94 protein-coding genes and 5 tRNA genes (2 of these 99 cut by a window edge) are annotated in these 115,343 nt (G+C 63.8%); 41 read left to right on the top strand and 58 right to left on the bottom strand.

All coding sequences use genetic code 11. The features are described 5' to 3' along the window. The 9 genes from R2669_RS05425 to R2669_RS05465 form a co-directional block, all read left to right on the top strand. Window positions 1-414, top strand: partial view of a protein adenylyltransferase SelO gene (locus tag R2669_RS05425; protein WP_316887869.1) — the end only. 1,176 nt of this gene lie to the left of the window's left edge; the window shows 414 of its 1,590 coding nt (coding positions 1,177-1,590); its start codon lies beyond the left edge, outside the window; it ends in the stop codon at window positions 412-414. A 157-nt stretch (window positions 415-571) separates the two neighbouring features. Further along, on the top strand, window positions 572-958 hold the full coding sequence (msrB, locus tag R2669_RS05430) for a peptide-methionine (R)-S-oxide reductase MsrB (RefSeq protein ID WP_027681409.1): 387 nt from the start codon (window positions 572-574) through the stop codon (window positions 956-958). Between the two features lie 44 nt (window positions 959-1,002). Then, a complete protein-coding gene (locus R2669_RS05435) occupies window positions 1,003-1,575 on the top strand; it encodes a septation protein A (RefSeq protein WP_316899136.1) in 573 nt (190 codons plus the stop codon). Beyond that, window positions 1,575-1,847, top strand: a complete 273-nt coding sequence (locus tag R2669_RS05440; protein WP_065855099.1) for a BolA family protein — start codon at window positions 1,575-1,577, stop codon at window positions 1,845-1,847. Before R2669_RS05435 ends, R2669_RS05440 begins: the two co-directional genes overlap by 1 nt. A 42-nt stretch (window positions 1,848-1,889) precedes the next feature. After that, window positions 1,890-2,687 (top strand): peptidylprolyl isomerase, encoded by a 798-nt coding sequence (locus R2669_RS05445; RefSeq protein WP_147214102.1) that lies wholly within the window; start codon window positions 1,890-1,892, stop codon window positions 2,685-2,687. A 290-nt stretch (window positions 2,688-2,977) separates the two neighbouring features. Further along, complete coding sequence (locus tag R2669_RS05450; RefSeq protein ID WP_147214101.1) at window positions 2,978-3,958, top strand: ABC transporter substrate-binding protein; 981 nt, start codon at window positions 2,978-2,980, stop codon at window positions 3,956-3,958. Window positions 3,959-4,133: 175 nt separating this feature from the next. Beyond that, window positions 4,134-5,042, top strand: coding sequence for an ABC transporter permease (locus R2669_RS05455; protein WP_004626972.1), 909 nt, complete (start codon window positions 4,134-4,136; stop codon window positions 5,040-5,042). Between the two features lies 1 nt (window position 5,043). Then, complete coding sequence (locus R2669_RS05460; protein WP_102067261.1) at window positions 5,044-5,838, top strand: ABC transporter ATP-binding protein; 795 nt, start codon at window positions 5,044-5,046, stop codon at window positions 5,836-5,838. Between the two features lie 60 nt (window positions 5,839-5,898). Continuing rightward, entirely contained in the window at window positions 5,899-6,999 is a 1,101-nt protein-coding gene (locus R2669_RS05465) for a J domain-containing protein (RefSeq protein ID WP_316899138.1), read from the top strand. 76 nt (window positions 7,000-7,075) lie between these two features. Here the strand turns inward: R2669_RS05465 and R2669_RS05470 are convergent, their stop codons facing one another. Next, window positions 7,076-8,149 carry a porin gene (locus tag R2669_RS05470; RefSeq protein ID WP_102079821.1) on the bottom strand — a complete coding sequence of 358 codons (1,074 nt, stop codon included), beginning with the start codon at window positions 8,147-8,149 and terminating at the stop codon, window positions 7,076-7,078. Window positions 8,150-8,357: 208 nt separating this feature from the next. Between R2669_RS05470 and R2669_RS05475 the strand changes: the two genes are divergently transcribed. The 6 genes from R2669_RS05475 (at window position 8,358) to R2669_RS05500 (ending at window position 15,397) form a co-directional block, all read left to right on the top strand. Next, on the top strand, window positions 8,358-9,038 hold the full coding sequence (locus R2669_RS05475; protein ID WP_027681402.1) for a response regulator: 681 nt from the start codon (window positions 8,358-8,360) through the stop codon (window positions 9,036-9,038). Further along, window positions 9,035-10,453: a sensor histidine kinase gene (locus R2669_RS05480; RefSeq protein ID WP_316899140.1), complete on the top strand. Its 1,419-nt coding sequence runs from the start codon at window positions 9,035-9,037 to the stop codon at window positions 10,451-10,453. Before R2669_RS05475 ends, R2669_RS05480 begins: the two co-directional genes overlap by 4 nt. A 518-nt stretch (window positions 10,454-10,971) precedes the next feature. After that, window positions 10,972-12,060, top strand: a complete 1,089-nt coding sequence (locus R2669_RS05485) for an ABC transporter ATP-binding protein (RefSeq protein ID WP_102067265.1) — start codon at window positions 10,972-10,974, stop codon at window positions 12,058-12,060. Window positions 12,061-12,131: 71 nt separating this feature from the next. Beyond that, on the top strand, window positions 12,132-13,172 hold the full coding sequence (locus R2669_RS05490; RefSeq protein ID WP_012435582.1) for an ABC transporter substrate-binding protein: 1,041 nt from the start codon (window positions 12,132-12,134) through the stop codon (window positions 13,170-13,172). Window positions 13,173-13,275: 103 nt separating this feature from the next. Continuing rightward, entirely contained in the window at window positions 13,276-14,544 is a 1,269-nt protein-coding gene (locus R2669_RS05495) for an ABC transporter permease (RefSeq protein ID WP_316899957.1), read from the top strand. Window positions 14,545-14,560: 16 nt separating this feature from the next. Beyond that, window positions 14,561-15,397: an ABC transporter permease gene (locus R2669_RS05500; RefSeq protein WP_316887878.1), complete on the top strand. Its 837-nt coding sequence runs from the start codon at window positions 14,561-14,563 to the stop codon at window positions 15,395-15,397. Between the two features lie 1,014 nt (window positions 15,398-16,411). Here R2669_RS05500 and R2669_RS05505 read toward each other — a convergent pair. Further along, entirely contained in the window at window positions 16,412-17,176 is a 765-nt protein-coding gene (locus tag R2669_RS05505; protein ID WP_316899142.1) for an SDR family NAD(P)-dependent oxidoreductase, read from the bottom strand. Window positions 17,177-17,308: 132 nt separating this feature from the next. Here R2669_RS05505 and R2669_RS05510 point away from each other — a divergent pair, with 132 nt between their 5' ends. Together R2669_RS05510 and R2669_RS05515 are read left to right on the top strand one after the other, a co-directional pair. Continuing rightward, window positions 17,309-18,235 (top strand): LysR family transcriptional regulator, encoded by a 927-nt coding sequence (locus R2669_RS05510; RefSeq protein ID WP_316899144.1) that lies wholly within the window; start codon window positions 17,309-17,311, stop codon window positions 18,233-18,235. Window positions 18,236-18,304: 69 nt separating this feature from the next. Continuing rightward, the gene (locus R2669_RS05515; protein WP_316899146.1) at window positions 18,305-19,543 is read left to right on the top strand and encodes a serine hydrolase domain-containing protein; all 1,239 of its coding nucleotides are present in this window, start codon (window positions 18,305-18,307) and stop codon (window positions 19,541-19,543) included. Between the two features lie 9 nt (window positions 19,544-19,552). Here the strand turns inward: R2669_RS05515 and R2669_RS05520 are convergent, their stop codons facing one another. From R2669_RS05520 to R2669_RS05535, 4 genes are all read right to left on the bottom strand, one after another. After that, entirely contained in the window at window positions 19,553-20,446 is an 894-nt protein-coding gene (locus R2669_RS05520) for a transporter substrate-binding domain-containing protein (RefSeq protein ID WP_316899148.1), read from the bottom strand. 196 nt (window positions 20,447-20,642) lie between these two features. Continuing rightward, window positions 20,643-24,740 carry an autotransporter domain-containing protein gene (locus R2669_RS05525; RefSeq protein ID WP_316899149.1) on the bottom strand — a complete coding sequence of 1,366 codons (4,098 nt, stop codon included), beginning with the start codon at window positions 24,738-24,740 and terminating at the stop codon, window positions 20,643-20,645. A 294-nt stretch (window positions 24,741-25,034) separates the two neighbouring features. Continuing rightward, the gene (purL, locus tag R2669_RS05530) at window positions 25,035-29,141 is read right to left on the bottom strand and encodes a phosphoribosylformylglycinamidine synthase (protein ID WP_316899151.1); all 4,107 of its coding nucleotides are present in this window, start codon (window positions 29,139-29,141) and stop codon (window positions 25,035-25,037) included. Between the two features lie 148 nt (window positions 29,142-29,289). After that, window positions 29,290-29,859 carry a winged helix DNA-binding protein gene (locus R2669_RS05535; protein WP_004626997.1) on the bottom strand — a complete coding sequence of 190 codons (570 nt, stop codon included), beginning with the start codon at window positions 29,857-29,859 and terminating at the stop codon, window positions 29,290-29,292. An 85-nt stretch (window positions 29,860-29,944) separates the two neighbouring features. On the opposite strand from R2669_RS05535, the gene R2669_RS05540 reads away from it, so the two are divergent. Further along, entirely contained in the window at window positions 29,945-31,540 is a 1,596-nt protein-coding gene (locus tag R2669_RS05540) for an NAD(P)H-hydrate dehydratase (protein WP_316899153.1), read from the top strand. A gap of 71 nt (window positions 31,541-31,611) precedes the next feature. Continuing rightward, entirely contained in the window at window positions 31,612-33,231 is a 1,620-nt protein-coding gene (gene pgi / locus R2669_RS05545) for a glucose-6-phosphate isomerase (protein WP_316873672.1), read from the top strand. Window positions 33,232-33,240: 9 nt separating this feature from the next. On the opposite strand, the gene R2669_RS05550 is transcribed toward pgi, so the two are convergent. Next, window positions 33,241-33,951 carry an ABC transporter ATP-binding protein gene (locus R2669_RS05550; RefSeq protein ID WP_147215710.1) on the bottom strand — a complete coding sequence of 237 codons (711 nt, stop codon included), beginning with the start codon at window positions 33,949-33,951 and terminating at the stop codon, window positions 33,241-33,243. Between the two features lie 73 nt (window positions 33,952-34,024). Here R2669_RS05550 and R2669_RS05555 point away from each other — a divergent pair, with 73 nt between their 5' ends. Both R2669_RS05555 and lepB read left to right on the top strand, forming a co-directional pair. Continuing rightward, window positions 34,025-34,633: an arylesterase gene (locus R2669_RS05555; protein ID WP_147215893.1), complete on the top strand. Its 609-nt coding sequence runs from the start codon at window positions 34,025-34,027 to the stop codon at window positions 34,631-34,633. Between the two features lie 82 nt (window positions 34,634-34,715). Continuing rightward, the gene (lepB, locus tag R2669_RS05560; protein ID WP_316899155.1) at window positions 34,716-35,408 is read left to right on the top strand and encodes a signal peptidase I; all 693 of its coding nucleotides are present in this window, start codon (window positions 34,716-34,718) and stop codon (window positions 35,406-35,408) included. An 81-nt stretch (window positions 35,409-35,489) separates the two neighbouring features. On the opposite strand, the gene R2669_RS05565 is transcribed toward lepB, so the two are convergent. The 21 genes from R2669_RS05565 to R2669_RS05665 form a co-directional block, all read right to left on the bottom strand. Then, complete coding sequence (locus R2669_RS05565) at window positions 35,490-37,430, bottom strand: SurA N-terminal domain-containing protein (RefSeq protein ID WP_316899157.1); 1,941 nt, start codon at window positions 37,428-37,430, stop codon at window positions 35,490-35,492. A gap of 156 nt (window positions 37,431-37,586) precedes the next feature. After that, a tRNA-Asp gene (locus R2669_RS05570) sits at window positions 37,587-37,663 on the bottom strand. A gap of 44 nt (window positions 37,664-37,707) precedes the next feature. Beyond that, window positions 37,708-37,783, bottom strand: a tRNA-Val gene (locus tag R2669_RS05575). 67 nt (window positions 37,784-37,850) lie between these two features. Beyond that, on the bottom strand, window positions 37,851-38,177 hold the full coding sequence (locus tag R2669_RS05580; protein ID WP_428984275.1) for an HU family DNA-binding protein: 327 nt from the start codon (window positions 38,175-38,177) through the stop codon (window positions 37,851-37,853). Between the two features lie 103 nt (window positions 38,178-38,280). Next, window positions 38,281-40,695, bottom strand: coding sequence for an endopeptidase La (gene lon / locus R2669_RS05585; protein WP_147215862.1), 2,415 nt, complete (start codon window positions 40,693-40,695; stop codon window positions 38,281-38,283). Between the two features lie 170 nt (window positions 40,696-40,865). Next, window positions 40,866-42,140 (bottom strand): ATP-dependent Clp protease ATP-binding subunit ClpX, encoded by a 1,275-nt coding sequence (gene clpX / locus R2669_RS05590; protein WP_147215864.1) that lies wholly within the window; start codon window positions 42,138-42,140, stop codon window positions 40,866-40,868. Window positions 42,141-42,338: 198 nt separating this feature from the next. Beyond that, a complete protein-coding gene (gene clpP / locus R2669_RS05595; RefSeq protein ID WP_024975598.1) occupies window positions 42,339-42,986 on the bottom strand; it encodes an ATP-dependent Clp endopeptidase proteolytic subunit ClpP in 648 nt (215 codons plus the stop codon). 39 nt (window positions 42,987-43,025) lie between these two features. Then, window positions 43,026-44,369 (bottom strand): trigger factor, encoded by a 1,344-nt coding sequence (gene tig, locus R2669_RS05600; protein ID WP_102067278.1) that lies wholly within the window; start codon window positions 44,367-44,369, stop codon window positions 43,026-43,028. Window positions 44,370-44,614: 245 nt separating this feature from the next. Next, window positions 44,615-46,633 carry a bifunctional tRNA (5-methylaminomethyl-2-thiouridine)(34)-methyltransferase MnmC2/FAD-dependent 5-carboxymethylaminomethyl-2-thiouridine(34) oxidoreductase MnmC1 gene (gene mnmC, locus R2669_RS05605; RefSeq protein WP_316889258.1) on the bottom strand — a complete coding sequence of 673 codons (2,019 nt, stop codon included), beginning with the start codon at window positions 46,631-46,633 and terminating at the stop codon, window positions 44,615-44,617. 76 nt (window positions 46,634-46,709) lie between these two features. Beyond that, entirely contained in the window at window positions 46,710-47,870 is a 1,161-nt protein-coding gene (locus tag R2669_RS05610) for an aromatic ring-hydroxylating oxygenase subunit alpha (protein WP_027681381.1), read from the bottom strand. A gap of 97 nt (window positions 47,871-47,967) precedes the next feature. Further along, window positions 47,968-48,780: a siderophore ferric iron reductase gene (locus R2669_RS05615; RefSeq protein ID WP_316899159.1), complete on the bottom strand. Its 813-nt coding sequence runs from the start codon at window positions 48,778-48,780 to the stop codon at window positions 47,968-47,970. Further along, on the bottom strand, window positions 48,777-50,663 hold the full coding sequence (locus tag R2669_RS05620; protein ID WP_316899161.1) for an IucA/IucC family protein: 1,887 nt from the start codon (window positions 50,661-50,663) through the stop codon (window positions 48,777-48,779). The genes R2669_RS05615 and R2669_RS05620 overlap by 4 nt, the downstream gene beginning before the upstream one ends. 18 nt (window positions 50,664-50,681) lie before the next feature. Further along, on the bottom strand, window positions 50,682-51,296 hold the full coding sequence (locus tag R2669_RS05625) for a GNAT family N-acetyltransferase (RefSeq protein ID WP_316899163.1): 615 nt from the start codon (window positions 51,294-51,296) through the stop codon (window positions 50,682-50,684). Next, window positions 51,286-52,524, bottom strand: a complete 1,239-nt coding sequence (locus R2669_RS05630) for an MFS transporter (protein WP_316899165.1) — start codon at window positions 52,522-52,524, stop codon at window positions 51,286-51,288. The genes R2669_RS05625 and R2669_RS05630 overlap by 11 nt, the downstream gene beginning before the upstream one ends. After that, window positions 52,521-53,912 (bottom strand): lysine N(6)-hydroxylase/L-ornithine N(5)-oxygenase family protein, encoded by a 1,392-nt coding sequence (locus R2669_RS05635; protein WP_316899959.1) that lies wholly within the window; start codon window positions 53,910-53,912, stop codon window positions 52,521-52,523. The genes R2669_RS05630 and R2669_RS05635 overlap by 4 nt, the downstream gene beginning before the upstream one ends. 312 nt (window positions 53,913-54,224) lie before the next feature. Beyond that, entirely contained in the window at window positions 54,225-56,360 is a 2,136-nt protein-coding gene (locus R2669_RS05640) for a TonB-dependent siderophore receptor (RefSeq protein WP_316899167.1), read from the bottom strand. A 153-nt stretch (window positions 56,361-56,513) separates the two neighbouring features. Beyond that, entirely contained in the window at window positions 56,514-57,044 is a 531-nt protein-coding gene (locus tag R2669_RS05645; RefSeq protein WP_316899169.1) for a sigma-70 family RNA polymerase sigma factor, read from the bottom strand. Between the two features lie 156 nt (window positions 57,045-57,200). Further along, entirely contained in the window at window positions 57,201-57,395 is a 195-nt protein-coding gene (locus R2669_RS05650) for a hypothetical protein (RefSeq protein ID WP_147215879.1), read from the bottom strand. 99 nt (window positions 57,396-57,494) lie between these two features. Continuing rightward, the gene (locus R2669_RS05655; RefSeq protein WP_316899171.1) at window positions 57,495-58,901 is read right to left on the bottom strand and encodes an MFS transporter; all 1,407 of its coding nucleotides are present in this window, start codon (window positions 58,899-58,901) and stop codon (window positions 57,495-57,497) included. A gap of 79 nt (window positions 58,902-58,980) precedes the next feature. Continuing rightward, the gene (locus tag R2669_RS05660) at window positions 58,981-60,168 is read right to left on the bottom strand and encodes a CaiB/BaiF CoA transferase family protein (RefSeq protein ID WP_316899173.1); all 1,188 of its coding nucleotides are present in this window, start codon (window positions 60,166-60,168) and stop codon (window positions 58,981-58,983) included. Further along, the gene (locus R2669_RS05665; protein WP_316899175.1) at window positions 60,165-61,928 is read right to left on the bottom strand and encodes an acyl-CoA dehydrogenase family protein; all 1,764 of its coding nucleotides are present in this window, start codon (window positions 61,926-61,928) and stop codon (window positions 60,165-60,167) included. Before R2669_RS05665 ends, R2669_RS05660 begins: the two co-directional genes overlap by 4 nt. 117 nt (window positions 61,929-62,045) lie before the next feature. Between R2669_RS05665 and R2669_RS05670 the strand changes: the two genes are divergently transcribed. Continuing rightward, window positions 62,046-62,942, top strand: coding sequence for a LysR family transcriptional regulator (locus R2669_RS05670; protein WP_316873649.1), 897 nt, complete (start codon window positions 62,046-62,048; stop codon window positions 62,940-62,942). 9 nt (window positions 62,943-62,951) lie between these two features. Here R2669_RS05670 and R2669_RS05675 read toward each other — a convergent pair whose 3' ends face one another. From R2669_RS05675 to cyoA, 5 genes are all read right to left on the bottom strand, one after another. Continuing rightward, window positions 62,952-63,377, bottom strand: a complete 426-nt coding sequence (locus R2669_RS05675) for a GNAT family N-acetyltransferase (RefSeq protein WP_316873648.1) — start codon at window positions 63,375-63,377, stop codon at window positions 62,952-62,954. Window positions 63,378-63,393: 16 nt separating this feature from the next. Then, window positions 63,394-63,819, bottom strand: coding sequence for a cytochrome o ubiquinol oxidase subunit IV (gene cyoD, locus R2669_RS05680; RefSeq protein ID WP_147215887.1), 426 nt, complete (start codon window positions 63,817-63,819; stop codon window positions 63,394-63,396). Further along, window positions 63,816-64,481 (bottom strand): cytochrome o ubiquinol oxidase subunit III, encoded by a 666-nt coding sequence (gene cyoC / locus R2669_RS05685; protein WP_147215889.1) that lies wholly within the window; start codon window positions 64,479-64,481, stop codon window positions 63,816-63,818. The genes cyoD and cyoC overlap by 4 nt, the downstream gene beginning before the upstream one ends. Continuing rightward, window positions 64,474-66,477, bottom strand: a complete 2,004-nt coding sequence (cyoB, locus tag R2669_RS05690; RefSeq protein WP_316899177.1) for a cytochrome o ubiquinol oxidase subunit I — start codon at window positions 66,475-66,477, stop codon at window positions 64,474-64,476. Before cyoB ends, cyoC begins: the two co-directional genes overlap by 8 nt. 114 nt (window positions 66,478-66,591) lie before the next feature. After that, window positions 66,592-67,644 carry a ubiquinol oxidase subunit II gene (cyoA, locus tag R2669_RS05695; RefSeq protein ID WP_316889272.1) on the bottom strand — a complete coding sequence of 351 codons (1,053 nt, stop codon included), beginning with the start codon at window positions 67,642-67,644 and terminating at the stop codon, window positions 66,592-66,594. A 157-nt stretch (window positions 67,645-67,801) separates the two neighbouring features. Here cyoA and R2669_RS05700 point away from each other — a divergent pair, with 157 nt between their 5' ends. From R2669_RS05700 to R2669_RS05710, 3 genes are all read left to right on the top strand, one after another. Next, the gene (locus tag R2669_RS05700) at window positions 67,802-69,121 is read left to right on the top strand and encodes an MFS transporter (RefSeq protein ID WP_147215528.1); all 1,320 of its coding nucleotides are present in this window, start codon (window positions 67,802-67,804) and stop codon (window positions 69,119-69,121) included. 21 nt (window positions 69,122-69,142) lie between these two features. After that, on the top strand, window positions 69,143-69,583 hold the full coding sequence (locus tag R2669_RS05705) for a VOC family protein (RefSeq protein WP_316899179.1): 441 nt from the start codon (window positions 69,143-69,145) through the stop codon (window positions 69,581-69,583). Window positions 69,584-69,737: 154 nt separating this feature from the next. Then, window positions 69,738-69,926 carry a CsbD family protein gene (locus tag R2669_RS05710; RefSeq protein ID WP_232042898.1) on the top strand — a complete coding sequence of 63 codons (189 nt, stop codon included), beginning with the start codon at window positions 69,738-69,740 and terminating at the stop codon, window positions 69,924-69,926. Window positions 69,927-70,067: 141 nt separating this feature from the next. Here R2669_RS05710 and R2669_RS05715 read toward each other — a convergent pair whose 3' ends face one another. The 4 genes from R2669_RS05715 to R2669_RS05730 all read right to left on the bottom strand — a co-directional run bounded on the left by R2669_RS05715 (window position 70,068) and on the right by R2669_RS05730 (window position 75,312). Further along, on the bottom strand, window positions 70,068-70,472 hold the full coding sequence (locus R2669_RS05715) for a VOC family protein (protein ID WP_316889274.1): 405 nt from the start codon (window positions 70,470-70,472) through the stop codon (window positions 70,068-70,070). Window positions 70,473-70,704: 232 nt separating this feature from the next. Beyond that, window positions 70,705-70,791 (bottom strand) — tRNA-Leu (locus R2669_RS05720). A gap of 150 nt (window positions 70,792-70,941) precedes the next feature. After that, complete coding sequence (locus R2669_RS05725; protein ID WP_316899181.1) at window positions 70,942-74,061, bottom strand: efflux RND transporter permease subunit; 3,120 nt, start codon at window positions 74,059-74,061, stop codon at window positions 70,942-70,944. A 42-nt stretch (window positions 74,062-74,103) separates the two neighbouring features. Next, window positions 74,104-75,312, bottom strand: coding sequence for an efflux RND transporter periplasmic adaptor subunit (locus R2669_RS05730; RefSeq protein ID WP_316899183.1), 1,209 nt, complete (start codon window positions 75,310-75,312; stop codon window positions 74,104-74,106). A 186-nt stretch (window positions 75,313-75,498) separates the two neighbouring features. On the opposite strand from R2669_RS05730, the gene hpnD reads away from it, so the two are divergent. After that, complete coding sequence (gene hpnD, locus R2669_RS05735; RefSeq protein ID WP_316899186.1) at window positions 75,499-76,332, top strand: presqualene diphosphate synthase HpnD; 834 nt, start codon at window positions 75,499-75,501, stop codon at window positions 76,330-76,332. On the opposite strand, the gene R2669_RS05740 is transcribed toward hpnD, so the two are convergent. From R2669_RS05740 to R2669_RS05750, 3 genes are all read right to left on the bottom strand, one after another. Continuing rightward, window positions 76,333-77,526, bottom strand: a complete 1,194-nt coding sequence (locus R2669_RS05740; protein WP_316899188.1) for a DUF1501 domain-containing protein — start codon at window positions 77,524-77,526, stop codon at window positions 76,333-76,335. Between the two features lie 25 nt (window positions 77,527-77,551). Further along, on the bottom strand, window positions 77,552-79,177 hold the full coding sequence (locus tag R2669_RS05745; protein WP_316899190.1) for a DUF1800 domain-containing protein: 1,626 nt from the start codon (window positions 79,175-79,177) through the stop codon (window positions 77,552-77,554). Window positions 79,178-79,246: 69 nt separating this feature from the next. After that, entirely contained in the window at window positions 79,247-79,693 is a 447-nt protein-coding gene (locus tag R2669_RS05750; RefSeq protein WP_147215999.1) for a hypothetical protein, read from the bottom strand. A gap of 190 nt (window positions 79,694-79,883) precedes the next feature. Here R2669_RS05750 and ompR point away from each other — a divergent pair, with 190 nt between their 5' ends. From ompR to R2669_RS05770, 4 genes are all read left to right on the top strand, one after another. Next, window positions 79,884-80,606: an osmolarity response regulator transcription factor OmpR gene (ompR, locus tag R2669_RS05755; RefSeq protein ID WP_004627064.1), complete on the top strand. Its 723-nt coding sequence runs from the start codon at window positions 79,884-79,886 to the stop codon at window positions 80,604-80,606. Between the two features lie 33 nt (window positions 80,607-80,639). After that, a complete protein-coding gene (locus R2669_RS05760) occupies window positions 80,640-82,001 on the top strand; it encodes an ATP-binding protein (protein ID WP_316899192.1) in 1,362 nt (453 codons plus the stop codon). Between the two features lie 284 nt (window positions 82,002-82,285). Then, window positions 82,286-82,834, top strand: a complete 549-nt coding sequence (locus tag R2669_RS05765; RefSeq protein ID WP_316889286.1) for a peroxiredoxin — start codon at window positions 82,286-82,288, stop codon at window positions 82,832-82,834. An 82-nt stretch (window positions 82,835-82,916) separates the two neighbouring features. Then, window positions 82,917-83,438 (top strand): carboxymuconolactone decarboxylase family protein, encoded by a 522-nt coding sequence (locus R2669_RS05770; RefSeq protein ID WP_316889287.1) that lies wholly within the window; start codon window positions 82,917-82,919, stop codon window positions 83,436-83,438. A gap of 78 nt (window positions 83,439-83,516) precedes the next feature. Here R2669_RS05770 and ispF read toward each other — a convergent pair whose 3' ends face one another. Then, on the bottom strand, window positions 83,517-84,023 hold the full coding sequence (gene ispF / locus R2669_RS05775) for a 2-C-methyl-D-erythritol 2,4-cyclodiphosphate synthase (RefSeq protein ID WP_316899194.1): 507 nt from the start codon (window positions 84,021-84,023) through the stop codon (window positions 83,517-83,519). Then, window positions 84,020-84,778: a 2-C-methyl-D-erythritol 4-phosphate cytidylyltransferase gene (ispD, locus tag R2669_RS05780; protein WP_316889290.1), complete on the bottom strand. Its 759-nt coding sequence runs from the start codon at window positions 84,776-84,778 to the stop codon at window positions 84,020-84,022. The genes ispF and ispD overlap by 4 nt, the downstream gene beginning before the upstream one ends. 173 nt (window positions 84,779-84,951) lie before the next feature. Here ispD and mfd point away from each other — a divergent pair, with 173 nt between their 5' ends. From mfd to serB, 3 genes are all read left to right on the top strand, one after another. Then, window positions 84,952-88,383: a transcription-repair coupling factor gene (mfd, locus tag R2669_RS05785; RefSeq protein WP_316899196.1), complete on the top strand. Its 3,432-nt coding sequence runs from the start codon at window positions 84,952-84,954 to the stop codon at window positions 88,381-88,383. A 37-nt stretch (window positions 88,384-88,420) separates the two neighbouring features. Next, entirely contained in the window at window positions 88,421-89,614 is a 1,194-nt protein-coding gene (gene argE, locus R2669_RS05790) for an acetylornithine deacetylase (RefSeq protein ID WP_316889291.1), read from the top strand. 110 nt (window positions 89,615-89,724) lie between these two features. Continuing rightward, window positions 89,725-90,582 (top strand): phosphoserine phosphatase SerB, encoded by an 858-nt coding sequence (gene serB, locus R2669_RS05795; RefSeq protein WP_316889293.1) that lies wholly within the window; start codon window positions 89,725-89,727, stop codon window positions 90,580-90,582. Window positions 90,583-90,615: 33 nt separating this feature from the next. On the opposite strand, the gene R2669_RS05800 is transcribed toward serB, so the two are convergent. From R2669_RS05800 to phaC, 9 genes are all read right to left on the bottom strand, one after another. After that, on the bottom strand, window positions 90,616-91,830 hold the full coding sequence (locus R2669_RS05800) for a cystathionine beta-lyase (protein WP_316899198.1): 1,215 nt from the start codon (window positions 91,828-91,830) through the stop codon (window positions 90,616-90,618). A 40-nt stretch (window positions 91,831-91,870) separates the two neighbouring features. Beyond that, on the bottom strand, window positions 91,871-92,614 hold the full coding sequence (locus R2669_RS05805; protein ID WP_316899199.1) for a hypothetical protein: 744 nt from the start codon (window positions 92,612-92,614) through the stop codon (window positions 91,871-91,873). Then, window positions 92,589-93,773 (bottom strand): beta-ketothiolase BktB, encoded by a 1,185-nt coding sequence (bktB, locus tag R2669_RS05810; RefSeq protein ID WP_316899201.1) that lies wholly within the window; start codon window positions 93,771-93,773, stop codon window positions 92,589-92,591. Before bktB ends, R2669_RS05805 begins: the two co-directional genes overlap by 26 nt. 87 nt (window positions 93,774-93,860) lie before the next feature. Beyond that, on the bottom strand, window positions 93,861-95,222 hold the full coding sequence (rimO, locus tag R2669_RS05815; RefSeq protein WP_024975565.1) for a 30S ribosomal protein S12 methylthiotransferase RimO: 1,362 nt from the start codon (window positions 95,220-95,222) through the stop codon (window positions 93,861-93,863). A gap of 66 nt (window positions 95,223-95,288) precedes the next feature. After that, on the bottom strand, window positions 95,289-96,269 hold the full coding sequence (locus R2669_RS05820; RefSeq protein ID WP_027681301.1) for a tRNA dihydrouridine synthase: 981 nt from the start codon (window positions 96,267-96,269) through the stop codon (window positions 95,289-95,291). Between the two features lie 199 nt (window positions 96,270-96,468). Continuing rightward, a complete protein-coding gene (phaR, locus tag R2669_RS05825; protein ID WP_004627096.1) occupies window positions 96,469-97,023 on the bottom strand; it encodes a polyhydroxyalkanoate synthesis repressor PhaR in 555 nt (184 codons plus the stop codon). A 406-nt stretch (window positions 97,024-97,429) separates the two neighbouring features. After that, the gene (locus R2669_RS05830) at window positions 97,430-98,170 is read right to left on the bottom strand and encodes a 3-ketoacyl-ACP reductase (protein ID WP_009240759.1); all 741 of its coding nucleotides are present in this window, start codon (window positions 98,168-98,170) and stop codon (window positions 97,430-97,432) included. A 123-nt stretch (window positions 98,171-98,293) separates the two neighbouring features. Beyond that, window positions 98,294-99,475, bottom strand: a complete 1,182-nt coding sequence (locus tag R2669_RS05835) for an acetyl-CoA C-acetyltransferase (RefSeq protein ID WP_147217659.1) — start codon at window positions 99,473-99,475, stop codon at window positions 98,294-98,296. A gap of 89 nt (window positions 99,476-99,564) precedes the next feature. Continuing rightward, the gene (phaC, locus tag R2669_RS05840; protein WP_316899204.1) at window positions 99,565-101,358 is read right to left on the bottom strand and encodes a class I poly(R)-hydroxyalkanoic acid synthase; all 1,794 of its coding nucleotides are present in this window, start codon (window positions 101,356-101,358) and stop codon (window positions 99,565-99,567) included. A gap of 269 nt (window positions 101,359-101,627) precedes the next feature. Between phaC and R2669_RS05845 the strand changes: the two genes are divergently transcribed. Beyond that, entirely contained in the window at window positions 101,628-101,864 is a 237-nt protein-coding gene (locus R2669_RS05845; protein ID WP_316899206.1) for a hypothetical protein, read from the top strand. A 4-nt stretch (window positions 101,865-101,868) separates the two neighbouring features. Here R2669_RS05845 and pgeF read toward each other — a convergent pair whose 3' ends face one another. Next, window positions 101,869-102,678, bottom strand: coding sequence for a peptidoglycan editing factor PgeF (gene pgeF / locus R2669_RS05850; RefSeq protein ID WP_316899208.1), 810 nt, complete (start codon window positions 102,676-102,678; stop codon window positions 101,869-101,871). Then, window positions 102,662-103,774, bottom strand: a complete 1,113-nt coding sequence (locus R2669_RS05855; protein WP_147217652.1) for an RluA family pseudouridine synthase — start codon at window positions 103,772-103,774, stop codon at window positions 102,662-102,664. The genes pgeF and R2669_RS05855 overlap by 17 nt, the downstream gene beginning before the upstream one ends. Before the next feature lie 15 nt (window positions 103,775-103,789). Between R2669_RS05855 and R2669_RS05860 the strand changes: the two genes are divergently transcribed. Continuing rightward, the gene (locus R2669_RS05860) at window positions 103,790-104,647 is read left to right on the top strand and encodes an outer membrane protein assembly factor BamD (RefSeq protein WP_316899210.1); all 858 of its coding nucleotides are present in this window, start codon (window positions 103,790-103,792) and stop codon (window positions 104,645-104,647) included. A 66-nt stretch (window positions 104,648-104,713) separates the two neighbouring features. On the opposite strand, the gene yoaA is transcribed toward R2669_RS05860, so the two are convergent. The 3 genes from yoaA to R2669_RS05875 all read right to left on the bottom strand — a co-directional run bounded on the left by yoaA (window position 104,714) and on the right by R2669_RS05875 (window position 107,943). Beyond that, window positions 104,714-106,855 carry a DNA repair helicase YoaA gene (yoaA, locus tag R2669_RS05865; protein WP_316899211.1) on the bottom strand — a complete coding sequence of 714 codons (2,142 nt, stop codon included), beginning with the start codon at window positions 106,853-106,855 and terminating at the stop codon, window positions 104,714-104,716. 84 nt (window positions 106,856-106,939) lie between these two features. Further along, a complete protein-coding gene (locus tag R2669_RS05870; RefSeq protein WP_004627116.1) occupies window positions 106,940-107,143 on the bottom strand; it encodes a DUF465 domain-containing protein in 204 nt (67 codons plus the stop codon). 35 nt (window positions 107,144-107,178) lie between these two features. Then, window positions 107,179-107,943 (bottom strand): hypothetical protein, encoded by a 765-nt coding sequence (locus R2669_RS05875; RefSeq protein ID WP_316899213.1) that lies wholly within the window; start codon window positions 107,941-107,943, stop codon window positions 107,179-107,181. A 110-nt stretch (window positions 107,944-108,053) separates the two neighbouring features. Here R2669_RS05875 and R2669_RS05880 point away from each other — a divergent pair, with 110 nt between their 5' ends. Continuing rightward, a complete protein-coding gene (locus R2669_RS05880) occupies window positions 108,054-110,387 on the top strand; it encodes a Tex family protein (protein WP_316899215.1) in 2,334 nt (777 codons plus the stop codon). Between the two features lie 185 nt (window positions 110,388-110,572). Further along, on the top strand, window positions 110,573-111,013 hold the full coding sequence (locus R2669_RS05885; RefSeq protein WP_027681291.1) for a hypothetical protein: 441 nt from the start codon (window positions 110,573-110,575) through the stop codon (window positions 111,011-111,013). 79 nt (window positions 111,014-111,092) lie between these two features. Here the strand turns inward: R2669_RS05885 and R2669_RS05890 are convergent, their stop codons facing one another. Beyond that, the gene (locus R2669_RS05890; RefSeq protein ID WP_316899216.1) at window positions 111,093-112,994 is read right to left on the bottom strand and encodes a potassium transporter Kup; all 1,902 of its coding nucleotides are present in this window, start codon (window positions 112,992-112,994) and stop codon (window positions 111,093-111,095) included. A gap of 391 nt (window positions 112,995-113,385) precedes the next feature. Between R2669_RS05890 and R2669_RS05895 the strand changes: the two genes are divergently transcribed. After that, complete coding sequence (locus R2669_RS05895; protein ID WP_316889313.1) at window positions 113,386-113,625, top strand: hypothetical protein; 240 nt, start codon at window positions 113,386-113,388, stop codon at window positions 113,623-113,625. A gap of 16 nt (window positions 113,626-113,641) precedes the next feature. Here R2669_RS05895 and R2669_RS05900 read toward each other — a convergent pair whose 3' ends face one another. Then, on the bottom strand, window positions 113,642-114,676 hold the full coding sequence (locus tag R2669_RS05900) for a quinone-dependent dihydroorotate dehydrogenase (RefSeq protein ID WP_316899218.1): 1,035 nt from the start codon (window positions 114,674-114,676) through the stop codon (window positions 113,642-113,644). 227 nt (window positions 114,677-114,903) lie between these two features. Between R2669_RS05900 and R2669_RS05905 the strand changes: the two genes are divergently transcribed. The 3 genes from R2669_RS05905 to R2669_RS05915 form a co-directional block, all read left to right on the top strand. Then, window positions 114,904-114,980, top strand: a tRNA-Met gene (locus R2669_RS05905). 28 nt (window positions 114,981-115,008) lie between these two features. Next, a tRNA-Met gene (locus R2669_RS05910) sits at window positions 115,009-115,085 on the top strand. Window positions 115,086-115,290: 205 nt separating this feature from the next. Continuing rightward, window positions 115,291-115,343: the beginning of an NUDIX hydrolase gene (locus tag R2669_RS05915; RefSeq protein WP_102067332.1), read on the top strand. It continues 535 nt past the right edge of the window; the window shows 53 of its 588 coding nt (coding positions 1-53); the start codon lies at window positions 115,291-115,293; the stop codon falls past the right edge of the window.

A 115,343-nucleotide genomic window follows, 5' to 3' on the forward strand; every position in this document is an offset into this window, starting at 1 on the left:
TTGTTCAAGCTGCTGCACAACCAGCGCGCCGACTACACATTGTTCTTCCGCCACCTCGCCGAGGTGCGCCGCGACGACACGCCCGCCGCGGCGGAAGCGCGCACCGTCCGCGATTTCTTCTTCGACCGCGCCGCCGCAGACGTATGGCTTGCCGCTTATCGCCAGCGCTTGCAGGCCGAACCGCAATCCGATGACGAGCGCGCGGCCGCCATGTACCGCGTCAACCCGAAATACGTGCTGCGCAACCACCTGGCCGAAATCGCCATCCGCCGCGCCAAGGAAAAGGATTTCTCCGAAGTCGAAAACCTGCGCGCCGTGCTGGCCCGCCCCTTCGACGACCACCCCGGCTTCGAGCACTACGCACAGCCGGCGCCGGACTGGGCATCGTCATTGGAAGTGAGCTGCTCGTCGTGATCCGGTATGTCGAGATGCGGGCACGCGTGATGTGCCGGAACTGACACCGTGCTCTAATCCGCGCCTGTCAGGATTGCCGCCGCAGCGCGACAAACAACATCAGCCGCCAGACGTTCTCACCTTGCGGTGGCCGAATCCAACAAGGAGTCTCATCACCATGACCGTCAAGAAATCCGACGCCGAATGGCGCGACCAACTCTCCGACATCGAATACCGCGTCACCCGCGAAGCGGCCACCGAACGCCCCTTCACCGGCAAGTACTGGGACCACTGGGAGCGCGGCGTCTACAACTGCGTCTGCTGCGGCACACCGCTGTTTGAATCGTCGACCAAATTTGATGCCGGTTGCGGCTGGCCGAGCTACTTCCAACCCATCAACGGCGAGGTGATCGCCGAGAAGACCGACCGCTCGCACGGCATGTTGCGTATTGAAGTGCAGTGCAAGAACTGCGGCGCGCACCTTGGCCACGTGTTCGAAGATGGCCCTGCACCTACCGGGCTGCGGTATTGCATCAACTCGGCTGCGCTAAAATTCGGCGATTGATCTTCCCTAATGGCCCGTAAAGGCCCGCATAAGCGCGTTCCCGCATGAAATTCCTGTTCGATCTGTTCCCGGTCATCCTGTTCTTTGCTGCCTTCAAGGTGGCCGGTATTTATGTGGCGACCACCGTCGCGATGGTCGCCACCGTGCTGCAGATCGCCTGGGTGTGGTTCAAGCACCGCAAGGTCGACGCCATGCAGTGGTTGTCGCTGCTCATCATCGGTGTGTTTGGCGGCGCCACGCTCATCTTCCACAACGAGACCTTCATCAAGTGGAAGCCGACGGTCCTGTACTGGCTGTTTGGCGTGGTGCTGCTGGGCAGCGTGGTGTTCGTTCGCAAAAACCTCATCCGCGCCATGATGGAGCAGCAGGTATCGCTGCCCGAGTCGATGTGGGGCCGACTGAACCTGGTGTGGGCGCTCTTCTTCCTGATCATGGGCTGCCTGAACCTCTACGTGGCCTACAACTTCGACACCGACGTGTGGGTCAACTTCAAGCTGTTCGGCTCGATGGGCCTGATGGTGGTGTTCATCCTTGCGCAAAGTGTCTGGCTGGCTCGCCACATGCAGGAGCGCCCTGCCAGCGCGGCCAACGACGCCAACATCGGAGACGACCGCTGATGGCTGCAGATCCGCGAGAAATCGAACGCCTCCTGCGCGAGGCCTTCCAGCCCGCCCACCTCGTCGTTGAAGACGACAGCGCCAAGCATGCCGGACACGCCGGCGCAGCCTCCGGCGGTGGGCATTACAACGTCGAAATCGTCAGCGCAGCCTTTGCCGGCAAGAACCGTTTGGCGCGTCATCGCATGGTGTATGATGCGCTGCACACGCTGTGGCCAGCGGCAATTCATGCCCTGGCGATCCGCGCGGTCACTCCCGAAGAAAACACGTAAGCGCATTCCACGCTCACTCGTCCTTCCCTCGAACGCAATCCCATGAAGATTTCCAGCCTCACTGCCAGCCTGCTGGCTGTTGCCTTTGCTGCGACCGTTGCTCCCGCCATGGCGCAGAATGCCGCGGTGGTCAACGGCAAAGCCATTCCGAGCGCCAAGGTGGACGCGCTGATCAAGAAGTCGGGCCAGCCCGAATCGCCTGAGCTGCGTGCCAAGGCCCGCGACATGCTGGTCGACCGTGAACTGATCGAGCAGGACGCCGCCAAGCGCGGTCTACTGGAGCGCGACGACGTTCAGGAGCAGCTGGCTTCCGCACGCCTGAACGTGCTGGTGGCCGCCGAGTTCGAGGACTACGTCAAGAACAGCCCCGCCACCGAAGACGAACTGCACAAGCAGTACGACAAGATCAAGGCGCAGTTCGGCAACGGCAAGGAATACCACGCCCACCACATCCTCGTGGACAAGGAAGCCGACGCCAAGGCCATCATCGCCAAGCTGAAGGCCGGCGCGAAGTTTGAAGACATCGCCAAGGCGCAATCGAAGGACAAGGGATCGGGCGCGAACGGCGGCGATCTGGACTGGGCAAATCCGGGCACCTACGTGCCGGAATTCTCGGCCGCGCTCACCGGCCTGAAGAAGGGCCAGATCACGCAGACGCCGGTCAAGACGCAATTCGGCTGGCACGTGATCCGCCTGGATGACACGCGCGACGCCAAGATCCCGTCGTACGAAGACGTCAAGCCGCAGCTGCTCGAGATGATGATGGGCGACCAGAACTGGCAACGCAGCAAGTTCCAGGCGATGCTGAAAGAGCTGCGCGAAAAAGCAAAGATCCAGTAAGCAGCCGCCCGTTGGGGCAGTGAAAAAAGGGGCCGCGTGCCCCTTTTTGATTTGATGGCCGGGTTGCATCGCACGCAACCGGAATACCCCACCGGCACCCCCCGAGTTCTTTTGAAGTGTTTGCTGAAAAGCAGTGCGATTTGTCCCATAATGTGCGCCCACGTGCGCCGACATTGCACTGCTTCGGTGCACTCACGCATCAACAGAGTCTGAAAAACCAACCACGCCGGCACGGGCACATCCCGCTCGCCGCCAGAGCGAAACCACCCAAAAGGAAACAGGAGATCCTTATGTCCACGTTCAAGCACGCTTTGCGCATTGCGGCGCTCGCCGCCATTCCGATGGCCCTGCTGCAGGCTGCACCGGCACTGGCCCAGGCCACCAAGTCGGTCGAAGTGCTGGCCATCGTTGAGCACCCGGCGCTGGACGCCATCCGCGACGGCGCCAAGGAGCAGCTCAAGGCCGAAGGCTTCGACGCAGGCAAGAACCTGAAGTGGGAATACCAGAGCGCGCAAGGCAGCACGGCCACCGCTGCGCAGATCGCCCGCAAGTTCATCGGCGACAAGCCGGACGCCATCGTTGCCATCGCCACGCCGTCGGCGCAGGCCGTTGTGGCTGCCACCAAGTCGATCCCCGTCGTGTATTCGGGCGTGACGGATCCTGTCGCCGCACAACTGGTCAAGAGCTGGGAGCCGACCGGCACCAACGTGACCGGCGTGTCGGACAAGCTGCCGCTGGACAAGCAGATCGCCCTGATCAAGCGCGTGGTGCCGAATGCCAAGCGCGTGGGCATGGTCTACAACCCGGGCGAAGCCAATTCGGTTGTGGTGGTCACCGAGCTGAAGAAGCTGCTGTCGGCGCAAGGCATGACGCTGGTGGAGTCGGCGGCTCCGCGTACGGTGGATATCGCGCCGGCCGCCAAGAACCTGATCGGCAAAGTCGACGTGATCTACACGAACACCGACAACAACGTGGTGTCAGCGTACGAATCGCTGGTGAAGGTGGCCAACGAAGCGAAGATCCCGTTGGTGGCCGGCGATACCGACAGCGTCAAGCGCGGCGCCATCGCTGCGCTGGGCATCAACTATTACAAGCTGGGCCAGCAGACCGGCAAGGTCGTCGCCCGCATCCTGAAGGGTGAGAAGCCGGGCGCGATTGCCTCGGCCGGCAGCACCGACCTGGAGCTGTTCGTGAACGAAGGCGCGGCCAAGAAGCAAGGCGCGACCCTGTCGGCCGATCTGCTGAAGGACGCCAAGGAAGTCATCAAGTAACTCGCAAGGCGCCGGGCCGGCCTCCGCCCGACGGAGCCGTCCTGGCGCGGGTCTGGCTGCCCGAGCCGCAACGTGGCTATCCGCCGCATAATGGCCGGGCGCTTACGCTCCTACCCGAAAGCGTCCCCGTTCATTGCACACCGGCCGGTGCCCGACCACCGCGCCCTACTCTGTCATGTCACTGTTTTCATTGCTCGGCGCCCTGGAGATCGGTCTGATCTTCAGTCTCGTGGCGCTCGGGGTGCTGATCTCCTTCCGCATCCTCAATTTCCCTGACCTCACAGTCGACGGCAGCTTCCCGATGGGGGGCGCCGTGGCAGCCACGCTCATCGCCGGCGGACACGATCCGTTCATGTCGACGCTGGGCGGCACGCTGGCCGGTGCGGTTGCCGGTTTCATCACCGGCTGGCTCAACGTGCGCCTGAAGATCATGGATCTGCTCGCCAGTATCCTGATGATGATTGCGCTCTACTCGGTCAACCTGCGCATCATGGGCAAACCGAACGTGCCGCTCATCTCCGAGCCGACGATCTTCTCGCTGCTGCAGCCGGAGTGGATGCCCGACTACGTGTTCCGCCCGGTGCTGCTGGGTGTGGTCGTGGTGGTCGTCAAGCTGCTGGTGGACTGGTTCTTCTCGACGCAGATCGGCCTGTCGCTGCGCGCGACCGGCGCCAACCCGCGCATGGCCCGCGCGCAGGGCGTCGCCACTGGCGCGGCCACGCTGGCCGGCATGGCGCTGTCCAACGCACTGGTGGCGCTTGCTGGTGCGCTGTACGCGCAAACGCAGGGCGGCGCGGATGTGTCGATGGGCATTGGCACCATCGTCATCGGCTTGGCCGCCGTCATCATCGGCGAGACCGTGCTGCCGGCACGCCGCCTGGTGCTGACCACGCTGGCCGTGGTGGTGGGCGCGATCCTGTATCGCTTCTTCATCGCCCTGGCGCTCAACAGCGATTTCATCGGCCTGCAGGCGCAAGACCTGAACATGGTGACCGCCGCGCTGGTGGTGATCGCGCTCGTGCTTCCCGGTGTGCGCCGTAAGGTGTTCGGCAAGCTCGCCAAGAACGGTACCAAGGGGAACTGACATGCTGAGCGCACAAGGACTCACCCTCACCTTCAACCCGGGCACGCCCATCGAGACGCGCGCGCTGCGCGGTCTGTCGCTGGACATTCCGGCGGGCCAGTTCGTCGCCGTGATCGGCTCCAACGGGGCCGGCAAGTCGACGTTCCTGAACTCCATCAGCGGCGACCAGCTGGTCGACTCCGGCCGCATCACGATCGACGGTGAAGACGTCACTCGCAAGACCGCGTGGCAACGTGCCGACAAGGTCGCCCGCGTGTTCCAGGATCCGATGGCCGGCACCTGCGAAAACCTGACCATCGAAGAGAACATGTCGCTGGCCATGTGCCGCGGGCAACGTCGCGGTTTCTCGTTCGCCACCAACCGCAAGTGGCGCGAGATCTTCCGTGAGCAACTTCGCCGACTGGACCTCGGTCTGGAAAACCGCCTGACCGATCGCATCGGCCTGCTCTCGGGTGGCCAGCGCCAGGCCGTGAGCCTGCTGATGGCCTCGCTGCAGCCGTCGCGCATCCTGCTGCTGGATGAGCACACCGCCGCGCTGGACCCGAAAACGGCCGCCTTCGTGCTGGAGCTGACCGCCAAGATCGTCTCGGAGAGCAAGCTGACGACGATGATGGTGACGCACTCCATGCGCCAGGCGCTCGACTACGGCGATCGCACGGTGATGCTGCACCAGGGCAACGTGATCCTCGACGTGCAAGGCGAGGAACGCCGCGGCCTGGACGTGCCGCACCTGCTGCAGAAGTTCGAGGAAACACGCGGCGCCAAGGTGGACGACGACGCGCTGTTGCTGGGCTGATCCATCGCACCAACATCACATCGACGGGCTCCCTTGCGGAGCCCGCGACATTTCCGCTCCATGACCAAGGCCCACCGCCCTGCCATCAGCATCTCGCCCAATCCGCACGCGGACGATTCGCCGACGCTGTCAAAAGGCCAGCGAGCCTTCAACGCGCTGATCAAGCAGATCGAGAATCGGCGCAACCGGCTGGCGGACTGGGAGACGGCTACCGTTCAGTTCCAGGGCCGATATGCCGGCGAATTCTTGCCGCTGGAGCGTAGCCGCATCGCATTGCAGGTCCGCTTGGTGCGCAGCCTGGACCAGGTCTACGAGCACGATGCCTTCACCAAGGCCGAACGCCGCAAGATCTCCGCGCTCATCATCGATCTCGCACGAGACTTGATCGATGAAGACGCGAGCCTGAAGGCGCTCTACAACAAGTACAGCGGCACGGACTTCGACCGGGAAGCCGCAATGCAAGCCGCCGAGATGAAGGCAAGGCTGGAGGCCGCACTCGGCGTCGGCCTGGGCGACGACGCTGATGTGCATTCGGAAGAGGCGCTACTGCAACGCGCCCGCGAGCACCTCGCGCAACGGGCTGAGAAAAAGGCTGCCGCCGCAACCAAGCGTGAAGCCCGCCGGGCCGCGCGAAAGAAATCTCCGAAGCAGCTTGCGGCAGAAGCGCGTGAGGAAGACGAACAGGCGCAGATCACCCTGTCCATCCGCGAGGTCTATCGCAAGCTCGCCAGCGCCCTGCACCCCGACCGCGAAACCGATCCGCAGGAGCGGGACCGGAAGACGCGGCTCATGCAGCGCGTCAACGAGGCTTACGACAAGAACAACCTGCTGCAACTACTCGAATTGCAGCTTGAGCTGGAGCACATCGACCAGCATTCGATCAACCGGATCAACGAAGCGCGGCTGACGCACTACAACCAGATCCTGAAAGACCAGGTGCGGGAGCTGGACCGGCAGATCCATCGTGTCGAAACGACGTTCCGATACACGTACGGGTATCAGCAGTTCGAAGCGCTGCCGCCGGACGCCGTCTTGCAAAAGCTGGATCTTGACATCGCAGCGCTGCGCCAACAGGTGCGCAATATCGAGCAGGACCTTGCCGCCTTCGACGATTTCCGCGACGTGCGGCGCATGCTGAAATCCCGCACGACGTTCGACTGACGGCCTGCCGAGCCGCGCGTCGATCCAACAGAACGGGCACCCGAAGGTGCCCGTGTTTTTGACTGCGATCAGCCGATCAGAAGCGGTGTTGCAGGCCCGCCGTCACACCGACCTGGTTGTTGCCATAACCCACCACGTCGCGCGACAGGCTCACGTTCTGGCCGTTCTTGGCCTTGGCATAACCGGCAGACAGATACGCCGTCGTGCGCTTGGACAGCGCGTACTGGCCGCGCACGGAGAACAGGATCGGATCGGCATCCGTGCCGTCCTTGATGTTCTGCTTGTACACCGCGCCGTACAGCGTGAAGGCCGGCGTCACGTCGTAGCTGGCACCCGCCCAATACATGTCGCTGCGCAGGCTGGCGGTGGCCGTGGTGAACGCGCGCTTGTAGTTGCGATAGCCCGCGAACAGCTTCAGTGCGCCGAAGTCGTAGCTGGCGCCGGCGTGAATGCCCTGGATGTAATCGGTCGTGTCTGCTGGCGTGGTGCTGGTGCCTGCGCCGTTCTGGCGATCCCACGTGACGGCTGCCGAGAAGCCGCCCACGCTGTAGCCGACGCCCAGGTCGTACTTGGAGCTGCTCTTGAAGTTGCCCGCTGCCTCGCCAAAGCCCACGGTGGCGCCCAGCTTCAGGCCGCCAAACGTGCCGTCATAGCGCACGGCGTTGGAAGCGCGCGAGAACAGGCCATCCTTGCGGTCGCCCGTTGCCGTGGACGAGGTCGCCCACGAGTAGTTCGGCGCGTAGCCCATCGGGTCGTACGGCAGCATGAAGTCGTACGTCGTGGTGAAGGTGCGACCGGCGACCACCTGGCCGAAGCCGCCCGCCAGCCCCACCACCGCGCGGCGGTCGAACAGCGTGTTGTCGGTGTCGAGCTTGCCGGTGTCGATGGCGATGCCGCTTTCCAGGTTGAACACGGCCTTCAGGCCGCCGCCCAGGTCTTCGGTGCCGCGCATGCCCCAGCGCGATGTGTTCTTGCCGCCCGAGACGAGGCGCGTGGCGCTGCCGCCGTTCGGGCCGGCGTGGTTCACATACTCGATGCCCGAATCCATGATCCCGTACAGGGTCACGTTGGACGATTGTGCGGCGGCCGTGCCGGCCGTCGTCGCGGTGGCGAGCGCAACCACCGCCAGCGCCATCGAAGTCTTGTTCATCTGGTCTCCCTTATTCGTTGTCCTTGCGCAAAAGCCTCAGTCACAGGGCCTTTGGGCGGGACGGATCGTATGAGGGGCGCACTTTCAGTTCACTTTCGATTGACGGGAAAATGCGGGGCTGTGTCGCGGCGTTCTCGGGGGTTTCCCTAGCTTCAAAACATGCGGCGATGTCTGTATTCCTCTGCGGCTGATTGAGAGACGTCCCGATATGCGCATCCTGTTGGTGGAAGACAACCTGAAGCTGGCCAGCACGCTGGAAGAAGCCCTCGGCCAGGCCGGCTTCACGGTCGATTGCGTGCATGACGGCCACGCGGCCGACTTGCTGCTCACCACGCAGGACTACGCGCTGGCCATTCTCGACATTGGCCTGCCCCGCCTGGACGGGCTGGAAGTGCTGCGCCGCCTGCGCGCCCGCAAGAACCCGCTGCCCGTGATGATCCTCACTGCACACGGCGCCGTGGAAGAACGCGTGCGCGGCCTGAACCTCGGTGCTGACGATTACCTTGCGAAACCGTTCGACCTGACCGAAGTCGAAGCCCGCGCCCGTGCGCTCATCCGACGCAGCCACGGCCACGAAAGCACGCAGCTGCAATGCGGCCCGCTGCACTACGACGGCATCAGCGGCGCCTTCACGCTCCATGGCGAACTGCTCGCCCTCACCGGCCGCGAGCGCGCCGTACTGGAAGTGCTGATGCTGCGCGACGGCCGCGCCGTCAACAAGGCCGCCATCTCGGAAAAGATCTTCAGCATCAACGAATCCGTCAACGCCGACGCCATCGAGATCTACGTGCACCGCCTGCGCAAGAAGCTCGACGGCAGCGGCGTGGCCATCGTCATGCTGCGCGGGCTCGGGTATCTGCTGGAAGCCACGGAAGGCGCTGCGCCATGAACCCGTCGAGCCTGCGCCGGCAGCTTTCGTTCTGGCTGCTGCTGCCGCTGCTGGGGTTGCTCGCCCTCGATGCGTGGCTGACTTACACGCGCGCCATGACGGCCGCCAACGCCGCGTTCGACCGCACGCTCGAAGCCTCGCTCAAGGCCATGCGCGAAGGCGTGCGACTGCGCAACAAGCAATTCGCCATCGACCTGCCGTACCTCGCGCTGGACATCCTCGAATCGGAAACGGGCAGCAGCATCTTCTACCGGATTGTCGATGCCGGCGGCGGCACGCTCACCGGCTACGACGGTCTGCCCATGCCGGGCGGCCGGCGCCCCACGCCGTATCGCACCGTCTTTTACGACGCGCTGTTTCGCGGCATGCAGGTGCGCATGGCCGCGCAGCCGCTGCCGGTGCGCGATGCGCAGTCGGCCGAAACGCAGGTCATCTGGCTGCTGGTGGGTGAAACGCTGGAGCCGCGCGAGGCGCTGGCGCACGAGATCCTGGCGGGCTCATTGCAGCAGGAAGTATTGCTGGTGGTGCTGGCCGTGGGCATCGTCTGGCTGGGCGTGCGGCGCGGCCTGCGGCCGCTGCGCCAGTTGAGCGAAACCGTGGCCGGCCGCGGCACCGATGAGCTGGCCCCGCTGCCGCAGCAAGGCCTGCCGGCAGAGGTCGCGCCGCTGGTCGAAGCCATCAATCAGTACGTGGCGCGCCTGCTGCGCATGGTGCAGGCCCGCAAGCGCTTCTTTGCCGACGCCGCACATCAATTGAAGACACCGCTGGCCGTGATCCAGGCGCAGTCCGAGCTGGCCCTGCGCGAGCCCGATGGAGAACGCATCCGCCGCCACCTCGAGCCGTTGCACGGCACCGTGCGCCAGGCCGCGCGCGGCGTGCAGCAACTGCTGTCGCTCTCGCGCCTGGAGACCGACAGCGGCTACGCCCCACAACTCCAGCCGCTACGCCTGGACACCCTGGCCGGCGATGTCGCGCTGGAACTGGCACCCGTTGCGCGCCGATCCGGCGTCGACCTCGGCTTTGAAGGCGAACCCGTGACGGTGGCGGGCGAATCCCAATGGCTCCAGGAGCTGATCGGCAACCTGCTCGACAACGCCATCCTTTATGCAGGCAACGGGGCGCGCGTCACGCTGCGGGTCAAGCGGCAGGCGATGGCGATGCTCGGCGAGCAGGCCGTGCTGCAAGTGGAAGACGACGGCCCCGGCATTGCCGTGCCCGAGCGCGATGCGGTCTTCGGCCGTTTCTATCGCGGCGCGGCATCGGAAGGCCACGACGGCAGCGGCCTTGGCCTGGCGATCGTCCGCGAGATTGCCCGCCTGCATGGCGGCACGGTGGCGCTGTCGGAAACGCCCGGCGGCGGGCTGACCGTCTCCGTCTACCTGGCGCTGGCCTTGATTGAAGAGCCGACAGCCTGAAAACGGGTTGCTGCACGACAACATCGTCGTGTAGCGGTCGCGCGTGCCCCCAAGGTGATGCACCGTTTGCGTGAAGACGCGGCGCACCATTTCCGCGCGGCTCGAATGGGCTGCTGTTCCGGCCAAATTGGTTCCATCCGGGCTCTGTTATGCCCGCCGCACGCGGGCTGGCGCACGACCTACACTCAAACAGATCACAACGACCACACGATCGGCCGCCGAGCTTGCTCGGGCAAGGCATCCGGGGTTTTCCCTATTGTGGTGCCGCGGGCCCGCACGCCCGTGGGATGTGCCTGCGCGGTGGCGGTAAATGGCTCCATCAAATAACCAGGATTGGGTCCACTTTGCAGAACAATGAGCCGCTATAGTCCATCAACAATTCGTCACAACACGGCATGTTGACCGACCCGGGTGGATCGGAGAACGGCGCGACGGGCAGCGTGGGCGCAAGCCAGCGAATGCCGCCTGCAGCGGCAGGGCTCAGGCCCGATGACCGACATGGTATGGAGGAAGCAGCAATGAAGACCGACGACGTGATCGTCAGCTTTCGCGGTGTACGCAAGACGTATGACGGCGAGACCCTCGTGGTCAAACACCTGGACCTGGACATCTACCAGGGCGAGTTCCTCACCCTGCTCGGCCCCTCCGGCTCGGGCAAGACCACATGCCTGATGATGCTGGCCGGGTTCGAATTCCCGACCGGCGGCGAGATCCGCCTCGAAGGCGCGCTGCTCAACAACGTGCCGCCGCACAAGCGCAACATCGGCATGGTGTTCCAGAACTACGCGCTGTTTCCGCACATGACAGTGGCGCAGAACGTGGAATACCCGCTGACCGTGCGCAAGCTGCCCGCCGCCGAACGTGCCGAGCGCGTGCACAAGGCCCTGCAGATGGTCCGCATGGAAGGCTTTGCCAAGCGCTACCCCGCGCAGCTCTCGGGCGGGCAACAGCAGCGCATTGCACTGGCCCGCGCGCTGGTGTTCGAGCCCAAGCTCGTGCTGATGGACGAACCGCTCGGCGCGCTCGACAAGCAACTGCGTGAACACATGCAGTACGAATTGAAATCGCTGCACGAAAAGCTCGGCGTGACCTTTGTCTATGTGACGCACGACCAGGGCGAGGCACTCACCATGTCCGACCGCGTCGCTGTGTTCGACAAGGGCATCGTGCAGCAGCTCGACACCGTGGACAGCCTCTACGAACGCCCCTGCAACGAGTTCGTCGCCAACTTCATCGGCGACAGCAACACACTGCGCGGCACCGTCACCCGCGTTGACGGCGAGTACTGCGAACTGCAGCTCAACGACGGCGCCCGCGTGGTCGGCCGCAACGTGGCCGGCGCCAACGTCGGGGCTACGGCCACGGGCTGCATCCGCCCCGAGCGCATGCGCCTGGCCGAGGGCGCCTCCGCCGCCGGCAACGCGATCACCGGTCAGACACGTGGCCTCGTCTACTTTGGCGACCACGTGCGCATGCGCTGCGCCCTGCCCGACCAACCCGAATGTTTCGTGAAGGTGCCGCTGGGCACGCGGGCGCTCGAAGGCTTTGCGCCCGGCGCGCCGATCCAGCTGGAGTTCGCACCGGAACACCTGCGCGTTTTTGCATGACGCACGCGGGCACCCCTGCCCGCATGCCACGACCACACGTTGTACCCACACGCCAATAAGAGGAGCCAGGAATGAAACACATCACAAAGACGCGGCTGTCCGTGCTTGCCGGCGCGTTCGCCATTGCGTTCGGCGCGCACGCTGCGGAAATCACCGTCGTGAACTTCGGCGGTGCCAATGGCGACGCGCAGAAGGCCGCCTTCAACAAGCCGTTCGAGGCGCAGACCGGCAACAAGGTCACCGTGGTCGAGTACAACGGCGAGCAGGCCAAGATCAAGGCCATGGTCGAAGCCAAGCACGTCAACTGGGACGTGGTCGAAGTGGAATCGGGCGACATCGGCCGCGGCTGCGATGAAGGCCTGTTCGAGAAGCTCGACTGGAGCAAGATCGCCAAGAAGAGCGATCTGATCCCCGAGTCGCCGAGCACCTGCGGCGTGGGCTTCTTCGTGTGGTCGACCGCGATGGCGTACAACGCCGACAAGCTCAAGACCGCCCCGACCGGCTGGGCCGATTTCTGGGACGTGAAGAAATTCCCGGGCAAGCGCGGCATGCGCAAGGGTGCGCGCGGCAACCTGGAGTTCGCCCTGATGGCCGACGGCGTGCCGGTCAAGGACGTCTACAAGGTGCTCGCCACCAAGGACGGCCAGAACCGCGCGTTCAAGAAGCTCGATCAGCTCAAGCCCAACATCCAGTGGTGGGAAGCCGGCGCGCAGCCGCCGCAGTTCCTGGTGGCGGGTGACGTGGTGATGTCCACCGCGTTCAACGGCCGTATCGACGCTGCACAGCGCGAAGGCAAGAACCTGAAGGTGGTCTGGAACGGCAGCATCTACGACCTGGACTACTGGGCTATCCCCAAGGGCACGCCCAACAAGGCGCTGGCCGAGCAGTACATCGCTTACACGCTGTCGCAGAAGCCACAGCAGGAATACGCCAAGCACATCGCGTATGGCCCGGCCAACGTGGCGGCCATCAAGGCGCTCGACGCCAAGACGCAGGCCAACATGCCGAACTCCCCGGAGAACGCCAAGAACGCCGTGCTGCAGAACCTGCAGTTCTGGACCGACCATGGCGACGAGCTGGAACAGCGCTTCGCCTCGTGGGCGTCGAAGTAACCGCATAGCGGTGTAACGCAGTGACCGCGCGGATGCCCTGCCCCTTTGGCAAGGCATCCGCCGGATGAATTCCCGTAGCGATGGCGAGGCAGCATTGAACACCATGACGATCGCGGCTGAATCGGTTCCTGATTCGACGGCCAAACTCAAACGCGAATTGAAGAGCGCTGAGGCGCGCAGGCGTGCCATGGCGCTAGCGCTGGTGGCGCCGCTCGCCATCTTCCTGCTGCTCATCTTTGTCGTGCCGATCGGCGCCCTGCTCACACGCGCCGTGCAGAACCCCGAGGTGGCCGACGCGCTGCCCAAAACCGTCGTCGCCCTGAAGGGCTGGGACCGCAAGAGCCCGCCGGCCGACGCCGCCTACGCTGCGCTCGCCGCAGACCTCACGACGGTGAGCGAAGGCGAAGCGATGGGCGCACTGGCCCGCCGCCTCAACACTGAAATCCCGGGCTTCCGCTCGCTAGTTGCCAAGACCGCGCGCGCCATGCCGCTGGCCGATGACCAGGGCAAGGCGCTGACGCTCACGCCCGGCCAGACCCGCGCCAAGCTCCTCGAAGTCGACGAGCGCTGGGGCGATGTCACGTACTGGCAGGCCATCGCCAAGAACAGCAGCCGCACGTCGCCGTTCTACCTGCTGGCCGCGCTGGACCACCGGCAAGATGCCTTCGGCCACATCGAAGCCACCGACCCCGACGAGCAGATCTATGTGACGGTGTTTATCCGCACCTTCGTCATCAGCGCAATGGTGACGCTGTTCGCCCTGCTGCTGGGCTATCCGCTGTCGTACTGGATCGCCTCGCTGCCGGAGCGCCGCGCCAACCTCGTCATGGTGATGGTGCTGATTCCGTTCTGGACGTCCATTCTCGTGCGCGTGGCGGCGTGGATCGTGCTGCTGCAGACCGAAGGCCTGATCAACCACGGCCTGATGGACCTCGGCATCATCAAGGAGCCGCTGGCGCTGCTGTTCAATCGCGTGGGCGTGTACATCTCGATGACGCACATCCTGCTGCCGTTCATGATCCTGCCGCTGTACAGCGTGATGAAGTCGATCCCGCCCACATACCAGCGCGCGGCCGTGTCGCTGGGCAGCCATCCGTTTGCCGCCTTCTGGCGCGTGTATGTGCCGCAGACGTACCCGGGCATCGGCGCCGGCGCGCTGCTGGTGTTCATCCTGGCACTCGGTTACTACATCACCCCCGCGCTGCTGGGCGGGCCGAACGACCAGATGGTCAGCTACTACGTGGCCTACTTCACCAACGTCACGATCAACTGGGGCATGGCGTGCGCGCTGGGTGCGCTGCTGTTGCTGGCCACGCTCGTGCTGTACGCCGTGTATGGACGCTTTACGCGGCCCAAGGTCCGCGTTGGTTGAACGGAGCCCATCGAACATGAAACTCGCCAAACCGATGTTCGCCCCGCACACCTCGCTCATCGAGCGCGTCTGGTACTTCGCATTGCGCGGCCTGGCCGTGCTGACGCTGCTGTACCTTGTGCTGCCGGTGCTCGTGATCGTGCCGCTGTCGTTCTCGTCGAGCACGTTCCTCTCGTACCCGATTCCGAGCTATTCGCTGCGCTGGTATCAGAACCTCGTCACGTCGGACGAATGGCGCATGGCGGCCAAGAACAGCTTCATCGTCGCCCCCGCCGCCACGATCGTCGCAACGGTGCTCGGCACGCTGGCCGCCATCGGGCTGAACAAGGCGGACTTCCGCGGCAAGGGTCTGCTGATGGCCGTGCTGGTGTCGCCGATGATCGTGCCCGTGGTGGTCGTAGGCGTCGGCATGTACTTGTTCTTCGCGCCGCTGGGGCTGGCCAATACGTATATCGGGCTGATCCTCGCGCATGCGGCGCTGGGCGTGCCGTTTGTGGTGACGACCGTGCTGGCGACGCTGCAGGGCTTCAATCACAACCTCGTGCGGGCGAGCCTGTCGCTGGGGGCCAACCCGGTCATGACGTTCTTCCGCATCACCCTGCCCGTCATCGCGCCGGGCGTGATTTCAGGGGCGCTGTTTGCCTTTGCTACGTCGTTTGATGAGGTGGTGGTGACGCTCTTCCTGGCGGGGGCGGATCAGGTCACGCTGCCGCGTCAGATGTTCACGGGTATTCGCGAAAACATCTCGCCGACGATTGCGGCGCTGGCGACGATCTTGATTGTGTTCTCGACGTGTCTGCTGTTGACGTTTGAGTGGCTGCGGGGGCGGGCTGCGGCTAAGGCGGTGGCGTAAGGGTTTTGGGTTTTGGGGTTGTTGGTTTTGGGTTGTTTCTTGTGGTGGATCTCTTGTTTCATCCCCTGCCGGGGCTGACTCACTTTCTTTGTCTTGCCAAAGAAAGTAAGCAAAGAAAGGCGCGCCCGATGCGGCGAAAGATTCCTTGAATTTATGTCGCAAGGAGGGGAAGGGAAAAACTCGCTGCGCTCAAACAGTTTCCCTTCCTTTTTCCTCCTTGCAACAGAAATTCAAGGCGCCGCATAGGGCAGGAACGTCAAAGGCCAAACCATCGATCACCAGTGCAGCAGGCACCAACAGCACAACGCAAAGCAAAGCAAGCAACACCAGCAGCAAACCAGTGCCACCCAGGCCAGCACACCGACGGTGTGGCCGTTGACGTTCCTGCCCTTGATGGCGCCTTGGATTTTTGTAAGCGGGCGGAAAAAAGACGGGGAACTGTCTGAGCGCAGCGAGTTTTCCCCGTCTCCGCCCGGTTACAAAAATCCAAGGGGAAGTCGCCATCTCGGGCGCGCCTTTCTTTGCTTACTTTCTTTGGCAAGACAAAGAAAGTAAGTCGCCCCCGGCAGGGGGAGAAACAAAGGATGCGCCGCCGCGCCAACCCATCAAACCACCAGTTCCAAATTCCGAACTCAACACGCGGAGCAATTTTCTCGGCACGCCGAGCTCAGAGCCCGACACATGGAGCTTTTTGCTCGGCACGCCGAGCTCAGAGCTCGACACACGGAGCTTTTTGCTCGGCGCCCCGAGCTCGGAGCTCGACGCATGGACCTTTTTGCTCGGCGCCCCGAGCTCAGAGCTCGACGCATGAAGCTTTTTGCTCGGCAGCCCGAGCTCAGAGCTCGACACACGGAGCTTTTTGCTCGACGCCCCGAGCTCAGAGCCCGACACATGGAGCTTTTTGCTCGGCACCCCGAGCTCGGAGCTCGACACACGGACCTTTTTGCTCGGCGCCCCGAGCTCAGAGCTCGACAGCGGGACGGCAGACCGCAGAGTGTCGCGGTCTGCCGCTGCTTACAGGAACATCCCGCCCGACGCCTCAATACGCTGCGCATTGATCCACCGGTTATCCGGCGACAGCAACGAGGCCACCACACCGCCAATATCGTCCGGCAGCCCAGCGCGCCCCAGCGCCGTATTGGACGCCACCATCGCATTGAGGCTCGCGTTGTCGCGCACGGCACCGCCGCCAAAGTCGGTCTCGATGGCGCCCGGCGCAACCACGTTCACGGCAATGCCGCGCGGGCCGAGTTCCTTCGCCAGATAGCGCGTGAGCACCTCCACCGCGCCCTTCATTGCCGCATACGCGCCATAGCCCGGCAGCGCAAAGCGCGCCAGCCCCGACGAGATATTGACGATGCGCCCGCCGTCCGCCATGAGCGGCAGCAGGATCTGCGTGAGGAAGAACACGCCCTTGAAATGCACGTTCATCAGCTCGTCGAATTGGGCTTCGGTGGTTTCGGCCACGGCGGCATGCACGCCAACGCCGGCGTTGTTGACCAGGTAATCGAAACGCTCGGCCTTCCACTGCGCCAGCACACCGCGCACGGCCTCGGCAAAGGCGGGGAACGTGGCGATCTTGCCGGCGTCGAGCTGCAAGGCGGCGGCACGGCGGCCCTGGGCAGTCAGTTCAGCGACGAGGGCGTCGGCTTCAGCGCGGTTGCTGCGGTAGGTGAAGATCACGTCGGTACCGCGCTGGGCCAGCTTCTGCACCATGTTCTTGCCAAGGCCGCGGCTGCCGCCGGTGACGATCGCGATGGGGGTATGGGTCTGTGTCATGTTTGCTCTCCGGTTGGATTTGAGATGGGTGTCGAACACCGTGAGAGCATGGTATTGGGCGACAAACAAAGAATAAATCTCGCTTATCCTATCGCTGTGTTTGTCCACAGATAACAATCAGCCCACCCCGCCATGTCCACTAACCGACTCGAAGCCATGCAGATTTTTGTGCGCGTGGCTGAACTTGCCAGCTTTACGCGCGCGGCCGAAGCCTTGAGCATTCCCAAGCCGGCCGCCTCGGTGGCGGTGCAGCAGCTGGAAACGATGCTCGGCACGCGTCTGCTGCACCGGACCACCCGCAAGGTGCAGCTCACGCAGGACGGCCAGACGTTCTACGAGCGCTGCCAGGACCTGCTGGCCGACATGGACGAACTGCAGACCATGTTCCGCCAGAGCCCGCAGGCGCTGCGCGGCCGCCTGCGCGTCGACATGCCGGTGGGCGTTGCACGCCGCATCGTCATCCCCGCCCTGCCCGCGCTGCTCGATGCCCACCCCGAGCTGGAAATCGAACTCTCCAGCACCGACCGCCGCGTGGACCCAGTGCGCGAAGGTTTCGACTGCGTACTGCGCATCGGCACCCTGACCGACAGCAGCCTCATTGCCCGCCCGCTCGGCCAGCTGCACCAGGTCAACTGCGCCAGCCCCGCCTACATCGAGCGCTATGGCATGCCGAAAACGCTCGATGACCTCGACCACCATCGCATCGTCCATTACGTGCAGACGCTGGGGACGAAGTCGCCGGGGTGGGAATACACGGTGGACGGCCGCTCCGCCTTCCGGCCGATGAAAGGCGCGGTGACGGTCAACTCGGCCGAGAGCTACGACGCAGCGTGCCGCGCGGGGCTGGGGATGATCCAGGCGCCGGTGTACGCGGGGCTGTCGTCGGCGATTGCGGACGGTACGCTCCTCGACGTCATGCCCGACTTTCGGCCGCCGCCGATGCCGGTGTCGCTGGTGTATCCGAACCGGCGGAATCTGCCGGTTCGGGTGCAGGTCTTCATGAACTGGATGAGCGAGTTGTTGGGCCCGTATCTGGAACCGCTGGGCATGAATGCGTAGGCACGCCGACTTGCGGCCGGTGTAGTCTCACGGCTTGCCGCCGCCCGCAACCTCACCCCTGCCCCGGTCATGAAAGCTCTCCGATATTGCGCAACGTGCGCGCTGCTCGCGTGCAGTGTCGCCATCGCCTCTCCCGATGAAGATCGACTCGGCAAGGCGCAAGGCTATCCGCTTGCGCCAAGCGCGGCGCGCATCCACGAGGCGCAGTACATCGTGGGGGCGTTCAGCGGCATGGACCGTATCTCGCCGTCTTGCGAACTGGCGCCGGCCGACCAACCGGTGCAGCTCAAGATCGCAGACAAGGAGGCTGATGTCCGCTATCGCTTCCGCAACCACGACTACACGCTTGCGGACTACATGGAGCATCAGCGCGCGACCGCTGTGCTGATCGTTCAGGACGGCGTCATCCTGGCCGAGCATTACGGCTATGACCGCACGCGAGACATGCGCATGCTGTCCAACTCGATGGCCAAGACGCTGGTGGCACTGTCCATCGGCAAGGCGCTGGAGGATGGAAGCCTGCGTTCGCTGGATGACCGTGTTGACCAATACGTGCCCGAGCTTGCGGGCACGCTGTACGGGGGAACGCGCATCGTCGATCTGCTGCGCATGGCCTCCGGCGCGAAGTACGTCGAGGACTACACCCCCACTGACGACCGGGCACGTTTTCTCAAGACGGCAGCAAAGCAAGGCGTGCTCGCGGCAGCGGCCCAGGTCAACGAGCGCGCCGACGCACCGGGCACGCGTTTCAACTACGCGGGCGCGCAAACCGAAGTGTTGGCGCTGGTGCTGCAGGCGGCGACGCACCGCAGCCTGTGCGAATTCGTTGACGACAAGCTATGGAAGCCGATGGGGGCCGAAGCCAAGGCGACCTACCTCGTGCGCCAATCCGACGGATCGGCGTTTGCCCAAGGCGGCTTCAATGCGACGGCGCGGGACTACGCGCGTCTCGGGTCCATGCTGGCCAACGATGGCGTGGTGCAAGGCCGGCAAGTCGTGCCGCGTGAGTTCCTGCTCGACATGACCGACGCAGCACGCCAGCCCGATGCGTTTCGCCCCGGGCAGATGACGTATCACGGCGGCCGCTACTACGGTTACGGCTTCCAGGTCTGGCTTCTGCCCGGCGAAGCGCGGCGGTTCGTGCTGCTCGGCATCCATGGGCAGGCGATCTACGTCGACCCGCAATCCAGGCTCACCATGGTTCATCTCGCCGTGGGGCAAGACGCGGCCGGCGATGCGAGCGGCGCGCACCTGGGCGCTGAGCGGGAAGCGTTGTGGCGCGGTGTCGTCGAACGGTTTGGTCGATAGCGGGTGCGCTTACAGCGCCGGCTTGTCGCTGCGCTTTTTCAGGTTGGCGCGCAGCGCATCGCTCATCGGCATGTCGAGGTTTGCCCCGGCCGGCGGGATGGGCGACTCGAACCATTTCTTGTACAGCGCGGTGAACTCGCCGGACTTCATGAGGCGTTTGATGGTGGCATCAACGAGCCGCTTGAAGGCGGGGTCGTCCTTGCGGACCATGCATGCATACGGCTCGACCTGCAGGGTTTCCGCCACGACTTCGAGCGCCGCAGGATTTGCGGAGTTGGCGCGCAAGCCATACAGCAGCACGTCATCGAGCGCCAATGCCGATGCGCGGCCGGTTTCGACCAGCTTCAGCGCGTCCGCATAGTCCTTGCCCGAAATGATCTGGACGTCGATGTTGTGTTCGACGGCAAATTTCTTGAGCACCTTTTCGTTCGTGCTGCCGGCTGTGCTGGCGACGGTCTTGCCGGCCAAGTCCGTGTAGTTCTTGATGCCCGAATCGCGCTTGGTCAACAGGCGCGTTCCTGCGTAGAAGAAGTTGATTGAGAAGGCCACCTCCTTGCCGCGCGCGCTGGTGTTGGTGGTCGATCCGCATTCGAGGTCGTAGGTGCCGTTGACGAGCAACGGAATCCGATTCGTGCCGGTGACGGGAATCGCGTCGACCTGCAAAGACGGCTTCTTCAACCGGGCACGCACATCGTCGACGATGGCTTGCGTCAGGTCGACGGAAAACCCGACGGCCTTGTTCGGGCCCAGCAAGTAGCTGAACGGAACCGCCGCTTCGCGATAACCCACCGTGATCTTGTCTGCCGCAGCGATCTTTTCCAGCGTCTGGGCGTGGATGCCCTGCACAGTTGCCGTTAGGCCCGCCACGACCAGCGTGGAAGCGAGTATGCGTATCGTGTTCATGTGCGTCTCCGTGGATGCGTCCCGCGCTCTACTAAAGCCCCTCTCTACGGAATCTAGACGCCATGCCGTTCTTGCCATTGACGCAAGTCAACATGCCCGACACGCCTGGCAGCACGCATAAGAAAAAACGCGCCGAGTTGCCCCGGCGCGTTGTTCGTGGATCGCCTGAGCGTGCGCATCGGCACGCCCTGCTCCGTCAGAACTTGTGGTTGACCCGCACGTACGCAGACTGCGCAGACACGTGGCTCGTGTTGATGGTGGCATCCACGCCCAACGACACCGTGGTTGCCTTGGCTGCCTGGAGCGTGACGCTCGCTCCCGTCGTCAGGAACGAACGCGGCAGATCGGTGCCCGGGGCCGCGAACACGGTGCCGTCCTGGCTCTGCACCTGGACGACGCGGCCGGCGTTCATCAGCTCGTGCGCATAGCCCAGGCGAAGCTGCACGTTGACGGGCCGCACATCGCCGAAGGCCTTGTCGAGCGTGACGCCCACATACGGCTGGAGACTGCGGGCGCTGTCCGGGCCGACTTGCAGGTTCTGGCCGTTGGCGCCGTCCTCACCGAAGCCGCTGCCGCGCACATAGGCGTAGCGCAGGCCCACGTGCGGCGCGAGGCGGAGGCCGCCCATCTCCATGGGCAAGCTGGCCTGCGTGGCGGCCGTGAATTCGTGCGCGAGATGGTCGCCCTCCGCGGTGCCCACGCTGCCGAACGGCCGCTTCTGCGAGAAGAAATCGAGCCCATAGCCGACCGTGGCCGACAGGTTGACGGCACCCATCGGCTGCGCGCCGTAAAGGGCCACGCGGAGCGTGTCGATGGCGCCCGATGCGCCGGTGGTGTCTTCGCCGAGCGTGGTGTGCGTGTAGCCGCCCGCGGCGCCCACGGTGGCTGCGCCCATGCGGCCCTCCGCTCCTGCAAGGAACCCGTAGGCGTGCGTCAGGAAGCCGGGCGCATTGCCCGTGCCGCCCACCTTCGTGCTGGAGCCGCTGGCCGTAGCCCATACGTTGTTGGAGCCGCCCAGCGCGCCTTGGGGCCCGGACAACCGGCCGAGCAGCGCGGCGTTGGCGCCCTGCGCCTGCAGCAGCGCCGTGGTGCCTAGCGCCGTGTAGATGGAGGTCTTTGTCGGTGCGACCACGGTCGGGCTGCCTGGGGTGCCGGGCGCTGTCGCTTCTGCGAGGAGCAGATCGACCGCATTCGTTCCGTAGTCCACCGAGGTCTGCAACGTACCGAGGTTGGCGCCTGCCGTTGCCGTACTGACGTTTGCGAAGCGGCCGGTCACGCCGCTGCCGGCGCTCAGCACGGTGTAGCGGCGCGCGGTATAGGTGCCCGGATCGAACACGATGGCAAGCGACCCGCCGAGCGCCGCGGCACCGCCCACACGCAGTTGCGAGGCCTCCGTCGGGCTGACCTCGATGGCGAGCGTCCCAGTCGAGCCCTGCGTGTAGTTGCCACCCACCGAGAGCGTGCCGATGGAGCCGCCCGGCGCGACCACCCCGCTGCTGCTCACGTCGCCCGAAACCGTGCCGTGGCCGCGCAGCGTGCCCAGCGCGTTCACCAGGACATTGCCGCCAAGCACGGCACTGGCGTTTGCCGCGTCGCCGACGGCCAGCGTGCCGCCAGCCACCGTGGTCGACCCCGAGAAGCCGCTGCTGACACCGTTGAGCGTGAGCGTGCCCGTACCCTGCTTGATCAACGACCCATTGCCGCCCAGGCTGCCGCTGAAGGTTTGAGACGAATCGTCAGCCAGCGTCAGCGCGCTGCCATTCAGCACCACGCGGCTGCCGGCCACGCCCGAGAGATGCGCGACCGTCTGGTTGGCGCCTGCGGACAGATCGAGTGCCGAAGTTGCGCCCGTGAGCGTGATCGTCGTACCCGACGCCAGGCGGCCGGCACCCGTCAACGCCAGCGTGCCGGCGTTGATCGTCGTTGCACCGCCATAGGTGTTCAGGCCGGACAGTGTTTGCGTGCCGCCGTCCAGCGTGAGGCCGCCCGTACCGCTGATCGCGCCGCTGAAAGTACCCGCCGCGTTGGCGAGCGTGAGGGTCCGGCTGCCCAGGGCGACCGTGCCTGAGCCCGTCAGTGCGTTGATCGTGGCGCCGGAGGTCGTCCCGGAGATATCGAAGGTGCCGTTGTTCACCACCCCGCTGGAGGCGCCAATGCTGCCGGCGCCTGACAACGCCAGCGTGCCGCCGCTGATCGTCGTCGCCCCCGTCCATCCATTGACTGCCGACAGCGTTTGCGCACCGCCCGCGACCGTGAGGCCACCCGAGCCGCCAATGGCGCCGCTGAAGGTACCGGCTGCGTTGGTCAGCGTGAGGGTCTGGCCACCGAGGGCGACCGTGCCTGTGCCGGTCAATGCGTTGATCGTGGCGCCGGAGGTCGTCCCCGAAATATCGAACGTGCCGTTGTTCACCACGCCGCCGGAAGTGGCAATGCTGCCGGCGCCCGACAACGCCAGCGTGCCACCGCTGATCGTCGTTGCGCCGGTGAATACATTCACACCCGACAGCGTCTGCGTACCACCCGCGACCGTGAGGCCGCCCGCGCCACCAATGGCTCCGCTGAAGGTGCCGGCTGCATTGGCCAGCGTCAGCGTCCGGCCACCGAGGGCGACGGTGCCTGTGCCGGTCAATGCGTTGATGGTGGCGCCGGAGGTCGTCCCAGAGATATCGAAGATGCCGTTGTTCACCACCCCGCTGGAGGCGGCAATGCTGCCGGCGCCTGACAACGCCAGCGTGCCCGCATTGATGGTGGTACTGCCGGCATAGCCCGCCGTGCCCGAGATGGTGAGCGTGCCAGCCCCGGCCTGCACCAGATTGCCGGAGCCGCTGATGGTGCCGGCGTACGTGACCGTATCGCTGCGGTTGAACGCGAGCGTGCCGTTGTTGACGATATTGCCCGCCACCGAGCCCGTGGTGCCGCCGTTGCCGATCTGCAGCGTGCCGGTGGTGATGGTGGTCGCGCCGGTGTAGGTGTTGTCGCCCGTCAGCGTGATCGTTCGACTGCCGGTGACGCCCACGCTGCCCGCGCCCGATATGACGCCTGACACCACGAGGTTCGTCGTCGTCGAATCGAGTGTGACGCGCGACGTGGCGTCGCCCAGCGTGACGTTGTTGGACAACGAGAGGCCTGCACTGCCGGCGGTGATCTTGGCCACTGCGCCCGCTGCCACGTCGAGGTTGCCGATGATGTTGGAACCCGTCACCAGTTGCAGCGTGTTGTTCGTCCCGTTGAACTGGATGGCTGCCGCCCGCGTCACGCCGTCGCTGAACAACCCGCCGCTGATCGTGCCGCCATTGACGATGACCGCGCCGTTGGCGATGACACCCGCGCCCGCGGCACCGCCGTTGCCCGCGCCGCCGGTAATCGTGCCGACATTGGTGAGCACGTTGAACCCGGCAGCCAGGTTGACGCCCGCGCCACTGGCACCGGCCGTGCTGCCGCCGCCACCCGCAGCGCCGCCAACACCGCCCACGATCGTCCCAATGTTGGTCACCTGGGTGCCGGAACCCAAGGTCAGCAACCCATCGCCACCGCCACCGCCGCCGCCCGGGTTTCCGCCGCCCCCTCCGTTACCGCCATTGCCACCGACCAGCGTCCCCTGGTTGTTGACATCGGCCGCCGGCGTCACCATCACCAGGGCAGCGCCACCGCCGCCGCCGCCGCCGCCGTTGGAGGCCGGCCCCGATGTGCCGGCTCCGCCATTTCCGCCGGCGCCACCCTGAACGGTCCTGCCGCTGTTGACCGTGACGCTGGTGCCCGTGGAGTACACGCCGGCGCCGCCGCCCCCGGCACCGCCAGCGAAATTGAATCCGTCGAACGCTTGGCCCGACCCGCCCTGTACGTTCGTATTGACCACCGCATCGCCAGCGAGCACCACTGCAGGCGCCCCGCCGGGGCCGTTTTGGCCGCTGTCGTTGAGGGCCCCGGTGCCGCCAGTCCCGCCTGACGTTGCACCGCCAGGGATCTGCACCGTTGCGCCGCCGTTGCCCAGCCCGGACGAACCGCCGCCACCGCCGTTGCCGCTGCCCCCATTGCCGCTGCGGTCTGGGATGCCGGCGCCGCCGGCCGCGCTGCAGTTTGCGATCGTGCTGGGCGAGCAGGTCGCGGCCCAGCCTGGGAGCGCTGCGCCGGCCAGCCCAAGCGATACGCCGATTGAAATGATGGATGCGCGCCGCCGCGCATGGGTCGTGTCGTTGCCAGCGTCAACGCCCCCGTGCGACGCCTTTGTACATTCGGACACCACTTGCGGAGCGCGCAAGCTGCGGCTCCAGACCAGCCGATAGACCCGGTTCATGTCGATCCCCTCGTTGCATAGACCCATGGGTCGGGCGCTGGCCGTTGAGAGGCAGGACCGTGGCGCGGGTGACCCGTTTTTGTGTTGTCGTTCTCTGGCGCGCCGGCGGCGGGTACTGCGTTTTCGGCTCATAGGCCGGGGCGCATGCGCGCGAAATATAACACTTGCCTGGGAAATATTGCCCGGGCTATTGGTCAGGGTGGCTGCGCGGGCTCAATCGGCCCGGCGGAAGGAAAAAAAAAAACGCGCCGAGTCGCCCCGGCGCGTTTTTCATTTTGCTGCTGAGCGGACTGCTTACGCCATCCACTTCCGCGCGTTGCGGAACATCCGCATCCACGGGCTGCTGCCGTCGCCGGCGGCTTCCCATTCCTTCGGATGCCAGCTCATCTGCACGGCGCGGAACACGCGTTCCGGATGCGGCATCAGGGCCGTGAAGCGGCCGTCATGCGTCGTCACCGAAGCAATGCCCTGCGGCGAGCCGTTCGGGTTCAGCGGATAGGTCTGCGTGACTTCGCCGCGGTTGTCGACGTAGCGCAGGCCGACGGCCACCTTGCCGATGTCGCCCTGCTGCGAGAAGTCGGCATAGCCTTCGCCGTGCGCGACGACGATGGGGATGCGGCTGCCTTCCATGCCCGCGTAGAAGATCGACGGGGATGCCTCCACCTGCACGGTCACCAGACGGCCTTCGTATTGCTCCGACTGGTTGCGCGTGAACTTCGGCCATGCGCCGGCGCCCGGGATGATCGGGGCGAGGTTCGCCATCATCTGGCAGCCGTTGCACACGCCCAGCGCAATCGAATCGGTGCGGTTGAAGAAGGCGGCGAACTGCTCGGCGAGCATGCTGTTGAAGAGGATCGTCTTCGCCCAGCCTTCGCCCGCGCCGAGCACATCGCCGTAGCTGAAACCGCCGCAGGCGACGAAGCCCTTGAAGCTGGCGAGGTTCGTGCGGCCGGCCAGCAGGTCGCTCATGTGGACGTCGTAGGTGTCGAAGCCGGCCTTGTCCATCGCGTAGGCCATTTCGATCTGCGAGTTCACGCCCTGCTCGCGCAGGATCGCCATGCGCGGGCGGGCGCCCGTGGCGATGAACGGTGCGGCCACGTCTTCCGCAATATCGAACGTGAGCTTGGGCGAGATGCCCGGGTCTTCAGCGTCGAGGATGCGGTCGTATTCACTCTGCGTGCACTCGGGGTTGTCGCGCAGGCTGGCGATGCGCCAGGAGACGTCCGTCCAGGTGCGTTGCAGTTCGATGCGCGACGCGCTGAACACCTTCTTGGCGTCGCGCCAGATTTCGATGTGGTCGTTGGCGTTGGGCGCGCCGATCACGTGGCTGCAGCCAGCCAGGCCGTGCTCGCGCAGCACCGCGAACACAGCGTCGCGCTGGGCCAGCGGCACCTGGATGACGGCACCGAGTTCTTCGGCAAACAGCGCGCGCAGCGTCAGGTCGGCGCGGCGGCCGGAGACCTGCTGCGCCCAGTTCTTGGCGTCGCCGTAGTCGGATTCATGCGCGCCGTCGAGCGTGAGCATGTCGACGTTGATCGACACGCCGCAGTGGCCGGCGAAGGCCATTTCGCAGACGGTCGCCCACAGGCCCCCATCGGAACGGTCGTGATACGCCAGCAGCGAGCCGCTCGCGTTCAGTTGCTGGATGGCGGCGAAGAAGCGTTTGAGGTCTTCGGCGTCGTCCACGTCGGGCACGCTGTTGCCGATCTGCTCCGTGACCTGCGCCAGGATGCTGCCGCCCATGCGGTTCTTCCCGCGGCCCAGGTCGATCAGGATCAGCGTGGTGTCTGCCGGCGCGTTGGCCGATTCCACTTGCTTGAGCTGCGGCGTGAGCGTCTTGCGCACATCCGTCACCGGGGCAAACGCCGAGACGATCAGCGAGACCGGCGCGACGACTTCCTTCGCTGCGCCTTCGTCTTCCCACTTGGTGCGCATCGACAGCGAATCCTTGCCCACCGGAATGCTGATGCCCAGTGCCGGGCACAGCTCCATGCCGACGGCCTTGACGGTGTCGTACAGGCGGGCGTCTTCACCGTTCACGCCGCAGGCGGCCATCCAGTTGGCCGACAGCTTCAATTGCGTGAGCGAGTCGATCGGCGCAGCGGCGATGTTGGTGATGGACTCGCCGATGGCCATGCGGCCCGATGCCGGTGCGTTGATGACGGCCAGCGGCGTGCGCTCGCCCATCGTCATCGCCTCGCCGGCGTAGCCCTTGTAGTCGAGCGTGGTGACGGCCACGTCGGCCACCGGCACCTGCCACGGGCCGACCATCTGGTCGCGCGTGTTCAGGCCGCCGACCGTGCGGTCGCCGATGGTGATCAGGAACGACTTGCTGGCGACGGTGGGATGACGCAGAACGTCGCGTGCAACGACTTCCAGGTCCAGGCCGGTGACATCGACTTCCGGCAGTTCCTGCGCGACGCGACGCACATCACGGTGCATGCGCGGCGGCTTGCCGAGCAGCACGTCCATCGGCATGTTGACGGGGAAGTGCTCGGGCAGATCGGCTGCGGTATCGCTGTCGACCACTTGCAGTTGCTGCTCGTCCGTGGCGAAACCGACCACCGAGAACGGCGCGCGCTCGCGCTCGCACATGGCCTGGAAGCGCGGGAAATCGCCGGGGGCAATCGCCAGCGTGTAGCGCTCTTGCGATTCGTTGCACCAGATTTCTGCCGGGCTCAGGCCGGACTCCTCCAGATGCACCTGGCGCAGGTCGAAGCGCGCGCCCTTGTCGGCACCATCGACGAGTTCCGGGAAGGCGTTGGAGATGCCGCCCGCGCCCACGTCGTGAATCGACAGGATCGGGTTGTCCTCACCCAGCGCCCAGCACGCGTTGATGACTTCCTGCGCGCGGCGCTGCATTTCGGGGTTGCCGCGCTGGACGGAATCGAAGTCCAGGTCGGCGGTATTGGTGCCGGTGGCCATCGAGCTGGCAGCACCGCCGCCCATGCCGATGCGCATGCCGGGGCCACCCAGCTGAATCAGCAGCGTGCCGGCCGGCAGGCCGTGCTTGTGCGTGTGGCCGGCATCGATGTTGCCGATGCCGCCGGCGATCATGATCGGCTTGTGATAGCCGCGCACGGTGCCGCCGACGTTCTGCTCGTAGACACGGAAGTAGCCGCCGAGGTTGGGCCGGCCGAATTCGTTGTTGAACGCGGCGCCGCCGATCGGGCCTTCGATCATGATCTGCAGCGGCGAGGCGATGCGGTCAGGCTTGCCGACGGGGCCCGGTGCGGCTTCATTCGGATTGCGGTGCGCCACGGGCTGGGCGGTATCGCGCGCGTTTTCCCACGATTGCACGGCTTCCGGCAGCAGCAGGTTCGACACCGTAAAGCCTGTCAGACCGGCCTTGGGCTTGGCGCCGCGGCCCGTCGCGCCTTCGTCGCGGATTTCACCGCCCGCGCCCGTCGACGCGCCCGGGAACGGCGAAATGGCCGTCGGGTGGTTATGCGTCTCCACCTTCATCAGCGTATGCGTGAGGGCTTCGCGGCGGCCGTATTGCGGCACGCCCGTCTCGCCTTCGGTGCCCGCATGCGGGAACCAGCGCTCGGCCATGCCGCCTTCCATCACGGCGGCGTTGTCCGAATACGCGACGATCGTGCCCTGCGGCGCAAGCTGGTGCGTGTTGCGGATCATCGCGAAGAGCGATTTGTCCTGCGTTTCGCCGTCGATGGTCCAGTCGGCGTTGAAGATCTTGTGGCGGCAGTGCTCGCTGTTGGCCTGCGCAAACATCATCAGCTCGACGTCGGTCGGGTTGCGTTCGAGCTTGCGGTAGGCGTCGACCAGGTAGTCGATTTCATCGTCGGAGAGCGCCAGGCCCATCTCGACGTTGGCGGCTTCCAAGGCACGACGACCAGCATCCTGGCCACCGGCGATATCGACAAAGCGCAATGCCTTGGCGGGCAACACGTCGAACAGGCCGTAGCCGGCTTCGCGCGAGTCGATGACGGTTTCGGTCATGCGATCGTGCAGATGCTCGGCAACGGCGGCGCGAGTGGCGTCGTCGAGGTGCTTGGCAGCGCCGGTCAGGCTGCGGATGAGGCCCTTCTTGCACGTGACGGTGAATTCCACGCCGCGCTCGATCCGATGGATTTGCGGCAGTGCACAGTGGCGGGCGATTTCCGTCGCCTTGCTGGCCCACGGCGAGATCGTGCCGAAACGCGGGATCACCACAAAGCGGTCACCCTCGACATCGGCCGGGGCGGGCGAACCGTAGGTCAGCAGCGCTTGCACACGGGCGGCTTCATCGGCCGACAGCGGCGTGTCGGCGGCCACGAAATGCAGGTATTGGGCACTGACGGCATCGATGTCCGGATCGATGCGCTTGAGGGTGGAAAGCAGGCGTTGCTGACGGAAGGCGGACAGCGCGAGAGCGCCGGGAAAGCACGAGAAATGCGCCATGGTGGGCAAGGCAGGCAGTAGCTGGAAGGAGGGACTTCCCGGCGTGCGCGGGAAAACCGCTATTGTACCTTGCCCGGCCCTTGTTACCGACCCTCAAATCGGCCTGAAATGCGCCTGCCTCGGCCGGAAATTGTCGAAAACGGCCGTTTTACAACGAGGTGGCTGACCGCGCCGCCTGCTCGTACAGGCCCGTCAGCACGCGTAGCAGGCGCGCCAGTTCGCCAATTTCGGCATTTTCCTCGCCGCTGGGCGAAATATTGCTGGTCAGGCACTGCTCGCGGATCTCGCGGTACCGGGCGCAGGCCTTTTCGCCGGCTTCGGTGGTCGTGTAGGTGACTTCCTTGCCGTTGCGCGTGCCTTCCACCAAGTCCATCCCCTGCAGTTTCTTGAGGGAATACGTAACGAGGTGGGTGTCTTCCACGTTCAGCACGAAGCAGATGTCGGCCAGGCGCTTGGCGCGGCCACGGTGGTTGACGTGGTGCACCACCAGCACGTCGAGGAAGGTCAGGTCGCGCACGCCGGCGGCGGCCATGCAGCGCACGCACCAGCGGTTGTAGGCGTTGTAGGCGGTGTTGAGCGCAAACTCGAACTCCGACAGCTCCGGGCTGCGCGCCGACACCAAGTGTGACGAAGACACGATCGGCCCGCCCTTGCCGGCGTCCTCATTGGCTGCGGATTGCGGCAGATCAGCTTTCGGGGTGGTCGGCGATTTGGACATTGCAACGGGCAGGGAAAGGACCGGAAACGCGGGCTATTGTAAGAGAATAGATCGTCATGTCTGCACAGTGGAAAGCGTAGTTGCCATGTCCTCACACCCCGCCTGGCGCGAAATCCTGATCGACGGCGCACTGGCCGCGCACAACGGCGCCGATCTGCTGTTCGGCACGGCCGGCATCCGCGCGCTGGAAGCCGCCGCGTACCGAACCCTGGAACCCTTCACCTTGATGGCCCGGGCCGGCGAAGCCGCCGCCGACTGGCTGCAGACGCGCGCGCCGCATGGGCATGTGCTGCTCGTTGCCGGCCCAGGCAACAACGGCGGCGATGCGCTCGTTGCGGCGACCGTGCTGCATTTAGCGGGGCGCGCCGTCACCGTGTGGCTTGCCGCCGACCCGGCAAAGCTGCCCGACGATGCGCGCCGCGCCTGGACGGAGGCGTGTGCCGCGAATGTCCCCATCGAGCGGTTGCACGCTGCGGCTTCGGTGCCAGCCGCCACCTCAGCCATCGTCGATGGGCTTTTCGGTGTGGGACTCGCCCGGCCGCTGACGGGATTGCATGCGGCGCTGGTCGACACCATCAACGCCAGCGGATTGCCGGTCTATGCGCTGGACATTCCCTCCGGGCTGAACGGCGATACCGGCCAGCCGCCCGCCCCGGATTCGCCGGTGATCCAGGCGCGCGCCACCATCACGTTCCTCGCCGTCAAACCGGGCTTGCTGACAGGCGATGGCCGTGACGCCACCGGCGACATCGCGCTGGCCGACCTGCAAGCCGCGCAACCGGCTTATGACGGCGTGGTCGAAGCAGACGCCTTCGTCAACACGCCGTCACGCTGGCTGGCGCACGTGCCGCGCCGGCGGCATAACGGCCACAAGGGCACGTACGGCAGCGTGGCCATCGTGGGCGGCGCCGCGGGCATGGTCGGGGCGCCGCTGCTGTCGGCGCGCGGTGCCCTTTATCTGGGCGCGGGCAAGGTGCACGTGGCCTCGCTGGCCGCCGACGCGCCGCGTGTCGACCCCGCGCAACCGGAATTGATGCTGCACACATGGGGCGCGCTGGATCTTGGCGGCATGCAGGCGCTGGCCGTGGGCCCCGGCATGAGCACCGGCAAGGAATCGGAAGCGGCGCTCGAGCATCTGCTGGACCGCATGCTGTCCGCACACACGCCTGCCGTGTTTGACGCCGACGCACTGAATCTCTTTGCGAAAACGCCCGCGCTGCTCGCGCGACTCACGCAGTTGGCCGGAAGCGGTGTGCCGTTGGTACTGACGCCGCATCCGCTGGAAGCCGCGCGCCTGCTGCAGACCGATGCGCGCGCCGTGCAGCACGATCGGCTGGCCGCCGCCCAGGCGCTGGTCAATCGGACGGGCGCGGTGGTCGTGCTCAAAGGCTCGGGCACGATCATCGCGGCGCCGGGCATTGCGCCGGCCATCAACCCCACCGGCAATGGCGGGCTCGCCACCGGCGGCACGGGCGACGTCCTGACCGGCATGATCGGCGCGCTACTTGCGCAGGGCATGGGAGCGCGCGAAGCTGCACTCGCCGGTGTATGGCTGCATGGCCGGGCCGCCGACGATCTTGTCCAGGCGGGCGTCGGGCCCATCGGCCTGCACGCAAGCGAGCTATGCGCGCCTGCGCGGCGTGCCCTCAACGCCTTGCTGGCGTCGGACGTTCGCCGATAGAAACACGTCATACAGCGCCGTTATACTGCCCATTCGTTTTCCCGCACAAACCTCACGTCACATCACGCCGTATGCCCACAGCCCTACCCGCCTGGCAGTCCCTGACGCAACACGCAGAATCGATCCGCGCGACACATATGCGCGACTGGTTTGCCGCGCCGGACGCCGAGGAGCGGGTACGCGCCTTCACGCTGGAAGCCGCTGGCCTGACGGTCGACTACTCCAAGAACCGCATCACGCCTGAGACGCTGGCGCTGCTGCTGCAACTGGCCGACGAAGCCGGCGTGCTCGCGCTGCGCGACGCCATGCTGCGCGGCGACCGCATCAACAACACCGAGCACCGCTCCGTCCTGCATGCAGCCCTGCGTGGCCGCGCTGAAGACGACTATCGCGCCGACGGCGAGCCCGTCATGCCCGAAGTGCTGCGCGTGCGCGCCCAGATGCACGACTTCGCCAACCGCGTGCATAGCGGCGCATGGACGGGCCATTCCGGCCAACGCATCACGGACGTGGTGAACATCGGCATCGGTGGATCGGACCTCGGCCCGCGCATGGTGTGCCGTGCGCTCGACCACCTTGCCGTGCCGCAGGTGCGCGTGCATTTCGTCTCCAACGTCGACGGCACGGACCTGGCTGAAACGCTCGAGCATCTGAATCCGGATACGACGCTCGCCATCGTCTGCTCGAAGACGTTCACCACGCTCGAAACGATGGCGAACGCGCACAGCATGCGCCGGTGGTTTATCGAACGTGGCGTGGCGGAAGATCAGCTCAAGCACCACTTCGTCGCGGTCTCCACCAACCGCGAAGCCGTCGTGCAGTTCGGCATCGACCCGGAGAACATGTTCACGTTCTGGGATTGGGTTGGCGGGCGGTTCTCGCTGTGGTCGGCGGTGGGCCTGTCGATCGTGCTGGCGATCGGGCCGCAGCAGTTTGAAGCGATGCTCGACGGCGCCCGCGCGATGGATCGCCACTTTGCGACCGCCGCGCCGCGCGAAAACCTGCCGCTCATTCTCGGGATGCTCTCGGTCTGGTATCGCGGCTTCTTCGACGCGGCCAGCGCATGCACGGTGCCCTACTGCGCGCCGCTGGAGCTTCTGACCGACTTCATGCAGCAGCTCGAGATGGAGAGCAACGGCAAATCGGTCCAGCGCAACGGCGCGGCCATCGATACCGACACCGGCCCCATCGTCTGGGGCACAGCCGGCACCAACGGGCAGCATGCGTATTTCCAGTTGATCCACCAGGGCTCGCAGATCGTGCCGGTGGATTTCATCACCACGCTCGAGCCAGTGCGCAATCTGCCAGGCCACCACGCCAAGCTGCTCGCAAACTGTTTCGCGCAGGGCGAGGCGCTGCTGCTCGGCCGCACCGCCGAGGAGGTTCGCGCGGGCGGTGTCACCGACGAAGCGCTGGTGCCGCACATGGTGTTCGAAGGCAATCGGCCGAGCACGACCATCCTGATGGAGCGGCTCGACGCCGCGTCATTCGGTGCGCTCATCGCCTGCGCCGAGCACCGCACCTTCGTGCAAGGCGCGGTGTGGAACATCAACTCGTTCGATCAGTGGGGCGTGGAGCTTGGCAAGAAACTCGCCAAGCCGATTCAGGCAGAGCTGGAGGGCGCGCCGGCCTCGGTGGCGCATGACGCATCGACGGCGGCGTTGATCCGCCGCGCCAAAGCCGCACTCTGACGCAAACGTTCAGAGTTCGGTGACGATCTCGTCGCCGACAAGATGTCCGGCTTCGATGGTGAGAATGCGGCTGCAACGCGCCGCGACCGAGCGGTCGTGCGTCACCAGCACCAGCGTGGAGCCGGCACTGCGGTTGAGTTCAAACATCAGCGCGATCACGGCCTCGCCGGTGGCAGTGTCGAGACTGCCGGTCGGCTCGTCGGCAAAGAGAATGTCGGGCTCGGTTACGAACGCGCGTGCCAGAGCCACGCGCTGCTGCTCGCCGCCCGACAGTGTCTTCGGATAGTGCGACAGCCGTGCACCGAGGCCGACGCGCTCCAGCAGAACGGTGGCACGACGACGCATTTCAGCGGCACTCACATCGCCCTGCAATTCCAGCGGCAACATCACGTTCTCGAGCGCCGTCAGGTGCGGCAGCAGCTGGAACGATTGGAAGACGAAGCCGACGTGGCTGCCGCGCACGGCGGCACGGCCATCCTCATCGAGTTTGAACAGGTCGTTGCCCAGCAGCTTGACCGAGCCCGATGTCGGCAAGTCGAGGCCCGCGAGCAACCCGAGCAGCGTCGATTTGCCCGAGCCGGACGCGCCGACAATCGCCAGTGTCTCGCCCTTTTCCACACGGAAAGCAACATCGCTCAGAATAGGCAACTCACCGGTGGCATCGCGCACAGTCTTGTGCAGCGAATCGACTTCAATCACCCAGGTAGCGGAAGACGACATGATTGGACGGGTTGGTAGTAGAAGGCGCAGCGTGAAGTGGCTTGCAGCGGCGGCCGGCTGCGCAGTGTTCGGCATGCTGCCGCTCACACAGACGGCTGTAGCACAAGGCGCGCCGGCATCGCATCGTGTGGTGGTGCTGGGCGACAGCCTGTCGGCGGGATACGGCCTTGCGCAAGGCACAGGCTGGGTCGCCTTGCTCGACAAGCGCCTCAAAGAACGGAAGCCCGATTATAGCGTCGCCAATGCCAGCATCAGCGGCGACACCACGGCCGGCGGCCGCTCACGCCTGCCCGCCGTGCTGGCACGCGAAAAGCCCTCCGTCGTGATTCTGGAGCTGGGCGGTAACGACGCGCTGCGCGGCCTCTCGCTCGCTTCGAGCGAAGCCAACATGAAGGCCATGATCGAAGCGTCGCAAGCCGCAGGCGCGAAGGTGTTGCTGGTAGGCATGCGCATCCCGCCCAACTACGGCCCGGATTACAGCGAGCGCTTCTTCGCCATGTTCGGCAAGCTGGCGCAGCAGTACAAGCTGCCGCTGGTGCCGTTCCTGCTGGAAGGCGTTGCGCAACGCCCCGACTGGTTCCAGGAAGATCGCATCCACCCCATTGCGGCAGCGCAGCCAACGATGTTGGATAACGTCTGGCCCAAGCTGGAACCTCTTCTCAAAGGCCGTGTCGGAAGATGACATTCCGGCCCGCCGATCTGCGCCATTAGCTGCATCTTTCCAAGTCGGGCTGCGGGTGCCACATCTAACACGGGCGAACACCATGAAGCTTCTGGCAAGCGGGCTGCGTGCAGCGCGCGACAACAAGCGGTTCCTGGTCGGCATGTCGTTGCTCTTCGCCTTCCGCGCCTGCATTGCAGACTGGTCAATCGTGCCCAGCGGTTCAATGAACCCCACGCTCATCGAAGGCGACTACATTTTGATGAACCGGCTGGCTTACGGGGTGCGCGTACCGGCCACGACCGTCTGGCTCAAGCGCGGCAGCGACCCTCGACGTGGTGATGTCGTCGTCTTCTCGTCGCCCGACGACGGCACGAAGCTGGTCAAGCGACTCATTGGGCTGCCCGGCGACGTGGTTGAAATGCGTGACGAAGCGCTCTACATCAATCGTGAGCGGATTGCCTATGCGCCGCTGCCGGACGTCGCACCCGGCACGTTGCCGCAAGCAACGGCGACGCTGCCGCACGAACTCTGGTCGGAAGCGCTCCCCGGCCGCGAGCACACCGTGATGGTCTTGCCGGAGGTGCGTGCGCTGCGCAGTTTCGGACCCATCACCGTCCCGCAAGACCATTACCTCATGCTGGGCGACAACCGCGACAACAGCCGAGACTCACGTTACTTTGGCCTGATCCCTCGCAAGAACCTGATCGCGCGCGCTTCCCACGTAGCCCTGTCATTCGATCCGGATCACTGGTACATGCCGCGCGTGGCGCGCATCGGCAAACCGCTGGACTAGTCGGCAAAAAAAAAACGGCAAAGAAAAAGCCCCCTCTACAACGAGGGGGCTTTTTTTGTCTGACTACTTGCAGGACGGGTATCAGTCCTCAGCCGTATTGGCAGGTTTGCTGGTGTCGACTGCGTTGCTGTTGATCTTCACCTTCGAGCGCGCCTTCAGTGCTTCGTAGTAGGCGTTGAACTCGGTCTGGCCGGCCGCCTGCGCAAGTTGCTGTGCGTCGGCAGCACGGCGCGCCTCGTCCACATTGGCCGGCGGCAGCACCTTATTGATGCGATACAGCGCGTAGCCCTGGGCACCCAGGTCGACACCGATGGTGACTGGCAGCTTGGTCGCATCCGCGCGCAGGATGGCCGTCAGTGCAGCCGGCGGCGTGCCTTGCGCCTGCTGGCGCGAGATGGTCTGTGCGGCGCTGAAACCATCGGCGCTGTTGCTCTGCTTCACGGCGGCCAGCTTCTCTTCGCCAGCCTTCTTGGCCAGCGCAGCCGCTTGCTCGGCGATCACCTTGGCCTTGACCTGCTCGCGGACCTCGGCCAGCTTCTTCACCGTGGCCGGGCGATACTCCGCCGCGCGCGCTGCAACCAGCGTGGTCGGACCCACTTGGATGGCGGCCGTGTTGCGGTGGCTCTTGATCACGTCGTCAGCGAACAGGGCCTTGAGCACCTTGTCGTTGCCGATGGGGCTGCCGGACTGCGCGGGGCTCGGCGTGCGGGTCACGTTGTCAGCCGTCTGGATCTGCAGCTTGAGCTTGTCGGCCACCGGCTTCAGGCTGTCGGACTGGTCTTCCACCGTGTTGGAGAACGCATCGGCCATCTCCGAGTACTTCTTGTTGGCGAGTTGCGTACGCAGCTCGCGCTCGAGCTCCGGCTTGACGGCTTCCAACGGCTGCACGCCGCCGCCCTTCACTTCTTCCAGCTTGATGATGTGGAAACCGAAATCGCTTTGGACCACGTCACTGATGTCGCCCGGCTGCTTGAGTGCAAACAGCGCGTTCTCAAACGGCGGCACGGTCGCGCCCTTGCCGAGGAAGCCCAGCTCGCCACCCTGCGCGGCCGAGCCCGGATCGCCTGAGTACTTCTTGGCCAGTTCGGCAAAGCTCGCGGGGTTCTTGCGCACTTCGGCCAGGACTTCTTCGGCCTTCTTCTTGGCGGCGTCCTTGTCGGCAGGCTTGGCGTTGTCCGGCAGCTTGATCAGGATGTGAGCGGCGCGGCGTTCTTCTTGTGTCTTGAAGCGCGCAGCGTTCTGATCGTAGTACTCCTTGATCTGCTCGGGCGTGACCGGAATCTGCTTCATCATGTCCTCGCCCGAGAACACGACATACTCGGCCTTGACTTGCTCCGGCACAGAGAATTCCTGCTGGTGCGCGTCGTAGTAAGCCTGGATGGCCTTGTCGTCCGCGTTGACCTTTGCAGCATAGTCGGCAGGCTTGAACAGCAGCGTCTGCACTTCGCGTTGCTGATCGCGTACCTGGATCAGGCGCTCCACCAGCGACTTCGGCACAAACGCCGACGACACGATCGATTGCGGAATCTGTTGCTGCGACAACTCGAAGCGCAGATTGCCTTCCAGCTGCTCCGGCGTCATGTTCTGGGCAGCCAGCAGTCGCACGTAGGCTTCCTGATCGAACGAGCCATCCGGCTTGCGCAGCGCCGCCACGGCCGGAATCTGCAGGATGGTGTCACGAATCTTTTCGTTCGAGATGGTCAGGTTCGAACGCATGACTTCGTTGGCCAGCACGCGTTGCTGGATGATGCCGTCGAGCACGTCGCGACGCATTTGCGGCCCTTCGAACTGGCGCGGATCATATTGTGCGCCGAGCATCTGGCGCAGACGCTCGGTCTGCTCGCGCACGCGCGCGTCGACTTCGTTGGTGGAGATGACCTTGCCGTCGACCTTGGCAGCGTCATGCGAGCTGTCCATGAAGCTCGAATAGCTTTGCACACCGAAGAACACGAACGACGGGAACACCAGAATCAGCAGCACCAGAAACATCAAGCGCCGATGCGTACGTACGAAATCAAGCATGCTGGACCGGAGGTGAATGGAAGATGGAAAATCCGGCGATTCTATCAGGTGCCGCCGACATTCCGGACAATCGCGGGATGGCACGCAGCATGATCTGCAAGCGTTCGCCGCTGAAAAGACAAAGGCCCGAACGAATCGGGCCTTTGTACAGGATTCTGGCGGAGCGGACGGGACTCGAACCCGCGACCCCCGGCGTGACAGGCCGGTATTCTAACCGACTGAACTACCGCTCCAGATTGGGTCGGACTACCCGACGCGTGAGCGGCAATACGAACGATGGTGGGTGCTGAGAGGCTCGAACTCCCGACCCGCGCCTTGTAAGGGCGCTGCTCTACCAACTGAGCTAAGCACCCGTTCGTACTGCCGGCGTGAGCCGGACTGTCCGGCGCCCGTGTTGTCACCCACGAGCACCAAAGCCCGCTAGTTTAGCGCATCTTTCAGCGCTTTACCAGGTTTGAATTTAGCAACTTTACCGCCTTCGATCGTGATGGCCGCACCCGTGCGGGGATTGCGTCCATTACGCGAAGATCGCTTGCCGACCAGAAACGTTCCAAAACCGACGAGCGTGACCGACCCACCTTCGCACAACGCATCCTTGATGCCGTCGATGAGCGCATCGATGGCGCGCCCTGCCGCGGCTTTCGACATGTCCGTCTGCGTCGCCACATGGTCGATGAGATCTGTTTTGTTCATCGTGCCACCTCCCCGAACACCCGCTAGTGTGGATTCATTAAAGTGGCCGTCAATCGACGTGTCAAGGCGAAGAACTGCATGCCACAGGTCGCAGCCTGCGCAAAGAAAAAGGGCCCGAACATGTCGGGCCCTTCTTCAGCCTTGGGAGGCGACGGTGTCAGTGATGCACCATTTCCTGCGATTTGCCGTCGTCGCCCTGGGCGGGCGCAGGCTTGGCTTCCTCTTCCGGCAACGGCTCCGGCTTGCGCACCAGCGCGAGTTCCAGCACCTTGTCGATCCAGCGCACCGGCTGAATCTCGATGCTGTTCTTCACGTTGTCCGGAATGTCCGCCAGATCCTTGACGTTCTCTTCCGGAATCAGCGCCAGCTTGATGCCACCGCGGTGTGCCGCCAGCAGCTTTTCCTTCAAGCCACCGATCGGCAGCACTTCGCCGCGCAGGGTGATTTCGCCGGTCATCGCCACATCAGCGCGCACCGGAATCCCGGTCAGCACCGACACCAGCGCCGTCGTCATTGCAATACCTGCCGACGGGCCGTCCTTGGGCGTCGCACCTTCGGGCACGTGGATGTGGATGTCACGCTTCTCGAACATCTCATCCTTGATACCCAGGCGCGCCGAACGCGAACGCACCACCGAGCGCGCAGCCTCGACCGACTCCTTCATCACGTCGCCCAACGAACCGGTGCGGGTGATGTTGCCCTTGCCCGGCATCAGCGCGGCTTCGATGGTCAGCAGATCGCCGCCCACTTCCGTCCATGCCAAACCGGTCACCTGGCCGACCTGATCTTCCTTGCCGGCCAGACCAAAGTCGAAGCGACGCACGCCGAGGAATTTGTCCAGGTTCTCCGAATCCACCTTCACGGACGTACCGGCTTCCTTCTTCAGCAGCAACTGCTTGACGACCTTGCGGCAGATCTTCGAGACCTCACGCTCCAGCGAACGCACACCAGCTTCCCGCGTGTAATAGCGGATGATGTCGCGCAGGGCGGCTTCGGTCACCTCGATCTCGCCTTCCTTCAGACCATTGTTCTTGATCTGCTTGGGCAGCAAGTAGCGACGGGCGATGTTGACCTTCTCGTCTTCCGTGTAGCCCGACAGGCGAATCACTTCCATCCGGTCCAGCAGCGGAGCCGGAATGTTCAGCGAATTCGACGTCGCCACGAACATCACGTCCGACAGATCGAAGTCCACCTCGATGTAGTGGTCCTGGAACGTGTGGTTCTGTTCCGGGTCCAGCACTTCGAGCAGCGCAGACGATGGGTCACCGCGGAAGTCCGCACCCATCTTGTCGATCTCGTCCAGCAGGAAGAGCGGATTGCGCACGCCAACCTTCGTCAGGCTTTGCAGGATCTTGCCCGGCATCGACCCGATGTAGGTACGGCGGTGACCGCGAATCTCGGCCTCGTCACGCACGCCGCCCAGCGCCATGCGCACGAACTTGCGGTTCGTTGCACGCGCCACCGACTGCCCAAGCGAGGTCTTACCGACACCCGGCGGCCCCACGAGGCACAGGATCGGCGCCTTCAGCTTGTCCACGCGCTGTTGCACCGCGAGGTATTCAAGAATGCGTTCCTTGACCTTCTCCAGGCCGTAGTGGTCCTGATCCAAAACCTGCTCAGCATTCGACAGGTCGTTGTTGACCTTGCTCTTCTTGCGCCACGGCAACCCCACCAACGTGTCGATGTAGTTGCGCACGACCGTTGCTTCGGCCGACATCGGCGACATCAGCTTGAGTTTCTTGAACTCGGACTCGGCCTTCTTCTTGGCCTCCTTGGGCATGCGGGCGGCCTTGATCTTCTTGTCCAGCTCTTCGAGATCGGCGCCTTCCTCGCCTTCGCCCAGTTCCTTCTGGATGGCCTTGACCTGCTCGTTCAGGTAGTACTCGCGCTGGCTCTTCTCCATCTGGCGCTTGACGCGGCCACGGATGCGCTTTTCCACCTGCAGGATGTCGATCTCACCTTCAAGCTGCGAAAGCAGGCTCTCCAGACGTTCGGTCACGTTGAACATCTCGAGAATTTTCTGCTTCTGCTCGAGCTTGATCGGCAGATGCGCAGCGATGGTGTCAGCCAGACGACCCGGCTCGTCGATGCCCGACAACGAAGTCAGAATCTCCGGCGGGATCTTCTTGTTCAGCTTCACGTACTGGTCGAACTGCGACACGATGGCGCGACGCAGCGCCTCGGTCTCGGCCGATTCAGTGGGCTCCGGGCCGACGGGCACGGCTTCGCAGAAGAAGTGCGATTCGTCGTCGGTGACGGAGAGGATGTTGGCGCGCTGCGTGCCCTCGACCAGCACCTTCACGGTGCCGTCCGGCAGCTTCAGCATCTGCAGAATGTTGGCGATACAGCCGACCTCGTACAGATCCTTATCGGTCGGCTCGTCCTTGGCGGCGGTCTTTTGCGCCACGAGCATGATGCTCTTGCCCGCCTCCATCGCAGCTTCCAGCGCCTTGATGGATTTGGGGCGCCCCACGAACAGCGGAATCACCATGTGCGGAAACACCACCACGTCACGCAGCGGCAACAGCGGCAGGCGAATCTGCTCAGCGGGTAAAAGTTGGGTTCCGGACATTATTTTCCCCAGAAAGTCATGTAAGGGCTAAATTGGGCACAGCGACGGTTTTACAAGACCGCTGCTGCAAGTCGCATGCCGACCCGGTTTCCCGAAGCAAAAAAAGCCGCTCGCGAGCGAACGGCTTCCTGCATGGGACGCATACGGCGCATCCCGGCCGGGCATTCGCGTCAGTTGGAACCTGCAACCTTGGGTTGCTCTTCGTAAATCAGCAAGGGCTTGCCTTCGTCGGAGATCGTACTTTCATCGATCACCACCTTTTGCACACCCTTGTGGTTGGGGAGGTCATACATCACATCCATCAAAGCGTGCTCGACGATGGAACGCAAACCACGCGCCCCCGTCTTGCGCTTGATCGCCTTGCGGGCGATTGCCGTCAGCGCGCTCGGACGAATTTCCAGCTCCACCCCTTCCATTGCCAGCAGCTTCTGGTACTGCTTGACGATTGCGTTCTTCGGCTCGACGAGGATCTCCATCAAGGCGGCCTCATCGAGCTTGGCCAGCGTCGCCACCACGGGCAGACGGCCGATCAACTCGGGAATCAGACCAAACTTGATGAGATCTTCCGGCTCCACTTGCGGCAGCACTTCGCTGACGTCGCGCTCTTCCTTGCTCTGCACCTCGGCACCGAAACCGATACCGGTCTTGTCGGAGCGCTGCATGATGATCTTTTCCAGACCATCGAACGCGCCGCCGCAGATGAACAGGATGTTGGTCGTATCAACCTGCAGGAAGTCCTGGTTCGGATGCTTGCGACCACCTTGCGGGGGCACCGACGCCATCGTCCCTTCCACCAGCTTGAGCAGGGCCTGCTGCACGCCTTCCCCAGAAACGTCCCGGGTGATGGAAGGGTTGTCAGACTTGCGCGAAATCTTGTCGATCTCGTCGATGTAGACAATGCCGCGCTGGGCCTTGTCCACCTCGTAATTGCAGTTCTGCAGCAGCTTCTGAATGATGTTTTCGACATCCTCGCCCACGTAGCCGGCTTCGGTCAGCGTGGTGGCGTCGGCGATGACGAATGGCACGTTCAACAGACGCGCCAGCGTTTGAGCAAGCAGCGTCTTGCCCGAGCCGGTCGGCCCGATGAGCAGGATGTTGCTCTTGGACAGCTCGACATCATCTTTCTTGCCGAGGTGCTTCAAACGCTTGTAATGGTTGTAGACCGCGACCGCCAAGATTTTCTTGGCCTGTTCCTGACCGATCACATATTGGTCCAGGCTCAGGCGAATTTCATGCGGCGTGGGCAGATCAGACTTGACCGCCAGACCACCTTCCTTTTCGGAGATGGCTGCTTCGTCCCGGATGATCTCGTTGCACAGGTCGATACATTCATCGCAGATGAAGACCGAGGGGCCGGCAATCAGTTTCTTGACCTCATGCTGGCTCTTGCCGCAGAACGAGCAGTACAGCAGCTTTTCGCCAGTCGAGCCTTTCTTGTCCGCCATAACGATTACCAGTAGTTCTTGGCAGCATCATACGCCAAATTATCTGGCGACGATCCGCAGGTGTTGTTCAAAGCAAAAACGAGGCGCGAGGCCTCGTTTTTGACACCGCTTGACATGTTTCGGAGCGGCTAACCGGTGTGCCGTAGAACGCACCGGCAATACCGCCTACCGCGCACATCAACGCATGACTTCGACACTTCAGCGCTTGGCGATAACCTGGTCGATCAGACCGTACTCCTTGGCCTGCTCGCTGCTCATGAAGTTGTCGCGGTCCGTGTCGCGGGCGATCTTGTCGACCGGCTGACCCGTCGCCTCCGAAAGCACCGTGTTCAGGCGCTCGCGCAGGTAGAGAATCTCGCGCGCCTGGATCTCGATGTCAGAGGCTTGACCCCGCGCGCCGCCCAGCGGCTGGTGGATCATGATGCGCGAATTTGGCAGCGCCAGCCGCTTGCCCTTCGCACCGGCTGCAAGCAGGAACGCGCCCATGCTGGCCGCCATCCCCATGCACAGCGTCGACACGTCCGGCTTGATGAACTGCATCGTGTCGTACATCGCCAGACCGGACGATACCGAACCGCCCGGCGAGTTGATGTACAGCGAGATGTCCTTGTCGGGATTCTCGCTTTCCAGGAACAGCAACTGTGCCACCACGAGGTTGGCAGTCTGGTCGTTGACCTCGCCCACCATGAAGATCACTCGCTCCTTGAGCAGGCGCGAGTAGATGTCGTAGGCGCGCTCGCCGCGGCCCGACTGCTCGACCACCATCGGCACCAGACCGAGCCCCTGCGTTTCGAGCGCGGAAGCCTGGGTACGGGCAAGTTGGTCGATCAGTTCATTGCGGATCATGCGGTTCTCCGGTGCTTAGTTCGGAAACTATCGATCGAATCAGCCTTGCGCCGGCGTGGCGGTCAGCTCTTCGAACGACACGACCTTGTCAGTGACCTTGGCCTTGTCGCACACAAAATTTACCACGTTGTTTTCGAGCACGTAGGCTTCCATCTCGGCCAGGCGCTGTTGGTCGCCGTAGTACCAGCGGATGACTTCCTTCGGGTCTTCGTAGCTCTTGGCGAACTCTTCGATCTCAGCCTTGATCTGCTCCGGCTTGGCTTCCAGGCCGTTGGCCTTCACGACTTCGGCCAGCACCAGACCCAGCTTCACGCGGCGCTCAGCTTGCTGCGTGAACATCTCGGCCGGGATCGGCATGTTCTTGGCGTTCGGCATGCCGCGCGATTCGAGGTCGCGGCGGGCCATTTCCACCAGACGCTCCTGGTCTTGCTCGACCAGCGACTTCGGCACGTCCAGCTCTGCCACCTTCAGCAGCGCTTCCATGACTTGGTCCTTGAGCAGCGCGTGCGTACGGCGCTTGACTTCACGCTCGAGGTTTTCGCGGATGTCGGCGCGCATCTTGTCGAGGTTGCCGTCGGCGATGCCAAGCGATTGGGCGAAGGCTTCGTTGACTTCCGGCAGGTGCGCCCACTCAACTTGCTTGAGCGTGACCGTGAATTCAGCAGTCTTACCGGCGACGTCCTTGCCGTGGTAGTCCTCGGGGAACGCCAGCGGGAATTTCTTCGACTCGCCTTGCTTCAGGCCCAGCGTGGCTTGTTCGAACTCAGGCAGCATGCGGCCTTCGCCCAGCACGAAGCTGAAGCCTTCAGCCTTGCCACCGGCGAATTCCACGCCGTCGATCGTGCCGACGAAATCGACCGTCACGCGGTCGCCATTCTGTGCAACGGCTGCACCGCCGTCGCCGTGCTCGCCGGCTTCGCCGCGCGGATGGTAATGCACGCGCTGCTTGCGCAGGATGTCGAGGGTCTTGTCGATCTCGGCATCGGTGATTTCGGTCTTGGTGCGGGTCAGTTCCGCGCCGGCCAGATCGCCGAGCTTCACTTCCGGATACACCTCGAAAGTCGCGTCGAACGCAACTTGGTCATCGGCCACGCCTTCGGTCTTCAGCTCGAAGCGCGGTTGGCCGGCAACCTTCACGCCCTGCTCGTTCGTGATGTCGAAGAACTGGCGCGCAGCCTTGTCGTAGCGCACTTCGAATTCGACTTGTTGGCCGTATTGCTTCTCGACCATCTTCATCGGGACCTTGCCCGGGCGGAAGCCGGACATCTTGACGGTCTTGGACAGACGCGCCAGACGGCTTTGCTTCTCTTGCTCCACTTCGGCCTTCGGGACAGCCAGGGTCACTTTGCGATCAAGCTTGCCGAGGTTTTCGATAGTCGACATGGTCGTAATTCCAGATTCAGAAGATGGTTGCGTCGAACGGCGCAGCGCCAGCAGCAGCCGTGGTTCAAAGTTCTTGGTGTTGCCGGGCTTGCAGGAATGCGGCGCGAGGGCCGCTTGACTGCACAATGCACGGCACAACGGGCGCGTTCAGGCTGGCAAACGCAAAACGCATATTATGGCATGGAACGTTCGGCGGCCCTGATTTTTTGGGTCGGAACGCTTGGAAAAACCCCTCCAACGGCGCGTTAATCCTGCCGTTCTACAGCGTCGATTCCCACCGCTGCGGCGCCCTTCCCCTGCGAGAGCCCATGCTGCAATGCGCGCAAGATAAAGCGGCCCGGATCGAGCGCTGCGGCCAGATCGTATTCCAGCGGGAGCGGGCCGCCGTCGATCTGCGCCGCCAGCAGCTCTGCGCCCAAGACCGACCATGTGAGGCCTCTGGAGCCGTACGCAAGTGCTGCATACAGCCCGGCAAGGCGAGGCAGTTGCGCATGCGGACCACGCAAACGGAAACCGGGCGCCGTAGCCGCCGCCTCATCCACCAGCGGGCCGATCAACGGCAGCCGATTGGCCGAGACGCACCGCACACCGACATAGCCCTGCAGTTGCGCCGGGTCGAGCTTCGCCAGCGCGCCCGATTGCTGAGGCTGCAATCCGGTCAGCCGCCGGAGGTTGGCGGCATGATCGGCGACACGCTCCGTCAGATCGGATTCACCCGGTTGGAATGAGGAGCCTATGCGCACCGACTGCGCGCCCGCCTCGGCAGGCAGCAGATAGCCATCGCCGCAAACAACGGCTTTTGGCCATGCGAGGCCCGCTTGAAACCCGGTGACGGGCACATCCGTGAGTTGACCGCGCACCGGCTTGAGCGATGCGGAATTCAGTGGTGCCAGACGTGCCGCACCGAGACTGTTGGCAAGGACGATGACCGGCGCACTCGCGATCACATCCCCCTGCCCATCCAGCGCCTGCCATTGATCGCCGTCTTGGCACAGCGATTCAACGCGCGTGTTCCAGCGTGCGTCGACTGCGGCACCCGCAGCGGCGAGATTGGCACGGCAAACATCAGGCGGCGCAACCCAGCCGGCTTGCGCAAACCACCAGCCGCCCTGCGGCACGCCGGCGCCGACGCGTTGCGCGGCCTCGTCTACATTGAGCCAGTCGATGTAATCGGTCGGATAGCCGAGCGTTTGCACGATCCGTCGCTGCTCGACGGCGTCGTCGGGGTCTTCACCGAGCTGCAGCACGCCGGTGCATTGGAAACCGGTGGCGAAGCCGGCGCGATCCAGCGCGTCCCAGTGGCGGCGCGCAAGGAGGTTGCCTGCGCGCGATAGCCGCGACAGCACGCTGTCGTCGATGGATACATGCGGATGCATGGCCGCTGCACGATGCGCAGACGTGCCGCGCGCCGGGCCGTCGTTTTCGTCGATAAGCGTGATGCGCCAGCCACGCGACGCGAGCCGCTCTGCAACAGAGCAGCCCGCCAACCCGGCGCCGAGCACGATGGCGTGACGCTGGCTCCAGACAGGCGCTTCGGCAGGCCCGCGCCGTGTGCGCCAATGGGTCGGGAACTGCGCGACGGTCATGTCGCGCTTGCTGCCGAAACCGGGCGCCTTGCGCACCTCGAAACCGGCTTCCTGCAAGCCGCGTCGTACGAATCCTGCGGCGGTGTACGTCGCCAATGTCGCGCCGGCACGTGCCACCCGCGCAAGCTGCTTGAACACGCGCGGCTGCCACAGATCGGGGTTCTTGGCCGGGGCGAACCCGTCGAGATAAAACGCGTCGGCAGCGCACGAGAGTTGCGGCAGCGTCTCCATCGCATCACCGAGCAGCAGCGTGAGCGTGACGCGGCCGCCGTCGAAGGTCAAACGATGCACGCCGGGCACCGGCACGGGCCATGATTGGCGGAGCATCTCGGCGAGCGGGGCCAGCGCGCCGCTGGCCGGATGCACGACCGACAAGCCCGCGCGATCGAATGGATGCTTCTCGATCGAGACGAAATCGAGCCGCGCGCAACGCTGCGGATCGTCGCGCCATGCGGCCCACGTGGCGAGGAAATTCAGGCCTTGGCCGAAGCCGGTTTCGACGATGGTGAAGGCGTGCTTGCCCTGCCATGCGGCCGGCAAGCCGTTGCCGCCCAGGAAAACATGATGCGCCTGCGCCAGACCACCTTCGGAGCTGTGATAGACGTCGTCGTACTGCGCGGAGAACGGCGTGCCGTCCGACGTGAGCTGAGGCGTGGCGAGAACAAGGCCGCGTGGCATGAAACACCCTGGGAAGAAGCGGCGAATTGTAACGCCGCCCCTTCCCTGCGCCTTGATCTAAAGCAGCGGCTCTGCGTTACACGTCGGCGACGGGCAGCGTGCCCATCACGCGCCGGTACCACGCGTGGAAGTGCTGCATGCCGTCTTCTAGTGGCGACTGGTACGGCCCGGTTTCCGACACACCGCGCTCCATCAGCGCACGGCGGCCGGCATCCATGCGTTCGCCAATCTCGTCGTCCTCGATGCAGGTTTCCATATACGCAGCGCGTTGCGCTTCGACGAATTCACGCTCGAACGCGGCGATCTCTTCCGGGTAGTAGAACTCGACCACGTTGACGGTGTCTTGCGGCCCTTTCGGATACAGCGTGGAAAGCACGAGCACATGCGGATACAGCTCAATCATGTGGGTCGGGAAATACGTCACCCAGATCGCGCCAAAGTCGGGGGGTGCGCCACGGCGATAGTCCAGCAGTCGATCGTGCCACGCGCCGTAGACATCGGAGCCAGGCTGGCTGAGCGCCTCGTTGATGCCCACGCGCTGCATGCTGTACCAGTCGGCGAACTCCCATTCAAGGTTGTCGCAGGTGACAAAGTGGCCGAGGCCGGGGTGGAACGGCGCGACGTGGTAATCCTCCAGATAGACCTCGATAAACGTCTTCCAGTTGTAGTTGCACTGGTGAACTTCTACGTGATCGAGCACGTAGTCACCAAAGTCGAATTCCGGACGCGCGAACAGCGGCGCCATATCGCGTGCCGGATCGCGCGGGCCTTCGAACAACAGCCCATGGCAGTTGCGAAGCGTGAAGCGCTGCAGGTTCTTGCATGGCGTGCTGGGAAACTGCGGCGCGCCGATCAGTTCGCCGTGGTCTGTGTACGTCCAGCGGTGCAAGGGGCAGACGATATTGCCGCCGGCGGTGCGCAAGTTGCCGGTGGCATTGGCGGGGCCGCGCACATTGCCCGTTTCACCGCCGAGAATCAGCGCCTGCCGATGCCGGCAGACGTTGGACATCAACTCCACGCCGCCGGCGTTGCGAACCAGCACGCGGCCGCCGCCTTCCTGTGGGAGGCGGCGCCAATCGCCGGATTCGGGTACGGCTTTTTCGCTGCCCACGTAGCAGGCGGATTGCTTGAAGATCGTTTCGAGTTCGCACGCGAACAAGGCGTCATCAAAATACGCGGCGACGGGCAATTGGGTATGCGCTGGCATCACGTGCGCCAGGCGTCCGACATCAGTCATCGGAGAATCTCCAACACGGCGTGGCGGGCGGTTTGGCATTGGGCCAAACCACATCCGCCCCATCAGGTATCGGGGGAATGTGCTCGCGCGGGGACGTTCAGCCCGCTTCCGCCACCAAGCGGGCGATGCGGGCGTCCAGCGAGAGCTTCGGACACGTGCTGCACTTCTCTCCGTCGTGACGGCGGAAATGGTGACAGCAGACCTTGCGGTCGAGGGCGAGTGCGGGCGTGCCGTCTCGGGCGCGGTAGGCAAAGAAGCCGCATCCGCCGGAGATGCCAAGATGCGCGAGCCAGTCTTCCCCGGCTGCTGCCAAGTCCGCATCGGACAACGGCACATGCGGACGCACGGCCATGAGGGCGCCAAGCACGCACTCGGCTTGCAGCCGATCGGCAGCGCGATCGTGTAACGACACCATGGGTTTCAACGCACGACGCATCGCCGCGCAGAACGCGCGCAGTTCAGTGGCGGCGACCTCCCTGCGCGCCGCGAACGTTCCCTCGACCGGCACATGTGCGGGCAAACGCAGGCCGCTCGGAAAACCGTTCTTCACCGGCTGCGCAAGACCTGACAGCTTGGGCACCGGCGCATCCAGATGGACTGCAATCACGCAGAGATAGATCGGCTGCCAGATCGCCAGGCCCCAGCACCGCAGGGCGAGGTAATGGGCGCCAGCTTCCGGATAGGCACGCGCCCAGTGGTCGCACAGGGCGCGCAACACATCGTCGTCTCCGAGACGCAGCGCGTCCGCCGGTGCTGCACTGGCCTGCTCGCCGCGCAGGCTGGGGAGGACGCGCTGCGCCGCCGCCCATACACGTGCGAGATCCGGCGCAGGCGATGGCCGCCAGGCTACCGCCGTGGCGAAGCCCGGCCCGCTGGCGTCTTCAACGAAGGCGCGCATGCCGTCCGTCATGCAGCCGCTTCCGCTGCTTCGGCCGCTGCAATGGAACGGCCCTGCGCAGCACGGCGGAACTTGGCGATCGGGTTGACCAGGTTGCCGGCCATCTTGAGGCTCGATGCCGGGTCGGCCAGATTCACCATCTGCACGTTATTGCCCAGCTGCAGGCGGTTCAGGCACGAATGCAGGAACTCGGGCACGAACATGTCGTAGTGCGCGTACTTGGCGGCGCGTTCGGGGTGCGCGTCCTGGTAGTCGTACACGCAATCCGCAACCGCACCCCAGAATTCGTCTTCTGTGCAGCAGCCGTTTTCCACCAGCACGTGATTGATGTGACGTAACACACCATCGAACACGTCGATGAAGATGCCGAGCAGTTTGAAGTTGTCCGGCACCTCCACGGCCAGGCGTTGCACGCGTTCAGGCAGCCATTCGCGTGCCTTGATTTCGAGGATGGCGGATTCCTCGGCAATGTCTTTCATGATGGCGCGCACGGGCACGTGGTTGTCGATCACGAGGATGAGGTTTTCGCCATGCGGCATGAAGCTCAAGTCGTGTGCGTAGAAGCAATGCAGCAGCGGCGTGAGATACGCCTGCAGGTATCGACGCACCCAGGCCAGTGCCGGCAGGCCGGAGCGCCGAATCAGTTCCGGCATCAGCGCAACGCCGTCCTTGTCGACATGCAGCAAAGCGGCCATCGTCATCAGGCGTTCCCCCGGTTGCAGCAGTTGCAGCGGGTTCTCGCGCCACAGCGCCGAGAACATCTTCTTGTACGGCGTATCTACGGGAATCGCCGCCTCGTAATAGAAGTTACGGAAGCCGATGGCCGCCACTTCCTGCAGGATCGTGAAACCGTTCTCGCGCAGGAAGGCATCGCCCGACACCAGCTCCTTGATGAACTCGTTGATGGCGGGCGTGCCTGACATGTAGTACGGCGACAGCCCTCGCATGAATCCCATGTTCAAGATCGAAAGCGAGGTCTTCACATAGCGCTTGGTGCGATCGCTCGTGTTGAAGAACGTGCGGATGGATTGCTGCGCGATGTAGTGATCCGCGCTGTAGTCGAGGCAGATGATCTTGCGCTGCGCCACGTAGCCCGCGAACGCGATGGACAGCTTGTTGAACCACTGCCACGGGTGCGCCGGCATGAAGTGATAGTCAGCCGGGTCGACGCCCTTCGCAGCCACCTGGCGGGTGAATTCGTCGACCGTGTCCTGGCCCAGCTCTTCGGCCAGCAGTTCCGCGTAGTCCAGGGTGGACAGCGTCGACGGTGTAGCGTGGTCCTTGTGCACGGCCAGCCAGATCACGCGGATGTCGGAGCCGGCCTCCGGCGCATAGGCCTGGTAGTCGACGGCGTTGAAGCCGAGGCGTCCGTTGTTGGCGACAAAGCCCGGGTGGCCTTCCATCATTGCGACCTCGATGGTCTGGAAGTCGGTGGCGTCGGCCAGTTGCGCGCTGCTTGGCGCGTCGGCCTTCATGCGCTTGTAGGCGCTGCCGAAGAGCGTGCTGCTGATTTCGTCAAGGTAGATGGGCAGCAGGTCGTCGCGGATGCCAAGGCGCTGGCGGCATTCGATGATGAACTGCAGCGCATCCAACGGTTGCTCAATGCCATCGACCAGGCGGCGAATCGACTCTGGCCGGATGAACCAATGGCGCAGCGCCAACCGCCGCGCTTCAAACTGGTAGCAGACCTTGCCGTCGTCGGAAAATACCTGATACAGCGCGAAACCGTTGGCCGCATCTTTCACGTGTTCGGGTTCGAGGATGATCTCGTGCGCATATTCGGCAATGGCTTTGCGCAGCAGCAGCCGATTGGCTTGTGCCCACACTTCGGGCGTGAGGTGAGCGGCGGCCTGTGCCGGGTGTTGGGAGAGCTGGTTCTGGAGCGTCACGTTCATGGCGAATCCTTTCGTTGATTAAGCGGTGGCGGTGATAGCGGCGGTGGCGGCGATAGCGCGTTCAAAATCTCGCCGGGTGCAAAAGGCGAGGCTGGCGATCTTTTCGGTAAAGGCGACGTTACGGCCGTAGACGAAACCGGCGGCGCGGTTGATGGCGTGAATGCGTTCGTTGTTGGCGTCGGGCTCGACCACGATGCGTGCCGCCCCGAGGTGTTCGAACATGAAACGCATCAACGCGAAGAACACCTCGCGCGTGTAGCCGGGCACGCGCACATCCGATGGGCCGATGAAGATGTGCATGCCCAAGTCGCCAGGCTGCACGTCGTAGAACGCACGGATGCGATCGTGCGCGGGGTCGTAGCACTCGGCCAGGAAAACCGGGCGCCCCGCTTTCCAGACGAGATAGGCAGTGGCATGCCCGGAATCCATCAGCTCTTGATAGATCTGGCCGATCTCGGCTTCGGTCTTGTCGCGCATCAGCCAGAACGATGCACGCTCCGGCTGGAACCAACGGTGCAGCGTCGGGATGTCTTCCGGAATGCGCAGCAGATGAAAGGTGTAGCCGTCGGCATCCGGGTGCGGTGCACGGCTGGCGTCGGCGCGCCGATGAATGGCATGCAGGTCAATTGGCATGAGCGGGCGCCTCCAGGTTGACGGGTTCGCCTGCCCTGCCCGCTTCGCCTGCGTGCGTGGCGCTCGGCACGTTCAGGATCAGCCGGTCGAGCAGCGCCGTCAGCGCAAAGCCGCACGCAGCCAGCAGGAACGGCACGTGCAATCCGTAGCGATTGACGATCGCCCCGGCCGCAAACGAAGACAGCAGCACCCCCAGGTTCTGGAAGAAATTGGTGATGCTGTAGTCGTGCGCATACCGCTGCGGTGTGGAAAGCCGGAACAGGTTCACATCGAGCTTCACGATGATCTGGAACAACGCCCAGCCATACAGCACGCGCCCGATGACGATCAGCACAGGGTTGGGTGCAGCCTGCAGCAGCAGCCCGGTAGCGCCCAGCAGCAGATTGCCCAGCGTGTGGTCCGGCAACTTGCCACCGCGTGCGCGGATACGGGCATGCAAGCGCAGCGCAAGGATGGCCATGGCGCCCGGTATCGCGAAGACCATGCCTGAAACGAACTCGCTGTCGTGGCCTGACACCTGCTGCCAATACACGGCAAAGAACGAGCGAATCAAGTATGAGCTGAAGTCGAACACCAGCATCACCAGCGCGAGTCGCAGGATCGGCAGACGATCACGCCAGCTCGCACGTGGCGCGTCCGCCGCCGAAGCCTGGGCGTGCTCCCCCGAATTGACGCGCACGATCTTGCCGCTGCGGATCAGATACAGGCACACAGCCATCTGGAAGAAATCGCCCGCCGCCATGGCGACGATGCTGGCGCGCGGCCCCCAGGTCTGCAGCACGAAGCCGCCCACCACGGCACCGAAGATGGCACCAAAGTGCACCACCACCGAGAGGATGCCCACCGTGGCGGCGTGCTGATCCTTGGGCGTGAGCCGCATCATGTACGGATACATCAGCAGATAGCTGCTCTTGCACATGAACATCAGCATCGACAACACCCAGTACGTCACCACGTCCGGCGCCCAGTCGCTCAGCAGGCTGAAGGTGCCCGCCGCAAACTGCGTGTAGACCAGCAGGTGCAGCGGTTCCACGCGCTTGGCTACGCGCGCCCAGACCGGCAACGTGCACATCACCGCGATGGAGATCGCCGCGACGTATGCGCCCACATGGACGGGGCTGTCGAGCCCATAACGCGCAGCAAAGAACTGCGGATAGAACGGAATCAGGATGGCATCGCTGATGACGGCAAAGGTCGTCATCAGGATGATGTACACACGCAACGTCATGCGGCCACCCCGGCGGTCTCTTCCGCCATTTCCGGCACGCGGTCCCGGGTTGCTTCCTTGGCTGACTCCCTGGCCGTCAATGGAATGAAATCGGGCGTGGACGGAATCGCAAAATCCTGGATCGCAATACGCCGCTCGATCTTGTAATGCTCCACTCCGGTCAGCTCGCGGATGATGCATGAGTTGCGGTAGCAGCTCATCCCGAGGTCGGGATTGGTCAAGCCGTGCGTGTGCAGGCCGGCGTTCTGCACGTAGACCTCATTGCCGTTGAAGTCGGCCGCGTAATTGCGCGAAAGCTGATAGCGGCCCTTGGCGTCCCAGCGCAGGCGGTGGCGGATGCCATCGATAAACGCAGGGATGTTCTGCTCATAGCCCGTGGCAAGCACGAGCCCCTCGGTGCGATGTGCATAGCGCGCGCCGCTGTCGAGCTGCTGAAACTCGATCTCGTAGGTGCCGGTAGCGGCCTCGTGCCGACAGGCCTGCAACTCGCAGTTGGTGATGAGGTGCGTGCGCAGCGTGCCCGTCTTGCGCTTGTCGTCGAGCAGATCGTAGATCTGATTGATCAGGCTCGCGTTGACGCCTTTGTAGAGGCTGTCCTGCTTGCGGAGGATGCTCTCCTTGCGGCCATCCGGCAGGTTGAAGAAGTAATCGATGTAGTCCGGAGAGATCATCTCCAGCGTCAGCTTGGTGTTCTCCATCTGGAAGAAGCGCGGCGAACGCGTGATCCAGACGAGGCTGTAATCGTGCTTGTCGCTCTCCTTGAGCAGGTCGTAATAGACCTCCGCCGCGCTTTGCCCGCTGCCGACAATGGTGATGGAGCGTTTTTCGCGCAGCGCGTCCCGCACGTCGATGTAGTCGGCGGTGTGCAGGTAGCGATGCCCATCGCGCGGCACGCATGCGGGAAACGACGGTGATGACCCGACGCCCAGCACCAGCTTGCGTGCACGCAGCACGAACGGCTCCCGCTCTGCGCCGCGAAAGCCTGTGACAACATAGCAACCGCGTTGGGCGTCATAGGCCAGCGCATCCACGTCATGGTGGAAATGCACGCTGCTCAGTTGCGCGATGACCCATTTGCAGTAGCGGTTGTATTCCGCGCGGCTCAGATAGAAGTTCTCGCGGATGTAGTACGAATAGATCTTGCCTTCCTGCTTGCAGTAGTTCAGGAAGCTGAAGCGGCTTTGCGGATCGGCCAGGCTTACCAGATCGGCGAGGAATGGATTCTGCAATGTGGTGTTATCAATCAACATGCCAGGATGCCAATTGAATTCCTCGGCGCGCTCCAAAAATATGCCGTTCAGACTTTCAATCGGTTCTGCCAGACATGCCAGGCTTAAATTGAATGGCCCTAAACCAATTGCAATAAAATCATATATATCGGACTTCATCACGCTTGAACCTCCTGATTTGCAAAGGCTGCATTTACCAAACGACAGCACCAGGAACGCGGCCGGGCAAACGCAGCGCACGCGCGCGCTCCGTCGGCCGGCGGCTTGAGGCCGCGCCTAGGCTGGGTGAATTCAGGTGGGGTTTTGATCACAGCCGATGCGTGCCGGCTGCTGAATGGTCATGAATATCGCAAGCGCGATATCGGGAACAGATTCGAAATGCCCGGCGACGGAATGCAAACAAATCGCCGGGCAAAAAGCTAAGTCACAATACTACACGGAGAATATGATGCTTGTGTGAAGAAAATTTAATTACCATTGATAAGAAACGGTGGCCATCACATTGCGCGCGTCACCCCAATAACAATAGGAGCTGCTCAAGCAGGATGCCACGTAATTCTTATTAAAGAGATTCTTGGCAGACAATTGCAGCTTGGCGCCCTTGAGCGACGGATCCCAACGCGCAAGGTCAATGCGCAACATCAGATCCACCAGCGTATACGGCGGCACCTTGAAGCTGTTGGCGTTGTCGCCCCAGCTTGTGCCGACGTAGCGCAAGCCCATGCCGGCGGTGTAGCCGGGCATGAAGGTCCAGTCCACCCACGCCGACGCCATATGGCGCGGCACCTGATACGGCGTGTTGCCAACGAAACCTTCTGCCGACTCGATGAACTTCATGTTGGTGAAGGTGTAGTTGGCCAACACCGAGACGGTGTCCGTCACCTGCGTACGCGCTTCCAGCTCTACGCCGCGCGTGCGGATCTTGCCGCTCGGCACGTAGTAAATCTGCCCCACCGGCTTGGTCGCCACGTTCTCCTGATCGAGATTGAACACCGCCGCCGAGAGCATCGTGCTGGAGCCCTTCGGCTGATAACGCACACCCGCCTCGAACTGCTTGGCCGTGGCCGGTTGCAAGAGATTGCCCCGCTGGTCCGCGCGCAGGCTCGGGTTGAAACCATCCGAGTAGCTGAAATACGGCGCGATACCGTTGTCGAACAGATAGACCACGCCCGCACGTTTGGTGAACTTCGAGCCGCTCCACTCCGACGGCGTGCCGGTACCGTACAGATTGGACGCCTTCGCATGGTCTTCGCGCACGCCCAGCGTCAAGCGCCAGCGGTCGATAGCAATCTGGTCCTGCAGATACAGGCCGGTCTGCTCGAGCCACCGATCGATCGGTGACGCCGTGACGCCCGTGAGCCCCGGGCTGCCATATACAGGATTGAACGCGTTGATCGGGTCAGCGCTGCCGGACTCCCAGAAGCCATCGACATGGCGCTTCTGATAATCGAGGCCAAACAGCATCGTATGTTTGACCGCGCCCGTGGTGAACTTGCCTTCCAGCTGGTTATCGACCGTGTAAGCGTGCGTGGCTTCCTTGGCGCCGGAGTAGTACCGCGTCAGCTCATCCGCGCTGGCCCAGCCGAAGCCGTAAATCTGGCGCAAACGCGTATCGCCGAATACGTAGCGGAAGTTCTGGCGTACGGTCAGCCGGTCATTGAACGCATGCTCGAACTGATAGCCGACCATGCGCTCGGTGCGGCGGTATTTTTCGACCGTGGGGTCGCCATCGAAAAAGTAGCGGGAAATGTAGCGGCCATTGCGCGGGAAGACGCTGCCTTCTGCCGGCACGCCGCTGTGATAGCCGCCTTCCGGATCGTGCTGCAAATAGGCCTGCAACAGCAGATGCGTATCGGGCGTGAAGTTGATGGCCAGCGACGGCGCAATCGCAAACCGCTGCTCGCGCACGTGCTCGAATTGCGTATCCATGCCGCGCGCCAGACCGGTCACCCGGAAGGCCATCACACCGTTCTGGTCGATCGGCCCCGAGATATCGAACGCGCCTTCAAGACGGTTGCGATTGCCCACCGTGACTTCCACCTCGTGATACGGCTGGAAGAGCGGCTTCTTGCTCGTCAGCGCCACCACGCCACCCGGCGACGCACGGCCGTACAGGATCGAACCCGGGCCCTTCAGCACATCGATGCGCTGGAGGAAATACGGATCAACCTGGAACGAGCTGTAGCTGCCCTGGTCGCTCATCAGGCGCAGCCCATCGAGCAAGGTGTTGTCGACGCTGCTGTCGTTGAAGCCGCGTAGCGCAACGTAGTCGTAGCGGTTGGACGCCCCCACCAGGGCGGTAAACGCGCCCGACGTGTAGTTCAGCGCCTCCGAAATGCCGCGCGGCTTCTGGTCGTCCAGCTGCTGCTGCGTCACCACCGAGATCGACTGCGGCGTTTCGATGATGGGTGTATCGGTTTTCGTGCCCGCCGCGCTCTGCTTGGCAACGAAGCCTTTGCCTGGGCTTTGCGCCGTCTCCCCTCGGCCGACCGCCGTGGTTGCGGGCAGCGTGGCGCTGATCTCGCCAGTGGTACTCTGCGCCATCGCTTGCGTCGGCAGCGCCGCCCCCAGCAGCACTGCGCAAGTCAGCCGCGCGGCAAGCGCCATTGGGCGCAGCGTTGTCCGGCAGAGCGTATCGGATGGAAAAACCGTTGTTGTGTTCGTTTGCTTTGGCATGGTGTGTTGGAAGATGCGTGTGGTTTCCACACCCTTCGACGATCCACACCGCGAAAGCGGAACCGCTGCGGAATCTTTTTTCGATCAGCGCATCGCGCATGTCGCGCAACGCTCCACCGCCTGCACGAGATACTTGCGCACCATGCGCGTCGACTTGCCAAGCTGCTCGGCAATGCACGCGTGGGATTGCCCTTCGATGTAGCGCAATCGCACGGCCTCGCGCGCACTGGGCGAGAGGGTTTCCAGCATCGCGCTCGTGTGCTGCAACGACTGCGCCTGCGCCAGGCGCTGCTCGGGCGATGGCGCATGCTCATACTGCGCGGACCGCAACGTGAGTTCATCAAGGCATGCGCATTCGACACGTCGACGACGCGCCCGATCGATCATCAAATGCTTGGCGGTGGTGGTCAGATAGGCGCGCGGCTCGCGCAACTCCCCCAGCCTGTCCGGCGCAGCCAGCACGCGCATGAACGTGTCATGCAACACGTCTGCCGCTTCTTCCGCGCATGCGAGCTTCTTGCGCAACCAGGCGAACAGCCATTCGCTGTATTGCACATAGAGCGCATCGATAGACGTGTCAGCGTCGTGCAGCGGCGTGGGCCGGACGGCGGGCATGCGGGCTCCAGGGCATCAACCGGACGCACGCGCGTAGCACACGCATCATCGCGTCCATACAAATGAGAATCATTCTCATTTTATGGCGCGAAAACCTTGTCTGCAAACGGGGAATTAAAAGGAAGTGCTAAGCATGGGCGGGCGCAGCGGGCGACCTCATGCCCCATCGCCCGCCGACCGGTGCCGCCACGCCATGAGCGCAACCGCCAGCGCCGCCACTGACAGGCCGATTGCCAGCCCCGTCAGCCGCCCTGCTCGCCGGGCTTCATCAGCCTGTTGGCGCGCCTCGATGGCCTGCCGCACCGTTTCCCAGAAGGCCTCGCGATGCTCGTTTTCGTCGAAGATGGACATGGCGCTTCCCCGTTTGTGCATGACTCGTTTTCATCGTAGGGAAGGCGCGGCAGGTGTGCCACCGCACGTTTCGCGTAGGACGCGGTGGCCACCAGTACCTCAGACAGCGGCCGCCGGCTTACCCGCCGGGCCGGCGAACGGGCGGGCGACATCGGCATCACCCTGCCCCAGGTCCATCGCATCTGCGCGTTCGGCGGTGGACAGCTCGTCTGCGCGATAGCCAGTTCGATTGAGCAGTACCAGCGTGCACGCCAGCGACACCAGCGCATATAGCGCCGACGACACCGCCACGCCCACAATGTTGCCGCTGCTATTGAGCATCCACTGCGCAAACACCGGTGTGCCCCCGCCCACCACGAGCGAACACAGCTGATACGCCAGCGACAAGCCCGTATAGCGGATGCGCGTCGGGAACACGCGCGCCAGAATGCCGCCGATAGCGCCGTAGAACATCGAATGCGGAATCGTCGCCAGGCACATGCCGAGCAGCGCGACCCAGACCACCTTGGTCTCGATGGCGAAGAACATCACGGGCATGAGGAGGAATTCCGGCAGCACCATCAGGCAGATGGCACGGCGCATGTCCATGCGCGAAACCAGCCATGCCCCCAGCGGCTGCGTGATGAATTGCACCACCAGCGCAGTCGCGATGATGCCGAGGAAGGTGTCCAGTGCGTAGCCGAGTTTCTTCGTGGCCCAGGCGAGCGCGAAGTTGCTCTTCAGGTATGTCACGTGAATGAGCGGCAGCGTACCGGCACCCAGCAGCACGAGGCCCCAGTGGTCACGCACCACGTCTTTGAGCGGCAGTTTGACGGTCTTCTTCTGCGCCAGCACGCGCTTCATATCGTCCGACTCTTCCAGCTTCAGGCGAATGACCATGCCGACGACCACCAGCAGCGCCGACAACAGGAACGGCACGCGCCAGCCCCACAGCATGAACTGCGGCGTGGGTAATGCGCTCAGCGCAAAGAACACGAGTGTCGCCAGCAGGTTGCCCGTCGGCGAGCCCTGCTGCGCAAACGCCGAGTACAGGATGCTCTTGCGCTTGGGGGCGCTCTCGCTGGCTATCAGCACCGCGCCGCCCCACTCGCCGCCCACGGCCACACCCTGAACAACACGCAGCACGACCAACCCCACTGGCGCCCACATGCCAATCTGCGCATAGCCGGGCAGCAGGCCAATGCCCATGGTCGCCACGCCCATCAGGATGAGCGTGATGATGAGCGTGGTCTTGCGGCCGATCTTGTCGCCCAAATGGCCGAAGATGATCCCGCCGATCGGCCGCGCCGCAAAGCCGGCCCACAGCGTGACGAACGAGAGCAGCGTCGCGATGCCCGGGTCCAGCGTCTTGGAGAAGAACACCTTGCCGAAGACGAGCGCCGCAGCAAGGCCGTAGATGTAAAAGTCGTACCACTCGATGGTGGTGCCGATGAACGCGGCCACTGCAGCGCGGCGCGGTTGCAGGTTTGCGGTCGCGTTGGCGTGGGGCGCAGGCTGGTGAGGCATGTTGGTCTCCTTGGTGGTACTGCCGGTTTGGCGCAGCCTCTGCGGGCTGTCTGCCTTGTCGTGGTGAACCTGGGCTACTTCATTTCAGAACGCCGGCCTCGAACAGGCGCTGCCGCGTGCCCGCGTCAATGCCGAGCGACGCCAGCACGGCATCGGTATCAGCGCCGAGCGCAGGCGGTGCGTTGCGATACGTGGCCGGCGTGCGCGACAGCTTGATCGGCGACCCCGTGCCACGGTACTCACCCAGCTCGACCACCATCTGCCGGTGCAGCGTATGCGGATGGCGCGCCACGACATCGACGCTCAACACCGGCCCGCACGGTACACCGCCATGGATCAGGTCTTGCGCGAGCGTCTCGCAATCGAAGCGTGCCAGCTGTGCTTCCAGCGCCAGTTTGAGTTCCGGGCGATGCGCGCAGCGGCTGCGGTTGTCGGCAAAGCGTGCGTCTTGTGCCAATTCGGCGGCGCCGATATGCGCACAAAGCTTGGCGAACTGGCGATCGTTGCCCACCGCCAGAAAGATCGGCGCGGTGCCGGTCTGGTAACTGTCGTACGGCGCGATGTTCGGATGCGCATTGCCACTGCGCTGCGGCACCTTGCCCGAACCGAAGTAGTTCGGCAGATGAGGATGCAGCAGCGATACGCCGCAGTCATACAACGCGATGTCGACAGATTGGCCGCGGCCGCTCTTCTCACGCTCGGCCAGCGCGAGCAGGATGCCCGCGAGCGCGTTGAGCCCGGTCACCATGTCGACGATCGGCAGACCGACGCGCATGGGGCCGCCGTCGCGCTCGCCGTTGACGCTCATCAGGCCAGCCATCGCCTGGATGGCGGCATCGTAGCCGGGCAGCCCGCCAAGCGGGCCGTCGGGGCCGAAGCCGGAGACGGCGCAGTGGATCAGGCGTGGAAAGCGCGGTTGCAGGTCGCGCGCGAAATCCATGCCCCAGCGGGCGAGCGTGCCGGGCTTGAAGTTCTCGACGAGCACGTCGGCGTCTTCCAGCAACTGCCACAGCACGGCGCGGCCTTCTTCGTTGGACAGGTCGACGGAGATGCCGAGCTTGTTGCGGTTGACGCCGTTGAAGTACCAGGCGGTATCGCTCTCATCGAAGGGCGGGCCCCAGGTGCGGGTTTCGTCGCCGACGGGCGGTTCCAACTTGATGACCTCCGCGCCGTGGTCGGCAAGCGCCTGCGTGCAATACGGGCCGCCGAGCACGCGACTCAAGTCGATGACTTTCAGGCCGTGCAACGCGCCGGCGACCGCGCTCATTGCACGCCTCCGGCCGGCAACGCTTGCATGGCCAGCGCAAACGGCACGTCACGCTGCTTGACGAGGGCATCGAACAGCCATGCATCGGCGCTCTCGGGCAAGGCCAACGGATCCACCGGCAGCAGCTTGTGACGCAGCACCAGATGCGCGAATGCCAAGCGGCGATGATCCGGCGCCAGACGCACGCCCTCCACCGCCATGAAGATCGCCGTGGTGATGTGATACAGCGCAGAGCCGGCCTGACGGACGAGTTCATCGCTGCCGCCTTCAGCTACCTTGGCGATCACGCGGCACACGCTGTCGAGTGTGGCGCGCAGCAACGCTTCGCTCTGCGTCGGCAACGTGACGCCGTCGAGCAGGCCGATGAGATATGCGCGCAACGGTTCCAACGCACCTTCGCGCTTCACGGCGCGCGCAATGTCGAGCGCGACGATGTTGCTCGTGCCCTCCCAGATCGAGCCCAGATGGGCGTCGCGCACGAGGCGCGCGTCGCTCCACTCTTCGATGTAGCCGGTGCCGCCGCGCACTTCCATGGCGTCACCCGTCACGCGGCGCGCATCGCGGCAAGCGCGGAACTTGATGAGCGGCGTCAGGATGCGCACGCATTTGCCGGCTTGCGCGTCGCCCGCATCCGCCAGCGGCAGCAGTTGCGCGATCTGCATGAACATTGAGCGCGCTTGCTCCGTCGGCAGCAACATCTTCAGAAGCTGGCGCTGCATCAGCGGCATGTCGATCAGCTTGCGGCCGAAGGCTTCGCGGTTGCGCGCGATGTGCAACGCTTCGGTGACGGCGCGACGCATCAGGCCGGCAGCGCGCACACCGTTCGACAGCCGCGACATGTTGATCATGTCGGCCATCTGATGAAAGCCGCGGCCGATCTCGCCAATCAGGTAGGCGGTGGCGCCTTCAAGCACGATCTCGCCGCTGGCCATCGAGCGCGTGCCGAGCTTGTCCTTCAGGCGGACGATACGGTAGTGGTTGCGCGAGCCATCGCGCAGCGTCTTGGGCAACAGGAACAGCGCCAGGCCGTTGATACCGGACGGCGCACCGTCCGGGCGGGCAAGCACCATGGCGAGATCGGCATCGGCGTTCGAGCAGAACCACTTGTCGCCGTACAGGCGCCACGTTTGCGTGCCATCGGCCGCCGTTTCCAATGCGGCGCGCGTGGCAATGCGGGCGACGTCCGACCCCGCATCCTGCTCGGTCATGAACATCGCGCCCTGGTACAGCACATCAAAGTCGCGCGAGGTCAGCATCGGCAGATAGCGCGCCACGAGTGCCGGGTCGCCGAACTTACGCAGCGTGCGCGTGAGCGAATCCGTCATGCTGACCGGGCAGCACAGGCCGAATTCAGCCTGCACGAACAGATACGTGAGCGCGTATTTGACGAGCGGAGGCGGTGCGTTGCCGACATGGCTCATCGACGCGAGGCCCAGCTCAGCGTAGGCCACCCGCTCCAGCGCAACGTAATCGGGGTGCTTGTCGATGGTCTGCAGGGCCTCGCCACGACGCGTGCGGTGGCGTAGCTGGGGCGGGTTGTGGTCCGCGCTGATGGCCCAGGCGTCGAGTTCGTCCGAGGCGCGCTGGCCCAGCGTCTTCAACTGCGGCTCAAGGGTGCGGTACTGCGCGTCGCCCAGGTACAGCCGCAAAAGGCGTCCGAGGTCAGGATCGACGTGGAAGAAATTGATGCCCCGGCTGTCGGGGATGTTCTGGTGGCCGCCGGGCTGGGTCGTAAGCGGCTCGCGGGCGATGTCGTTCATGCGGGTGGCCTCGCTGTCTCCTGTTTTGTCCGGCCAGCATAGGAACGGTATCGATAATCGTCCAATACAGGTTTTGTCCTGTACGATAAATAGTCCTTATCGTTAAACGAGACCGCCATGGACCTGAAACAGCTGCGCTATTTCGTTGCCGTGGCGGAAGAACTGCACTTCGGGCGCGCAGCGCAACGGCTGTTCATCTCGCAGCCCGCGCTCAGTTTCGACATCCGGAAGTTCGAGGATCAACTGGGCGTGCAATTGCTCGCGCGCACCAACAAGAGCGTGGCGCTTACCAATGCCGGCCAGGTGTTACTGGACGAGGCTCGCAAGCTGTTGCAGCAAGCGGCGGAAGTCGAACGCATTACGCAGCGCTCGGCGCACGGGTTGGCGGGCCGGCTGCGCGTCGGCTTCGTCAACTCGATGCTGTACCGCGGCCTGCCGCGCGCGGTGGAACGCTTCGAGGCCGACCACCCGGCCGTGGAAATCATCCTGCGCGAAATGAACACCGGCGAGCAGGTTCAGGCCATCCAGCGTCAGCAGATCGACCTGGGCTGCGCATATTGGGGAACGTTTCCCGCCGAGGTCATTTCCACGCCGATCTTCTCGGAACCCTTCGTCGCCTGCCTGCCCACGGGCCACCCGCTGGCGCGTCGCAAGCGTCTGAAACTGGACGCGCTCGCGCAAGAGCCGTTCATCCTCTTCCCGCGCACGGTATCGCCGCACTATCACGACCTGATCATCGCGCTCTGCGTGGATGCTGGCTTCAGCCCGGTCATCCGCCACGAGGCACGGCTGTGGCAAACGGTGGTGACGATGGTGGGGTTCGGCATGGGCGTGGCGCTCGTCCCCAAGACGCTGCAACACGCCGGCGACGCGCGCGTCAGCTTTGTGCCGCTGGCCGGCGACAAAAAAGAATCGTCCGTGCTGTCATTGCGACGCACGGGCGATGCAGAGCCGGTCGCCAGCCGCTTTCTGGAATACCTCGAAGCCGCGGCGCAGGACAACCTGAGACCTTGATGGCCTCACTCACAAAGTCTTGCTGAGGAAGATCCGGCTCGTACCGGGCGGATCGCAGGGTACTTCTCCGAACCGCACCCAGCCGTTGCGTTCGTAAAACTGCGGGGCCTGAAAGCTGATCGTATAGACCACCGCCGAGCGACAACCGCGGCGGCGCCCTTCTTCTTCGAACCTGCGCAACACCTCGGTGCCGATGCCCATGCCGCGCAACGTCTCGGGCAGATGGAACAGGTCAAGAAACAACATCCCCAGCGATGTCCGCCCGCTCGCGCCGCCGACCACGTCTCCGCTCTGAGGGTCGCGAACAAGGACTGCCAACGGTTGGCGATCGCCGTAGCCGACGTGCTGATCGTTGAAGCGGTTCAGACCATTGCCGATGATCTGGATCGATTCGTCATCCGCCGCGTCGGTGACGATGATTTCCGGAGGCTGCATGCGAACCTTATTGCCTCTATTGCGTTCGGGCCGGCAGAACAGAAGGCGTTGTCTGTGCCGGCCGCATGTGCGGCATCATGTTTGTATTCAGGTGGTACATCACCCAAAGCGAACCGCTGAGCGTGATGACCACCAGCACCAGCGTGAACATCAGCGACAGCATGTTCCAGCCGCCTTCGGACTTGGCGTTCATGTGCAGGAAAAAAATCATGTGCACCACGATCTGCACCGCGCCGATGAGCAGGATCGCTACCGCCGTAGCCGACGACCTGTCGAACACGTTGGCCATCACCAGCCAGAACGGTATCGCCGTCAGGAAGACCGACAGCACGAACCCCGTCAGGTAACCGCCCAGCGTGGCGTGCGGTCCCATCTCTTCTTCGTGGTGATGGCCATCGTGGCCATGACCGTGTCCGTTCATCGTTTGATCTTGCGCGCTCATGGCAGCGTTCCCATCAGGTAGACGAAGGTAAAGACGCCGATCCAGACAACGTCCAGAAAGTGCCAGAACATCGACAGGCACATCAGCCGGCGCTTGTTGGCGGTGATCAGCCCGTACTTTGATACCTGCACCATCAGCACGATCAGCCAGATCAGGCCAAAGGTCACGTGCAGCCCGTGCGTGCCGACCAGTGAGAAGAACGAAGTCAGGAACGCGCTGCGCGTCGGCCCCGCACCCTCGTGAATCAGGTGCGCGAATTCATAGAGTTCCACTGACAGAAACGCCGCGCCGAACACCCACGTGATAGCCAGCCAGATCTGCATGGCCGGGACCTTGTTCTGCTGCATCTGCAGCATTGCAAAGCCGTATGTGATGGACGACAGCAACAGGAACGACGTGTTGAGCGCCACCAGCGGCAATTCGAACAGCTCCGCCCCGGTGGGCCCGCCTGCGTATTCGCGGCCCAGCACGCCATAGGCGGCAAACAGGCACGCGAAGATCAGGCAGTCGCTCATCAGGTACAGCCAGAACCCGAGCAGCGTGCCGTTTGGCACGTGCGGTTCTTCGGTGACGTGGAACTGGTAGCCGCCCGGTGGGACGTCATCCACCGTGGTGGTACCCGAGGGGCCGGTCACATGCAGGGATGCGGTCGTTTCAGCCATGGCCTGCCATCAGTTGGGTGCGCGATGCTTCCGTCCGGATCACCTCTTCTGCCGGAATGTAGTAATCGCGCTTGTAGTTGAAGGTGTGAATGATCGCCCCGATGATCGTGGCCGCGAAGGATGCAATGGCCAGCCACCAGATGTGCCAGATCAGCGCAAAGCCGCACACCGTGGAGAACCCCGCCAGCACGATGCCGGCAGCGGTGCCCTTTGGCATGTGGATCGGCCTGAAGCCTTCCTGCGGACGCCGATAGCCGTACTGCTTCATCTGCCACCAGGCGTCGGCGTCATGTACGAGCGGTGTGATCGCGAAGTTGTACTGCGGCGGCGGAGACGACGTCGACCACTCCAGCGTGCGGCCGTTCCAGGGGTCACCTGTCGTGTCGCGCAGTTCTTCACGGCGCACGAAGCTCACCACAAGCTGGATCAGGAAACACGCAATGCCGATGGCAATCAGCAGAGCACCGAGCGCTGCCAGTTGGAACCATATCTGCAACGACGCATCGTCGAAATGGTTCATGCGCCGCGTTACACCAAGCATCCCGAGCCAGTACAGCGGCATGAAGGCAACGTAGAAACCGACAAACCAGAACCAGAACGACGCCTTGCCCCACGACGAGACGAGCCGGTAGCCGAACGCCTTGGGAAACCAGTACGTAATGCCGGCCATGAGGCCGAACAGCACACCGCCGATGATCACGTTATGAAAATGCGCGATCAGGAAGAGGCTGTTGTGCAGCGAAAAGTCTGCGGGTGGCACCGCCAACAGCACGCCAGTCATGCCCCCAATGACGAACGTCACCATGAACCCGATCGTCCACAGCATGGGAGGCTCGAAGCGAATCTTGCCGTGGTACATCGTGAACAACCAATTGAAGATCTTGGCCCCGGTCGGGATCGAGATGATCATCGTCGTGATCCCGAAGAACGAGTTGACGCTCGCACCCGACCCCATGGTGAAGAAGTGATGGAGCCAGACCAGATACGACAGCACCGTGATCACGACGGTCGCATAGACCATCGACGCGTAGCCGAACAGGCGCTTGCGCGAATACGTGGCAACCACTTCGGAGAAGATGCCGAACGCCGGCAGCACCAGGATGTAGACCTCGGGGTGGCCCCAGATCCAGATGAGGTTCACATACATCATTGCGCTGCCGCCCAGTTCAACCGTAAAGAAATGGGTGCCGACATAGCGGTCCAGCGCCAGCAGCGTCACGGCAGCCGTGAGCACCGGAAACGCTGCAACGATCAGCGCGTTGGTGCACAGCGCTGTCCACGTGAAGATCGGCATGCGCATGAGCGTCATGCCCGGGGCGCGCATCTTGACGATGGTGACAAGCAGGTTGATGCCTGATAGCACGGTGCCGACTCCCGCTATCTGCAACGCCCATATGTAGTAATCGACGCCCACATCGGGGCTGGCAAGGATGCCTGACAGCGGCGGATAGGCCAGCCAGCCGGTGCGCGCGAATTCGCCCACGAACAGCGACATCATCACCAGGACGGCGCCGCCCGTGGTCATCCAGAAACTGAAGTTGTTGAGAAACGGGAACGCCACGTCGCGTGCACCGATCTGCAGCGGCATGACAAAGTTCATGAGCCCCGTCACCAAGGGCATGGCGACGAAGAAGATCATGATCACGCCGTGCGCGGTGAAGATCTGGTCGTAGTGGTGCGGCGGCAGGTAGCCAAGGTTGTCGCCAAAGGCCACTGCCTGCTGTATCCGCATCATGACGGCATCGGCAAAGCCGCGCAGCAGCATCACGATGCCCAGCACGACGTACATGATGCCGATCTTCTTGTGGTCGATACTGGTGAACCACTCACGCCAGAGGTAGCCCCAGACGCGGAAGTACGTCAGCGCGCCGACCAGCACAAGACCGCCCAGGGCGACGACCGCGAAGGTGGCGAGCAGGATCGGCTCGTGATACGGAATGGCCTCCCACGTCAGGCGGCCAAAGATCATGTTGGCGAGTTCGGAACGCTCGGGCATGGATGTCACCTGGGCCTGTATTGACCAATTCTGGCCGATCAATGTTGGCGAAAAACGTCAAAGGGACTGAAAGAGTTGAGAAGCTGAAAGGGCGGAAACGACCACCGCCCCGCACTACCGCAACAGCCTTCGACCGTCGTTGACGGCCGCATCCGGTGCAAACATCGGCATGGCGTCGGCCGTATTGCTGGCGGTGCAGATTTCCGCCGACGGGTCGAAGCGCCTCACGTTGCGGTTGCTCGCCATGGTGTCCGCCAGGCAGGCCTGGCCATCCACACAGCGGTTCAGGATGCGGTCATAGAGGTCCGGCGCCACGCTGGCGTAACGCTGCACCGGTTCGCTCTCGCTCGGCTTGGCGAGCTTCAGGTAGGTGTCCTTTGACAGCGACGTGCCCGACGACTTGACCTGCTGGACCCACCGGTCGAACTCTTCGTTCGACAGGCCATGGAACTTGAACCGCATGTGCGAGAAGCCCGCGCCGCTGTAGTTGGAAGAAAACCCGTCGTACACGCCGGGCCGGTTGATCACTGCATGAAGCTTCGTTTCCATGCCGGGCATCGCATAGACCATGCCTGCCAGTGACGGCACGAAGAACGCGTTCATGACCGTGGTGGCCGTGATCCGGAACGCAATGGGGCGATCGACCGGCGCGGCCAGTTCGTTGACCGTGGCAATGCCTTGCTCGGGATAGACGAACAGCCACTTCCAGTCCATTGCCACGACTTCGACGGTGAGCTGCTTGGTCTCGGCAGGCACCGGACGTTGCTGGTCCAGCCGCGTCAGCGGCCGATACGGATCAAGCTGATGGGTGCTGACCCAGGTGATGGCACCCAGCGTGATGATGATCAGGAGCGGCGCGGCCCAGATTGCAAGCTCCAGCACGGTGGAGTGGTCCCAGTCGGGGTTGTAGTGCGCGTTTTCTGCGCTCTCCCGATATCGCCACGCAAACAGCAGCGTGAGAAAGATCACGGGAACGATGATCAGCAACATCAAACATGTCGCGATGATGATCAAGTCCCGCTGTCGCACCGCCATGTCGCCAGCCGGCGACAACAGCACGGCGTGGCTACAACCTGTAAGGGTCACCAACAAGGCAATGGCTGCACCTCGCCAAAGCGGCCTTCCCGTAATTCCAAGGGGTGTCACTACTGCATTGAAGCGTGGCATGGGTCTCGGAAGTGGCGTTTGGTTAACGTCGCGCTGGGATGGCCCAACGATCTTTCGACTTGTCGTTGCAGTTTAGGCGCTATTCTGGTCTTGTGATGACGGACTTTTTGATCGCCGTACGATATCCCCTCCCCCGAATCCCGATGGAGACTCCACGATGGCAAGTCTGACCCACCAGCATCGCGCGTCGCCCACTGCACCTCCTGCACCAGGACACCATGAAGTTGCACCGGCCGAGATCGCCACAGGCGTGGTGATCGGGCGAGCGTCGGAGTACTTCGACTTTTTCGTCTACGGCATTGCTTCGGTGCTGGTCTTCCCTACGGTCTACTTTCCGTTTGCCAGTGAACTGGCGGGGCTGCTCTTCAGCTTCACCGTCTTCTCCTTTGCCTTTATCGGGCGGCCATTCGGCACGGCGCTGTTCATGCGCATCCAGCGCCGCTGGGGGCGCAGCACGAAGCTGACAGCGTCGTTGTTCCTGCTCGGCACGGCCACGGTGGGTATCGCGTTCCTGCCGTCGTACGCATCGATCGGCCATTCGGCAATCTACTTGCTGGCGCTCTTCCGCTTCATGCAGGGCATCGCGTTTGGCGGTTCGTGGGATGGCCTGCCGTCTTTGTTGGCCCTGAACTCGCCTGAAAACAAGCGCGGCTGGTACGCCATGGTCGGGCAGTTGGGCGCCCCGACGGGTTTCATCATCGCCGGGGCGCTGTTCCTGTTCCTCTATACCAGCCTGACGTTTCAGGAATTCATCGACTGGGGCTGGCGTTACCCGTTCTACGTCGCCTTCGCCATCAACGTGGTGGCGCTCTTTGCGCGGCTGCGGCTGGTGGTCACGCACGAATACACGCAGTTGCTCGAGGAAGAACAGCTGGAACCGATCAGCACCCTGCAGATGGTGAACGCGCAAGGGTTCAACATCTTCCTCGGCGCCTTTGCCGCGCTGGCCAGCTATGCGCTGTTCCACCTCGTCACCGTGTTTCCGCTGTCATGGGTGTCGCTGCGCAAGACGCAAAGCGTGCCTGCCGTGTTGATCGTGCAGATCATCGGCGCCGCAATTGCATTTGTGGGCACGCTGGTCTCCGGCCTGATTGCCGACCGTTTCGGCCGACGCACCACATTGGCGGCCATGGCCGTGCTGATCGGCATCTTCAGCCTGGCCGCGCCGTGGCTGCTCGATGGCGGGGTTGCGGGCCAGGACGCTTTCATCCTGATCGGCTTCGGTCTGCTGGGGTTGTCTTACGGGCAAGCGGCAGGCGTGGTGACGTCCAACTTCGAGAGCCGATTCCGCTATACCGGCGCCGCGTTGACGACCGATTTCGGCTGGCTGTTCGGTGCGGCATTCGCGCCGCTCGTGGCGCTCGGTTTGTCGTCGCTGTTCGGGCTCGGAGCGGTGAGCCTGTACCTGCTGTCCGGTGTCGTCGGGACGCTCGTGGCGCTGAGGATCAATAAGGCGCTCGGAACGCCAGACTCGTAGACTCACCACCCAGGAACCCGCATGACCGTCAAACGTATGGACAACGTGGGCATCGTTGTCGCCGACATCGATGCTGCCGTTGCGTTTTTTACCGAACTCGGCCTCGAACTCGAAGGGCGCGCCCCAATCGAGGGGGACTGGGCGGATGGCGTCACGGGGTTGCCCGGCATGCGCGTTGAAATAGCCATGATGCGCACGCCGGACGGTCATGGCCGGCTTGAGCTTTCCCGCTTTCTGGCCCCGCCCGTAGTCGCCGATCACCGCGTCGCGCCGGTCAACGCGCTCGGTTACCTGCGGATCATGTTCACCGTCGAGGACATCGACGATACGCTCGCCCGGCTCAGTAAACGCGGCGCCGCCCTGGTCGGCGACGTCGTGCAATACGGCGACGTGTATCGGTTGTGCTACATCAGGGGGCCAGAAGGAATTCTGCTCGGGCTCGCCGAAGAACTGCGCAAGTAGCATTCACGGGCCAAACGGTTCCACTTTGCACCTCGCGCGAGCAAGCTAAGTCGTTGGCGAACGCGCGGTCGCTACACACCTCAGCAACTCCTTAGGCACGCGAACTGCTAGTCAATCCGCAGTGCGCACGAGCGCCTTTTCAAAGGAGCAGACCATGAACAAGGACCAAGTGAAAGGTACTGTCGAGAAGATGAAGGGCAAGGTCAACGAGGCCATGGGCAAGGCGACGAACAACCCCGCACGTGAGCTGAAGGGTGACCTCCAGCAAGCCGGCGGCCAAGCGCGCAAGGACGCTGGCGACGTCAAGGAAGCAGCGAAGGACATCGCGAAGAAGTCCCGCTAAGGGCCTTGCGTTATGGGCACAGCCTCCTGGCGCCGATGCTCATGACCCAGAAAAAAAAGGGCGACCAACCGGTCGCCTTTTTTTACACGCACAGCAGAGCAGATAGGTCGCCGATGCACGATGCAACCGCCCCGGTCGCGCTCAAAAAACAGTCTGCCCGATGGCCAGGAGATTGCCTTCGCTGTCTCGAAACCAGGCTCCCTTTTCTGCCGCCCCCGCCTTGGAGGGGTAATTTCCTTCAATACGTGCAATGCCGTTCACGGTCTTGAGGCCAGGAAAGTCGTATTCCTCAAACGCGACGCCTCGCTGTCTCAGTTCTCGGACGGTCGCCTCGATGTCATGCACCTCCCAACCCATTTGCGTATGGGCACCAGAAGCTGTTCCGGCTGACTGGAACAACGTGAAATAGCCGTTCCCGCACTTGTAACGCAGGCCACCGGGCCGCTCTTCAATTGGCTCGAGCCCCAGCTTTGACGAATAGAACTGCCGGGCGCGTGCGAGGTCCTGCGCTGGAATCCGAGTTGATACGTCGCAGTCTTTGAGCATGGAATATCTCCGAACAATGCCGAGCGGGCGCCGTGTTCAGGCCGCCCGAGAACCTTCAGCAAAGTGTGCTCCCAGACGTCGGTGCGGATTGCTGGAGAACTGTCGGCGTCTGCAAGCCCGCCTCCGTCCTCGACGACTGAGCGCAGGCAAGCCGCGCGTAAAACCGGATGCGGGAGAACGGCTGGATTTTCAATAAATTGAAAATCTAAGCCATTGATCTTCAAGGGAGTTTTGGTGCGAGGGAGGGGACTCGAACCCCTACACCATTGCTGGCGTCAGGACCTAAACCTGGTGCGTCTACCAATTTCGCCACCCTCGCCGGATGGATCGCGGCGCCCCTGAGCAGGGGCGCCGGAAAGGAAGCCCGCGATTATATCGCAGTCGTTCGGGGGTTTCCATCCCCTGCGCTATTTGGCGTGGTATAGGAGTTCGAGTCGCCTCCCTCGCACCGGCTGCCCGAGCGCAAGCGTCAGACCGTCGGGGCGGCCGCTTGGGCGTCGGGCCGCTTGACGCGGAACCACGCCGCATACAGCGCCGGCAGGAACAACAGCGTCAGCACCGTGGCGATGATCAGGCCACCCATGATGGCGGCGGCCATCGGCCCCCAGAACACGCTGCGCGACAGCGGAATCATTGCCAGCACCGCCGCCGCCGCGGTCAGGATGATCGGCCGGAAGCGACGCACGGCTGCCTCCACGATGGCGTTCCACGTCGGCACGCCAGCCGCGACATCCTGCTCGATCTGGTCCACCAGAATGACCGAGTTGCGGATGATCATCCCGATCAGCGCGGTAATGCCGAGTTGCGCAACGAAGCCCATCGGCGCGCGCAGCAGCAGCAACGTGGCTGCCGCCCCAATCAGCCCCAGCGGCCCCGTCAGGAACACCATCACCGAACGCGAGAAGCTGTGCAGCTGCAGCATCAGCAGCGTGAAGATGATGAAAATGCACAGCGGCATCTGCGCGGCAATCGACGCCCCGGCGTTGGCACTTTCCTCTTCTGCGCCGGCAATCTTGATCTGATAGTCCGGCGGCAAATCAGCCCGAATCTTGTCCAGCAGCGGGTTGATCTGCGCGGTCACGGTCGGGCCTTGTACACCGTCCACCACGTCGGATTGCACGGTGATGCCGTAGTCGCGGTTCTCGCGCCAGATCACGCCGGGTTCCCACGCAAAACCAACTCGCGCTACCTGGGTCAGGGGCACCGTGCGGCCACTGCTGGTCGGGACTTGCACGCGCTGCAGAGCGTCGAGCGTGTTGCGCTCGTCCTCCTGGGGCCGCATCACGATGTCGAGCAGCTTGTCGCCGTCGCGGTATTGGGCGATGGGCGCGCCGGACATCACCGTCTGCGTGACCTGCGAGATGGAACCGGTCGACACGCCGAGCGCGCGCGCCTTGTCCTGGTCGATGTCCAGGCGCAGCACCTTGACGTTCTCGTTCCAGTTGTCGTTCACGCCAACGGTGTTCGGATTGGCGCTCATGATGGCCTTGACCTGACCGGCAATCTTGCGCACCCCGCCAATGTCCGGGCCCATCACGCGGAACTGCACCGGATACGGCACCGGCGGACCATTCGGCAGCAGCTTGACGCGGCCGCGCAGATGCGGGAATTGCGACTTGAGCAGCCCGATGACGTGTTGCCGCACACCCTCGCGTGCCTCCAGCGAAGTGGGCATCACGATGGCCTGCGCCACGTTCGTCTGCGGAAGAATCTGGTCCAGCGGCAGGTAGAAGCGCGGCGCGCCGGAGCCGATAAACAGCGTCACGCTGTCAACGTTCTGCTCCTTGCGCATCAGCGCTTCAAAGCGTTTGGCTTCGGCTTCGGTCTGGTTGAAGCTGGAGCCCTCCGGCAGCCACAGCTCCACCATCAGTTCCGGTCGGCTCGAATCGGGGAAGAACTGCTTCTCGACATACTTGAAGCCAAACACGCCCAGCCCGAACGCCACTAGCGTGATGACGATCACCGTCTTGCGGTACTCCACGCACCAGTTCACCCAGCCGCGGAAGCGGTTGTAGAACGGCGTGTCGAACAGCTCGTGGTGCCCGCCGCCCTCCACATGCGATTTCGTCCGCAGCAGCAGGAAGCCCAGATACGGCACGAACACCACCGCCGCAAACCACGAAAGCACCAGCGCCAGCGCCGTCACCGCGAAAATGCCGAACGTGTATTCACCCACCGTCGACCGCGCCAGCCCCACCGGCAGGAAACCCGTGGCGGTGATCAGCGTGCCGGTCAGCATCGGCATGGCGGTCGACGTGTACGCGAAGGTGGCCGCCTCCATCTTGGAGAAGCCCTCTTCCAGCTTGCGCACCATCATTTCGACCGCGATGATCGCGTCGTCTACCAGCAGGCCCAAGGCGATGATCAGCGCACCGAGCGAAATCTTGTGCAGGCCGATATCAAAGATGTTCATGAACAGGAACGTCACCGCCAGCACCAGCGGGATCGTCAGGCCCACCACCAGGCCCGGCCACACGTCAATGCGCAACTTCGGCTTGGTGTGCAGACCCAGCGAAAGAAAACTCACGCCCAGCACGATCACCACCGCCTCGATCAGCACATGCACGAATTCGCCCACGGAGCTCTGCACCGATTTCGGCTGGTTCTGCACCTGCTCCATCTCAACGCCCACGGGCAGCTTCGCGCGGATCTTGTCGACCGTCGCGCGCAAGTCCTTGCCAAGCTGGATGATGTCGCCGCCCTTGGTCATCGAGATGCCCAGGCCGATCACCTCCTTGCCGTTGAAGCGCATCTTGGCGTGCGGCGGATCCACGTAGCCGTGCTTGACCGTGGCGATATCGCCCAGGCGGATGTTCGTCGTGCCGCCTGGGCCGCGCAGCGTCAGGTTTTCCAGATCGCGGATGTCCGAGAACTGGCCTGAGAGGCGAATCTGCACGTTGTCGGTCGGGGTGACCAGCACACCGCTGGGGCCGATGTTGTTCTGCTGGCTGATCTGCGTGGCGATGCTGTTGATATCGAGCCCCATCTGCGCCAGCTTGGCCTGCTGGAACTCGATGTAGATCTTTTCGTCCTGGTCGCCCAGCAGCTCGACCTTGGCGACATTGGGTACGCGCAGCAATTGCTGGCGGATCGCGTCGGCGTAGTCGTTGAGCTGGCGGTATGTAAAGCCATCGGCTGACAACGCATAGATCGAGCCATACACGTCGCCGAAATCGTCGTTGAAGTATGGTCCGCGCACACCCTGAGGCAGCGTGGGCGCGATATCGCCCACCTTCTTGCGCACGGTGTACCAGAGCTGCTGCGTTTCCTTGGCGGGCGACGTGTCGGCCAGTTGGAAGGTCACGAGCGTTTCGCCGGGCTTGGAGTAGCTGCGGATCTTCCAGGCGTAAGGCACTTCCTGCAGCGCCTTCTCGATCTTGTCGGTCACCTGGCGCGACATCTGCTCGGCCGTGGCGCCGGGCCAGAAGGCCTGCACGACCATCGCGCGGAAGGTGAAGGGCGGATCTTCATCCTGCCCCAGCTTGGAATACGCAAAGATGCCGCCGAGCAACAGCGCCACCAGCAAGAAGCGCGTGAGCGGCTGATGTTCAAGCGCCCAGCGTGACAGGTTGAAGCGGGAATGTTCCATACGCGCGAAGGTTGGCGTGTTGGGGCGGAAGCCGGATGCGGCTTACCGGCGCGGCGTGATGGCGGACTGCGCCGACGGCTGATCGGCCGGTGCCATCGGCATCACCTTCTGGCCGGCCTTGAGCAGGTGCACGCCAGCGGTCACGATGGTCTGGCCGGGGTGAAGCCCGCTCGTCACCAGCAACACGTTGTCGCGCGGCGCGCCCACCGTCACCGGCACCGGTTTGACCGTTTGCGATGCGGCGTCGTACAGCCACACCACGTTCTTGCCTTGATCCTGCAGCAGCGCGCTGATCGGCACGCGTACGCCCATGCCGCCGCTGTCCGCGCCACCGCCGGGCCGCACGAACGTGGCCACTGCCGTCATCCCGAGCCTCAATTCAGGCGGCGGATTCGGTACTGAAATCTTTACGGTGTACGTGCGCGTGAGCGGGTCGGCCGCAGGTGCAATCTCACGTACCTTGGCCGGAATGCTGCGCGACTGATCGGCCCACAACTTGACGCTCACTTCGGGCGATTTGCGCAGCGTATCGACCTGATCCTCGGGAATGCCGACCACGACTTCCTTCTCTGCCGTCTGCGCCACGCGCACGACCGGCTGGCCGGCCGACACCACCTGCCCGACCTCGGCATCGACGCCCGTCACCACGCCATCGGCGTCGGCTTCCAGCGTGGCATATCCGGCTTGATTCACCTGGTTGCGATAACCGGCTCCGGCTTGCTCGTAGCGGGCTTGTGCGGCGTCAAAGTTGGCTTGATGGCGTTGCTGCTCGGCCGCGCTGATGAAACCCTTGGCGAACAGTTCGGAATAGCGTTTGAGATCCGCCGCGGCCAGATCGCGGTCGGTCTTGGCGGCGGACAACTGAGCCTGGGACGATTGCTGAGCGAGGGCAAGATCGGTCGGGTCCAGCCGTGCGAGCACCTGGCCTTTCTTGACGGTGGCGCCCACGTCCACCAAGCGGGCGATGATTTTGCCCGGCACACGGAAGCCCAGGCGCGATTCAATGCGTGGGCGTACGTCGCCTGAGAACTCCGCCGTGCCGGCGCCCTGCTCGCTGGTGACGGTCATGGTGCGCACGGGGCGCACTTCGGGCGCCTTGGGCGCCTCCTTGCTGCATCCGGCCAGCAGCGCCGCGCCGATCAACAAGGCGGCCGATGTCGTCATCGGCAATGAACGCCTGCGCGGCCGAGACCGCGTGTCGGAGAAACCGGTGAAGTCGGAATGCGGGTACGGCAAACGCAACGCTGGCATGACACGCTCTCAGTAAATAACTGACCGGTCAGTAATATACCCACGGCAATGCGCAGGGTCAACGACACGGCCGCGTCTGATTGACTTTTCTTGGTAGCTGTTCAAGCAAGGCTTTGCGGCATGCTGCGCTGCAACGCGCTGTAGAATGGCCGCCCTGCTTCAAACCTCACCACGACGGCCCTTTCCGTGACCCCCGACGATTACTGCGCCGACAAGGCCGCCCCGCCCGGCAGCGACGTGTACTACAGCGTATTGTTTCTGGCACCCGAACGCCGCCGCGCGACCATCGCCCTGGAAGCCGTGCGCCGTGAGCTGGAAGACGCCGTGCGCGATGCGAGCGATCCGGCGGTCGTGCAATCGAAGCTGCAGTGGTGGCGACAAGAACTGGCGCGGCTGTTTGACGGCCGCCCCGAGCACCCGGCGGCCAAGGCATTGCAGCCGCACCTGGTCCGCTACGACATCGGCGCGGTGCATCTGGGCGAATTGCTGGCCGGCGTCGAGGCCGATGCCATGCAGAACCGCTATCTGGATTGGCCCAACCTGCGCCGCCACGGCGATCAAGTGGCTGGCGTGGCAGGTCGGCTAACGGCCCGCATTGCCGGACAGACGCATGCACGCACGCTGGAATTCGCACGGCTGATGGCGCTGGCCGAGCAGCTCGTGCATTTCGTCCGGAACCTGGGCGAAGACGTGCGCCATAACCGCGTCTACATCCCCGTCGACGAACTGCAGCGCTTCAACGTACCGGCTGCCGATCTGTTCAACCGCCGGTATGCCGAGGGCTTCAAGCCGTTGATGGCATTTCAGGCCGAGCGCGCCCGCGCAACGTACAAGGAAGCACTGGCCGCGCTGCCGGCAGAAGATCGCCGCGCCCAGCGCTCAGCGCTGATTCGCGGCGTGCTGGCCATGCGCCTGCTCGACGAAGTGGAAGCGGACGGCTTTCAGGTGCTCACGCAGCGCACGGACCTGACGCCGCTGCGCAAGCTGTGGCTGGCCTGGAAGACGCAGATCCGCGGTTGATCAGGCCTTGATGAGATCGAGCGGCGCAAACCGCCCCGCCAGCACCGGCTGCGAATCCATTCCCCACCAGCGCTCCAGCACCGTGGCATAAAGCGAGCGGAAATCGACCGACGGGTCGAGATTGCCGCCGCCGTCCAGCCGTTCAAGCACCGGCCCATGACCGGCCAGCCCGCCTTTCACGCGGCCGCCGGCCACGAAATGCGCGGCCGCCGTGCCGTGGTCCGTACCGCTGTTCAGGTTTTCGCGCGGGCGGCGACCAAACTCCGAGTACGTGACGATCAGCGTGTCGTTCCAACGGCCCAACTCGGTCAACGCGCTCTTCAGCGAAGCGATGCCGTCGCCCAACTGCCGCAGCAGGTTCGCCTGCGTGCCTTGCTGATTGGTATGGGTATCGAAGCTACCCAGCGACAAGCACACCACGGCGACGTCCGCACCGCCATGGCCCGGCGCTGCCACCACCTGCATCGCCGCCTTGATCGAGTTGCCGAACCCGCCGTCAGGAAAGCGCGTCTGGAACGCAAACTTGCCGGATTTCGGGCGCAGTCCGTCGGCCGCCTTGACGATGTCCGCCTCCACCTTCAACACATGCGCGAGCGTGGCGTTGCCCATTGCGTGCGAAGGCATCGCCAGCTTGGCTTCGTTGAGGAACGCGTCGGGATTGGCCAGCGCGACCGCACGTGCACCGCCGTCGAGCGGGCCCAGGTCGGCACTGCCGATAATCACGCCATCGGCGCCGAACGATGCCGGCACCGGCTGCGCGGCAAACGCACGCGTCAGCCAGCCTTCGCGCAAGTATTGGTCGGAACGCGAGGCCGTATCCCAGATCTCGATCGAGCGGAAGTGCGAAAGATTCGGCTGCGGATACGACAACCCCTGCACCACCGACAATTCCCCCGCCTGCCACAGCGGCATCATCGCCTGCAAAGACGGATGCAGCCCGTAGCGGTCATCCAGCTGCAGCACCTGCTCCCGCTTGATGGCGATGCGCGGGCGCAGCGCGTAATACTGCGCGCTCGTGTACGGCACCACGGTGTTCAGCCCGTCATTGCCGCCCTTCAATTCGATGAGGATGAGCAGGTTGCCGTAGCCCTTGCGCTTGTCCTGCCCTTGCGCAAAAACAATCCCCGGGAGCCCGGATGCGGCGCCGCCCATGCCGAGCACGGCGCCTGCCTTCAGAAAATCGCGACGTTCCATGATGTGTGCTCCTGCGGCGGTGGCGTTACTTCAACTGGTAAGCCGGGTCCATCATCAGCGTGCGCAGGTACGCCGTACCGGCCAGCTTGACGGGAATCGGCGCGGTCGGCTCGATCGGCAACACGGCGCGCTGGATTGAAATGCGCGGCGCCAGCTGCGGTGGATCATCGCCATCCGCGCCAAACTGTGCGAGCCACTTGGCCGAGTTGAACGACACCATCGTCTGCGACTGCGCCAGCTTGAAACGGCCCTCCTGCCCCATGCCTTTGAGCGCCTGGCCCAGACCCTGCACGGCGCCGCCCTGCTTCAGGTCTTCGCGCATGGCGGCCATCATCACGCCGGGCTTCTGTTGCTGGGCCTGCTGCTGGGCTGACGGCGCCTTCATCTCCGTCGAGCGGAACAGTTGATCGAGAAACTGCTTGCGCCCCAGCAGCGTGGTCGAGTTGATCCACGCATCGCCGCCCGGCCAGCCCTTCACGTTCGGCGGTGCCAGCAGGTTCTGCCCCAGCTGCGCAGACTTGATGGCAAATGGCGTGGGATCGGTGTATTGCACGTTGAACTGCTTGAGCGTGCCGACGATCATCTCCACCGGCGACTTCACCAGCGTCGCGTGCGATTGCGGCGCCCAGAACGCTGGCGTCAAGAACAGCCCTCGCAACGCCACCTTGATGTCGTAACCGCTTGCGCGGAACGCATCGGCCACGCGCTGCGCCTGTGCCGCATCCACGTCCGGCGAAACAAATTCGTGCCAAAGCTTGGTGACGATGAAATTGGCCGTCTCCGGGCGAGACAGCAGGATGTCGAGCATCTGGTCGCCGTCGTAATCGCCGCTCTGGCCAAACACCGTCTTCACGCCCGTGTCGTGAATCTGCGGCCGCCAGATGTAGGCGAAATCGTGCTCGCGATCGATACTCCAGCCCGTGTAGGTGCGCGCGGCTTCCTTGATGTCCTGCTCGGTGTAATGCCCCTCGCCGAGCGTGAACAGCTCCATCACTTCCCGCGCGAAATTCTCGTTTGGCTTGCCCTTGCGGCTCTCGGCACCGTCCAGATAAATCAGCATCGCCGGGTCTTTGCCGATGGCGTGCAGCATCGTGCCGAAGTTGCCGACTGCGTTCTGCCGCAGCAGCACGTTCTGCCGATACATCAATTGCGCGAACGGGACCTTCTGCGAGCTGGAAACGAAATGGTTGTGCCAGAACAGCGTCATGCGCTCTGTCAGGGGCGACGGCGTCTTGATCATCTCGCCCATCCACCAGGCGCGCAATTCCAGCTCGTGCGCGGCATTCTTCTGGCGCGCCGCCTTGCGGGCGTCTTCGTCGGGCAGTTTGTTGTAGGGGACGATCGGCTCGTTCACCCACGCTGGGGGCGCCTGCGTGGCAACGGTGCCTGCCTGCGCAAGGACGCGGTCGACGGCTTCGCGGTGCGTGAGCCCGGCGTAGGCATCGAGTTCGCTTTCGGAAGGCGCAAAGCCGACGCGGGTGAGGAAATAGCGCGCATCGTCGCGGTCCAGGCGCTGCTCGTCGGCGGCGGGCGCCTTGGCTTGCGCAGTGTGGCGATGCGGCTTGTTCTGCGTGGCCGCATGCGCGGTCTGCAGTGACAACGCGCCGGCCACTGCCAGCGCGAAGAAGATCGTGGTGCTACGGATTCGCATGTCGGTCCCCCGAAACGATCCTACTGCTTTGCCGGGGCAGCGACTCGTGCGCCTTTCCTCGGCCCCTATCTAGCCGCCACGGTGGTAGATATCTCGCGTGACGTCATAGATGTTCTGACGCAATTGCTTGCGTTCCTCGGGAGACAGCTTGCGTTGCCCAGACCCTCGATCGGCATTCTCTCCGCGGCGGTTTTCCATCGCGGCGGCGCGGCGGCTGCGTTCCTCGCCACCCCGACCGCGCGCCGGACCCTGCCCGCCCTTCTTTTCCTGCGCGCCGGCCTGCATTGCATGCCCGCCGCCGAAAAAGCCCCCGAAACCGCCAAAGCCACCGCGTTCACCGCGCGCGTGCGCCTGCGAGCCGGCCGCACAGAGGGCAAGAACACAGGTCAACAGCGCCGCGCGCCGCCGAAACATCACCGAGCGATTCGAAAGAGGAAGTTGAGAAGCCACGTCTTTGTTGCTGGAAACCGATGCGCCATGCATCATTGCGCGACAATCGATAACAGGCAACCGCATTGCACGCCAGTCCCCTCCGCGGGGGTCGACAGACCCCTGACCGTTGCGAGGAACTGCCACGGCAGTGTAGCTGCGCGTCCTACAGACTGTTCGCCTGACTCGGTAAATAATGTAACCGTCTGTTTCAATTGGGCTTTTACCGCCTTCTGTTGTCCATTGGGCCCATGTTTTTGTCGTTACCATTAGCGCCATGGAAAATTCCGGTCAAAAGATTCTCGTCGTCGACGACGACCCCCGCCTGCGCGATCTGCTGCGCCGCTACCTTGGCGAACAGGGCTTCACCGTGCTCGTGGCGGAAAACGCCACGGCCATGAACAAGCTCTGGTTGCGCGAGCGGTTCGACCTGCTCGTGCTGGACCTGATGATGCCGGGTGAAGACGGCTTGTCGATCTGCCGTCGCCTGCGCGGCGCAAACGATCAGACGCCGATCATCATGCTCACCGCCAAGGGCGAAGACGTCGACCGCATTGTCGGCCTCGAAATGGGCGCGGACGACTACCTCCCCAAGCCGTTCAACCCCCGCGAGCTGATCGCACGCATCCACGCCGTGCTGCGCCGCCGCGGCCCGGCCGAAATCCCGGGTGCGCCGTCGGAGACGCCCGAAACCTTCGCCTTTGGCGATTTCGTGCTCAACCTGGCCACGCGCACGCTCAAGAAAAACGACGAAGAGATCACGCTCACGACGGGCGAATTCTCCGTGCTCAAGGTGTTTGCACGCCATCCGCGCCAACCCCTATCGCGCGAGAAGCTGATGGAAATGGCGCGCGGCCGCGAATACGAAGTGTTCGACCGCAGCCTTGATGTGCAGATTTCGCGCCTGCGCAAGCTGATCGAACCCGACGCCAGCAACCCGCGCTTCATCCAGACCGTGTGGGGCCTGGGCTACGTGTTCATTCCCGACGGCGCGAAGTAAGCACCCGAGCAACCTTTCTTTTCCGCATCCGACTTGCGCATCCCGCGTCCGGCCGCGTTGCGGCGTCTGCTGATCAGTGTGTTTGGTTCGCTGTTCTGGCGAACCTTCATGCTGATCGCATTGCTCATCGCGATCTCTCTGGGCGTGTGGTTCCAGAGCTTCCGTATTTTCGAGCGTGAGCCGCGCGCGCAGCAGATCGCCATGCAGGTGGTGAGCGTGGTCAAGCTCACGCGGGCGGCGCTGCTGTATTCGGATCCGTCGCGACGCCGCTTCCTCTTGCTCGATCTCGTGCAGAACGAGGGCATCAAGGTCTACCCGCGCGAGAAGGAAGACGAATACCGCGAACCGCACACCAACCCGTATCTGACGCAGCTTGTCCAGCAGGAAATCCGCAACCGGCTCGGTGCCGACGCGGTGATCGCCACGGCCGTCAACGACATCCCAGGCGTGTGGGTGAGCTTCCAGATCGAGGGCGACGACTATTGGGTCGCCATCAGCCCGGACCGTTTCGAGCACGTGCCTGGGCTGCAATGGCTGTGGTGGTCGATGGCGGCGCTGGTGCTGTCGGTGCTGGGCGCGGCGTTCATTACGTCACGCGTGAACCAGCCACTCAAGCGTCTGGCCGATACGGCGCGCGCCATCAGTGCCGGGGAGGACCCGAAGGCATTGCCCGAAGGCGGCGGCACCGAAGTGGCGCAGGCGAATCACAGCTTCAACCAGATGGTGCGCGACCTCAAGCAGCTTGAGGCCGACCGCGCCGTCATGCTGGCCGGCATCTCGCACGACCTGCGCACGCCGCTCACCCGCCTGCGCCTGGAAACCGAGATGAGCCCCGTCGACGAGCAGACGCGCGAACTGATGGTGGCCGACATCGAGCAGATGGACGCGATCATCGGGCAGTTCCTAGACTACGCGCGCCCCGGCGGCGAGATGCTCGAAGACGTCGACCTGACCGAACTCGTGCGCGACACGGCGCCCGTCTACTCCGCACACGACGACATCGACCTTACCCTCAAGCTCGCGCCCGAGGCGATCGCCCGCTGCAACCGCATGGAAACGCAGCGCATTCTCGACAACCTGATCGAAAACGCACGGCGCTACGGCAAGACGCCGGGCACGAACCGCGCCGAAATTACCGTCAGCACATTCCTGCAAGGCAACGAGGTTGTATTGTGCGTGGCCGATCGCGGTGCGGGTGTGCCGACGGATCAGCTTGCGTTGCTCACCCGGCCGTTCTACCGCCTCGAATCGGCGCGCAGCGAAGCCAAGGGCGCCGGGCTCGGCATGTCGATCGTCAATCGCATCTTGCAGCGCAGCGGCGGCCGGCTGGCGCTCGAGAACCGCACACCGCCCGAAACCGGACTGCTCGTCAGCGCCTGCTACGCGCGCGCCTGATACAGCACACCGTCTGGCCCGCGCGTCCGGGCACACCCCCTGCTTCCCACCACTGTCATGCGTCGCCGATAAGGTGCGGCGGCAGGCAGCGCTATGGCTGGCGTTGAGAATATCAATTGGCCGGTTTTGAAATCCTCGCCAATACTCCAGCCGCCAGGCTGCGCGCCTGCGCGTTCTTCGTCTCCGTCCGAACGCCTCAGCCGGACCGGACGGCCGGTGAGCGTGTGTTTGCAAATCCCCGTTTGGGTTCCGTACCCATTGCCACACAACTCCAGGAGAAGCTCATGAAGACCATTGGTGACAAGCTCGAACCGTTCAAGGTCGTCGGCGTCAAGCCCGGGTTCAACAATCACGAAGAGAACGGCGAGTCGGCGTTCGAAGACATCACCGAAACCTCGTTTCCGGGCAAATGGAAAGTCATCTTCTTCTATCCGAAGGACTTCACCTTTGTGTGCCCGACCGAAATCGTCGCTTTCGCCAAACTGAACGACGATTTTGCCGACCGCGACACGATCGTGCTTGGCGGCTCCACCGACAACGAATTCGTCAAGCTCGCATGGCGCCGCGAGCACAAAGACCTGAACAAACTGAACCAGTGGTCGTTTGCGGATTCGACGGGTGCGCTGATCGACCAGCTTGGCGTACGCGAGCACGAAGCTGGGGTTGCATTGCGCGCGACCTTCATCGTCGACCCAGACAACGTCATCCAGCACGTGTCGGTCAACAACCTGAACGTGGGTCGCAACCCAGACGAAGTGCTGCGCATTCTCGACGGCCTGCAGACGGACGAACTGTGCCCGTGCAACCGCGCAGTCGGCGGCTCGACGCTGTAACGGCCGCGCGGCGCTCTACTCAGCCGAAGCCCGCCCTTGCCGCGGGCTTTCCTTTTTCGGTGCCCGCTGACAGGAGAAATCGATGGAATTTCTGCAGACGATCAAGGGCCGGATTCCCGACTACGCCAAGGACATTCGCCTGAACCTGGATGGCACGATCGCGCGCTCCTCGCTGGAGGGCAATGATGCGGTCGGCGTCGCATTGGCGGCCGCGTTTGCCGCGAAGAGCAAGGTGTTGACCGACGCCATCCGCAATGCCGGGGTGCTGTCGCCCGAGGAGGTGAACGGCGCGCTGACCGCCGCTGCCCTGATGGGCATGAACAACGTCTGGTATCCGTACGTCGAGATGGCCGACGACTCCGACCTGGCACAGCAGAAAGCAGAGCTGCGCATGAACGCCTACGCCAGCAACGGCGGCGTCGACAAGCGCAGGTTCGAGATGTACGCCCTGGCCGCGTCCATCATCGGCAAATGCCACTTCTGCATCAAATCGCACTACGACTTGCTGAAGAATCACCAGGGCATGAGCGCGCAGCAATTGCGCGATGTCGGCCGCATTGCGGCGGTGATCAACGCTGCAGCGCAGGTCATTGCGGCTGAATAGCTGCGCCGATTTCGCAAACGAAAACGGCAGCCCGGAATCCCAGTGCTGCCGTTTGCCCTGGCGTGACGACGATGCTGCTCAGTCCTGCTCGGCGGCTTCTGCGCGATAGATCAACACCACCGCCTGCGCGACGATGCCTTCCTCCTTGCCTTCGAAGCCGAGCTTCTCGTTGGTCTTGGCCTTGACGTTGCAACGCTCGGGCGCAATGCCCAAGTCTTCGGCAAGATTGGCCACCATGCCGGGCACATGCGGCGCGAGTTTCGGTTTCTGCGCGATGATGGTGGCGTCGACATTGCCGATCGCATAACCGGCCTTGTGCACACGGCGCACGGCTTCGCGCAGCAGCACGCGGCTGTCGGCGCCGGCAAAGGCCGGATCGGTGTCGGGAAAGTGCCGGCCAATGTCGCCCAGGCTGGCGGCGCCGAACAGCGCATCGGTAATCGCATGCAGCAGCGCGTCAGCGTCGGAGTGGCCGAGCAGCCCGCGCGTGTGCGGAATCTCCACGCCGCCCAGGATCAGCTTGCGGCCCTCCACCAGCGCGTGCACGTCGTAGCCCTGGCCAATGCGGATGTCCATCCAGTTCATGCTTGCGATGCCTCGTTCGGTTGTGCGCCCTGCGCGAGGATGGCCTCGGCGAGCGCGAAATCGTCGGGATACGTCACCTTGAAGTTGCGCAGCGCTCCCGGCACAAGCAGCGGCGAGTGACCGGCGGCTTCAATCGCACTGGCTTCATCGGTGACGATGCGATGTTGCAGCAGCGCTTCCCGCAAGGCGCGCTCCAGCAGCCCGAGTGGAAACATCTGCGGCGTCTGCGCTTGCCACAGGCCGTCGCGCGGCACGGTCGCGTCGATGTGCTGGGCTGCATCGGCGCGTTTGAGCGTGTCGGCCACGGGCAGCGCAAGGATGCCCCCCGCAGCTTGCGTGCCTTCGGCCTCCACCGCCGCGACCAAACGCGCGATCAGAGCCGGCGTCAGGCCCGGGCGCGCCGCGTCATGCACGAGCACCCAGTCGTCATCGTGTGCGCCGAGGCCGCGCAATGCCGCCAGCCCATGCGTGACCGATGCGTGGCGTGAATCCCCGCCGCAATCGACCTCCACCAGCTTGGGCGCATCGAAGCCACCGTCGGGAAACCGCTGCACCAGCGCCTGTGCGCCGGGCGTCGTCACTACCAGCACGGTGTCGATTTCGGGGCTGGCCAGGAACGCCTGCGCGGTATGCCAGAGCATCGGCCGCCCGGCAATCGCCTGATATTGCTTGGGCAGATCGCCGCCGGCGCGCGAGCCGGTGCCGGCCGAGGGAATCAGCGCAAAACGGCGGCGGCCAGGGTGGGAAATCGACATGACAGGCGGGAAAGTGAACGTGGGCGCGGCATTTGCGTGGGTTTTGGCCCCCGCCAAGCGCGCGGCTGGCGCGGATTTTATAATAGCGGTCTGCGTCACGACACCCCGCCTGCACATGCCGGCGGGGTGTCGTGCTTTGTCTTGCAGTCGTGCCCCACACAACCTCACGCCTCATGTCCGATTTTTCGCTCTCCGCCCTGCCCGCCGTCAAACCGGGCTCGCGCTTTGTCTTCAGCGGCCTGCAGGGGGCGGCAGATGCCCTGCTGCTGGCGCGCTACCTCGAGCAGCATCGCGCCGCCGTGCCGATGCTGGCGGTGGTCTGCGCCAATGCCGTCGATGCCCAGCGCCTGGCGGAGGAGCTACGCTGGTTTGCCCCGCAGGCGCGCGTGAAGCTGCTGCCGGACTGGGAAACGCTGCCGTACGACAATTTCTCGCCGCACCAGGATTTGATCTCCGAGCGGCTGGCGACGCTGCATGACCTGCAGAACGGTGCGTGCGACATCCTCCTTGTGCCGGCCTCCACGGCGCTGCAACGCGTGGCGCCGCCATCATTCCTGGCCGCCTACACGTTCTTCTTCAAAAAGGGCGAAAAGCTGGACGAGGCGGCGCTGAAAGCGCAGTTCACGCTGGCCGGCTACGAGCACGTCAGCGCCGTGATGCGCCCAGGCGAATACTCCGTGCGCGGCGGCCTGATCGACCTGTTCCCGATGGGCTCGCCGCTGCCATATCGGCTCGACCTGTTTGGCGACGAAATCGAGACCATCCGCTCGTTCGACCCCGACACGCAGCGCAGCCTCTATCCGGTGAACGAAGTCCGCCTGCTGCCGGGCCGCGAATTTCCGATGGACGAGGCCTCGCGCACGGCCTTCCGCGGTCGCTGGCGCGAGGTGTTCGAGGGTGACCCGACGCGCTCGCCCATCTACAAGGACATCGGCAACGGCGTGCCCAGCGCCGGCATCGAGTATTACCTGCCGCTGTTCTTCGAAGAGACCGCGACGCTGTTCGACTACCTGCCGGGCGCCACGCATCTTGCTTTCGTGGGCGACATCGAAGGCGCGGTGCGCCGCTTCTGGGCCGACACCACGCAGCGCTACAACTTCATGCGCCACGACCGCGAGCGGCCGCTGCTGCAGCCGTCTGCGCTGTATCTGGATGAAGAGGCGTTCTTCGTCGCCGCCAAGCCGCACGCGCGTCTGGTGTTGCGCGCGGAGCCCGGCGATGCACCGCTTTCGCTGCCATTGCCGAACGTGGCCGTCAACCGCCGCGCCGAAGACCCGCTGGTCAATCTCGAATCGTTCCTGATGCGCAGCAATTGCCGCGTGATGATCTGCGCCGAATCCGCAGGCCGCCGCGAGACACTTGCGCAAATGCTGGCCGCCAGCGGCCTGCATCCTGAAGGCGTCGCGGACTTCGCCGACCTGATGAGCGGCGATGCCAAGTTCGTTCTGGGCGTGGCACCGCTGTACCAGGGTTTCATCCTCGGCGACGAACGCATCGCGCTGATCACCGAAACCGAGCTGTACGCGCAGACCGTGCGCCGCGCCGGTCGCCGCAAGCAGGAACAGGCCACCGCCGTCGATTCGATGGTGCGCGATCTGGCCGAGCTGAAGATCGGCGACCCGGTGGTGCACAGCGAACACGGCATCGGGCGCTACCAGGGGCTGGTCTCCATCGACATGGGCAACGGCGAGGAAGAATTCCTGCACCTCGATTACGACAAGGGCAGCAAGCTCTACGTGCCGGTGCATCAGTTGCATGTGATCTCGCGCTACTCGGGCGCCGATCCGGAAACGGCGCCGCTGCATTCGCTCGGCTCCGGCCAGTGGGAAAAGGCCAAGCGCAAGGCGGCGCAGCAGATTCGCGATACGGCCGCCGAACTGCTGAACCTGTACGCGCGACGTGCGCTGCGCCAGGGCTTCGCGTTCCCGCTCACGCCTCAGGACTACGCCACGTTTGCCGAGAGCTTCGGCTTTGACGAAACACCCGATCAAGCCGCCGCCATCGCAGCGGTGATCGGCGACATGACGTCGGGCAAGCCGATGGACCGCCTCGTCTGCGGCGACGTCGGCTTCGGCAAGACGGAAGTCGCGCTGCGTGCCGCATTTGTTGCGGTGATGGGCGGCAAGCAGGTGGCCATCCTCGCGCCGACCACGCTGCTGGCCGAACAGCACTACCAGACGCTGGTCGACCGCTTTGCCGACTGGCCGGTGCGCATTGCCGAGATTTCGCGTTTCAAGAACAAGAAAGAGATCGACGCCGCGATCGAAGCCATCAACGCCGGCACGATCGACATCGTGATCGGCACGCACAAGCTGCTCTCGCCGGACGTGAAGTTCGACCGCCTGGGGCTCGTCATCATCGACGAAGAGCATCGCTTTGGCGTGCGCCAGAAGGAGGCGCTCAAAACGCTGCGCGCCGAGGTGGACGTGCTCACACTCACCGCCACACCGATCCCGCGCACGCTGGGCATGGCGCTGGAAGGCCTGCGCGATTTCTCGGTGATCGCCACGGCGCCGCAAAAGCGTCTGGCCATCAAGACGTTCCTGCGCCGCGAGGAAGACGGCGTGCTGCGCGAGGCCATCCTGCGCGAGTTGAAACGCGGCGGGCAGGTCTACTTCCTGCACAACGAAGTCGAAACCATCGAGAACAAGCGCGCCAAGCTCGAAGAGCTGATTCCGGAAGCGCGCGTGGTCGTGGCGCATGGCCAGATGCACGAGCGCGAGCTGGAGCGCGTGATGCGCGATTTCGTGGCGCAGCGCGCCAACATCCTGCTGTGCACGACGATCATCGAAACCGGTATCGACGTGCCGACTGCCAACACGATCCTGATCCACCGCGCGGACAAGTTCGGCCTGGCGCAGTTGCACCAGTTGCGCGGCCGCGTCGGGCGCTCGCACCACCAGGCCTATGCGTATCTGCTGGTGCATGACGTCGACGGCCTCACCAAGCAGGCGCAGCGCCGCCTTGAAGCCATTCAGCAGATGGAAGAATTGGGCGCCGGCTTCTACCTGGCCATGCACGATCTGGAAATCCGCGGCGCCGGTGAAGTGCTGGGCGACAAGCAATCGGGCGAAATTTCCGAGATCGGCTTCCAGCTCTACACCGACATGCTGAACCAAGCGGTGAAGTCGCTGAAGGCCGGCAAGGAGCCCGACCTGATGGCGCCCCTCGCGGCCACGACCGAGATCAACCTCGGCACGCCCGCCCTGCTGCCGCAAGACTATTGCGGCGATGTGCAGGAACGCCTGTCGCTGTACAAGCGCCTGGCCAACTGCGAAAGCAGCGAGACCATCGACAACATCCAGGAAGAGCTGATCGACCGTTTCGGCAAGCTGCCGCCGCAGGCGCAATCACTCATCGAAACGCACCGGCTGCGCATTGCCGCCGCGCCGCTGGGTATCCGGAAGATCGACACCGGCGCGAATGCCGTCACGCTGCAGTTCATCCCGAACCCGCCCGTTGACGCCATCAAGATCATCGATCTCGTACAGAAGAACCGGCAGATCAAGCTGGCGGGGCAGGATCGCCTGCGCATCGAAAACATTCCGGCCGAATTCGCCGCGCTGACGCAGACCATTCGCCATGCCATGCGGCAATTGGCGTGATCCGGTAGCATCCGCCGATCAGAACAAGGAAACCATCATGAGCACCGCCCCCACACCGTTCTCCACCCTCGACTGGACGAACAAGCTCGTCAGCTTCGACACCACGAGCCGCGGCTCCAACCTGGCGCTGATCGAAACCGTGCGCGACTACCTGCGCGGCGTCGGCGTCGAATCGCATCTGTCGCACAACGACGATGGCAACAAGGCCAACCTGTTCGCCACGATTCCGGCCGCGGACGGCAGCGTGCAAGGCGGCATCGTGCTGTCGGGCCATACCGATGTGGTGCCGGTGGACGGCCAGAAATGGGACAGCAACCCGTTTGCGCCGGAGCTGCGCGACGGCAAGCTCTACGGGCGCGGCACCTGCGACATGAAGGGATTTATCGCTGCGTCTCTGGCGCTGGTGCCGTCGTTGCTGCAGGCCCAGCTGCGCGAGCCGGTGCATTTCGCGCTGTCGTATGACGAGGAAGTCGGCTGCGTGGGCGCCCCGCGCATGATCGAAGACCTGATCGCCCGCGGTATCAAGCCCGCCGGCTGCATCGTCGGCGAGCCGACCTCCATGCGCCCGATCGTCGCGCACAAGGGCATCAACGCCTACCGCTGCCGCGTGCACGGCCGCGCGGCGCATTCCTCGCTCACGCCGCAGGGCGTGAACGCCATCGAATACGCTGCGCGCATCATCTGCTTCGTGCGTGACCTGGCCGATGAATTCCGCGCCAAGGGCCCGTTCGATGATGCGTTTGACGTGCCGTTCACCACGGCATCGACGGGTCTCATCAACGGCGGGATTGCGCTGAACACGATTCCCGCGTTGTGCGAGCTGGTATTCGAATTCCGCAACCTGCCGGGCGTGGATGCACCGGCCATCCGCGCGCGCGTCGAGCGCTACGTGCGTGAAACCATCGAGCCCGCCATGCAGCGCGAACATCCGGACGCCCGCATCGAACTCGACGAGATTGCCGCCGCGCCGTCGCTGGATGCCTCGGAGCAAGCCGCCATCACGCAGCTTGTGCGTGTGCTGACCGAAGACAACGACAAGCGCAAGGTCGCCTACGGCACCGAAGCCGGCCTCTTCCAGCGCGCCGGCATTCCGGCCGTGCTGTGCGGTCCGGGCAACATCGAACAGGCGCACAAGGCCAACGAATACGTCGAACTGGCCCAGCTCGACGCCTGCGACCGCTTCCTCGCCAAGGTGGCTCGCAGCCTGATGGTCGAAACCGCGTCCGCCTGACGCTTACACAGCAACGCCTCACCTTTTGGTGGGGCGCATTCTGCCCGGGGCGTTCGCTACAATAGCGGGCTTCTCCTGCGCCGAACTGCCCGGTCCCCTCCTGCCACCCCATGCCCGTCATTCTGCAAAGCCCGTCGCCGCTGTCCACCGGCGATATTGAATCCGTCCGCAGCCTGTTCGGCAGCGCCACCTATGAGATGCGCGCGCCCAACGTCGCGGCCATCGAATGGGTGCACGAACTGCCCAGCGAATTGCGCGTCCAGCTTGATGCCATCTGCGCCAACCTGAAGTTGGACTACGCGTGGATTCCCGACGAATGGACATTCGGCGATTTCCGTGTGCTGGCGATGGACATGGATTCGACGCTGATCACCATCGAGTGCATCGACGAAATTGCGGATTTCTGCGGGCTCAAGCCGCAAGTGGCGGCCATCACCGAAGCGTCGATGCGCGGCGAGATCAAGGATTTCAACGAGAGCCTGACGCGCCGCGTCGAACTGCTCAAAGGCCTGGATGCAAGCGTGCTGGAGCGGGTCTACGCCGAGCGCCTGCAGCTTTCCCTAGGCGCAGAAAAGATGCTGAAGGCCGTGCAGGCCCTGGGCATTCGCACGCTGCTGGTGTCGGGGGGCTTCGAATTCTTCACCTCACGCCTGCAGGAGCGCCTTGGGCTGGATCGCACGCGCGCCAACACACTGGAAATCGTGGACGGCAAGCTGACCGGCCGCGTGCTCGGCGAGATCGTCAACGCCGATGTGAAAGCGCAGACGCTCAAGGCGTTCTGCCAGGAACTGGGCGTGTCGCCGCATAACGCCATCGCCATGGGTGACGGCTCGAACGACCTGAAGATGATGGGCGTGGCGGGCCTGTCGGTCGCGTTCCGCGCCAAGCCCATCGTCCAGGCACAGGCCGACGTGGCGTTCAACGTTGTCGGCCTGGATGGATTGCTGAATCTATTCCCACAGCAATAAGCTGCTGCGGAAATTCCCACCTGCGGCAAGGCGTTACGCCGCCCGCAGGTGCGTCTCCATCGCCTGCTTCAAATCCGCAATCAAATCACGCGGATCTTCCAGACCGATATACAGCCGCACAAAACCGCCCGCGTTCTCCCAGTCGGCCGGCGGCCAAGCGGTCGCCGTGCGCATCGACGGGATGTTGTATGGCAATGCCAGGCTGTGCGCCCCGCCCCACGAAAAACCGATCGCGAAATAGCGCAGCCCTTCGATAAAGGCGTCGATCTGCGCCTGCGAATAGCGCTCGTGCAGCACGATCGAGAACAACCCGCTCGCGCCGGTAAAGTCGCGCTTCCAGTTTTCGTAGCCCGGGCAACTGGGCAAGGCGGGGTGCAGCACGCGCACGACTTCGGGTCGATCGACCAGCCATTCGGCCACTTCGCGGGCGTGCGCGTCGTGTGCAGCCAGACGCGTCGGCAGGCTCGGCAGGCCACGCAGCACGAAATAGCAATCGTCTGCCGAAACGCCCCAGCCCATGCGCATGCGGGTGGCGAGCAGCTTGTGGTGCAGCGCTTCGTCGTTGGTGATGGCGGCACCCATCAGCACATCGCTACCGCCTGATTGGTACTTGGTCAGCGCTTGCACGGAGATGTCGATGCCGTGCTCGAACGGCTGGTAGTACACGCCACCGCTCCAGGTGTTGTCGATGGCGGTGATGGCGCCGGCCTTGCGCGCCACCTCGGCGATGGCCGTGCAGTCGGGCACTTCCATCGTGACCGATCCAGGCGCTTCGAGCCACACGAGCTTCGTGTTGTGGCGCATGAGGTCGGCAATGCCGGCGCCGATCATCGGGTCGTAATAGCGCACGGTGATGCCGAACTGACGCGCCATCCACTCGCCGTGGTCACGGTTCGGGCCGTAGGCGTTGTCCGGAATCAGCACGTCGTCGCCTGATTTGATCAGCGAGAAATACACCAGCGAAATCGCCGCCAGCCCTGAAGGCAGCAGCAAGGTATGCGAACCGCCCTCGATCTGCGCCAGTGCCTGGCACAGCGTGTCGGAAGTGGGCGTGGCATGCAGCCCATAGCGCCAGTGCACCACGCTGCCGCTACCGAAGGCCCGCATGTCGGCGAGATTCTTGAACACCACCGTCGATGCACGATGCGTGGCATGCGAGAACGCCGTGAAGCCAGGCGGGATCTGCAATTCCGGATGCACGGCTTGGGTCGCGGGAAACATCGGCGGGAGCTTGGTGTCGTCGTTCACGTGGTTTCCTGTTTGTGGCGGATGAGCGATTTCGGGCGGCTTACCAGTGCGCGCTTGATCGTGGCGGATTGCCGGCGGGCGGTGCGATCTGGCCCGGCCCAGCCGGAACCAGCGGCGTCATTGGCGTGGCTGGCGTCGCCGCATTGCTGTTGGCTGCGGCATCGTACGGCGGAATCACGACCACCGCGACGGGCCGCAGCACAAACGGCAGCGTATGGCCGTCGTGGGCGACGTCCGTCCACGTGCCGCGCACGACGCCGTGACCGTCGATGGCGCCCTCCCACGTGCCGGTGACGTGCGTACCGTCATCGGACTCTTCCATGAGAAAGCCGCCGTTTTCGTATTCGCCGGTCACCAGACGCACGCCCGCCGCATTGCCCGGGACGTATTCGCCGTGGACGCTGTCGATCTCACCGGCCTTGCGGCCGAGACGCATGCGGATCGGCATGTCGCCGATCACGCCGGTATAGACGGGATATTTTGCGTAGTCGGGCTGAGGTTGCAGCACACGGAGCGGCGGGGTCTGCGCCGAGAACGCGTTGTCGCCCTTCCTGGCCTGAGCGCGGCGCTTGTCGCCCTCGGCAACGGCGCGGTTCAGGCCCAGGTCGCCGGGCTGCACGTTGGTGCTGCCGGTCGACACGTCGTAGCCGTTGTCGGCAGCCGGCGTCTGCGCAGACACCGGCGCCACGCCTGCGGCCAGTACCAGCGCAAACAGCGCGCCGGTTGGCCGAATCAGACGTTCAATCGAGAAAATGCGTTCAGATGCGTTCGAACACCGCCGCAATGCCCTGTCCTCCACCAATACACATGGTCACCAGCGCGTAGCGACCGCCGATGCGCTGCAGCTCGTGCAGCGCCTTGACCGTGATAAGCGCGCCCGTTGCGCCGATCGGGTGGCCGAGCGAGATGCCCGAGCCGTTCGGGTTGACCTTGGCCGGGTCCAGGCCAAGTTCCTTCGTCACAGCGCAGGCCTGGGCGGCGAACGCCTCGTTGGCTTCGATCACATCCAGATCGTTGACCGACAGGCCTGCGCGCTCCAGCGCCTTGCGCGTCGCCGGCACCGGGCCGATACCCATGATCTTCGGCTCCACGCCCGCATGGCCGTACGACACCAGCCGGGCCAGCGGCTTGAGGCCACGCTTTTCGGCCACCGAACGCTCCATCAGCACCAGCGCTGCGCCTGCATCGTTGAGGCCTGAAGCGTTGCCTGCCGTGACCGTACCGTTTTCTTTCGTGAAAACCGGCTTGAGCTTGGTCATGTCGTCGATGGTTGCATCGTGACGGACATGCTCATCGGTATCGAACTGGATATCGCCCTTGCGCGACTTGATCGTCACGGGAACGATCTGGTCCTTGAAGTAGCCGGCCCGGATGGCACGCGATGCGCGCTGATGCGATTCCAGCGCGGTCTGGTCTTGCTGCTCGCGGCTGATGCCGAATTCGCGTGCGACGTTTTCCGCAGTGACGCCCATGTGGATTGTGTGGAACGGGTCGTGCAGCGCGCCGAGCATCATGTCGACCATCTTGGCGTCGCCCATGCGCGAACCCCAGCGGGCTGCGGGTGCCAAGTACGGCGCACGGCTCATGCTCTCTGCGCCACCGGCAATGGCGACATCGGCATCGCCCAACAGGATTGTCTGCGCCGCGCTCACCACGGCCTGCAGGCCCGAGCCGCACAGGCGGTTGACGTTGAATGCAGGCGTTTCGGCCGACACCCCGCCGTTCACGGCGGCCACGCGCGAGAGATACATGTCTCGCGGCTCGGTGTTGATCACGTGGCCAAACACCACGTGGCCGACCTCCTCGCCCTTCACGCCTGCGCGGGCCAGCGCCTCGCGCACAACGAGTGCGCCCAGTTCGCACGGCGCCACATCCTTCAGGCTGCCACCAAACGTCCCGATTGCGGTACGAACGCCGCTGACCACCACCACTTCACGTGCCATTGCTGTCTCCTGAGCCATCGAAATTGGATGGCGGCCAGTATAAACGCACGACCGTTCGCAAAATTTAGGTACGACTACCTAAGTGGGTCAGACCTCGCCCCACAGGTCGTGGCCGTCCGCGCCGGTAATCTTGACCGACACGAAATCGCCCGCCTTGTAGCGCTTGTAAGGCTTCGATGGCGGCGCGATATAGACGAGGCCGTCAATCTCCGGGGCATCCGCCGACGAACGGCCAATGCCACCGTCTTGATTCACCTCGTCCACCAGCACGCGCAGCGACTTGCCCACCTTGCGCTGCAGACGGCGTGCAGACACGCGCTCGGCCACTTCCATGAAGCGCGCGCGGCGCTCCTCGCGCACCTCGTCGGGCAATGCGCCCGGCAGGTCGTTGGCGGTGGCGCCTTCGACCGGCGAATAGGCGAAGCAGCCCACGCGATCCAGTTCGGCCTCGGCAATGAAGTCGAGCAGCGTCTGAAACTCCTCTTCCGTTTCACCGGGGAAGCCTGCGATGAAGGTGCTGCGGATGGTCAGCTCCGGGCACACCTCGCGCCAGGCACGGATGCGATCCAGCGTCTTCTCGGCGTTGGCCGGGCGCTTCATGCGCTTGAGCACGTCGGGGTGGGCGTGCTGCAGCGGCACGTCCAGATACGGCAGGACCTTGCCCTCGGCCATCAGCGGCATCACCTCATCCACGCTCGGGTACGGGTAGACGTAATGCAGGCGCACCCAGGCGCCGTACTGCGACGCCAGTTCACCCAGCGCGCCGACCAGCTCGGTCATGCGCGTCTTCAGCGGGCGGCCGTTCCAGAAGCCCATGCGGAATTTGACGTCGACGCCGTAGGCGCTGGTGTCCTGCGAGATGACGAGCAGCTCCTTGACGCCGGCCTTCAGCAAGTTTTCCGCTTCCAGCATCACTTCGGCCACCGGGCGCGAGACGAGATCGCCGCGCATCGACGGGATGATGCAGAAGCTGCAACGGTGGTTGCAGCCTTCCGAAATCTTCAGATACGCGTAGTGCTTGGGCGTGAGCTTGATGCCCTGCGGCGGTACCAGATCGATGAACGGGTCATGCGGCTTGGGCAGGTGCGTGTGCACCGCTTCCATCACTTCGCCCAGCGCATGGGGGCCCGTCACCGCCAGCACCTTCGGGTGCACGTTGGTGATGATGTCCTGGCCAGCGGCGTCCTTCTTGGCGCCCAGGCAGCCGGTGACGATCACCTTGCCGTTCTCGGCCAGCGCCTCGCCAATCGCGTCCAGGCTTTCCTGCACGGCCTCGTCGATGAAGCCGCAGGTGTTGACGACCACCAGGTCCGCCCCGCCGTACGTGCCGGAAATCTCATACCCCTCCGCGCGCAGTTGGGTGATGATCTGCTCGGAATCGACCAAGGCCTTGGGACAACCGAGACTGACGAACCCCACCTTGGGGCTCTGGGTACTGACGTCGGACATGGGAACAACCTGATGTGGGAGAGGATTTGCGCTGCGCACGTGGGCTGTGCGGCGCGGTTGCGTATTTTAACCGTTCGCCGCGTTTGGGCGACCAAGCCGCAGCTGCATCTGTTCAATCACGCGCTCGATTTCCAGCGCGTCCTGCAGCCTGCGAATGGCATCGTGCAGCTCCGCGGCCTGGGGCCACGTCCGCTTCAGATAGCTCAGCCACAGCTTGACGCGGCCATGCTCGTGCTTGGCCGAGATGCGCGCATGCAATTTCTTCAGGTAATCGGCGAGATAGCCGAGCACGATCGGCCATTCCGCCGCGGACGGTGCCTCGTCCATCTGCCCGCGAATGCGCTGGGCCAGGAACGGGTCGGACACGGCGCCACGGCCGATCATCACGTCACTACAGCCACTGACGGCCCGGCAGCGCTCCCAGTCGGCCACGGTCCAGACTTCGCCATTGGCGGTGACCGGAATGCTCACGGCATCGGCGATGCGCGCGATCCAGTCCCAGTGAGCGGGCGGACGGTAGCCGTGGTCACGCGTGCGGGCATGCACGACGAGCGATTCCGCACCGCCTTCCGCCAGCGCCGTCGCACAGTCAATCGCGCGGGACGTATCGGAAACGCCGAGCCGCATCTTCGCCGTCACCGAAATATTGGCCGGCACCGCGGCCCGCACGGCGTGCACGATGTCGTACAGCACTTCCGGCGTGGCGAGCAGCATGGCGCCGCCGCCGTGTCGGTTCACGACCTTGGCGGGGCAGCCGAAGTTGAGGTCGATGCCATGCGGCGTGAGGGTTGCTGCGTATGCCGCATTGCGGGCCAGCCATTCCGGATCGCTGCCGAGGAGTTGGATGGTCATCGGCGTGCCGCTGGCCGTATAGCCACCGTTGCGAATCTCGGGCGTCTCACGTTCGTAGGTGCGCGCCGGAAGCAACGAGCCCGTCACGCGGACGAACTCCGAGACGCATCCGTCGTAGCCGCCAGCTTGCGTCAGCACGTCGCGCATGACGTAATCCGCGACCCCTTCCATCGGGGCGAGCAACAGGCGGCTCATGCGAAAACGGGAGACAGCCGGCATAGAAGCCGGGGGCGGACATCAAACATGGGGAAACCGGGGCGGGAATCGTGATCGTCTGAGAGGCGTACACCTCACCTGAAGGACCGGTATTTTACCTTGCTGCCCTCTCGGGCGCGCGCCCAACAAAAAAGGCGAACCGCCCCGCGATTCGCCTTGTTTTGCCAGCCCGCTGAACTTACTTCTTTTCGGGCGGCTGGTTGAACGGGAACGTCCCGAACATGTTCTTGGCCTGGCTCTGCATCTGCTCCTGCATCTGCACGAACAGGTTTTTGCTCTGCTCGATGTAGTTGCTCATCATGCCCTGCATCATCGGCCCCTGCATGTTCATGAACTGCGACCACATGTCGGGGTTGAACGTGTTGCCGCTGTACAGATCCTTCGAGTTCTCGGCCAGCTTGCTCTGGATGTCGACAAACGCCTGGATGTTCTTTTCCAGGTACGTGCCCATCATGCCCTGCATCGCGTTGCCATAGAAACGGATGATCTGCGCGAGCATCGCACCCGAGAACATCGGCACGCCGCCGGTTTCCTCTTCCAGAATGATCTGCAGCAGGATGCTGCGGGTCAGGTCTTCACCGGATTTCGCATCGACGACGCGAAACTCTTCGGTTTCCATGACGAGCTGCTTGACGTCTGCCAGCGTGATGTAGGTGCTGGTCTGGGTGTCGTAGAGCCGGCGGTTGGGATATTTCTTGATCAGCCGTTCGGTGCCCTTCTTGCTGGTGGCCATCGTGCCTTTCCGTGTTGGCGATGCTGCTGCGGTGCAGCCGATGCAGTGCGAAATGACTGCACCGGGCGGTGCAGCAAAATACGCGGTTGCCCGGCTGTTCCGATCTGCGCGCGAATGGTGAATTCAAGCGTAGCGCAGATGCATCCGGTTATGATCGGACGCCCCGTGTCTCCCTGCGGAGCGCCTCCGTGATTGGATTCTATGCGGATCGCCCTGCAAAGAAAAGGCGACCTCCCCCGGTAAAAACCCGCAGCATTTTGATGCGGCTCAGGCACTCGGACAGTTGCCCACAGAGGACGCAAAATGCTTGCTGCAATGCAATCGAGCATCGCAGCATGCAGGCAAATCAAGGGGGAAAATTGCTGCGCCCATGCTGCAGCATAGCCGCAGCATGGGCGTGGGAGCGTCAGCCCATGTGAAGGCCGCCGTTGAGGGAGAAGTCCGCGCCGGTGGAGAAGCCGGATTCTTCAGATGCCAGCCATGCGCAGATCGAGGCGATCTCCGTCGGCTCGCCCAAGCGCTTGACCGGAATCGTGCTGACGATCTTGTCGAGCACATCCTGACGAATCGCTTTCACCATGTCGGTCGCGATATAGCCCGGCGACACCGTGTTGACCGTTACACCCTTGGTCGCGACTTCCTGCGCCAGCGCCATCGTGAAGCCGTGCAGGCCAGCCTTGGCGGTCGAATAGTTGGTCTGGCCAAACTGGCCCTTCTGGCCGTTCACCGACGAGATGTTGATGATTCGGCCCCAGCCGCGATCCGCCATGCCGTCGATGACCTGCTTGGTCACGTTGAACAGCGACGTCAGGTTGGTATCGATCACCGCATCCCAGTCGGCGCGGGTCATCTTGCGGAACACCACGTCGCGCGTGATACCGGCGTTGTTGATCAGGACATCGACCTCGCCCACTTCGGCCTTGACCTTGTCGAACGCGGCCTTGGTCGACTCCCAATCGCCGACGTTGCCTTCGGACGGCACGAAATCGAAACCAAGCGCCTTCTGTTGTTCAAGCCATTTCGCCTTGCGCGGCGAGTTCGGGCCGCAGCCTGCGACAACGGTGAAGCCGTCGCGCGCCAAGCGCTGGCAAATCGCCGTTCCGATACCGCCCATGCCACCGGTGACGTATGCGATGCGTTTGGTCATGTCCACTCCTAGTCCTTGTTGTTAGAACCGCCCGGCCTCTTGCCGGGCAGCAGATGCTCAGGTGTCTCCGATTGGCGTGTGCGGCATTCGTTCCGCCTCACGCCAATCTCACTGCAAAAAAACTTACGGACGCTCAACCGCCAGCGCCACGCCCATGCCGCCACCGATACACAGCGAGGCCAGGCCCTTCTTCGCGTCGCGCTTCTGCATCTCGTGCAGCAGCGTGACCAGGATGCGGCAGCCCGACGCGCCGATCGGGTGACCGATCGCAATCGCCCCGCCGTTGACGTTGATCTTCGACGTATCCCAGCCCATCTGCTGATGCACTGCCAGCGCCTGGGCGGCAAATGCCTCGTTGATCTCCATCAGGTCCAGGTCGCCCACCGACCAGCCGGCGCGCGACAGGCAGCGTTTGGACGCCGGTACCGGCCCCATGCCCATGACCTTCGGGTCCAGGCCAGCGCTGGCGTAAGCACGGATCGTGGCCAGCGGCGTCAGGCCCAGTTCCTTCGCCTTGGCGGCCGACATTACGACGACAGCGGCGGCGCCATCGTTCAGGCCCGAGGCGTTGGCCGCCGTCACGGTGCCAGCCTTGTCGAAAGCGGGCTTCAGGCCAGCCATCGATTCGAGCGTGGCGCCATGGCGAACGAACTCGTCCTGCGCGAAGGCAATCGGATCGCCCTTGCGTTGCGGAATCATGATCGGAACGATTTCATCGTTGAAGCGGCCCGACTTTTGCGCAGCTTCGGCCTTGTTCTGCGACGCGACCGCGAACTCGTCCTGCGCTTCGCGCGTGATGCCGTATTCCTTGGCGACGTTCTCCGCCGTGATGCCCATGTGGTACTGGTTGTAGACGTCCCACAGCCCATCCACAATCATCGAATCGATCAGCTTGGCATCGCCCATGCGGAAACCGTCGCGCGAACCGGGCAGGACGTGCGGCGCGGCAGACATGTTTTCCTGCCCGCCAGCCACGACGATCTCAGCGTCGCCCGCGATGATGGCGTTGGCGGCCAGCATCACGGCCTTCAGGCCGGAGCCGCACACCTTGTTGATGGTCAGGCCCGGCACCATGTTCGGCAGCCCTGCCTTGATGACGGCCTGGCGCGCCGGGTTCTGACCCGAGCCTGCCGTCAGCACTTGGCCCATGATGACTTCGCTCACCTGGTCCGGCGCCACCTTGGCGCGCGCCAGCGCTTCGCGGATAACAGCCGCGCCAAGCTCAGGCGCAGCGATCTTCGCCAGCGAGCCACCAAACTTGCCCACGGCGGTGCGTACCGCCGATACGATCACAACATCGGTCATTTGCTTACCTTCCACTGTCGAAAGAGAGGGTCGTTGGACACCGCCAGCGGCCGAAGCCGCGGCGGCAACGGGGGTTCATGCGCGCGATCTTACGCTTTCTGTTTGACGTAGCGGCCAGGGGCCGGCTCGATGACCGGGTAGTCCGCGTTGCCGTAGCTCTTGGGTGCAGCCTTCTGCGCGCCGGCGTGTGATGCAAGCCAACTTGACCAATCCGGCCACCAGCTTCCGGGATGCTCCTTCGCACCCTCGAACCACGCATCGGCGGAGTCAGGCAGCTTGGCATTGGTCCAGTGCGAACGCTTGTTGGCGGCAGGCGGGTTGATCACGCCAGCGATATGGCCGGAGGCGCCCAACACGAAACGCCGCTTGCCCTTGAGCAGCGGCACAGAACCATAGGCCGACTTCCAGGGGACGATGTGGTCTTCACGCGAACCGTAGATGTAGACCGGCGCATCAATCTTGCCGAGATCCACTGGCGTACCGTTCACCTTCAGCTTGCCCGGCGTCTTGAGGTCGTTCTGCAGATACGTATGACGGAGGTACCAGCAGTACCACGGGCCCGGCAGGTTGGTGGAATCGCCATTCCAGTACAGCAGGTCGAACGGCGCAGGCGTCTTGCCTTTCAGATAGTTCTCGACAACGTAATTCCAGACCAGATCGTTCGGGCGCAGGAACGAGAACGTGTTTGCCAGCTCCACGCCACGCAGCAGGCCCGGGCCGGTCGGCGCATTCGGGCCGATCGTCTGCTCTCGCATTTCCACCTGGGCTTGATCGACGAAGACGTCGAGAATGCCGGTGTCCGTAAAGTCGAGCAGCGTGGTCAGCAGCGTCAGGCTTGCCGCCGGATGCTGTCCGCGTTCCGCCAGCACGGCCAGGGCGGTCGACAGGATTGTTCCGCCCACGCAAAAGCCCAGCACGTTGATCTGATCCTGCGCGGAGATTTCGCGCGCGACACGAATGGCCTCGATGGCGCCGCCTTCGATGTAGTCGTCCCACGTGCGGGACGCCATGCTCGCGTCCGGATTACGCCACGACACGAGGAACACAGTATTGCCCTGCTCCACGGCATAGCGCACCAGCGAATTGGCCGGCTGCAGATCAAGGATGTAGTACTTGTTGATGCAAGGCGGCACCAGCAACAGCGGGCGCGCATGCACCTTGGCCGTCAGCGGCTTGTATTGGATGAGCTGGAAGTAGTCGTTCTCGAAGACGACGGCGCCTTCGCTGTTGGCGACGTTGCGCCCGATCTCGAACGCTGTTTCGTCCGTCTGCGAGATCTTGCCGCGCTCCATGTCCTGCAGCATGTTGAGGATGCCGGTGCGCAGGGATTCGCCACGCGATTCAATCAGTTGCTTCTGCGCTTCCGGATTGGTCGCAAGAAAGTTGGACGGCGACATGGCAGCCGTCCATTGCGACACGGCAAAGCGCACGCGCTCTCGGGTCTTGGCGTCTGCCTGCACTGCGTCGGCCATTTCCATCAACGTGCGGGCGTTGAGCACGTAGAACGCGGCGGCATAGCCATAGAGCGGGCTCTTGCGCCACGCGTCGTTCGAGAAGCGGCGATCAGATGGCGCTACGGCCTCGGCGCTTTCGCCCGTGCTCATGTGGCGCCAGATCTGAAGCCACTCCTCGAGATATTTCTGCTGGATCTCGGCCAGCCGCTCGTGCGGGATCAGGGCGAAAGGCGCCGCGCCTTCACCCGTCGCTGCGCCGTTGAACTGCCCAAGACCTGGCGCCGCGGCACCAGGTTGTGCGAAGGCGCCCGCAAAGGCTTGCCATTGCTTGAACTGCTCCGCCCACTGCGTTGGGTCCGACAAGCCCTGCAAGGGAGCTTGAGTGTGGGCGCTAGATGCCTTGGATGATGTCGATTGACGCGATGCCATAGTGCCCTCGATCCGACGATATGCGCCGCTCCGGTTGGAACGGCGGCGCAACTCGTAGTATTGCGGGGCATTGTTGCCTTGCCGTTTCAAGACTGTCAATCGGCGTTAGTTAATGATCGGCCGGAAACGCCCAGCCAGCGCGGGTTTTGCCGCGTTCACCGAAAACGGCTCCGACCAAATGGTTAAGCACAGAACCGGGGCTATGGTCCAATTTGCGCAATTTCGTGCGAGACTGCCGCATTGCGCCAATGCCGGGCACCGCTTTTCCCATGTATATCGTCGCCATCGCCTGGCTCTACGTCGTGCTGATGATGTCCTTGACTGAGCAATCTTGGATTGCCGGCATCGGCACATTTGTCTTTTACGGCGTGGCGCCGCTATCGCTCTTCCTGTGGATTGTCGGCACGCCAGCACGCAGGCGACGCCGGAAAGCCAAGGAAGCCGCGCAGGACAAGGCGGACACCACTCCCACGCTGAGCAGCGACGCTGGCGACGGCGCCGCCTGAAGGCTCACTCCGCGCGCCAGATCAGCGTGGCCATGCGCCCCGTGGTGCGCTCCCGGCGGTACGAATAGAAGCGCTCGGCGTCCGTCATCGTGCACAGGCCACCGCCGTACACGTCGGTACAACCGGCGCGCGCCAGCCGCAGTCGAGCCAGCGCGTACAAATCGGCGAAGAACTTCCCCGTGGAGGTGCCTTCCACGAACGCCGCCTCGGTGGCGGGCAATTCGTCGGGCTGCGCGGCGTCGATAAATGCCTGACGCACTTCCGCACCCACTTCAAAACACGATGGCCCGATGGCTGGCCCGAGCCACGCCAGCCACGTCGGATCGGCTTCCTGGCCGCTGGCGCGCAACCGCTGCATCATGGCTTCCAGCGTGCGTTCGATCACGCCGCCGCATAGACCACGCCAACCCGCATGCGCCGCACCCACGGTGACGCCTCGGGCGTCGCTCAGCAAGACAGGCAGGCAATCGGCCGTCATGACCACGCAGACCCGATCCCGCCACGACGCCACCGCAGCATCGGCAACTACAGGCGCCGACGTACCAACAAGTTGATCAAGATCAGCTACACCAGTGCCGTGCACCTGCTCCATCCACGTCGGCTCAGCCGGTAGCGCCGCACGGAGAATGCGGCGATTCTGATCGACGGCGTCGGGCGCGTCACCCACGTGCTGACCGAGGTTCAGGCCGCCGGGCAAGCCGCCAGCCAATCCGTAAGGCCCGACACTGACGCCACCCAGGCGCGTCGTGGCAAGCGCCTTCACATGCGGATGCGCGGGCCAGTCGGGAACGATCCAATCAGTTGATGTCGGCATCAGGATCCATGTCGAGGGCTTCCAGCAGATCGGCGAAATCATCGGGCACGCCGGCTTCCCAATGTACGGATTTGCCCGTGGCCGGATGCACGAGCCCGAGGCGCACCGCGTGCAGCGCCTGCCGCGCAAAAGGCACCGGCAGCGGCGCCTTGATCGTCTGCGGCTGGCCACGCCGGAAGTTGCGCGTATAGACCGGATCGCCCAGCAACGGATGCCCCTCCGACTCAAAGTGCACACGGATCTGGTGTGTCCGGCCGGTCTCAAGCTGGCAGCGCACCAGCGACACCTGGGCGCGCCCGAGGTCGACCACGTCCAGCGTCTTGAAATGCGTCCGCGCCGGCTTGCCGCTGGCCGTCTCGATGATGGCCATGCGCGTGCGGTCGCGCGGGTCCCGGCCGATCGGAGCATCGATCGTGGCTTCTTCGGGCGTTTCGCCCCACACCAGCGCGAGATAAGTCCGCTTGACGGTACGTGCCTGCAATTGGCGCACGAGGTCGGTCTGCGCAGGCAGCGTACGGGCGACCACCATCAGGCCCGAAGTGTCCTTGTCGAGGCGGTGGACGATGCCGGCACGCGGCAACTCCACGGCGTCGGGATAGCGATGCAGCAGGCCGTTGAGCACCGTGCCGCTCCAGTTGCCCGCGGCCGGATGCACCACCAGACCGGCAGGCTTGTTGATGACGAGCAGCGTGTCGTCTTCGTACACCACATCCAGGTCAATCGGCTCGGCGACGAAGGCGTTTTCGTCGGCCGCGCGTTGCGGGACGACTTCGATGCGGTCACCGCCGGAGATGGCCGCACGCGGGCGCACCACCTCACCACGCAGACGAACCGCGCCGGCGTCAATCCATTGCTGCAAGCGGCTGCGCGAATAGTCGGGCAGCAGCTTGGCGAGCGCCTTGTCGAGGCGCTCGCCGTGCATGGCTTCGGGAATCTCTACGATGATCGGTTCGGCACCTGGAGCGGCCCCGGCGGCAGGCAAATCGAGCGCCTCATCGTCGAGGGCGTCTTCCGTCTCCGGCGCAGTGAGGGAAACGTCAGCCAGTGCGTCGTCTGACACAGGGCTTGGGCTATAATGCTTGATGCGATTTTTCATTCAGAAAAGGTGCCCATGTCGGTCACGAGCGTAAAGCAGGCGCGTATTGTTAGTCGAGTCGGCAATCGAATCCGCGCGCAAATCGGAGCAGCGTTGGTGGCAGGCGTTGCATGCCTTGCTATCTCGGCCTGCGGCATCCTGCCGGAACAGCAAGACGAAACGGCTGGCTGGTCAGCCAACAAATTATATTCGGAAGCGAAGGACTCGCTCGACGGCGGCGACTACGCCAAGGCGGTCAAGTACTACGAAAAGCTCGAAAGCCGCTATCCGTTCGGCCAGTACGCTCAACAAGCCCAGATCGAAACCGCCTACGCCAACTACAAGGATGGCGAGACGGCTGCCGCGCTGGCCGCGGTGGATCGCTTCATCCAGTTGCACCCGAATCACCCCAGCGTCGATTACGCCTACTACCTCAAGGGCCTGATCAACTTCAACGACAACCTGGGCTGGCTCGGCCGCTTCTCGAACCAGGATTTGAGCGAGCGCGACCCGAAAGCCGCACGCGCCGCCTACGACGCGTTCAAGACGCTGATCACGCGGTTCCCGAACAGCAAGTACACGCCGGACGCCACCCAGCGCATGCAGTACATCGTCAACGCGATGGCCGAGCATGAAGTGGGCGCCGCACGCTACTACTATCGCCGCGGCGCCTACCTGGCTGCCGTCAACCGCGCGCAGGACGCCATCAAGGATTACGATCGCGCCCCGGCAGTGGAAGAAGCGCTGTACATCATGATGAAGTCGTATGAAGCGCTGGGCATGAAAGACATGCGCGACGACACCGAACGCATCATCAAGCAGAACTATCCGAAGAGCGATTTCCTCGCCTACGGCCAGCGCAAGAAAGACAAGCCCTGGTACCAATGGTGGTAAGCAAGGCTTGAACAGCACAGCAAAAAGCCCGGTCGATTGGCCGGGCTTTTTGTTTGTGCACGCAGATCAGTCTTCAGACCCGCCGGCAGCCGCCTCTTCCGAATCTGGCCGCAGCGAACGCAGAAAATCGGCAGCCGTCTCGGCCTCGCGCGTACGCTTGAACGGCGGCAGGCTCTGCCAGATCTGCCGGCCGTAGTTCTTCTCAACGAGCCGCGGGTCGCAGATCATCAGCACACCGCGATCGGTCTCGGAGCGAATCAACCGCCCTGCGCCCTGCTTGAGCGTGATGACTGCATGCGGCAGTTGGTGCACGGCAAACGGGCTCAGCCCCTTCTTTTCAAGCGCCTCCATGCGGGCGCTCAGCACCGGATCATCGGGCGGGGCAAACGGCAATTTGTCGATGACGACCAGCGAGAGCGCCTCGCCGCGTACGTCCACGCCCTCCCAGAAACTCTGGCTGCCGATCAGCACGGCGTTGCCCAGCGCCCGGAAGCGATCCAGCAATTCCGTACGGCTGGCCTGGCCCTGCACGAGCAACGGGAAATCCCAGCCGCGTTGGGCGAATTCATCCGACAACCGCTCGGCGGCGCGATTCACGGCGCGCAGCGTCGTGCACAGCAGGAACGTCTTGCCGCCCGCCGCTTCAATCAGCGGCAAGGTGGCGCCGAGCACCGCATCGGTAAAGCGCGGATCGCTCGGCTGGGGCAAATCACGCGGCACATACAGCAAGCCTTGCGATGCGTAGTCGAACGGGCTGTCGAGCGTCATGGACCGATCACGGTCCAGGCCCAACTGCGCAGCGTAGTGCGTGAAGTTGCCGCGCACCGAAAGCGTCGCGGACGTGAAGACCCACGCGCGCGGCTGGCCGGCACGCTGACGCGAAAAGATCGGCGCGATCGACAACGGCGTCAGGTGCAACTGCACGGAATTGGCGAATACCTCGACCCAGCGCACACGCTCGTCAACGGGAACCGCACTCTCGCTGTCCGCGCCCGCGTCATCCCCTTCCTTCTTTGGCGCCTTGGGCGGTTTGGGATCGGCCCACGCTTCCAGTTTCTCGCACAGCGCCACCGCACGGCGATGGCACTGCTCGATGGTCTCGGCGCGTTCGGCCTGGGCTTCCAGCGCGCCGGTAAAGTCGGAAAGCGCCTGCTCAAGCTTGGGCAGCACCTCGTAGAACGGCGTGGCAAGGGCCGCATCGTTGTCGATCTGCTTGATCGACAGGCGGGACCCGTCCTGGCGGAAAACGAGGCGCAAATCACGCGCGGCACGCTCCAGCGGCGCGGCAATCGCCACCCAGTCCACCGCATCGCGTGCGTGCGAAAGGCCTTCTGCCACGCTGTCGCGCGCGAGTTCCAGAATCTGGTTCGTAGAGATGGTCTCGCCAAAGAACAACGTGGCGGTTTCTGGCAGCTGGTGCGCTTCGTCGAAGATGATCGTGTTGGCGGCGGGCAGCAACTCCGCCATGCCGGTGTCCTTCAACATCACGTCCGCGAAGAACAAGTGATGATTGACCACCACCACGTCGGCCTGCTGCGCCTCCTTGCGGGCGCGCATGACGAAGCAGTCCTTGTAATACGCGCAGTCCGAACCCAGGCAGTTATCGCGCGTGGACGTCACCAGATTCCACACCGGCGCGTTCTCGGGGACGCTGGCAAGTTCCGCCTTGTCGCCCGTTTTCGTCGTCTTCAGAAACAGGTTGATCTGGCGCAGCCATGCGGCGTCTTGCCGCGAAGAGAGACGCCCGTTCTGCGACGTGCGTTCGACGTGGTAATGGCAGACGTAATTGGCGCGCCCCTTGAGCAACGCCACCGACACCGGCGCATTCAGCGCCTTGCGCACCGTGGGGATGTCGCGCAGGAAAAGCTGATCCTGCAGGTTCTTCGTCCCGGTGGAGACGATCACCTTGCCGCCCCACAGCATCGCGGGAACAAGGTAGGCGTACGTTTTGCCCGTGCCCGTACCGGCTTCGACGATGATCGAATCGGCGGCTTCGATGGCGTTGGCGACGGCCTGCGCCATTGTCAGCTGCGCACTGCGGGGCCGGTAACCATCGATACCTTTGGCCAGCGTGCCGTCGTCGGCGAACAGCGTCGCCAGTTCGGCATGATGGGCATCGGCAGGTACCGAAGCGGCGGGAGCCGAAGCGTCGCCGGCATCGGCGTCGGAGTCAGCCGACGGCTCGGCCAGCGGGGAAAGCGAAGTCAACGCGGAATCCGTGGGGTCAAATGACGGAGGCCGCACGTGATTGCGGCCTCTCAGGATGAAAATCGAACCAACTTTGGGTAGGCGCTAGGCCGGCACGTCCGGCTCAAGCTGCAACTGTAGCAGGGTGATGGTGTCCTTGAGTTTCAGGCGGCGCTTCTTGAGACGGCGCAACTGCAACTCGTCATGATTGGCGGTAGTCGCCAGCCGGTCGATCAGGAAATCGAGATCGCGGTGCTCGATCTGCAATTCAATGATGCGACGCGAGATCGTGTTCAGATCGCTGTCCATCGCTTTCCTCCCGGAAACCCGGCCTTGGCTGAAGTTTAGAACCCCAGCGGACTGGTGTTGTTCTGGTTTTGCTCGTTGCGGCGCTTGGTTTGTTCGCGGCGCTCTTCCAGTTCTTTCTGACGCTTGACGGCGTCTTGCTGCTTTTCCTGGAACTGCCTGGCGCTTTCCGCACGCTTTGCGGCGTTGGCGGCGCCCTGCTCCTGCGCGGCTTTCAGCTTGGCATCGTAATCGGCCTGCTTTTTGGCGGCCGCCTGCGCGTTGGCAGCGCGCTGCGGCGCTTCGGCTTGGCGCTGCGCCTCGTTCAGGCGCTGCTGCTCCTGCTTGCTCGCGAAATCGTTGCGATTCTTCTGCTCGGCGGCTTCGCGCTGGGGCCGTTCGGCGTTGTACTGAGCCTCGCGGATGGCGCGCTCCTGGTCGCGACGGGCAGCGCGATCGGCACGCTCGGCTTCGTCCAGCGCAAGCTCGCGCTCGCGGATGGCGTGGAGTTCCGTGCGACGCACATCCTTCGCCTTGTCGATGCAGCGCGTGACGAGGAATTTGTCGTAGCAAGCGCGTTCGGCCTCGGCGTACCGGTATTCAGCCCACGCTTTGGCGCTGTTGATGCGATCGTGCTCAGAGCCGAAATCGGGCGGGGTGGCGGGCACAGCGGCAGCCGGCGCAGCGGCAGGCTGGGACTGGCTCCATGCGGGCGTGGCAAGCAGCGTGACACTGAGCACGGACGCCGGCAGAACCAGACGAGAAGCGCGGCGCGCGGCAGCGCGGCGACGGGCAGAAAACAGGAGCGTAGGCATAACGTGCATTTTATCACCGCGCCTGTGCGGCAAACGCCGCGCGGCCACGGATTTCAGCTCAGGAACAGGGTTCGCGTTGTGGCAAAATGCGCGGCTTTCCATCGCACTCTCTGGAAGCAATGACTGATTCCGTGTTGCAGAAGATCGTCTCCCGCATCGCCACTGAACTGGCGGTCCGGCCGCAGCAGGTTGCCGCCGCCGTCCAACTACTGGACGAAGGCGCCACCGTGCCGTTCATCGCGCGGTACCGCAAGGAAGTGACGGACAACCTGGACGACACGCAACTGCGCAACCTGGAAGAGCGCCTGCTGTACCTGCGCGAGCTGGAAGACCGCCGCGCGGCCATCCTCGCCTCCATTGAAGAGCAAGGCAAGCTGACGGACGCCCTGCGCACCGCCATCGAGGCGGCCGAGACCAAGCAGGTGCTGGAAGACCTCTACCTGCCCTACAAGCCCAAGCGCCGCACGCGCGCCCAGATTGCCCGCGAATGCGGCCTGGAGCCGCTGGCCCAGGCGCTGCTGGCCGACCCCACGCTGGATCCGCAAACCGAAGCTGCCAAGTTCGTCAACGGCAACCCGACCGCCGACGGCGGCGTGCCGGACGTGAAAGCCGCGCTGGACGGCGCGCGCGACATCCTCTCCGAACAGTTTGGCGAGACGGCTGAGCTGCTCGGCAAGGTGCGCGACCATCTGTGGAATCAAGGCCAGGTTTCGTCGACCGTGGTGGAAGGCAAGGAAACCGCCGAAGAAGAGAAATTCCGCGATTACTACGCGTATAGCGAGCCGATCCGCAACGTGCCGTCGCACCGCGCGCTGGCGCTGTTCCGCGGCCGGAACGCGGGCGTGCTGTTCGTGAAGCTCGGCTTGGGCGAAGAACAGGACGCGATGAACCCGCACCCGTGCGAAATCATGATCGCGCGCCACGTCGGCATCGAAAACAAGGGCCGGGCGGCTGACAAGTGGCTGTCGGACGTGTGCCGCTGGTGCTGGCGCGTGAAGGTACAGCCGCATATCGAAACCGAGTTGCTCACGCAACTGCGCGAGTCCGCGGAAGCCGAGGCCATCAAGATCTTCGGCCGCAATCTGCACGACCTGCTGCTGGCCGCGCCGGCTGGCCCGAAAGCCGTGATGGGCATCGACCCGGGCATCCGTACCGGTTGCAAGGTGGCCGTGGTCGACCACACCGGCAAGCTGCTGGAGACGGCGACCATTTATCCGCACGAGCCGCGTCGCGACTGGAACGGCTCGCTGGCCACGCTCGCCCGGCTGGCGAAGCAGCACGGCGTGGCACTGGTTTCCATCGGCAACGGCACAGCCAGCCGCGAGACCGACAAGTTGGTGCAAGACCTGATGCGCAACGCGCCGGAGCTGAAGCTGACCAAGATCGTGGTGAGCGAGGCCGGCGCGTCGGTGTATTCGGCGTCGGAGCTGGCGGCCAAGGAATTCCCCGAGCTGGATGTGTCGCTGCGTGGCGCGGTGTCGATCGCGCGACGCCTGCAAGACCCGCTGGCCGAACTCGTGAAGATCGATCCGAAGTCGATCGGCGTTGGCCAGTATCAGCATGACGTGAACCAGCGGGAGCTGGCCCGCGCACTGGACGCCATCGTCGAGGATTGCGTCAACGCGGTCGGCGTGGACGTGAACACGGCCTCTGCCCCTCTGCTGGCGCGTGTGTCGGGGCTGAACTCGATCCTCGCCAAGAACATCGTCGAGTACCGCGATGCCAACGGCGCGTTCCCCAACCGCGACGCGCTCAAGAAAGTGCCGCGCCTGGGCGACAAGACGTTCGAGCAGGCCGCCGGCTTCCTGCGCATCAATGACGGCGACAATCCGCTCGACCGCTCCTCGGTGCACCCGGAAGCGTATCCGGTCGTCAAGCGCATCCTGGACAGCATCAAGAAAGGCATCGGCGACGTGCTCGGCAACCGCGAGGCGCTGCGTGGCCTGACCGCCCGTGACTTCACCGACGAGAAATTCGGCCTGCCCACCGTGGTCGACATCCTCTCTGAGCTGGAAAAGCCCGGCCGCGACCCCCGCCCCGAGTTCAAGACGGCGACGTTCCAGGACGGCGTGGAAGACATCAAGGACCTGCAGCCCGGCATGGTGCTCGAAGGCGTGGTGACGAACGTGGCGGCGTTTGGCGCCTTCATCGACATCGGCGTGCATCAGGATGGCCTGGTACACGTGTCGGCGCTGTCGACCAAGTTCGTGCGTGACCCGCATGAGGTGGTCAAGCCTGGCCAGATCGTCAAGGTCAAGGTGATGGAGGTGGATGTGAAGCGCAACCGCATCGGCCTGACGATGCGCCTGTCGGATGAGCCCGGTCAGGCGGCTGCACGCACCGGCGGCGGCGATCGTCCGAGCAGTGGAGGCGGTCGCCACGGCGGCCAGCAACGCCGCGCGCCCGAACCGTCCGGCGCCATGGCAGAAGCGTTCGCCAAGCTCAAACGCTAACGCGCATTCTGTTGAATGGAACCCGCCCGGTTTTTGGACCCGGCGGGTTTTTTCATGGCCGCGTGTGGCCGTTACAAGTCCTTACGCACATGGATCCTTGCTAACACTCATGCGTCGTCGTCCCATCTTTTCGGCCCGTTAAGGAGACACAGGCACGCCGCCTGGGACCCACGAGGAGAAACGCCATGAAGACGAGCCACACCCTGATTGCCGCCCTGCTTGCTGTTGCCGGTACCGCCGCTTTCGCGCAGACCACGCCCGTCCAGCAAGTTCAGCAAGACAATCAGCAGATTCGCCAGGACAACCGTGACATCCGCCACGACAACCGCGATATCCGCCGTGATCGCGCGGACATCGGCGCCGACAAGGCCGCATTGAATGCCGACCGCGCCGCCCGCAACGCCGATCAACGCCGCGAAAACCGTGACCTGGCCAATGGCAACGTCGGGGGCGCCGAATACTGGAACAAGAAGCGCGCCGAAGAGCAGCATGAAGTCAACGCCGAGCGTCGCGACCTGCACCACGATCGCAAAGACCTGCGGCACGACGTGAAGGACCGCAACCACGACGTCCACGCCCGCAACGACGAAGTCCGCGAGCGCAATCACGCCGCTGCAAAGATGTAATTGCAGCGCCGCTCCAACAAACAAAACGGCCCGTGCGTCTCTCTCGCACGGGCCGTTTTGCTATGCAGCGGTAGGTTGATCAGATCTCGACCTTGGTACCCAGCTCCACCACGCGGTTGGCGGGGATGTGGAAAAAGTCCGACGGCTTGGCGCCGTTTTGATGCATCCACGCAAACAGGCGCTCGCGCCACATCGACATACCCGGCAACTTGGACGGCACCACCGACTCACGCGCGATGAAGAACGACGTATCCATCAATTCGCAGCGCGAGCCGATCTGCGGTTGACCGAGTTCGAGCACGCGGTAGACGTCCGGCGTTTCCTTGAAGCCGTATTCCGCCTTGACGATGTAGATGCCGCTGCCGAAATCCCGCACAGACACGCGGTGCTTGTCGTCCACGTACGGAATATCGCGCGTGACGAAGCTGATGAAGATCACGCGCTCGTGCAGCACGCGGTTGTGCTTCAGGTTATGCAGCAGCGACACGGGCACGAATTCAGTGTTACCGGTCAGGAAGACGGCCGTGCCTTCCACGCGATGCGGCGGATGCGCCAGCAGGCCAGCCAGGAACGGCTCCAGCGGAATGCCATCCTCCAGACTGCGCGCACGGACCAGCTTCTTGCCCTTGTACCAGGTCATCAGCAGGAAGAACACGGCGCCGCCCAGCGTCAACGGGAACCAACCGCCATCGCGGATCTTCAACAGGTTCGCCGAGAAGAACGCCATGTCGACCACAAGGAAACACAGGCTCACGAGCGTCACGAGCGCCGGGTGCCAACGCCAGACCGAGCGCATCACCACCGCGGCCAGCACCGTGGTAATGACCATCGTGGTCGTCACGGCAATGCCGTAGGCGGCCGCCAGGTTGTCGGACTTCTTGAACGCCAGTACCACACCAACCACCAGGATCAACAGCATCCAGTTGACCATGGGCACGTAGATCTGGCCGATCTCGGCCTCCGACGTGTAGCGAATGCGCATGCGCGGCACAAAGCCAAGCTGGATCGCCTGGCTCGTCAGCGAGAACGCGCCCGAAATCACGGCCTGCGAGGCAATGACAGTGGCTGCTGCAGCAAGCACCACCATTGGCAGTTGCAGCGCTTCCGGCACCGAACGGTAGAACGGGTTTTCGATGGTGCTCGGGTCGGTCAGCAGCATCGCGCCTTGGCCGAAGTAGTTGAGCAGCAGGCTCGGCGCCACGATAAAGAACCACGCCCAGCGGATCGGGCGTGCGCCGAAGTGGCCCATGTCAGCGTACAGCGCTTCCGCGCCGGTCAGCACCAGGAACACCGAACCGAGCACGATGAACGCCTGCAGCGCATGGTCGTGCAGGAATGAAACGGCGTACATCGGGTTGACGGCCACCAGAATCTGCGGCGCCTTCACCAGATTCATCATGCCCAGCGCTGCCAGCGCGGCAAACCACAGCAGCATCACCGGACCGAACAGCTTGCCCACCACCGACGTGCCGCTGCGTTGGATCAGGAACAGCACCGCCAGAATCACGATCGTGATCGGCAATACAAAGGGGGACAATGCCGGCGCGGCGATTTCAAGACCTTCCATGGCCGACAGGACCGAGATGGCCGGCGTGATGACCGCGTCGCCGTAGAACATGCAGGCGCCGAAGACGCCCAGCATCATCAGGAGCGACATGCGCCTCGAATTGGTATTGGCCGTGCGCAGCGACAGCGCCATCAGCGCGAGGATGCCGCCCTCGCCGTTGTTGTCGGCGCGCATGACGAACAGCACATACTTGAGCGATACCACGATCACCATCGCCCAGAAGAGCATGGAGATGATGCCGAGCACCGCGCCGCTGGAGAACGGAATGCCGTGGTCTGGGCTGAAGCATTCCTTGAGCGAATACAGCGGACTGGTGCCGATGTCTCCGAACACCACCCCGACGGCGCCGACCACCATGGCGCGCAGGTTCACGTTGGTCTGGGGCGACCCGGTTGCTGTAAGAGCTTGACTCATGAACTTGAAAATCGGCCGAAACACTGGCCGCTCAAAAATCGTGCATTGCACAATGAGGGCGGATTGTACTCCCGCCCTCCGTCACGCCAACCCCTCAAACGGGCATTCGTTGCCGCAGTGCATCATGATGCTCAGCGCCCGAGACAAAGCGGCCTGGAACGTCCCAAGAACGTTGCCCAAGCATATAAACAGCCCGACGGAGCACATTGTGCAGCGCCAGTCCCGCGCCTTCAGCAAGCAGACAACATGCGGTGCATGCTGTGCCGCACATAGCCATAAGTAGGACTGCGGCCGACAGAACTTTGTAGGAAAATGCCTGACAAACCTTCATTGCAAACTTTGTTGAACGACTGGCGATCAGCCGCTCGACGCTTACGAAACGGGGACGGCCTTGCCCCACTTATCCATTCGCCTCTTGGGGCGTTCCAAGCCTTCGCTGACCGCACTGATCGTATTGCTGGTCGTTGCCGTCCTATTGTTTGCGATCCCGCGCATGATCCTGCCGTGGGCGCAAGCGGCCTTCATGCAGCAGCTCGACCCGTCCGTGTGGGCTGATTACGCCGGCCCATACGATCTGGCAGCCGCGGTGGTGGCCGCCAGTGGGCTCATCATCTTCCTGCTCCGCCGCTAAGCGCGGCCCGTCCACGTCAGCGCGCCAGCGCCCGCGCGCATTCCGCCACCAGGGCCGGACCGCGATAGATCAATCCCGTATAAAGCTGCACCAGTTGCGCGCCCGCGTCGATCTTCTCGCGCGCATGCTCGCCGGCCAGGATGCCGCCCACGCCAATGATCGGCACCGCATCGCCGAGCAAACCGTGCAAGGCGCGAATCACCCGCGTCGAGGCTTCACGCACCGGCTGGCCTGACAACCCGCCCGTCTCTTCGGCGTGCGCCAGACCGGCCACGGCTTCGCGGCTGATCGTCGTGTTGGTCGCAATCACGCCGTCCATCCTGTGGCGCAGGAGCGCGTCGGCAACGTTGGCAATCTGGTCGTCATCCAGGTCCGGCGCGATCTTCAGCGCCACCGGTACGTAGCGCTTGTGCTGATCTGCCAGACGCTGCTGTGCGTCGCGCAGCGTGCCAAGCAGGCTGTCCAGCTCGCTCGCGCCCTGCAGTTGGCGCAGGTTCTTCGTATTCGGCGACGAAATGTTCACCGTGACGTAGCTTGCATGCGGATACACGCGTTCCAGGCAATGCAGGTAATCGTCGACAGCGCGCTCGATCGGCGTGTCGGCGTTCTTGCCGATGTTCAAGCCCAGCACGCCGCCGGCCTCGCGCCACTTCGATGCCTTTACGTTATTGATGAATGCATCGACACCGCCATTGTTGAAACCCATGCGATTGATGAGCGCATTGGCCGCCGGCAAGCGGAACATGCGCGGGCGCGGATTGCCGGGCTGCGCGCGCGGCGTAACCGTACCGACTTCAATAAAGCCGAAACCGAGCGCGCCGAGCGCATCGATATACGCGCCGTCCTTGTCCAAGCCGGCAGCCAGCCCGACCGGGTTAGGAAACTTCACGCCCATCACCGTGCGCGGCTGCGGCGCTATGCGTGCGCCGATGCAGCCCGAAAGCCCCATCGCGTGCGCCCGCTTGAGCTGGGTCAGCGTGAAGTGATGCGCCTCTTCGGGATCCATCGAAAACAGCAGCGGGCGGGCAAGCGGATACAGGGCGTTGAGCACGGTCGGAATCAAGAGAAGAACGCGAAAGGCGGCATTGTAAACGGCCTGCACGCCGCAATGCATCGCGCGCGCCGCTTTCGAACGTAGCGGCGCACGATATGTCCAATGTGAATCTGCGCTTGGGTTCGCAAGCGCGCTAGATGGGCATCACGCCATCAGCATGCATGCCATACGAGAAAAGTGTTGCATCGCCGCACAGGTCTCGCTATACTCTTTTATTCGACGGACGCGGGGTGGAGCAGTCTGGCAGCTCGTCGGGCTCATAACCCGAAGGTCGCAGGTTCAAATCCTGCCCCCGCAACCAGCCAGAAAGTCGAATGCGTTTCTACGGACGCGGGGTGGAGCAGTCTGGCAGCTCGTCGGGCTCATAACCCGAAGGTCGCAGGTTCAAATCCTGCCCCCGCAACCAGCTAAGTAGAACGGCTCGCTCCAAGACCTGAGCCGAATCATCAAGCCCGCACCCAGCGGGCTTTTTGCTTTTCCGGGCATTGTTTTGCAGGGTTCTACGCGGCGTTTCCCGTGCAACTCAGTCGATACGCGCGCCCCACCCGGTGCCGCACGGGACCGCATCGCCGCGGTGATACACTGAGACATTCCACCCGCGACGATTCCCCATGAAATTCTGTTCCAACTGCGGCCAGTCAGTCGTCTCGCGCATTCCCGCCGG

It is taken from the genome of Ralstonia edaphi (assembly GCF_958350185.1).
Lineage (GTDB): Bacteria > Pseudomonadota > Gammaproteobacteria > Burkholderiales > Burkholderiaceae > Ralstonia > Ralstonia edaphi.

Excerpts from the sequence above, each read along its gene's own strand:
- msrB (WP_027681409.1), top strand. The coding sequence starts at position 572 with ATGACCGTCAAGAAATCCGACGCCGAATGGCGCGACCAACTCTCCGAC.
- R2669_RS05435 (WP_316899136.1), top strand. The coding sequence starts at position 1,003 with ATGAAATTCCTGTTCGATCTGTTCCCGGTCATCCTGTTCTTTGCTGCC.
- R2669_RS05440 (WP_065855099.1), top strand. The coding sequence starts at position 1,575 with ATGGCTGCAGATCCGCGAGAAATCGAACGCCTCCTGCGCGAGGCCTTC.
- R2669_RS05445 (WP_147214102.1), top strand. The coding sequence starts at position 1,890 with ATGAAGATTTCCAGCCTCACTGCCAGCCTGCTGGCTGTTGCCTTTGCT.
- R2669_RS05450 (WP_147214101.1), top strand. The coding sequence starts at position 2,978 with ATGTCCACGTTCAAGCACGCTTTGCGCATTGCGGCGCTCGCCGCCATT.
- R2669_RS05455 (WP_004626972.1), top strand. The coding sequence starts at position 4,134 with ATGTCACTGTTTTCATTGCTCGGCGCCCTGGAGATCGGTCTGATCTTC.
- R2669_RS05460 (WP_102067261.1), top strand. The coding sequence starts at position 5,044 with ATGCTGAGCGCACAAGGACTCACCCTCACCTTCAACCCGGGCACGCCC.
- R2669_RS05465 (WP_316899138.1), top strand. The coding sequence starts at position 5,899 with ATGACCAAGGCCCACCGCCCTGCCATCAGCATCTCGCCCAATCCGCAC.
- R2669_RS05470 (WP_102079821.1), bottom strand. The coding sequence starts at position 8,149 with ATGAACAAGACTTCGATGGCGCTGGCGGTGGTTGCGCTCGCCACCGCG.
- R2669_RS05475 (WP_027681402.1), top strand. The coding sequence starts at position 8,358 with ATGCGCATCCTGTTGGTGGAAGACAACCTGAAGCTGGCCAGCACGCTG.
- R2669_RS05480 (WP_316899140.1), top strand. The coding sequence starts at position 9,035 with ATGAACCCGTCGAGCCTGCGCCGGCAGCTTTCGTTCTGGCTGCTGCTG.
- R2669_RS05485 (WP_102067265.1), top strand. The coding sequence starts at position 10,972 with ATGAAGACCGACGACGTGATCGTCAGCTTTCGCGGTGTACGCAAGACG.
- R2669_RS05490 (WP_012435582.1), top strand. The coding sequence starts at position 12,132 with ATGAAACACATCACAAAGACGCGGCTGTCCGTGCTTGCCGGCGCGTTC.
- R2669_RS05495 (WP_316899957.1), top strand. The coding sequence starts at position 13,276 with ATGACGATCGCGGCTGAATCGGTTCCTGATTCGACGGCCAAACTCAAA.
- R2669_RS05500 (WP_316887878.1), top strand. The coding sequence starts at position 14,561 with ATGAAACTCGCCAAACCGATGTTCGCCCCGCACACCTCGCTCATCGAG.
- R2669_RS05505 (WP_316899142.1), bottom strand. The coding sequence starts at position 17,176 with ATGACACAGACCCATACCCCCATCGCGATCGTCACCGGCGGCAGCCGC.
- R2669_RS05510 (WP_316899144.1), top strand. The coding sequence starts at position 17,309 with ATGTCCACTAACCGACTCGAAGCCATGCAGATTTTTGTGCGCGTGGCT.
- R2669_RS05515 (WP_316899146.1), top strand. The coding sequence starts at position 18,305 with ATGAAAGCTCTCCGATATTGCGCAACGTGCGCGCTGCTCGCGTGCAGT.
- R2669_RS05520 (WP_316899148.1), bottom strand. The coding sequence starts at position 20,446 with ATGAACACGATACGCATACTCGCTTCCACGCTGGTCGTGGCGGGCCTA.
- R2669_RS05525 (WP_316899149.1), bottom strand. The coding sequence starts at position 24,740 with ATGAACCGGGTCTATCGGCTGGTCTGGAGCCGCAGCTTGCGCGCTCCG.
- purL (WP_316899151.1), bottom strand. The coding sequence starts at position 29,141 with ATGGCGCATTTCTCGTGCTTTCCCGGCGCTCTCGCGCTGTCCGCCTTC.
- R2669_RS05535 (WP_004626997.1), bottom strand. The coding sequence starts at position 29,859 with ATGTCCAAATCGCCGACCACCCCGAAAGCTGATCTGCCGCAATCCGCA.
- R2669_RS05540 (WP_316899153.1), top strand. The coding sequence starts at position 29,945 with ATGTCCTCACACCCCGCCTGGCGCGAAATCCTGATCGACGGCGCACTG.
- pgi (WP_316873672.1), top strand. The coding sequence starts at position 31,612 with ATGCCCACAGCCCTACCCGCCTGGCAGTCCCTGACGCAACACGCAGAA.
- R2669_RS05550 (WP_147215710.1), bottom strand. The coding sequence starts at position 33,951 with ATGTCGTCTTCCGCTACCTGGGTGATTGAAGTCGATTCGCTGCACAAG.
- R2669_RS05555 (WP_147215893.1), top strand. The coding sequence starts at position 34,025 with ATGCTGCCGCTCACACAGACGGCTGTAGCACAAGGCGCGCCGGCATCG.
- lepB (WP_316899155.1), top strand. The coding sequence starts at position 34,716 with ATGAAGCTTCTGGCAAGCGGGCTGCGTGCAGCGCGCGACAACAAGCGG.
- R2669_RS05565 (WP_316899157.1), bottom strand. The coding sequence starts at position 37,430 with ATGCTTGATTTCGTACGTACGCATCGGCGCTTGATGTTTCTGGTGCTG.
- lon (WP_147215862.1), bottom strand. The coding sequence starts at position 40,695 with ATGTCCGGAACCCAACTTTTACCCGCTGAGCAGATTCGCCTGCCGCTG.
- clpX (WP_147215864.1), bottom strand. The coding sequence starts at position 42,140 with ATGGCGGACAAGAAAGGCTCGACTGGCGAAAAGCTGCTGTACTGCTCG.
- clpP (WP_024975598.1), bottom strand. The coding sequence starts at position 42,986 with ATGATCCGCAATGAACTGATCGACCAACTTGCCCGTACCCAGGCTTCC.
- tig (WP_102067278.1), bottom strand. The coding sequence starts at position 44,369 with ATGTCGACTATCGAAAACCTCGGCAAGCTTGATCGCAAAGTGACCCTG.
- mnmC (WP_316889258.1), bottom strand. The coding sequence starts at position 46,633 with ATGCCACGCGGCCTTGTTCTCGCCACGCCTCAGCTCACGTCGGACGGC.
- R2669_RS05610 (WP_027681381.1), bottom strand. The coding sequence starts at position 47,870 with ATGACTGATGTCGGACGCCTGGCGCACGTGATGCCAGCGCATACCCAA.
- R2669_RS05615 (WP_316899159.1), bottom strand. The coding sequence starts at position 48,780 with ATGACGGACGGCATGCGCGCCTTCGTTGAAGACGCCAGCGGGCCGGGC.
- R2669_RS05620 (WP_316899161.1), bottom strand. The coding sequence starts at position 50,663 with ATGAACGTGACGCTCCAGAACCAGCTCTCCCAACACCCGGCACAGGCC.
- R2669_RS05625 (WP_316899163.1), bottom strand. The coding sequence starts at position 51,296 with ATGCCAATTGACCTGCATGCCATTCATCGGCGCGCCGACGCCAGCCGT.
- R2669_RS05630 (WP_316899165.1), bottom strand. The coding sequence starts at position 52,524 with ATGACGTTGCGTGTGTACATCATCCTGATGACGACCTTTGCCGTCATC.
- R2669_RS05635 (WP_316899959.1), bottom strand. The coding sequence starts at position 53,912 with ATGAAGTCCGATATATATGATTTTATTGCAATTGGTTTAGGGCCATTC.
- R2669_RS05640 (WP_316899167.1), bottom strand. The coding sequence starts at position 56,360 with ATGGCGCTTGCCGCGCGGCTGACTTGCGCAGTGCTGCTGGGGGCGGCG.
- R2669_RS05645 (WP_316899169.1), bottom strand. The coding sequence starts at position 57,044 with ATGCCCGCCGTCCGGCCCACGCCGCTGCACGACGCTGACACGTCTATC.
- R2669_RS05650 (WP_147215879.1), bottom strand. The coding sequence starts at position 57,395 with ATGTCCATCTTCGACGAAAACGAGCATCGCGAGGCCTTCTGGGAAACG.
- R2669_RS05655 (WP_316899171.1), bottom strand. The coding sequence starts at position 58,901 with ATGCCTCACCAGCCTGCGCCCCACGCCAACGCGACCGCAAACCTGCAA.
- R2669_RS05660 (WP_316899173.1), bottom strand. The coding sequence starts at position 60,168 with ATGAGCGCGGTCGCCGGCGCGTTGCACGGCCTGAAAGTCATCGACTTG.
- R2669_RS05665 (WP_316899175.1), bottom strand. The coding sequence starts at position 61,928 with ATGAACGACATCGCCCGCGAGCCGCTTACGACCCAGCCCGGCGGCCAC.
- R2669_RS05670 (WP_316873649.1), top strand. The coding sequence starts at position 62,046 with ATGGACCTGAAACAGCTGCGCTATTTCGTTGCCGTGGCGGAAGAACTG.
- R2669_RS05675 (WP_316873648.1), bottom strand. The coding sequence starts at position 63,377 with ATGCAGCCTCCGGAAATCATCGTCACCGACGCGGCGGATGACGAATCG.
- cyoD (WP_147215887.1), bottom strand. The coding sequence starts at position 63,819 with ATGAGCGCGCAAGATCAAACGATGAACGGACACGGTCATGGCCACGAT.
- cyoC (WP_147215889.1), bottom strand. The coding sequence starts at position 64,481 with ATGGCTGAAACGACCGCATCCCTGCATGTGACCGGCCCCTCGGGTACC.
- cyoB (WP_316899177.1), bottom strand. The coding sequence starts at position 66,477 with ATGCCCGAGCGTTCCGAACTCGCCAACATGATCTTTGGCCGCCTGACG.
- cyoA (WP_316889272.1), bottom strand. The coding sequence starts at position 67,644 with ATGCCACGCTTCAATGCAGTAGTGACACCCCTTGGAATTACGGGAAGG.
- R2669_RS05700 (WP_147215528.1), top strand. The coding sequence starts at position 67,802 with ATGGCAAGTCTGACCCACCAGCATCGCGCGTCGCCCACTGCACCTCCT.
- R2669_RS05705 (WP_316899179.1), top strand. The coding sequence starts at position 69,143 with ATGACCGTCAAACGTATGGACAACGTGGGCATCGTTGTCGCCGACATC.
- R2669_RS05710 (WP_232042898.1), top strand. The coding sequence starts at position 69,738 with ATGAACAAGGACCAAGTGAAAGGTACTGTCGAGAAGATGAAGGGCAAG.
- R2669_RS05715 (WP_316889274.1), bottom strand. The coding sequence starts at position 70,472 with ATGCTCAAAGACTGCGACGTATCAACTCGGATTCCAGCGCAGGACCTC.
- R2669_RS05725 (WP_316899181.1), bottom strand. The coding sequence starts at position 74,061 with ATGGAACATTCCCGCTTCAACCTGTCACGCTGGGCGCTTGAACATCAG.
- R2669_RS05730 (WP_316899183.1), bottom strand. The coding sequence starts at position 75,312 with ATGCCAGCGTTGCGTTTGCCGTACCCGCATTCCGACTTCACCGGTTTC.
- R2669_RS05740 (WP_316899188.1), bottom strand. The coding sequence starts at position 77,526 with ATGGAACGTCGCGATTTTCTGAAGGCAGGCGCCGTGCTCGGCATGGGC.
- R2669_RS05745 (WP_316899190.1), bottom strand. The coding sequence starts at position 79,177 with ATGCGAATCCGTAGCACCACGATCTTCTTCGCGCTGGCAGTGGCCGGC.
- R2669_RS05750 (WP_147215999.1), bottom strand. The coding sequence starts at position 79,693 with ATGCGGTTGCCTGTTATCGATTGTCGCGCAATGATGCATGGCGCATCG.
- ompR (WP_004627064.1), top strand. The coding sequence starts at position 79,884 with ATGGAAAATTCCGGTCAAAAGATTCTCGTCGTCGACGACGACCCCCGC.
- R2669_RS05765 (WP_316889286.1), top strand. The coding sequence starts at position 82,286 with ATGAAGACCATTGGTGACAAGCTCGAACCGTTCAAGGTCGTCGGCGTC.
- R2669_RS05770 (WP_316889287.1), top strand. The coding sequence starts at position 82,917 with ATGGAATTTCTGCAGACGATCAAGGGCCGGATTCCCGACTACGCCAAG.
- ispF (WP_316899194.1), bottom strand. The coding sequence starts at position 84,023 with ATGAACTGGATGGACATCCGCATTGGCCAGGGCTACGACGTGCACGCG.
- ispD (WP_316889290.1), bottom strand. The coding sequence starts at position 84,778 with ATGTCGATTTCCCACCCTGGCCGCCGCCGTTTTGCGCTGATTCCCTCG.
- mfd (WP_316899196.1), top strand. The coding sequence starts at position 84,952 with ATGTCCGATTTTTCGCTCTCCGCCCTGCCCGCCGTCAAACCGGGCTCG.
- argE (WP_316889291.1), top strand. The coding sequence starts at position 88,421 with ATGAGCACCGCCCCCACACCGTTCTCCACCCTCGACTGGACGAACAAG.
- serB (WP_316889293.1), top strand. The coding sequence starts at position 89,725 with ATGCCCGTCATTCTGCAAAGCCCGTCGCCGCTGTCCACCGGCGATATT.
- bktB (WP_316899201.1), bottom strand. The coding sequence starts at position 93,773 with ATGGCACGTGAAGTGGTGGTGGTCAGCGGCGTTCGTACCGCAATCGGG.
- rimO (WP_024975565.1), bottom strand. The coding sequence starts at position 95,222 with ATGTCCGACGTCAGTACCCAGAGCCCCAAGGTGGGGTTCGTCAGTCTC.
- R2669_RS05820 (WP_027681301.1), bottom strand. The coding sequence starts at position 96,269 with ATGAGCCGCCTGTTGCTCGCCCCGATGGAAGGGGTCGCGGATTACGTC.
- phaR (WP_004627096.1), bottom strand. The coding sequence starts at position 97,023 with ATGGCCACCAGCAAGAAGGGCACCGAACGGCTGATCAAGAAATATCCC.
- R2669_RS05830 (WP_009240759.1), bottom strand. The coding sequence starts at position 98,170 with ATGACCAAACGCATCGCATACGTCACCGGTGGCATGGGCGGTATCGGA.
- R2669_RS05835 (WP_147217659.1), bottom strand. The coding sequence starts at position 99,475 with ATGACCGATGTTGTGATCGTATCGGCGGTACGCACCGCCGTGGGCAAG.
- phaC (WP_316899204.1), bottom strand. The coding sequence starts at position 101,358 with ATGGCATCGCGTCAATCGACATCATCCAAGGCATCTAGCGCCCACACT.
- R2669_RS05845 (WP_316899206.1), top strand. The coding sequence starts at position 101,628 with ATGTATATCGTCGCCATCGCCTGGCTCTACGTCGTGCTGATGATGTCC.
- pgeF (WP_316899208.1), bottom strand. The coding sequence starts at position 102,678 with ATGCCGACATCAACTGATTGGATCGTTCCCGACTGGCCCGCGCATCCG.
- R2669_RS05855 (WP_147217652.1), bottom strand. The coding sequence starts at position 103,774 with ATGAAAAATCGCATCAAGCATTATAGCCCAAGCCCTGTGTCAGACGAC.
- R2669_RS05860 (WP_316899210.1), top strand. The coding sequence starts at position 103,790 with ATGTCGGTCACGAGCGTAAAGCAGGCGCGTATTGTTAGTCGAGTCGGC.
- R2669_RS05870 (WP_004627116.1), bottom strand. The coding sequence starts at position 107,143 with ATGGACAGCGATCTGAACACGATCTCGCGTCGCATCATTGAATTGCAG.
- R2669_RS05875 (WP_316899213.1), bottom strand. The coding sequence starts at position 107,943 with ATGCACGTTATGCCTACGCTCCTGTTTTCTGCCCGTCGCCGCGCTGCC.
- R2669_RS05880 (WP_316899215.1), top strand. The coding sequence starts at position 108,054 with ATGACTGATTCCGTGTTGCAGAAGATCGTCTCCCGCATCGCCACTGAA.
- R2669_RS05885 (WP_027681291.1), top strand. The coding sequence starts at position 110,573 with ATGAAGACGAGCCACACCCTGATTGCCGCCCTGCTTGCTGTTGCCGGT.
- R2669_RS05890 (WP_316899216.1), bottom strand. The coding sequence starts at position 112,994 with ATGAGTCAAGCTCTTACAGCAACCGGGTCGCCCCAGACCAACGTGAAC.